General features: G+C 72.2%; 102 protein-coding genes (1 of these 102 running past the window's edge). 46 read left to right on the top strand and 56 right to left on the bottom strand.

The features are described from left to right. The 3 genes from ACQPY0_RS07080 to ACQPY0_RS07070 all read right to left on the bottom strand — a co-directional run. Positions 1-306: the beginning of a sigma-70 family RNA polymerase sigma factor gene (locus ACQPY0_RS07080; protein ID WP_432986122.1), read on the bottom strand. Its footprint begins 618 nt before the window's first position; the window shows 306 of its 924 coding nt (coding positions 1-306); it begins with the start codon at positions 304-306; its stop codon lies off the left edge, out of view. Between the two features lie 370 nt (positions 307-676). Further along, a complete protein-coding gene (locus ACQPY0_RS07075; RefSeq protein ID WP_432986120.1) occupies positions 677-1,669 on the bottom strand; it encodes an NAD-dependent epimerase/dehydratase family protein in 993 nt (330 codons plus the stop codon). Positions 1,670-1,730: 61 nt separating this feature from the next. Next, on the bottom strand, positions 1,731-2,144 hold the full coding sequence (locus ACQPY0_RS07070; protein ID WP_432986118.1) for a hypothetical protein: 414 nt from the start codon (positions 2,142-2,144) through the stop codon (positions 1,731-1,733). A 348-nt stretch (positions 2,145-2,492) separates the two neighbouring features. Here ACQPY0_RS07070 and ACQPY0_RS07065 point away from each other — a divergent pair, with 348 nt between their 5' ends. From ACQPY0_RS07065 to ACQPY0_RS07055, 3 genes are all read left to right on the top strand, one after another. Continuing rightward, positions 2,493-4,343 (top strand): bifunctional metallophosphatase/5'-nucleotidase, encoded by a 1,851-nt coding sequence (locus ACQPY0_RS07065; protein WP_432986117.1) that lies wholly within the window; start codon positions 2,493-2,495, stop codon positions 4,341-4,343. Between the two features lie 129 nt (positions 4,344-4,472). Beyond that, positions 4,473-5,282, top strand: coding sequence for an SAM-dependent methyltransferase (locus tag ACQPY0_RS07060; protein ID WP_432986115.1), 810 nt, complete (start codon positions 4,473-4,475; stop codon positions 5,280-5,282). A gap of 11 nt (positions 5,283-5,293) precedes the next feature. Then, the gene (locus ACQPY0_RS07055) at positions 5,294-7,402 is read left to right on the top strand and encodes a putative bifunctional diguanylate cyclase/phosphodiesterase (RefSeq protein ID WP_432986113.1); all 2,109 of its coding nucleotides are present in this window, start codon (positions 5,294-5,296) and stop codon (positions 7,400-7,402) included. 66 nt (positions 7,403-7,468) lie between these two features. On the opposite strand, the gene ACQPY0_RS07050 is transcribed toward ACQPY0_RS07055, so the two are convergent. The 4 genes from ACQPY0_RS07050 to ACQPY0_RS07035 all read right to left on the bottom strand — a co-directional run bounded on the left by ACQPY0_RS07050 (position 7,469) and on the right by ACQPY0_RS07035 (position 12,713). After that, a complete protein-coding gene (locus ACQPY0_RS07050) occupies positions 7,469-7,855 on the bottom strand; it encodes a hypothetical protein (protein WP_432986111.1) in 387 nt (128 codons plus the stop codon). 124 nt (positions 7,856-7,979) lie between these two features. Continuing rightward, positions 7,980-9,089 carry a hypothetical protein gene (locus ACQPY0_RS07045; RefSeq protein WP_432986109.1) on the bottom strand — a complete coding sequence of 370 codons (1,110 nt, stop codon included), beginning with the start codon at positions 9,087-9,089 and terminating at the stop codon, positions 7,980-7,982. A gap of 27 nt (positions 9,090-9,116) precedes the next feature. Beyond that, a complete protein-coding gene (locus ACQPY0_RS07040) occupies positions 9,117-9,332 on the bottom strand; it encodes a hypothetical protein (protein ID WP_345132159.1) in 216 nt (71 codons plus the stop codon). A 12-nt stretch (positions 9,333-9,344) separates the two neighbouring features. After that, positions 9,345-12,713, bottom strand: coding sequence for a cyclic nucleotide-binding protein (locus ACQPY0_RS07035; protein WP_432986107.1), 3,369 nt, complete (start codon positions 12,711-12,713; stop codon positions 9,345-9,347). A 106-nt stretch (positions 12,714-12,819) separates the two neighbouring features. On the opposite strand from ACQPY0_RS07035, the gene glpK reads away from it, so the two are divergent. After that, positions 12,820-14,295: a glycerol kinase GlpK gene (gene glpK, locus ACQPY0_RS07030; RefSeq protein WP_432986105.1), complete on the top strand. Its 1,476-nt coding sequence runs from the start codon at positions 12,820-12,822 to the stop codon at positions 14,293-14,295. Positions 14,296-14,521: 226 nt separating this feature from the next. On the opposite strand, the gene ACQPY0_RS07025 is transcribed toward glpK, so the two are convergent. The 7 genes from ACQPY0_RS07025 to ACQPY0_RS06995 all read right to left on the bottom strand — a co-directional run bounded on the left by ACQPY0_RS07025 (position 14,522) and on the right by ACQPY0_RS06995 (position 21,351). Beyond that, positions 14,522-15,478, bottom strand: coding sequence for a S1C family serine protease (locus tag ACQPY0_RS07025; RefSeq protein WP_432986103.1), 957 nt, complete (start codon positions 15,476-15,478; stop codon positions 14,522-14,524). Then, positions 15,475-16,932, bottom strand: coding sequence for a sensor histidine kinase (locus tag ACQPY0_RS07020; protein WP_432986101.1), 1,458 nt, complete (start codon positions 16,930-16,932; stop codon positions 15,475-15,477). Before ACQPY0_RS07020 ends, ACQPY0_RS07025 begins: the two co-directional genes overlap by 4 nt. Before the next feature lie 14 nt (positions 16,933-16,946). Next, a complete protein-coding gene (locus tag ACQPY0_RS07015) occupies positions 16,947-17,687 on the bottom strand; it encodes a response regulator transcription factor (protein WP_432986099.1) in 741 nt (246 codons plus the stop codon). Between the two features lie 143 nt (positions 17,688-17,830). Then, a complete protein-coding gene (locus tag ACQPY0_RS07010) occupies positions 17,831-18,469 on the bottom strand; it encodes a PadR family transcriptional regulator (protein ID WP_432986097.1) in 639 nt (212 codons plus the stop codon). Further along, positions 18,466-19,290: a DUF4097 family beta strand repeat-containing protein gene (locus tag ACQPY0_RS07005; RefSeq protein WP_432986095.1), complete on the bottom strand. Its 825-nt coding sequence runs from the start codon at positions 19,288-19,290 to the stop codon at positions 18,466-18,468. The genes ACQPY0_RS07010 and ACQPY0_RS07005 overlap by 4 nt, the downstream gene beginning before the upstream one ends. Before the next feature lie 488 nt (positions 19,291-19,778). Beyond that, positions 19,779-20,585: a lysophospholipid acyltransferase family protein gene (locus ACQPY0_RS07000; protein ID WP_432986093.1), complete on the bottom strand. Its 807-nt coding sequence runs from the start codon at positions 20,583-20,585 to the stop codon at positions 19,779-19,781. A gap of 4 nt (positions 20,586-20,589) precedes the next feature. Beyond that, positions 20,590-21,351 (bottom strand): GNAT family N-acetyltransferase, encoded by a 762-nt coding sequence (locus ACQPY0_RS06995; RefSeq protein ID WP_432986091.1) that lies wholly within the window; start codon positions 21,349-21,351, stop codon positions 20,590-20,592. Positions 21,352-21,467: 116 nt separating this feature from the next. On the opposite strand from ACQPY0_RS06995, the gene ACQPY0_RS06990 reads away from it, so the two are divergent. The 6 genes from ACQPY0_RS06990 to ACQPY0_RS06965 all read left to right on the top strand — a co-directional run bounded on the left by ACQPY0_RS06990 (position 21,468) and on the right by ACQPY0_RS06965 (position 29,572). Then, positions 21,468-21,854 (top strand): DUF3052 domain-containing protein, encoded by a 387-nt coding sequence (locus ACQPY0_RS06990; RefSeq protein WP_432986089.1) that lies wholly within the window; start codon positions 21,468-21,470, stop codon positions 21,852-21,854. A 75-nt stretch (positions 21,855-21,929) separates the two neighbouring features. Beyond that, positions 21,930-22,841, top strand: coding sequence for an ABC transporter ATP-binding protein (locus ACQPY0_RS06985; RefSeq protein ID WP_432986087.1), 912 nt, complete (start codon positions 21,930-21,932; stop codon positions 22,839-22,841). Beyond that, positions 22,838-23,746, top strand: a complete 909-nt coding sequence (locus ACQPY0_RS06980) for an ABC transporter permease (RefSeq protein WP_432986085.1) — start codon at positions 22,838-22,840, stop codon at positions 23,744-23,746. Before ACQPY0_RS06985 ends, ACQPY0_RS06980 begins: the two co-directional genes overlap by 4 nt. Positions 23,747-23,964: 218 nt before the next feature. After that, positions 23,965-27,669 (top strand): multifunctional oxoglutarate decarboxylase/oxoglutarate dehydrogenase thiamine pyrophosphate-binding subunit/dihydrolipoyllysine-residue succinyltransferase subunit, encoded by a 3,705-nt coding sequence (locus ACQPY0_RS06975; protein WP_432986083.1) that lies wholly within the window; start codon positions 23,965-23,967, stop codon positions 27,667-27,669. Positions 27,670-27,743: 74 nt separating this feature from the next. After that, positions 27,744-27,923, top strand: coding sequence for a DUF6104 family protein (locus tag ACQPY0_RS06970; RefSeq protein ID WP_432986081.1), 180 nt, complete (start codon positions 27,744-27,746; stop codon positions 27,921-27,923). A 593-nt stretch (positions 27,924-28,516) separates the two neighbouring features. Next, entirely contained in the window at positions 28,517-29,572 is a 1,056-nt protein-coding gene (locus tag ACQPY0_RS06965) for an alpha/beta hydrolase family protein (RefSeq protein WP_432986080.1), read from the top strand. Between the two features lie 204 nt (positions 29,573-29,776). Here the strand turns inward: ACQPY0_RS06965 and ACQPY0_RS06960 are convergent, their stop codons facing one another. Beyond that, positions 29,777-30,412, bottom strand: a complete 636-nt coding sequence (locus ACQPY0_RS06960; protein WP_432986078.1) for a Pr6Pr family membrane protein — start codon at positions 30,410-30,412, stop codon at positions 29,777-29,779. A gap of 72 nt (positions 30,413-30,484) precedes the next feature. Here ACQPY0_RS06960 and ACQPY0_RS06955 point away from each other — a divergent pair, with 72 nt between their 5' ends. Continuing rightward, entirely contained in the window at positions 30,485-31,426 is a 942-nt protein-coding gene (locus tag ACQPY0_RS06955; protein WP_432986076.1) for an alpha/beta hydrolase family protein, read from the top strand. A gap of 4 nt (positions 31,427-31,430) precedes the next feature. On the opposite strand, the gene ACQPY0_RS06950 is transcribed toward ACQPY0_RS06955, so the two are convergent. The 3 genes from ACQPY0_RS06950 to ACQPY0_RS06940 form a co-directional block, all read right to left on the bottom strand. Continuing rightward, positions 31,431-32,375: a zinc-binding dehydrogenase gene (locus ACQPY0_RS06950; protein ID WP_432986074.1), complete on the bottom strand. Its 945-nt coding sequence runs from the start codon at positions 32,373-32,375 to the stop codon at positions 31,431-31,433. Between the two features lie 30 nt (positions 32,376-32,405). Beyond that, positions 32,406-33,587: an NAD(P)-dependent malic enzyme gene (locus ACQPY0_RS06945; protein ID WP_432986072.1), complete on the bottom strand. Its 1,182-nt coding sequence runs from the start codon at positions 33,585-33,587 to the stop codon at positions 32,406-32,408. Between the two features lie 107 nt (positions 33,588-33,694). Then, positions 33,695-34,009: a S26 family signal peptidase gene (locus ACQPY0_RS06940; RefSeq protein WP_432986070.1), complete on the bottom strand. Its 315-nt coding sequence runs from the start codon at positions 34,007-34,009 to the stop codon at positions 33,695-33,697. A gap of 69 nt (positions 34,010-34,078) precedes the next feature. Here ACQPY0_RS06940 and sodN point away from each other — a divergent pair, with 69 nt between their 5' ends. The 3 genes from sodN to ACQPY0_RS06925 all read left to right on the top strand — a co-directional run bounded on the left by sodN (position 34,079) and on the right by ACQPY0_RS06925 (position 35,510). Then, on the top strand, positions 34,079-34,483 hold the full coding sequence (sodN, locus tag ACQPY0_RS06935; protein ID WP_432986068.1) for a superoxide dismutase, Ni: 405 nt from the start codon (positions 34,079-34,081) through the stop codon (positions 34,481-34,483). An 87-nt stretch (positions 34,484-34,570) separates the two neighbouring features. After that, positions 34,571-35,056, top strand: a complete 486-nt coding sequence (locus ACQPY0_RS06930) for an N-acetyltransferase family protein (RefSeq protein WP_432986066.1) — start codon at positions 34,571-34,573, stop codon at positions 35,054-35,056. A gap of 25 nt (positions 35,057-35,081) precedes the next feature. After that, the gene (locus ACQPY0_RS06925) at positions 35,082-35,510 is read left to right on the top strand and encodes an ATP-binding protein (RefSeq protein ID WP_432986064.1); all 429 of its coding nucleotides are present in this window, start codon (positions 35,082-35,084) and stop codon (positions 35,508-35,510) included. Positions 35,511-35,531: 21 nt separating this feature from the next. Here ACQPY0_RS06925 and ACQPY0_RS06920 read toward each other — a convergent pair whose 3' ends face one another. Together ACQPY0_RS06920 and ACQPY0_RS06915 are read right to left on the bottom strand one after the other, a co-directional pair. Then, complete coding sequence (locus ACQPY0_RS06920; RefSeq protein WP_432986062.1) at positions 35,532-36,227, bottom strand: FadR/GntR family transcriptional regulator; 696 nt, start codon at positions 36,225-36,227, stop codon at positions 35,532-35,534. Between the two features lie 120 nt (positions 36,228-36,347). Continuing rightward, positions 36,348-36,761, bottom strand: coding sequence for a hypothetical protein (locus tag ACQPY0_RS06915; RefSeq protein ID WP_432986060.1), 414 nt, complete (start codon positions 36,759-36,761; stop codon positions 36,348-36,350). A gap of 107 nt (positions 36,762-36,868) precedes the next feature. On the opposite strand from ACQPY0_RS06915, the gene ACQPY0_RS06910 reads away from it, so the two are divergent. Together ACQPY0_RS06910 and ACQPY0_RS06905 are read left to right on the top strand one after the other, a co-directional pair. Further along, on the top strand, positions 36,869-37,807 hold the full coding sequence (locus ACQPY0_RS06910) for a diacylglycerol/lipid kinase family protein (RefSeq protein ID WP_432986058.1): 939 nt from the start codon (positions 36,869-36,871) through the stop codon (positions 37,805-37,807). Between the two features lie 381 nt (positions 37,808-38,188). Further along, positions 38,189-38,446 carry a WhiB family transcriptional regulator gene (locus ACQPY0_RS06905; protein WP_190257048.1) on the top strand — a complete coding sequence of 86 codons (258 nt, stop codon included), beginning with the start codon at positions 38,189-38,191 and terminating at the stop codon, positions 38,444-38,446. 73 nt (positions 38,447-38,519) lie between these two features. Here ACQPY0_RS06905 and ACQPY0_RS06900 read toward each other — a convergent pair whose 3' ends face one another. The 6 genes from ACQPY0_RS06900 to ACQPY0_RS06875 form a co-directional block, all read right to left on the bottom strand. Then, positions 38,520-38,852, bottom strand: coding sequence for a zf-TFIIB domain-containing protein (locus tag ACQPY0_RS06900; protein ID WP_432995052.1), 333 nt, complete (start codon positions 38,850-38,852; stop codon positions 38,520-38,522). Between the two features lie 50 nt (positions 38,853-38,902). Next, positions 38,903-39,625 carry a sirohydrochlorin chelatase gene (locus ACQPY0_RS06895; RefSeq protein WP_432986056.1) on the bottom strand — a complete coding sequence of 241 codons (723 nt, stop codon included), beginning with the start codon at positions 39,623-39,625 and terminating at the stop codon, positions 38,903-38,905. Positions 39,626-39,632: 7 nt separating this feature from the next. Continuing rightward, positions 39,633-40,352, bottom strand: a complete 720-nt coding sequence (locus ACQPY0_RS06890) for a phosphoadenylyl-sulfate reductase (RefSeq protein WP_432986054.1) — start codon at positions 40,350-40,352, stop codon at positions 39,633-39,635. After that, positions 40,349-40,510 (bottom strand): hypothetical protein, encoded by a 162-nt coding sequence (locus ACQPY0_RS06885; protein ID WP_395900435.1) that lies wholly within the window; start codon positions 40,508-40,510, stop codon positions 40,349-40,351. The genes ACQPY0_RS06890 and ACQPY0_RS06885 overlap by 4 nt, the downstream gene beginning before the upstream one ends. Further along, the gene (locus ACQPY0_RS06880) at positions 40,507-42,195 is read right to left on the bottom strand and encodes a nitrite/sulfite reductase (RefSeq protein ID WP_432986051.1); all 1,689 of its coding nucleotides are present in this window, start codon (positions 42,193-42,195) and stop codon (positions 40,507-40,509) included. The genes ACQPY0_RS06885 and ACQPY0_RS06880 overlap by 4 nt, the downstream gene beginning before the upstream one ends. A 391-nt stretch (positions 42,196-42,586) precedes the next feature. Continuing rightward, positions 42,587-44,083 carry a sensor histidine kinase gene (locus tag ACQPY0_RS06875; RefSeq protein ID WP_432986049.1) on the bottom strand — a complete coding sequence of 499 codons (1,497 nt, stop codon included), beginning with the start codon at positions 44,081-44,083 and terminating at the stop codon, positions 42,587-42,589. A gap of 23 nt (positions 44,084-44,106) precedes the next feature. Between ACQPY0_RS06875 and ACQPY0_RS06870 the strand changes: the two genes are divergently transcribed. Continuing rightward, positions 44,107-44,556, top strand: coding sequence for a hypothetical protein (locus ACQPY0_RS06870; RefSeq protein ID WP_432986047.1), 450 nt, complete (start codon positions 44,107-44,109; stop codon positions 44,554-44,556). Here ACQPY0_RS06870 and ACQPY0_RS06865 read toward each other — a convergent pair. Both ACQPY0_RS06865 and ACQPY0_RS06860 read right to left on the bottom strand, forming a co-directional pair. Then, the gene (locus tag ACQPY0_RS06865; protein WP_432995050.1) at positions 44,531-45,559 is read right to left on the bottom strand and encodes an SIS domain-containing protein; all 1,029 of its coding nucleotides are present in this window, start codon (positions 45,557-45,559) and stop codon (positions 44,531-44,533) included. The two genes, ACQPY0_RS06870 and ACQPY0_RS06865, sit on opposite strands and share 26 nt — an antisense overlap. Before the next feature lie 124 nt (positions 45,560-45,683). Next, complete coding sequence (locus ACQPY0_RS06860; protein WP_432986045.1) at positions 45,684-47,237, bottom strand: MDR family MFS transporter; 1,554 nt, start codon at positions 47,235-47,237, stop codon at positions 45,684-45,686. Between the two features lie 90 nt (positions 47,238-47,327). Between ACQPY0_RS06860 and ACQPY0_RS06855 the strand changes: the two genes are divergently transcribed. After that, on the top strand, positions 47,328-48,083 hold the full coding sequence (locus tag ACQPY0_RS06855) for a TetR/AcrR family transcriptional regulator (RefSeq protein ID WP_432986043.1): 756 nt from the start codon (positions 47,328-47,330) through the stop codon (positions 48,081-48,083). Between the two features lie 155 nt (positions 48,084-48,238). Here the strand turns inward: ACQPY0_RS06855 and ACQPY0_RS06850 are convergent, their stop codons facing one another. The 7 genes from ACQPY0_RS06850 to ACQPY0_RS06820 all read right to left on the bottom strand — a co-directional run bounded on the left by ACQPY0_RS06850 (position 48,239) and on the right by ACQPY0_RS06820 (position 52,716). Then, entirely contained in the window at positions 48,239-48,724 is a 486-nt protein-coding gene (locus ACQPY0_RS06850) for a GNAT family N-acetyltransferase (RefSeq protein WP_432995048.1), read from the bottom strand. Between the two features lie 146 nt (positions 48,725-48,870). Continuing rightward, complete coding sequence (locus ACQPY0_RS06845) at positions 48,871-49,086, bottom strand: biotin/lipoyl-binding carrier protein (RefSeq protein ID WP_432986041.1); 216 nt, start codon at positions 49,084-49,086, stop codon at positions 48,871-48,873. A 385-nt stretch (positions 49,087-49,471) separates the two neighbouring features. After that, entirely contained in the window at positions 49,472-49,756 is a 285-nt protein-coding gene (gene rsrA / locus ACQPY0_RS06840) for a mycothiol system anti-sigma-R factor (RefSeq protein WP_432986039.1), read from the bottom strand. Between the two features lie 6 nt (positions 49,757-49,762). Next, complete coding sequence (locus ACQPY0_RS06835) at positions 49,763-50,563, bottom strand: sigma-70 family RNA polymerase sigma factor (protein WP_432986037.1); 801 nt, start codon at positions 50,561-50,563, stop codon at positions 49,763-49,765. A gap of 260 nt (positions 50,564-50,823) precedes the next feature. Further along, entirely contained in the window at positions 50,824-51,369 is a 546-nt protein-coding gene (locus tag ACQPY0_RS06830) for an alpha/beta hydrolase family protein (protein ID WP_432986035.1), read from the bottom strand. A 35-nt stretch (positions 51,370-51,404) separates the two neighbouring features. Further along, the gene (locus tag ACQPY0_RS06825; protein WP_432986033.1) at positions 51,405-51,830 is read right to left on the bottom strand and encodes a WhiB family transcriptional regulator; all 426 of its coding nucleotides are present in this window, start codon (positions 51,828-51,830) and stop codon (positions 51,405-51,407) included. Positions 51,831-51,999: 169 nt separating this feature from the next. Beyond that, complete coding sequence (locus ACQPY0_RS06820; RefSeq protein ID WP_432986031.1) at positions 52,000-52,716, bottom strand: SOS response-associated peptidase; 717 nt, start codon at positions 52,714-52,716, stop codon at positions 52,000-52,002. A gap of 89 nt (positions 52,717-52,805) precedes the next feature. Here ACQPY0_RS06820 and aroA point away from each other — a divergent pair, with 89 nt between their 5' ends. Further along, positions 52,806-54,104 carry a 3-phosphoshikimate 1-carboxyvinyltransferase gene (aroA, locus tag ACQPY0_RS06815; protein WP_432986029.1) on the top strand — a complete coding sequence of 433 codons (1,299 nt, stop codon included), beginning with the start codon at positions 52,806-52,808 and terminating at the stop codon, positions 54,102-54,104. Further along, positions 54,052-55,095: a ribosome small subunit-dependent GTPase A gene (rsgA, locus tag ACQPY0_RS06810; RefSeq protein ID WP_432986027.1), complete on the top strand. Its 1,044-nt coding sequence runs from the start codon at positions 54,052-54,054 to the stop codon at positions 55,093-55,095. The genes aroA and rsgA overlap by 53 nt, the downstream gene beginning before the upstream one ends. On the opposite strand, the gene ACQPY0_RS06805 is transcribed toward rsgA, so the two are convergent. Continuing rightward, on the bottom strand, positions 55,072-55,608 hold the full coding sequence (locus ACQPY0_RS06805; RefSeq protein WP_432986025.1) for a DUF2087 domain-containing protein: 537 nt from the start codon (positions 55,606-55,608) through the stop codon (positions 55,072-55,074). The genes rsgA and ACQPY0_RS06805 overlap by 24 nt on opposite strands. A gap of 52 nt (positions 55,609-55,660) precedes the next feature. On the opposite strand from ACQPY0_RS06805, the gene hisN reads away from it, so the two are divergent. The 6 genes from hisN (at position 55,661) to ACQPY0_RS06775 (ending at position 63,977) form a co-directional block, all read left to right on the top strand. Continuing rightward, a complete protein-coding gene (gene hisN / locus ACQPY0_RS06800; RefSeq protein ID WP_432986023.1) occupies positions 55,661-56,479 on the top strand; it encodes a histidinol-phosphatase in 819 nt (272 codons plus the stop codon). Between the two features lie 82 nt (positions 56,480-56,561). Then, positions 56,562-57,443, top strand: a complete 882-nt coding sequence (locus ACQPY0_RS06795; RefSeq protein ID WP_432995046.1) for a hypothetical protein — start codon at positions 56,562-56,564, stop codon at positions 57,441-57,443. A gap of 492 nt (positions 57,444-57,935) precedes the next feature. Further along, entirely contained in the window at positions 57,936-60,938 is a 3,003-nt protein-coding gene (locus ACQPY0_RS06790; protein ID WP_432986021.1) for a putative bifunctional diguanylate cyclase/phosphodiesterase, read from the top strand. A 73-nt stretch (positions 60,939-61,011) separates the two neighbouring features. Beyond that, positions 61,012-62,271 (top strand): aminotransferase class I/II-fold pyridoxal phosphate-dependent enzyme, encoded by a 1,260-nt coding sequence (locus ACQPY0_RS06785; RefSeq protein ID WP_432986019.1) that lies wholly within the window; start codon positions 61,012-61,014, stop codon positions 62,269-62,271. Next, on the top strand, positions 62,268-63,542 hold the full coding sequence (locus tag ACQPY0_RS06780; RefSeq protein ID WP_432986017.1) for an MFS transporter: 1,275 nt from the start codon (positions 62,268-62,270) through the stop codon (positions 63,540-63,542). Before ACQPY0_RS06785 ends, ACQPY0_RS06780 begins: the two co-directional genes overlap by 4 nt. 51 nt (positions 63,543-63,593) lie before the next feature. Continuing rightward, a complete protein-coding gene (locus tag ACQPY0_RS06775; RefSeq protein ID WP_432986015.1) occupies positions 63,594-63,977 on the top strand; it encodes a nuclear transport factor 2 family protein in 384 nt (127 codons plus the stop codon). A 4-nt stretch (positions 63,978-63,981) separates the two neighbouring features. Here ACQPY0_RS06775 and ACQPY0_RS06770 read toward each other — a convergent pair whose 3' ends face one another. Next, entirely contained in the window at positions 63,982-64,836 is an 855-nt protein-coding gene (locus tag ACQPY0_RS06770) for a hypothetical protein (RefSeq protein ID WP_432986014.1), read from the bottom strand. A 65-nt stretch (positions 64,837-64,901) separates the two neighbouring features. On the opposite strand from ACQPY0_RS06770, the gene ACQPY0_RS06765 reads away from it, so the two are divergent. From ACQPY0_RS06765 to ACQPY0_RS06755, 3 genes are all read left to right on the top strand, one after another. After that, positions 64,902-66,065: a thiolase family protein gene (locus ACQPY0_RS06765; RefSeq protein WP_432986012.1), complete on the top strand. Its 1,164-nt coding sequence runs from the start codon at positions 64,902-64,904 to the stop codon at positions 66,063-66,065. A gap of 73 nt (positions 66,066-66,138) precedes the next feature. Next, positions 66,139-66,597, top strand: coding sequence for a MarR family winged helix-turn-helix transcriptional regulator (locus tag ACQPY0_RS06760; protein WP_432986010.1), 459 nt, complete (start codon positions 66,139-66,141; stop codon positions 66,595-66,597). Then, complete coding sequence (locus tag ACQPY0_RS06755) at positions 66,590-67,195, top strand: PH domain-containing protein (protein WP_432986008.1); 606 nt, start codon at positions 66,590-66,592, stop codon at positions 67,193-67,195. The genes ACQPY0_RS06760 and ACQPY0_RS06755 overlap by 8 nt, the downstream gene beginning before the upstream one ends. A 27-nt stretch (positions 67,196-67,222) precedes the next feature. Here the strand turns inward: ACQPY0_RS06755 and ACQPY0_RS06750 are convergent, their stop codons facing one another. Beyond that, entirely contained in the window at positions 67,223-68,890 is a 1,668-nt protein-coding gene (locus ACQPY0_RS06750) for a hypothetical protein (protein ID WP_432986006.1), read from the bottom strand. On the opposite strand from ACQPY0_RS06750, the gene ACQPY0_RS06745 reads away from it, so the two are divergent. Then, positions 68,878-69,396, top strand: a complete 519-nt coding sequence (locus tag ACQPY0_RS06745; RefSeq protein WP_432986004.1) for a hypothetical protein — start codon at positions 68,878-68,880, stop codon at positions 69,394-69,396. The two genes, ACQPY0_RS06750 and ACQPY0_RS06745, sit on opposite strands and share 13 nt — an antisense overlap. Here ACQPY0_RS06745 and ACQPY0_RS06740 read toward each other — a convergent pair. Then, positions 69,360-70,571 (bottom strand): type VII secretion protein EccE, encoded by a 1,212-nt coding sequence (locus ACQPY0_RS06740; protein ID WP_432986002.1) that lies wholly within the window; start codon positions 70,569-70,571, stop codon positions 69,360-69,362. The genes ACQPY0_RS06745 and ACQPY0_RS06740 overlap by 37 nt on opposite strands. A gap of 235 nt (positions 70,572-70,806) precedes the next feature. On the opposite strand from ACQPY0_RS06740, the gene ACQPY0_RS06735 reads away from it, so the two are divergent. Then, entirely contained in the window at positions 70,807-71,427 is a 621-nt protein-coding gene (locus ACQPY0_RS06735) for a Dps family protein (RefSeq protein WP_432986000.1), read from the top strand. Between the two features lie 22 nt (positions 71,428-71,449). Then, entirely contained in the window at positions 71,450-73,858 is a 2,409-nt protein-coding gene (locus ACQPY0_RS06730) for an Hsp70 family protein (RefSeq protein ID WP_432985998.1), read from the top strand. Positions 73,859-73,865: 7 nt separating this feature from the next. Here the strand turns inward: ACQPY0_RS06730 and ACQPY0_RS06725 are convergent, their stop codons facing one another. The 3 genes from ACQPY0_RS06725 to ACQPY0_RS06715 are packed head-to-tail and all read right to left on the bottom strand — an operon-like array spanning position 73,866 to position 75,639. Next, positions 73,866-74,747, bottom strand: coding sequence for an SseB family protein (locus ACQPY0_RS06725; protein ID WP_432985996.1), 882 nt, complete (start codon positions 74,745-74,747; stop codon positions 73,866-73,868). Then, the gene (locus tag ACQPY0_RS06720; RefSeq protein WP_432985995.1) at positions 74,744-75,238 is read right to left on the bottom strand and encodes an SUKH-3 domain-containing protein; all 495 of its coding nucleotides are present in this window, start codon (positions 75,236-75,238) and stop codon (positions 74,744-74,746) included. The genes ACQPY0_RS06725 and ACQPY0_RS06720 overlap by 4 nt, the downstream gene beginning before the upstream one ends. After that, on the bottom strand, positions 75,235-75,639 hold the full coding sequence (locus ACQPY0_RS06715) for a YwqJ-related putative deaminase (protein WP_432985993.1): 405 nt from the start codon (positions 75,637-75,639) through the stop codon (positions 75,235-75,237). Before ACQPY0_RS06715 ends, ACQPY0_RS06720 begins: the two co-directional genes overlap by 4 nt. Positions 75,640-75,896: 257 nt before the next feature. Between ACQPY0_RS06715 and ACQPY0_RS06710 the strand changes: the two genes are divergently transcribed. Both ACQPY0_RS06710 and ACQPY0_RS06705 read left to right on the top strand, forming a co-directional pair. Then, entirely contained in the window at positions 75,897-77,576 is a 1,680-nt protein-coding gene (locus ACQPY0_RS06710) for a right-handed parallel beta-helix repeat-containing protein (protein WP_432995044.1), read from the top strand. After that, positions 77,573-78,163, top strand: a complete 591-nt coding sequence (locus ACQPY0_RS06705) for a hypothetical protein (protein WP_432985991.1) — start codon at positions 77,573-77,575, stop codon at positions 78,161-78,163. The genes ACQPY0_RS06710 and ACQPY0_RS06705 overlap by 4 nt, the downstream gene beginning before the upstream one ends. A 4-nt stretch (positions 78,164-78,167) precedes the next feature. Here the strand turns inward: ACQPY0_RS06705 and ACQPY0_RS06700 are convergent, their stop codons facing one another. The 8 genes from ACQPY0_RS06700 to ACQPY0_RS06665 are packed head-to-tail and all read right to left on the bottom strand — an operon-like array spanning position 78,168 to position 91,599. Further along, a complete protein-coding gene (locus ACQPY0_RS06700; RefSeq protein WP_432985989.1) occupies positions 78,168-78,632 on the bottom strand; it encodes a TY-Chap domain-containing protein in 465 nt (154 codons plus the stop codon). Beyond that, positions 78,629-79,105: a DUF6301 family protein gene (locus ACQPY0_RS06695; protein ID WP_432985987.1), complete on the bottom strand. Its 477-nt coding sequence runs from the start codon at positions 79,103-79,105 to the stop codon at positions 78,629-78,631. Before ACQPY0_RS06695 ends, ACQPY0_RS06700 begins: the two co-directional genes overlap by 4 nt. A gap of 35 nt (positions 79,106-79,140) precedes the next feature. Beyond that, entirely contained in the window at positions 79,141-79,995 is an 855-nt protein-coding gene (locus tag ACQPY0_RS06690) for an SUKH-3 domain-containing protein (protein WP_432985985.1), read from the bottom strand. After that, positions 79,992-80,576 carry an HD domain-containing protein gene (locus ACQPY0_RS06685; RefSeq protein ID WP_432985983.1) on the bottom strand — a complete coding sequence of 195 codons (585 nt, stop codon included), beginning with the start codon at positions 80,574-80,576 and terminating at the stop codon, positions 79,992-79,994. Before ACQPY0_RS06685 ends, ACQPY0_RS06690 begins: the two co-directional genes overlap by 4 nt. After that, positions 80,560-81,288, bottom strand: coding sequence for a hypothetical protein (locus ACQPY0_RS06680; protein ID WP_432985981.1), 729 nt, complete (start codon positions 81,286-81,288; stop codon positions 80,560-80,562). Before ACQPY0_RS06680 ends, ACQPY0_RS06685 begins: the two co-directional genes overlap by 17 nt. Positions 81,289-81,302: 14 nt before the next feature. Further along, complete coding sequence (locus ACQPY0_RS06675; protein WP_432985979.1) at positions 81,303-90,830, bottom strand: toxin glutamine deamidase domain-containing protein; 9,528 nt, start codon at positions 90,828-90,830, stop codon at positions 81,303-81,305. Positions 90,831-90,868: 38 nt separating this feature from the next. Continuing rightward, positions 90,869-91,198, bottom strand: coding sequence for a hypothetical protein (locus ACQPY0_RS06670; protein WP_432985977.1), 330 nt, complete (start codon positions 91,196-91,198; stop codon positions 90,869-90,871). Continuing rightward, positions 91,195-91,599, bottom strand: a complete 405-nt coding sequence (locus ACQPY0_RS06665; protein ID WP_432985975.1) for a YbaB/EbfC family nucleoid-associated protein — start codon at positions 91,597-91,599, stop codon at positions 91,195-91,197. The genes ACQPY0_RS06670 and ACQPY0_RS06665 overlap by 4 nt, the downstream gene beginning before the upstream one ends. A 92-nt stretch (positions 91,600-91,691) precedes the next feature. Between ACQPY0_RS06665 and mycP the strand changes: the two genes are divergently transcribed. Beyond that, a complete protein-coding gene (gene mycP, locus ACQPY0_RS06660) occupies positions 91,692-93,026 on the top strand; it encodes a type VII secretion-associated serine protease mycosin (protein WP_432985973.1) in 1,335 nt (444 codons plus the stop codon). A 129-nt stretch (positions 93,027-93,155) separates the two neighbouring features. On the opposite strand, the gene ACQPY0_RS06655 is transcribed toward mycP, so the two are convergent. From ACQPY0_RS06655 to eccCa, 4 genes are all read right to left on the bottom strand, one after another. Next, positions 93,156-93,401 carry a hypothetical protein gene (locus tag ACQPY0_RS06655; protein WP_432985972.1) on the bottom strand — a complete coding sequence of 82 codons (246 nt, stop codon included), beginning with the start codon at positions 93,399-93,401 and terminating at the stop codon, positions 93,156-93,158. Between the two features lie 17 nt (positions 93,402-93,418). Further along, positions 93,419-94,873 (bottom strand): hypothetical protein, encoded by a 1,455-nt coding sequence (locus ACQPY0_RS06650; RefSeq protein ID WP_432985970.1) that lies wholly within the window; start codon positions 94,871-94,873, stop codon positions 93,419-93,421. 13 nt (positions 94,874-94,886) lie between these two features. Further along, positions 94,887-95,528, bottom strand: coding sequence for a hypothetical protein (locus ACQPY0_RS06645; RefSeq protein ID WP_432985968.1), 642 nt, complete (start codon positions 95,526-95,528; stop codon positions 94,887-94,889). 81 nt (positions 95,529-95,609) lie between these two features. Then, positions 95,610-99,563, bottom strand: coding sequence for a type VII secretion protein EccCa (gene eccCa, locus ACQPY0_RS06640; protein WP_432985966.1), 3,954 nt, complete (start codon positions 99,561-99,563; stop codon positions 95,610-95,612). Between the two features lie 126 nt (positions 99,564-99,689). Between eccCa and eccD the strand changes: the two genes are divergently transcribed. Next, entirely contained in the window at positions 99,690-101,075 is a 1,386-nt protein-coding gene (gene eccD, locus ACQPY0_RS06635; protein WP_432985964.1) for a type VII secretion integral membrane protein EccD, read from the top strand. A 31-nt stretch (positions 101,076-101,106) separates the two neighbouring features. On the opposite strand, the gene ACQPY0_RS06630 is transcribed toward eccD, so the two are convergent. After that, positions 101,107-101,859, bottom strand: coding sequence for an SUKH-3 domain-containing protein (locus ACQPY0_RS06630; RefSeq protein WP_432985962.1), 753 nt, complete (start codon positions 101,857-101,859; stop codon positions 101,107-101,109). Between the two features lie 90 nt (positions 101,860-101,949). On the opposite strand from ACQPY0_RS06630, the gene eccB reads away from it, so the two are divergent. The 10 genes from eccB to ACQPY0_RS06580 all read left to right on the top strand — a co-directional run bounded on the left by eccB (position 101,950) and on the right by ACQPY0_RS06580 (position 112,788). Next, the gene (gene eccB / locus ACQPY0_RS06625; RefSeq protein WP_432985960.1) at positions 101,950-103,353 is read left to right on the top strand and encodes a type VII secretion protein EccB; all 1,404 of its coding nucleotides are present in this window, start codon (positions 101,950-101,952) and stop codon (positions 103,351-103,353) included. A gap of 147 nt (positions 103,354-103,500) precedes the next feature. Then, a complete protein-coding gene (locus ACQPY0_RS06620) occupies positions 103,501-103,842 on the top strand; it encodes a WXG100 family type VII secretion target (protein WP_432985958.1) in 342 nt (113 codons plus the stop codon). Between the two features lie 22 nt (positions 103,843-103,864). Further along, positions 103,865-104,161: a WXG100 family type VII secretion target gene (locus ACQPY0_RS06615; protein ID WP_432985956.1), complete on the top strand. Its 297-nt coding sequence runs from the start codon at positions 103,865-103,867 to the stop codon at positions 104,159-104,161. Positions 104,162-104,387: 226 nt separating this feature from the next. Continuing rightward, positions 104,388-105,266, top strand: coding sequence for a glycosyltransferase family 2 protein (locus ACQPY0_RS06610; protein ID WP_432985954.1), 879 nt, complete (start codon positions 104,388-104,390; stop codon positions 105,264-105,266). Continuing rightward, positions 105,263-106,201: a glycosyltransferase family 2 protein gene (locus tag ACQPY0_RS06605; RefSeq protein WP_432985952.1), complete on the top strand. Its 939-nt coding sequence runs from the start codon at positions 105,263-105,265 to the stop codon at positions 106,199-106,201. Before ACQPY0_RS06610 ends, ACQPY0_RS06605 begins: the two co-directional genes overlap by 4 nt. Next, a complete protein-coding gene (locus ACQPY0_RS06600) occupies positions 106,198-107,391 on the top strand; it encodes a glycosyltransferase (protein WP_432985950.1) in 1,194 nt (397 codons plus the stop codon). Before ACQPY0_RS06605 ends, ACQPY0_RS06600 begins: the two co-directional genes overlap by 4 nt. After that, positions 107,388-109,682 carry a hypothetical protein gene (locus tag ACQPY0_RS06595; RefSeq protein ID WP_432985948.1) on the top strand — a complete coding sequence of 765 codons (2,295 nt, stop codon included), beginning with the start codon at positions 107,388-107,390 and terminating at the stop codon, positions 109,680-109,682. The genes ACQPY0_RS06600 and ACQPY0_RS06595 overlap by 4 nt, the downstream gene beginning before the upstream one ends. A 2-nt stretch (positions 109,683-109,684) precedes the next feature. After that, positions 109,685-110,485: a DUF1616 domain-containing protein gene (locus ACQPY0_RS06590; RefSeq protein WP_432985946.1), complete on the top strand. Its 801-nt coding sequence runs from the start codon at positions 109,685-109,687 to the stop codon at positions 110,483-110,485. 3 nt (positions 110,486-110,488) lie between these two features. Further along, entirely contained in the window at positions 110,489-111,859 is a 1,371-nt protein-coding gene (locus ACQPY0_RS06585; protein ID WP_432985944.1) for a lipopolysaccharide biosynthesis protein, read from the top strand. Further along, positions 111,856-112,788, top strand: a complete 933-nt coding sequence (locus tag ACQPY0_RS06580) for a glycosyltransferase family 2 protein (protein ID WP_432985942.1) — start codon at positions 111,856-111,858, stop codon at positions 112,786-112,788. Before ACQPY0_RS06585 ends, ACQPY0_RS06580 begins: the two co-directional genes overlap by 4 nt. Here the strand turns inward: ACQPY0_RS06580 and ACQPY0_RS06575 are convergent. After that, positions 112,773-113,795, bottom strand: coding sequence for a glycoside hydrolase family 26 protein (locus ACQPY0_RS06575; RefSeq protein WP_432985940.1), 1,023 nt, complete (start codon positions 113,793-113,795; stop codon positions 112,773-112,775). The genes ACQPY0_RS06580 and ACQPY0_RS06575 overlap by 16 nt on opposite strands. Positions 113,796-113,836 lie beyond the last annotated feature (41 nt).

The raw sequence follows: 113,836 nt of genomic DNA, 5'->3' as shown, positions 1-113,836 counted from the left end.
GATGAGGTCGAGCATCGGCATGCCGGAGCGCACGTAACGCCGCGCGATCGACACCACCAGCCGAAGGTTGGCCCGGATGAACCGGTCCTTCGCCCGCTCGCCCTCGGCCACCAGGCGCTGCAGCTCGGCGGCGGTCACACCGTCGGGGATCTCCTCGGTGTCGAGCAGGTGCTCGGCGTAAAGCCCCGCCTCGACCGCCTTGGACAGCTCGACCTCAGAAGCGGCGTCGAGCAGCGGCGTGCGGGAGATCTCATGCAGGTACACGCCGACCAGGTCACGCTCCTCGGCGCCTGTGTCGGGTCGCATCTCCACTTTCACGTTCTCCACTTCGGGCCCCTCCCCGCTCCATCCTTCGCCTTCCCCGTTTCACCCTGCTAAAACGGGTGCCCCCCGGGTATGCCCCCTACACAACAGTCGAAGCGCCTTCCGAATTCCGCCCCCGGGGGCGATTCGGTGACGACCCCTGAGAGTTGCACCACTTACCTAGACGCTCGGGAGGCTGCCCCGGTTCGCTTCGGTTGCAACAAGTGATACGTGGTGTTCCTGCCCGTCAGACGCCTGAATTCGCTGTGAGTTCCCTGGGAACGCCGGTCCTTGGCGGCACCGGGCGATCGCTTGGGCACGGCTCTTCATCGGCAGCTGTCGGCCGCACGACAGGCTTTTCGGGCGAACGCACCTATCGCGCGTGCCATTGCCCCAGCAACTCGGTCTCCTCATCGATACCCAGTCCGTTCTTCGTATCGATGTGGGATGCATCACGAATGGACTCGAACGTGTCGCGCACGGTGCTCGCGAGCGGACGGACGCGCAGGCCGGCGGCGAGCGAGCCGGTCACGTCGCGGGCCATGAAGCCGGCGTATCGCGGCAGGGGCAGCCAGAACGGCAGCGACCGCGGGCCGCTCCACGGCGCCACCTCGCGATCGAGCAGGAAGTCCTGCGCCACCCAGGTGAGCTCCTGCGCCACGCCGACGCCCTCGCCGAGCGCGGCGTGGAACTGCGCCCTGCTCATCGCCGGGCCGATGCCGTCGAAGGCGCCCGCGAGCCCGGCACGGCCGGCCGCCACGATCCACTCGGCGAGGTCGCGCACATCCACGAGCTGCACCGCCTCGTCCGGCTCGCCCGGGGCGAGCACCTCGCCGCCGCGCGCGGCCCGGCGCACCCAGTACTCGAATCGATACGTCGGGTCCTCGGGCCCGACGATCATGCCGGCCCGCAGCACGAACGTCCGGTCGGCGCCGAAGCCCTCGACCGCGAGCCGCTCGCAGGCGACCTTGCACCGCCCGTACTCCTCCGCGCCGGCGCCGGGGTCGTCGTCGTAGCCGGGCGCCAGCAGCGGGGCGGTGGCGGCGCGCTGGCCGGGGGTGGCGACGTCGGAATACGCCGATCCGCTGGAGACCAGGGTGTAGTGGGCGGCCCGGCCGGCGAGCGCGGCAACGGCGTGCCGGACGTGGTGCGGGTGGCGGGCCACGTCGACGATCGCGTCATACTCACCGTCCAGCGCGGCGAGGCCGTCCGGGTCGTCGCGGTCGACGCGGACGAACCGGACGCCCTCCACGGGTTCGCCGGACTCGCCGCGGGCGGCGCAGACGACGTCGTGACCGGCTTCGAGGGCGTGGCGGGCGACGGCGCGGCCGAGGAACACCGTGCCGCCGAGAACGAGGATGCTCATCCGCCGAGGATTCTCGCCGCGGCCGGGTTTTGACAGGCCCGTTCGCGCTCGGCGGATCCCGCTACGCCCGGAGCGCGGACGGCGGCCGGTACGGGCGGGTCTTGTGGATCACGAGGGCGCCGTGACCGCGGCCGCGGCCGGCCAGAGCGACCAGTGCCGGCCCGGGGGCGCCGCGCCGCGCTGAGTCCACAGTGGACGGCCGCGCGGCCGGGGCCGAGGCGACCGGGTCGAAGGCCCAGATCCGCAGGTAGTCGATCTGGAACTCGGCAGGCGTGTCGGCCTCGTCGCCGGTGGTGACCGCGAAGCCGAACCAGCGCGGCTCGGTGGAGACGGCCGGGTCGAGGGAGCGCCGGGTGCCGTCGACGGAGACGCGGAAGCCCGAAGGGGCCCACGCGATGACGTACGTGTGCCAGTCCCGCAACGCCCCGGCGACCGGGCTCGTCGTGGTGTTCGTGCCGTCGGAGTTGCTCACCACGAGCCGCTCGGCGCCGGGCTGCGCCGTGATCTCCAGCTGCGAGCCGTGGCCGGCGGCCTGGACGTCGACCGGCCACAGCAGTGCCAGGCGCAGGTGACCGCCTGAGCATGGTGACCGCCTTCGAACCCGCGGTGTCCCCTCCCCGGCAACGTACTAAATACCTAGCGATACCACATCGTCACGCAGCGCGCACTGCCTGTTCGGGCGGCCCCGTTGCGTCAACCCTCTCCGTTACCCGCCGGACATCTACCTGACGGCCGCCGATGCTCGCGCCCGATCCAGGACTTCGAAAGGATGTGCATCAACGCATGTATCCCTTCGAAACAAAGCTTCCCAAAAGGAGAGAGCATGGCCCAGCCACGCGCCCGCGGCTGGCGGATCGCGCAGCACCTCGCGGTGCCCGCACTCGCCGTCGCGGTCGTCGCTCTGCTGCCCTTGGCCAAGACCGGGAGCCCGCAGGCATCGGACCAGTGGACCCCGCTGACCCCGGCCAAGGTCTCGTTCGCCCAGAAGACCGGGCCGACGGTCGCCGCGCAGCTGCTCGGGTTCAACGACTTCCACGGCAACATCGACCCGCCGACCGGCAGCGGCGGTCTCATCAACGGCGTGCCCGCCGGTGGTTCGGAGTACCTCAGCACGTACCTCACCAAGCTGCGCAACGACGCCAAGAAGGCCGGCGTCAAGTACAGCGACACGGTCGTCGCCGGTGACAACATCGGCGCCAGCCCGCTGGTGAGCGCCGCGTTCCACGACGAGCCGGCGATCGAGGTGCTCAACGCGATGGGCGTCGACCTCGCCGCCGTGGGCAACCACGAGTTCGACGAGGGCGTGACCGAGCTCTACCGGATGCAGTTCGGCGGTTGCCACCCGACCGACGGCTGCCAGGACGGCGACGGGTTCAACGGGGCGAAGTTCTCCTACCTCGCCGCCAACGTCACCCAGAAGTCCACCGGGCTGCCGATCCTGCTGCCTTTCAGCATCCGCTTCTACGACAACGTGCCGGTCGCCTACGTCGGCATGACGCTCGAGGCCACCCCGGGCATCGTGAACCCGGCCGGCATCAAGAACGTCGACTTCCACGACGAGGTCGAGACGGCGAACAAGTACGCCACCATCCTGGGCTGGCTCGGCATCAAGTCGCTGGTCCTGGTGGTGCACGAGGGCGGCCTGCAGAGCAGCCCGCCCGCGCCGCTGGACCCGTCCGGCTGCGCCAACTTCGCCGGCCCGATCACGGACATCACCAAGGGCCTCAACCCGGCCTACGGGGTCGTCGTCTCCGGCCACACCCACCGCTTCTACAGCTGCGAGCTGCCCAACTCCTCGGGCGCCAACTCGCTGGTCACGAGCGCGGGCACGGCCGGCACGCTGGTCAGCGACATCCGGGTCACCCTGGACAAGAAGACGCGCAAGTTCGTCGACGCGTCAGCGACCAACGTGATCGTCGACAACGGTGTGAAGAACGCCGACGGGACCTACCAGAAGGACGCGGCCGGCATCCCGGTGCGCAACCCGGCCCTGGTCGACCCGAAGGTGAAGAAGATCGCCGACAAGTACCGCGTCGCGGTCGCCCCGCTGGCCAACCGGGTCATCGGCAGCATCACCGCCGACATCACCACGACCCAGGCAGCCTCCGGCGAGACCCCGCTCGGTGACGTGATCGCCGACGCGCAGCTGGCCTACACCAAGGCCTCCGCGGGGGCGCAGATCGCGTTCATGAACCCGGGCGGCATCCGCGCGTCGCTGACCTACGCGAACTCGCCCGGCGGCGAGGCACCCGGCCAGGTCACCTACGGCGAGGCCTTCACGGTCCAGCCGTTCAACAACCTGGTCGTCACGCAGTCGCTCACCGGCGCGCAGATCAAGGACGTCCTCGAGCAGCAGTTCGTGGGCTTCCAGGGCCAGACCGTGCAGCGCATGCTGCAGGTGTCGGCCGGCTTCACCTACACCTACAGCGCGTCGGCGCCGGCCGGGTCCAAGGTCAGCGACATCAAGCTCAACGGCGTCGCGCTCGACCCGGCGGCCACCTACAAGGTGACCACGAACGACTTCCTGGCCAACGGCGGTGACGGATTCCTGAACCTCGCCAAGGGCACGGGCCGCGTCACCGCGCCGGGCTTCGACGTCGACGCCCTGACCGCACACCTGGGCACCGGCCCCATCGCGCCGGGCCCGGCGAACCGCTACACCAAGATCGCCTGATACACCAAGATCGCTTCGTAGAGATCAACTGAAAGTACTGCGTTGGGCGGGCGGCCGGGTTTTCTCGCCGCCCGCCCACACGTATGCTCGCAGACGCCCGTAGCGGCCAAGGTCGAGGAGCGTTGATCTGTGGATCGTCCAAGCTGGGCCCCGGCGGACGTCGACCTCGATCGGCCGAGCGTGGCCCGGGTCTATGACTACTACCTCGGCGGCTCGCACAACTTCGCCGCCGACCGGGCCTTCGCCGAGCAGGTCCTGCGCGTGATGCCGGCCGTCGCCGGGCTCGCCCGCAGCAACCGGGCGTTCCTGCGCCGCGCGGTGCGAGAGCTGGCCCGCCAGGGCGTGCGGCAGTTCCTCGACCTCGGCTCGGGCATCCCGACCGTCGGCAACGTCCACGAGGTGCTCGCCGACGCGGGCGTCAGCGACGGCCGGGTCGTCTACGTCGACCACGACCCGGTCGCGGTCGCGCACAGCCGGGCGATCCTCGCCGAGGTGCCGGGCACCGCCGTGGTCGCCGGCGACCTGCGCGAGCCGGCCAAGGTGCTGAACCAGCCGCAGGTCCAGGGCCTGCTGGACTTCACCCGCCCGGTCGCCTTCCTGCTCGTCGCGGTGCTGCACTTCGTCCCGGACGAGCTGGACCCGGCGGGGATCGTCGCCGGATACGCCGCCGCCGGAGCCCCCGGCAGCCACGTGGTGCTCTCGCACGCCGGTCTCGACCGGCCGCTCACCCCCGCCGAGGAAGACGCCTGGGAGATGTACCGCAAGTCGCCCACCCCGCTCATCCTGCGCACCACGGAGCAGGTCGCGGCGCTCATGGGTGGCCTGACCCTGCTGGAGCCCGGCGTCGTGGCCACCCATGCATGGCGCCCGGACGGCGACGAGGAGTCGCCACCCGACGGCAACGCGGTCGGGTGCGCGGTCGTCGCGCGCAAAGACTGACCCGGACCGTCATGACCGCCATCAGCCCCACGCCGACGTCGTGGGACCGCCCCCATCGCGCCGCCGAACGGATGGCGCGCGCCTGGTCGCTGGCCATCGCCGGGACCAGCTACGTGTCGATGAACGGCCTCGAGGTCCAGGACTTCCTGACCAGCCTCGCCAGCCGCCTCATCCACGCGCTGACCGCCGAGACCTTCGACCCCGCCGACGTGCGCGAGGTCGGCTCGACCCTGGTCGCCGCACACTTCACCGAGCCCACGACGCTGGAGCGCACCCTCGCGGTGCTGGCCGAGCAGTTCGGCAACGCGCCGGTGAAGCGGGTCGCGCAGATCCAGGGCGCGCTCGCCTCGGGCTACGCGCTCGCGCTGCGCGACCGGGTCCTCGACGAGCAGGAGGAGATCCGCACCGCGGCGCTGTGGGCCCGCGCCCGCGCCGAGGAGGGGCGCCGGGTCAGCGAGGCGCGCTTCCAGGCGATCTTCGCCGGGGCGGCGATCGGCATGAGCGTGAGCACCATCGACGGCCAGGTGATCGAGGTCAACCAGGCGCTGTGCGACATGCTCGGATACACCGCCGAGGAGCTGCGCGCGATGTCCTTCGACGACTTCGTGCTGCCCGAGGACCCGCCCACGGCCGGGGCGATGTTCGACGAGGTGCTCTCCGGGGGCCGGGAGCAGTTCCGCATCGAGAAGCCCTACGTGCGCAAGGACGGCCACCGAGTCTGGACCGACCTGGTCGCCTCGATCATCCGCGACGAGGACGGGCGCCCGCGGTGGCTCGTGGCGATGTTCGAGGACATCACCGAGCGGCACCTGCTCCAGGTCCGCCTGCGCCACCAGGCGCTGCACGACCCGCTGACCCAGCTGCCCAACCGCACGCTGTTCTACGAGCGCATCAACGCGCTGCTGGACCCCGCCGGCGACAGCGAGACCCGCGTCGGGGTCTGCTACCTCGACGTCGACGGCTTCAAGGTCATCAACGACACGCTCGGCCACGACGTCGGCGACCAGCTCCTGCAGACCGTGGCCCGGCGTCTGGCCCGCTCGATCAACAACGAGCGCCAGCTGGTCGCGCGCATGGGCGGCGACGAGTTCGTGGTCCTGGTCGAGCAGTGCCACGGCATCGAGGACGTGGTCGCGGTGGCCGAGCAGGCGCTGGACACCGTCCGGGCCCCGGTCCACGTCGGCGGCCACGAGATCAGCATCTCGGCCAGCATCGGCGTGGTCGAGCAGCCGGTGCGCGGCACGAGCGCCGGGGAGCTCATGAAGGCCGCCGACACCACCCTCTACTGGGCCAAGGCCGACGGGCGCAACCGGCTCGCGCTCTTCGACGCCGAGCGGCACGCACGCGAGGTGAAGCGATACGAGCTCTCCGCGAGCATGCCGGCGGCGCTGGAGCGGCGCGAGTTCTTCGTGGAGTACCAACCCCTGGTCCGCCTCGACGACGGCGTCACGATCGGCGTGGAGGCCCTGGTGCGCTGGCGCCACCCGCGCTTCGGCGTCCTCGGCCCGGACGCCTTCATCGGCATGGCCGAGGAGACCGGCCTCATCGTCCCGCTGGGCCGCTGGGTCCTGCAGGAGGCCTGCCGCCAGGCCGCCGAGTGGCGCCGCACGGCCGGCGACCGCGCCCCGATCATGAGCGTCAATCTGGCCGTACGTCAGATGCGCGACCGCACCATCGTCCGCGACGTGCGCGCCATCCTGGAGCAGACCGGCCTGCCACCGGAGGGCCTGCAGCTGGAGCTGACCGAGAGCGCGGTCATGAGCACCGGCGACGACCCGATCGAGGCGCTGGCCGCCCTGGCCGCGCTGGGCCCGCGCATCGCCATCGACGACTTCGGCACGGGCTACTCGAACTTCGCGTATCTGCGCAATCTGCCCGTCCACAGCCTGAAGCTGGCCGGCTCGTTCGTCGCGGGCCTGCGCCCGCCGGAGCGCCCGGACCCGGTCGACCAGGAGATCGTGGCCGCCGTCATCGGCCTGGCTCACACCCTGAAGCTGAGCGTGACGGCCGAGGGCGTGGAGACGGCCGAGCAGGCCACCCGCCTGAAGGAACTGGGCTGCGACACGGCCCAGGGCTGGTACTACGCCGGCTCCGGCCCCGCCAGCGCCATCGAACTGTAGCCGGCAACGACGCCGGCCGGTGTGCGCTCCGGAGCGCACACCGGCCGGCGGGTCTTCATCGGCGGCTCAGTTGGCCGCGTATGGGTTGATCTCCTCGTGCATGTCCGACATGAACTGGTGCCACATGTCGGTCTCGTCCGGGGCGGCGCCGACCAGGTCGTAGTGGCCATCCAGGAAGTCCGTGTCCAGCTGCCACTCCGGCAGGTCCAGGTCCGGCTCGTCGAGCGCCGGGGCGTCGTCGTGGCCGGGCACGCCGGTCTCGCCGTAGAGGCCCGGGTCGTGGGTCTCGCCGGCGAAGTGATCTTCGTGTTGATCTTCGTGCTGACTGTCGTCGTAGGCGTGGCCGTGCTGGTCGTACCCATGGGGGTCACCCGCCAGGCCATGGTCGACTCCGCCGTCGTGGTCGACGTGGAGATCGTGCTCCATGCCCCAGTCGAGGTCAAAGTCGCTCATAACCTGCTCCCGGATTCTTCGGTGTACCGCTGCAGCGCGGTACATCTAGAACGGTAGGGAACGATCCGAGCGCCCTGCTCCCCGAAACGTGCCACTCGCTTCGGGCGACCCTGAAGTCCCGGGATCAGCGCGTGCGGCGGTCCAGCCAGCCGTCGCCGTTGACGTCCTCGTAGCGCGCGTCCATCACGCCGTCGTGGTTGAAGTCGATCTCCGAGGAGTCGATCAGCCCGTCGCGGTTGGTGTCGTGGCCGATGAACTCGGCGCGGCCGTCGCCGTCCTTGTCCACCACGATGTCCACGCCGCCGTCGGCCCGGTTGACGTACGTGTGCTGGTCCCAGCGACCGTCGCCGTCCCAGTCCACGCGCGTGTGGTAGCCGTCGGTCGGGGCCGCCCCGGGGACCTGCGCGTGGCCGGCGTGCTCGGCCAGGCCCGCCAGGCCGGCGCCGACTCCCCCGCCGGACGCGCCCAGTCCGGCCGAGCCGTGGGAACCCGCCTGCTCAGCCAGGCCCGCCAGGCCGGCGCCGACTCCTCCGGCGGACGCGCCCGGCCCGGCCGAGCCGTGGGAACCGGCCTGCTCAGCCAGGCCCGCCAGGCCGGCGCCCAGCCCCCCGCCGGACGCCCCCAGCCCGGCCGTGCCCTGATCCTGCGCCGCGCCGGACGAATCCATCTGATCCGAAATTCCGGACAGGGCGGCGCCGAGGCCGTGGGCGCCGCCGGGCGCGGGCGATGGGGTGCCGCCGGTCACGCCGGCGTAGGTGCTGGAGTGGTACACCGTGCCGGAGGTGTGGACCTCGCTGTGATACTCGGAGTACGACTCCTGATGCGAGCTGGTGTGGACCTCCTCGAACCCGGACGCCCCGGGTGGGCCGTCGCCCGCGCCGGCCGGCTCGAGGGCGGCGTGCCGGCCGCCGTACTGCTGCTCGACCACGTCGTGCAGGCGGTGCCCCATGTCGGCACCCGGGAGCCCGTGGGCGCTGACGCCGTGGCCGTGGCCGTGCAGCACGTCGCCGAGGCCGGAGCCGATCGAGGAGAACACCCCGAACATGCTGGCCTTGCTCGTGCGCTGCTCCACGTGGGTCTGACCACCCGCGTCGCCGAGCTGGGACTGCAGGATGTCCAGCTCGTCCGGGGTCAGCCGGTAGCCGGCCAGGGTGCCCGCCGGGTCGGCGGCCAGGCGGGCCTTGAAGCCGGGATCACTGAGCAGCAGCTCCAGCACCTCGTCGAAGTCGGACATCGCGCTTCCCCCCAAGGTTTTGGCGATCTAGTCGAGCTCGGGCATGGGTATCGGCTGCGGGCGCGGCCGGCAGGTCCCGCACTGCACCGCGTCCTCCACGACCAGGCCCTCGGCCCGCCCGCGGCGCTGCGAACGGTGCACCTCCAGCAGGTAGGGGCCGAACTTCGCATGGTCCTCGCACAGCCCCCGGCCGCAGAACCGGCACGACCCCCGTGCCGCCTTGGCACAGAACCAACAAAGCACGTTCGCTCCTAATCAGCCAATGATGATGATGGTGCAGGACGCGACGCTGACCGGCGACGCGCTGACCGTGCTCGACAGGCCGGCGCCGTCGGTCGCGGTCACCTTCACATTGAGCGTCCCTCCGGGGCTGTCCGCGCCGTTGTTGTGCACCGGCCCGACGCTGCCGTAGTAGTCGCCGTCGCGCGACATCGCTTTCGAGCCGGACTCGAAGCCGCTCCACGACACCGTCACGCCCTTGATGATCCCGCTGTCGTCGGTCACCTTGACGTGGATGGAGGCCGTCTGGGACCCCGAGCTGCACGGCGCGCCGCTGTTCTGCATCTGGACGATCGGGCCCGTCGACTGGCTCACGATGGTGATCACCGGCGGCTGGTTCGGCGGCGGGCCGGTGGTCGTGGTCGGCGGAGCACCCGTCGTGGGCGTGGGCGGGCCGGCCGTCGTCTTCGTCGGGGTCGGCGTCGGGGTCCTGGTCCTCGTCGGCGTGGCCTCCGGGGTCGCCGACGCCGAGGCCGATGGGGACGCCGAGGGCGAGTCGCTCGGCGACGGCAGCTCCGACGGCGTGTCCGTGGCCGACGGCACTACCGTCGGGGTTCCGCCCGGCTTCGGCAGCGCCACCCCGTCGCCGCAGGTCAGGTCGGCCGAGGCGGACGGCGCGACCGTCTCGCCGTCGAGCTTGACCACGCCGCGGCCCACCTCCGGCTCGCCGGACGGGGTCAGGGCGAAGCGGGCCGGGCCCTCGTTGGTGACGTCGCCGACGGTGAGGCGCAGGGGCTTGAAGGCGCTGGTCGTACTCGTCGTGTCGACCAGCAGCCGGCCCTGGTCCAGCGTGAGGGCGGCGGTCGGCTCGATCGGCGTCTCCTGGCCGCTGACCAGTGGCCCGACGGTCAGGTCGACGCCCGCGCAGAGCACCGTCGCGCTGCCGCCGCGGAAGGTCAGGGAGGCGGTCGAGCGCGGGTTCACCCGCACGGAGTCGCCCTGCTGGACGTACAGCTTCGTGTTGCGCGTCAGCGTGCGCTCGATGCCGTTCACGCGGACCGTCGCGCCGCCGCGGGTCACCGTGACCAGGGCGCTGTCGGTCGGCATCTCCGCCCACACCGGGCCGGTGAAGAGGTTCGCGCCGGTCAGGAAGAGCGCGAAGATCAGCAGCAGGACCAGCAGCCACCACAGCTTGCGCTCGAAGCGGCGGTCGACGCTGTCGTCGGCCGGGGGCGGCGGGCCGGGCGGCGCGGCCAGCGGCGGGTAGTTCGACGGCGGGTGGGCGCCGGCGATCGGGCGGCGGCCGCCGGCCGGGGTGGCGTCGACCTGGCGGCCCAGCAGCAGTGGCAGGCCGGCGACCGCGGGCAGCAGCCAGGCGCGGGCCGGGGTGCGGGCGGTGGCGACCTGGCCGGGCGAGCCGTCGCCGTACGGACCGATCATGGAACCGCGGTGCAGCTCCGGCCCCTCGGGCAACTGCAGCGAGCCGGACTCGACGACGAGCGCGTCGTTGCCGGTGCGCAGCACGACCGGCTGGCCGGGGCCGAGATGCATCGGACGGGCGCGGGTGAGCAGGCCGAGACGGTCCTCGGCCCCGAGTCCGGCCAGGGCCGGGGTCTCGCCGACGAGCCGCTCCAGCTCGGCCCACTCGACCGGCGGCGGGCCGGGCAGCGGGCCGATGGCGGCCGCGACCGTCGAGGCCGGGATGGACAGCAGCGTCGTGCCGGCGGTCGTCCAGGCCAGCGCCGCCGGGGCGCCGGTGAGCGCGTTGGCGAGGCCGACGACGCCGCCGCGGCCGACCCGTTCGCGTACGGTACCGGTCGGGTCGCCCGGGCGGCGGGCCTCCAGCGCGCCGTCGACGACGACGAAGACCGCCGGCTGGGCGGCGCCGGCGAAGACCAGCTGCTCGCCGGTGCGCGGGTGGACCCAGCGGGAGTGCTCGGCGAGCCGCACGAGGGCCTCGGGCGGCAGGTTGGACAGGGCCGAGGAGCTCAGCGCGGCGAAGCGGCGGGGCTCGTCGCGGAGGAGCTTTCGCTCCCCGAGGCGGTCGCGCAGGCGGCGGCCGCGGCGGCGCAGCCAGCCGAGGAAGAGGTACACCACGGGCGCGAGCAGCCCCGCGATGATCACGGCGAGCAGCCCCCGGGCGAGCCAGCCCGCGTTCCACAGGCCGGTGACGACGCCGGCGACGCGGTCGGTGTACACCCGGTAGACGAGGTTGATCGCGATGGCGATCCAGATGACGGCGAGCATGCCGTAGAGCGCGACCAGCCGCCCCTCGCGGTCGAGCTCGGAGAAGCGCGGCGGGCGGCGACGCAGCCGGGCCAGCACCCAGGCCAGGCCGCGGGCCCGCAGGTTGGGCACCTCCAGCCAGTCCATGAGCAGGTAGTAGCCGTCCAGCGCCATGAACGGGTTGAGGTTGAACAGGGCGTTGAGGTACCACGCGAAGGCGAGCTTGAACGTCCAGGGCTCCAGCTCGGGGAAGAACACCCCGACGAGCTGGCAGGAGCCGGCGAGCACCAGGCCGGTGGCGGGGCCCGCGATGGTGGTCACGAGCCGGGCGCGGCGGCCCGCCATCCACACGTCGGTGGTGTCGACGAAGACCGATGGGATGCCGAAGTACACCAGGAAGCCTGCGACGGGCACCCGTCTCCCGGCGTGCTTGGCGCCCAGCGCGTGCCCCAGCTCGTGGCAGGCCAGGGCCACCACGTTGAGGCCGAGCAGGACGAGCGCGCCGGCGAAGTACGAGTCGTTGGTGAGGAACACCGACTGGTCGGCGCGGAACCAGTTCCACACGAAGACGCCGAGGCCGGCCAGCGCGACGAGCCCGGCGAGCACCGCCACGACCCGGGTGAAGAGCAGCCGCCCGCCCGCCTTGTACAGCAACGTGACGAACGGGTCGACCTTGGCGAGCACGACCCGGCGGCCCTGGGCGGTGGCCAGCAGTGCCTTGCCCAGCCGGATCGGCCACGGCCGGCGGTGGACTCGCTGGAGCTTGCTGAACGCGTCGACCGGCAGCTCGGCCAGCATCCGGTTGCCGGCGAGGTCGGCGACGATCCGGGTGACCTGCTCCGGGGCGAGCCGGCCGGAGATCCGGGCGAACTCGGCGACGAGGCGCGCGACTGTCCGGCTGCCGTCCATGAACTGCGTGAGCCGGAACTCCTCCGGGGTCAGGCGCAGGTAGCTCGACTCGCCGCTGTCGGGCGAGCGGAGCATGACGTACTCCACCCCGCGGGCCGAGGTCAGCGCCACCGCCTCGACGCCGTCGCGCAGCACCGGCCGCGCCCGGGCCGGATTGAGCCGGTCCGACACAGCGTGCCAGAGCCCGACGTCGGCGGGGCCGAGCGGTACCCCTGGGGCACGCCCGGCGAGGGCCTCCCAGACACTGATGCGCGTCTCGATGACGGCCACTGTCGCTCCTGTTCGGACACGGTTCCGGCCCCGGACTCTAAGCGGCCCGGCACAGGGCGGAAAGGTTCCGTCCCGAACGTGACAGACGTTCGGCGAAGATGGCACTGTGTACATCCTCGCCATCGACCAGGGCACGACCTCCACCCGCGCGATCGTGTTCGACGCCGACGGCGCCATCGTGGCGCTTGACCAGCGCGAACACCGCCAGAGCTTCCCCCGCCCCGGCTGGGTCGAACACGACCCGATCGAGATCTGGCACAACGTCCAGGCCGTGTCGACCCGCGCGCTGGACCGGGCCGGCCTGTCCCGCGCCGATGTCGCCGCCATCGGCATCACCAACCAGCGTGAAACCACGATCCTGTGGGACGCCCGCACCGGCGAGCCGGTGCACCCCGCCATCGTCTGGCAGGACACCCGCACCGACGCCCTCATCCGCACCCTGGCCGGCGACGCCGGCTCCGACCGCTTCCGCGACCGCTGCGGCCTGCCGCTGGCCACCTACTTCGCCGCCCCGAAGGTGGTCTGGCTGCTCGACAACGTCCCCGGGCTGCGCGAGCGCGCCGAGGCGGGCGAGATCCGCTTCGGCACCGTGGACACCTGGCTCATCGAGAAGCTCACCGGCCGGCACGTCACCGACGTGACCAACGCCAGCCGGACCATGCTCATGAACCTGACCACGCTGGACTGGGACGACGAGCTGCTGTCGGCGTTCGGCATCCCGCGGGTCATGCTGCCGGAGATCGGCTCCTCGTCGTACGTCTACGGCGAGGCGAAGACGATGCTGCACGGCGTGCCGGTGGCCAGTGCCCTCGGCGACCAGCAGGCAGCCCTCTTCGGCCAGGCGTGCTTCGCACCCGGCGAGGCGAAGTGCACCTACGGCACCGGCTCGTTCCTGCTGCTCAACACCGGCACCCGCCCGATACCGAGCGAGCGGGGCCTGGTGACCACCGTCGGTTACCGCATCGGCGACGCGGAGCCGGTGTACGCCCTCGAGGGCTCCATCGCCATCACCGGCTCGCTGGTGCAGTGGCTGCGCGACAACCTGGGCCTGATCGCCTCCGCCCCGGAGATCAACGACCTGGCCGCGACCGTCTCCGACAACGGCGGCTGCTACATCGTGCCGGCGTTCGCGGGCCTGTTCGCCCCGCACTGGCGCCCGGACGCACGCGGCGTGATCACCGGGCTCACCGGCTACGTCACCAAGGGTCACCTGGCCCGGGCCGCCCTGGAGGCGACGGCGTGGCAGGTGAAGGACGTGGTCGACGCGATGATGGCCGAGTCGGCCGTACCCCTGGAGACGCTCAAGGTCGACGGCGGCATGACCGCGAGCAACCTGCTCATGGGCTTCCAGGCCGACGTGCTGGACGTGCCCGTGGTGCGTCCGACCGTGGCGGAGACGACGGCGCTGGGCGCGGCGTACGCGGCCGGCCTCGCGGTAGGGTTCTGGCCGGACATCGAGACCCTGCGCGAGAAGTGGCACGTGGACAAGCGCTGGGAGCCGTCGATGTCCGCCGAGCAGCGCGACCGCGGCCACGCACTGTGGCTGCGGGCGGTCGAGCGGTCGTTCGGCTGGGCGGACTGAGTCCGGCGTTCGGCCGGGCGGACCGACTCCTGGCAGGGGCGAGGCGGCGCGCTCCGCCAAGCGCGCCGCCTCGTCTTTCTGGGAGGGGAAACCAGCCTTTATGGATATGTGGCGCTGTCGTCACGCTCCGAATTCGGATCTTGGGCCGATTTTTTCGGGTCTGCTAGCATCGAGTCTGATGAGCGCGCATGACGCGGGGCCGTGCGTCCTGGCTCAAGAGCGTCGCTTAGCTGAGCAATTGCTGGGCGACGGCCTTGGCGGTGTTGCTGGAGATCGCGAAGCCGACGCCGATGTTGCCGGCCGTCTGGCTGGTCGAGGCGATGGCGGTGTTGATGCCGATCAGCTGCCCCGCGGTGTTGACCAGCGCGCCGCCGGAGTTGCCCGGGTTGATCGCGGCGTCGGTCTGGATGGCGCCGGTGATCTTCGCGCCGGTCGAGGTCATGGCGCCGCGGCCGCCCTGGCCCGAGTCGCCGCTCTCGTCGATCGTGCGGTTGAGCGCGCTCACGATGCCGGAGGTCACCGAGGCCTCCAGGCCCAGCGGGCTGCCGACGGCGAGGACCGTGTCGCCCACGTGGACGTTGGAGCTGTCGGCGAAGGCCAGCGGGGTGTACGTGCCGCCGCCGGTGATCTTGACGACCGCGAGGTCGCTGGACGGGTCGGTGCCGACGACCTGGGCCGTGGCCGACTTGCCGTCGGAGAAGGTGAGCTCGACCGTGTTGCCGCGGGCGGTGGCGACCACGTGGTTGTTGGTCAGGACGGCACCGTCCGTGGTGATGATGACGCCGGAGCCGACGGCCGTGCCGGTGTTGATCGAGACCACGCTCGGCAGCACCGCGGCGGCGACGTCGGCCAGGTTGGCGGACTTCGAGCCGCTGGAGTTCTGGGCGGTCACCACCGTGCTGCTCGCGGTGGCCGGGCGCAGCTCCAGGGCGGCGACACCGCCGCCGATCGCCGAGGCGGCCGAGAGCGCGACCGCGGCGACCACCGCGACGACGCCCGTGCCGAGGCGGCGGCGCTTGAACGGGGCCGGCACCGCGGCGGCGGGCGTCACGTAGGGTGATGACGGCGGGTACCACTGCGGGGGGTGCTGCATGTGCGGCACGTGTGGCGGCACGTGGTTGGTCGGCATGTGCTGCTGCGCCTGCGCGACCGGCGGCTGGTCCCATCCCTGCTGTTCGCTCATGATTTGAGCTTGCCGACGGCAGCTTGCGGACCACCGGGAGCGGCCTGGGAACCGGCTGTGAGGGGAAGCCGAACCTGAAAAGTCGCCCCGCCACCTGGCGTGACGAAGACCGAGACGGTGCCGCTGTGCACGGCGACGAGCGCGGCGACGATCGCCAGCCCCAGCCCGCTGCCGCTGTGCGAGCCGCCGGCCTGCATGCGGGTCCGCGCCTTGTCCACGCGGTAGAAGCGCTCGAAGACCCGGGCCGCCTGCTCGTCGGTGAGGCCTGGGCCGTGGTCCACGATCTCGATCAACGCGTCGGTGCCGTCGCGGCGCAGCCGCAGCTCGACGGGTGTCCCGGCCGGCGTGTGGGTGAGCGCGTTGGTCATGAGGTTGCCGACGACCTGCCGCAGCCGGGCCTCGTCGCCGTTGACCTCGATCGGCTCGTCGCGCTCGATCTCCAGCCCGATCTCGCGGTCGGGCGCCACCGCCCGGGCGGCCTCGACCGCGTCGCCGGCGATGACCCGCAGGTCCATGTCGGCCAGGCTGAGCGGGCGCTCCTGGTCCAGGCGGGCCAGCAGCAGCAGGTCCTCGACGAGCAGCCCCATCCGGGACGCCTCGTTCTCGATGCGGCGCAGCAGGGCCGCGGTCTCCTCGGGGGCGCGGGCGGCGCCCTGGCGGTACAGCTCCGCGAAGCCCCGGATCGTGGTCAGCGGCGTGCGCAGCTCGTGCGAGGCGTCGGCGATGAACTGCCGCATCCGGTCCTCGGAGGCCTCCCGCATGCGGAAGGCGCCCTCGATCTGGCCGAGCATGGTATTCAACGCGGCGGCCAGGTGGCCCATCTCCGTCTCGGGCGGGCTCTGCGGCACACGCTTGGTCAGGTCGCCCGCGGCGATCGCGGCCGCGGTGCGCTCGATCTCCCGCAGCGGCTGCAGGCTGGTCCGCACGATCGTCACCCCGACCGCGGCGATCACGACCAGCACGCCGGCCCCGATGAACAGCTCCGCCGCGACGAGCTCGTCGACCGCGTTGTCGATCATCGAGAGGTTCTCGGCGACGCCCACGATCGTGCCGGGCCGCTGGATGATCAGCAACCGCCAGCGCTCTTGGGTGCCGGGGGCGCGCACCGTGTACGGCTCGCCGAGACGGTCGAGCAACTCCTCGCCGCTCTTCGGCAGCGGCGGGGCACCGACGTCGGGCAGGCCGACGGTTTGCAGCCCGACTTCGCCCGTGGCGTCCCTGCCGAGATAGAAGAAGAAGTAGTTGCTCGGCACCACCGACTTGGTCTGCGTGACCAGCTGGCCGAGGTCGACCGTGCCGGCCAGCGTGCGCAGCTGGCCGTCGACCTTGTCGATCATGGAGCTGCGCATGACGAGGGCGCTCGCCACGCCGATGATGAGCAGCGCCATGGTGACGAGCGTGAGGACCGCCGCGACCAGCTTGACGCGCAGCGGGACGTCGGCTACGAACCGCACCGGCGGTGTCCCGGCTAGACGGGCAGACGCAGGACGTAGCCCACGCCGCGCAGCGTGTGGATGAGCCGAGGCTCGGCGATGTCGACCTTGCGGCGCAGGTAGGAGATGTAGGACTCCACGATGCTGTCGTCGCCGCGGAAGTCGTAGTTCCAGACGAAGTCGAGGATCTGGGCCTTGGACAGCACGCGTCCGGCGTTGAGCATCAGGTATCGCAAGAGCTTGAACTCCGTCGGGGACAGCGCGATGGTCTGCCCCGCCCGGCTCACCTCGTGGGTCTCCTCGTCCAGCTCCAGGTCGTGGAAGACCAGCCGGTTGGGCCCGGGGTCGCCGGCGGTGCGGCGCAGCACGGCCCGGATGCGGGCGGTGAGCTCCTCGAGACTGAACGGCTTGGTCACGTAGTCGTCGCCGCCGAGCGTGAGGCCGCGGACCTTGTCCTCGGTGCCGTCGCGGGCGGTGAGGAAGACGACCGGGAGCCGGACCCCGCCCTCGCGCAGCCGCCGGATCACCTCGAAGCCGTCGAGGTCGGGCAGCATCACGTCGAGCACGACGAGATCGGGCTTGCTCTCGCGGGCCGCGGTGACCGCCTCGCTGCCGGTGGTCACCGCGTCAACCGCAAAGCCGGCGAAACGCAGGCTGGCGGAGAGGAGCTCGCGGATGTTCGGGTCGTCCTCGACCACGAGCAGCCTCGCCTCAGCCTGCGTGACGCCTGGCGACGATGCACCCCCGGATTGTGCGACGCCGCCTCGTACCCCCATGCGCATATCTTTCCGCCCTCCGCTGGAGTAGGGCTGGTGGTTGCCTGGGAAGTTCCTGGGCAACGCTCGGCCCCCTTGGGCCGCCTCGCCTTCCGCCCTCCGGCTGCCGGCCTGGGTGACCCCGCGAGTCGCCCTTGGGCGACCTACCGGAGCAAGCGTCTCACCTGGTCTATGGCGCCGTCCAACACGACGAGGGTGGCGCGCATCGTCTCCTGGCTCGCGCGGCCGGCCCGGGCCAGCCGGCGCACCTCGGCCAGCAGCTGGGCGGCCTTCTCCTCCAGCTCGCCGGCCGCGTCGGACGGCGGCGGCGCCGAGGGCCGCGTGCCGGCCGCGCCGGGCCGGGGCGGATAGCTCCACCCGAACGAGGTCGGCCCCGGCGGCGCGCTGCGCACCTGGCGGCTGGCCTCCTTCAGTTCCCGCTTGAGGTCGCGCACCGAGCCGCGCACACCCTGCTCGACCTCGTCGGCCAGCGTCGAGAGGTCGGCGAGCGAGGCGTTGATGTCGGCCTCGAGCGACTCCAGCTCCCGTGCGCGCCGCCGCAGCTCGTCGCGACCGGCGTCGGTGATCTCGTACACCTTCCGCCCGCCCTCGGCCGTGTGCGTGATGAGCCCGTCGGCCTCCATCCGCTGCAGCCGGGGGTAGATCGTGCCCGCGGAGGGGGCGTAGAGGCCGTGGAAGCGGTTCTCCAGCAGGCGGATCAGCTCGTAGCCGTGGCGGGGGCCCTCGTTGAGCAACTTCAGCAGGTACAACCTGAGCCGGCCATGGCTGAACACCGCGCTCACGCCAGATCCTCCCGATCTTCGGAATCGACGGGCCGCCGCAACAACGAGATCGTGCCAGACGTCGCGTTGGCGGCCAGATGCCCGCCCGCCCCGGTGCCGAGCCGCCCGGTCACCGTGTTGCGGCCGTGCTGGTCGAGCTCGGGGAACGCGTTGACCACGTGCCCGGAGATCGCGTGCAGGCTCACCCGCAGGTCGCTGTCCTCACGCACCCGCGCCGTGATCTCCCCCGACACCGTGTCCAGGTGCACCTCGGTCCCGGCGGGCGGATTGTCCAGGTCACACGTGACCGACCCGGAGATCGTCCGCGCGCTGACCTTCCCGGCCGTGGAGTCGGCGACCACGATCTCGCCGGAGACGGTCTCGAACTCCACCTCCCCGCCGAGCGTCAGCCCCTCGATCGAGCCGGAGACGACCTTCCCGGCCACCCGCCCGTCGATGCCGAGCAGCGTGATCCGCCCGCTGGTGACGTCGACCCGGGCGCCGTTGCGCAGCGACGAGGCGATGATCGTCCCGGACGCGAGGTGCAGGCGCACCGCCGTGCCGGTCGGCACCACGATCGAGACGTCGACCTTGAACCGGTGGCCGAACAGCCACCACAGGAACCCGGGCCACCCCTTGGGGAAGTCCTGGGCCGCCTTGAGCACGCCGCCGTCGAGCGTGACGTCGACCGGCCGGTCCCCCATCTCGGCCACCTCGACCCGGGCCGGCCCGTCGTCCGACCCGACGACGTTGAGCCGCCCGGACACCAGCGAAACGCTGAGCTCGGTGACGTCCCCCTCGAGCGCGAGCCGCTGGGGCTCGCTGATCTTCCACGCGGTCATCGCGTACTCCTTGCTGACGGACGGTCCGACCCAACGAGCGTAGCGCAAGACGCGATACATCGCGACTGTCGCTCGCGACACCCTCGGGCCACCGCCAGCCGCCCGGCGCACACGACCACTTCCCCCGACGCCGAGTCGGCGCCGGGGGTGATTCACAAGGATTTTTCGGAAATGTCGGTTATGGCGGCACGAACCAATGGCTCGCGGAGACGACGATGTGCGAGGAAGAGTGCGGGCCTGACAGCGTCGAGGCGTTCACGACCGCGGCCACGGCTGAGACGTGCGGGCTGGCGCGGCGCCGACTCACCGCGGATGATCCCGATGAGCCGGCGCCGTGACCGATCTGATGAGCCGCGGCACGACTGACCCGACGAGCCGGCGGCGCGGCTGAGCGGCCGCCGCGGCGCCCCGGCCTGGCAACTGCCGGCGGGAAACGAGATCACGACGGAACTGAGATCAAACAGCTACGACGGCGGTGGGGAGCGGAGTCAGGCGGCCACGACGGCGGTGGCGGCGCGGGCCAGGACGCGGCGGGAGTGGGCCTGCTGGTCGCAGGGGGCCGGGTGCAGCTTTGGGTGCGCACGCAGGCTGATCGACAGGTCACGGGCCGCCACCACGCGCTTGAGCGAGGCCAGCAGCGTCTCGTCGCCGATGAACGCGGCCACCGTCGACACCACGCCCTGCTGGGCGAAGGTGAGGCGGACGGGCACGACGGGTACGCCCGCATCGACCGCGGCCTGGAACATCGCCGGGCGGAAGGTCCCGCCCATCCGGCCGCACCACGTGGTGCCCTCCGGGAAGACCGCCACTACGCCGCCGGCCGCGATGTTGCGGCTCACCTCGGCGACCGTGGCGGGCAGGCTCTTCGGCCGGGACCGGTCCACGAAGACCGTGCCCAGCGTGGCGGCCAGACGGCCGATGAGCGGCCACGAGCGGACCTCGCGCTTGGCCAGCAGGCGGGCCGGGGCGTGCGCGAGGATCACGATGACGTCGAGCCAGCTCACATGGTTGGCGACCAGCAGGGCGCCCTCCTGCGGGATGCGGCCGCTCGCCGAGTGCCTGATGCCGAGGCCGGCCAGGATCGCACGGGCGAGGCCCCGCTGAGCGCGGACCAGGCCGCGCTGCGGGAGCAGGGCCAGGACCGGGACGCTGAGCGCGGCGAAGAGGAGCACGGCGCCGGTGAAGACGATCCGCTTGATCATGATCCGGCGCGGCACGTGCTTGTCGGAGGTGTCGGTCAGGCACTCGACGCCGCAGGTCGAGCGGGGCAGCCAGAGGCTGTCCATGACAGCCATGGGTTCACCCCTGCCCGAGGAAGTGGCGCATGTACCGCGGGTTGACCCGGTCCAGCGACAGCAGCACGTAGAAGTCGGCGCAGTCGAAGTCGGGGTCGTGAGCCGGCGCGCCGCCGACCCAGGCACCGAGGCGCAGGTAGCCCTTGAGCAGCGGCGGGACGTCGACCTTGGCGGGCGGCTCGACGTCGGCGGTCCACGGGTTGCGGGGGCGCACGCGCCAGGCGGAGGGCACCATGTGCTTGCGCTGGGCCAGGTCCCACACGCCCGCGGCGGTCGTGCCGCCGTCGGCCAGCGGCACCGACGCGCAGCCGCCGAGCCAGCGGTGGCCGTGCAGGTGCATGTACCGCGCGATGCCGGCCCACATCAGGTTGATCACGGCGCCGCTGCGGTGGTCGGGGTGCACGCAGGAGCGGCCGGTCTCGACCAGGCCGCCGCGCAGCTGGGCCAGGCCCGTGAGGTCGAACTCGGTCTCGGCGTACAGGCCGCCGGCCGCGACCGCCCGGTCCGGCGGGAGCATGCGGTAGGTCCCGACGACCTCGCCGGTAAGCTCCTCGCGGATGATCAGGTGGTCGCAGTGCTCGTCGAAGGCGTCGACGTCGAGGCCGGGCTCGGCGCTGTGCAGGGTGGCGCCCAGCTCGCCGGCGAAGACCTCGTGGCGGAGCCGTTGTGCGGCCCGGACCTGGGCGCCGTCGGTGGCCACCAGCAGGGTGTAGCGCTGCAAGTCGCCCAGCTCTTGCGGGCCGGCGGCGACGGCGAGAATCGTCATGCGTTCGGTGTAGGCGTCGACCCCTGCGGATGGCTGACGCTCACAGGTTTCCCTGATGGCGCGCGGATGAACTGTGGTTACCGTGGTCAGCCATGGCGGGATATTCAGGCACACCGTTGCCCAAGAAGCTGGGCGTCCATGCGGGGCATCGCGTTCTGCTCGATGGAGCCCCGGCCGGATTCGAGCTGCGGGAGCTGCCCGCGGACGTCTCCCTGCACCGGCGGGCCGTTCCGGGGCTTTATGACGTTATCGTACTGTTCTGTCCCGATCAATCCCGGTTGCGCCGTCGCTGGCGGGTGCTGCACCGGCTGACCCCGCCCGCCGGGGCGCTCTGGGTGGCCTGGCCGAAGCGCGCCTCGGGCCTCGCGACCGACCTGGACGAGAATGTCGTGCGCGAATACGTACTGGCCAACGGCCGGGTGGACGTTAAGGTGTGCGCGATCGACGAAACCTGGTCAGCCCTCAAGAACGTCATACGGGTAGGCGATCGCCCCTCCGCCTGAACGGGGCGCGGCGCCGGCATCTGTCCGGACATGTCATATTGACGGCTTCACCTGTCTCACGAAGGGAGCGGCGCGTTGTCCGACGGACAGATCGTCGTCTCCGGCCTGACGAAGCAGTATCGCAACGTCAGAGCCGTCGACAATTTGTCGTTCGTGGTCGAGCCCGGGCGCGTGACCGGCTTCCTCGGTCCGAACGGCGCCGGCAAGACCACCACACTGCGCATGGTGCTCAACCTGGTCACCCCGACCTCGGGCACCGCGACGATTGGCGGCCAGCGCTATTCCGACGTGGCCGAGCCGCTGCGCCTGGTCGGCGCGATCCTGGAGGCGTCCGCCGCCCACAAGGGCCGCACCGCGCGCAACCACCTGCGCTGCGTCGCGGCCGCGGGCGGCTTCCCGGACTCACGCGTGGACGAGGTGCTGGAGCTCGTCGGGCTGACCACCGCCGCGAAGCGCAAGTTCCGGGGCTACTCGCTGGGCATGAAGCAGCGCCTCGGCATCGCCCAGGCGCTGCTGGGCAACCCGCAGGCGCTGATCCTCGACGAGCCGGCCAACGGTCTGGACCCCGAGGGCATCCGCTGGATGCGCGGGCTGCTGCAGGGCCTGGCCCAGCAGGGGCGCACGGTGCTGGTCTCCAGCCACCTGCTGTCGGAGATGGAGATCCTCGCCGACGACGTGGTCATCATCGCGGCCGGCAAGCTGGTCACCCAGGGTCCGGTCGAGCAGATCATCGGCCAGGGCTCGACCCAGGCGACGATCCGGGTCCGCACGCCGAACATCGAGGAGCTGGTGTCCGCGGTGCGCGGCGCCGGCGGGGCGATCAACCCGGGCCGGGACGGCGCCCACATGATCAGCGGCCTGGACGCCCCCGCGGTCGGCAAGCTCGCGCTGCAGGCCGGCGTGGAGCTGCACGAGCTGGTCGCCGAGCGGCCCGACCTGGAGCACGTGTTCCTCGAACTGACCCAGGGAAGGGCGGCCATCCGATGATCCGGCTCATCCGCAGCGAGCTGCTCAAGCTGCGCACGACGAACATGTGGTGGATCTTCCTGATCTGCTCGCTGGCCTTCACCGGGCTCGCCCTGCTCATCAACACCGCGCAGGCGCACTCCGAGCTGCAGACGCCGGACTATCTCAACGACCCGCCGCCGGTGGGGATGAGCGACGAGAACAAGGCCGAGTTCCTGGCACAACAGCAGGCGGACCGGGACCGCGTCGCGCAGGCGCGCACGGCGGCGGGCCTGGTGAAGTACGCCGCGAACATCTACACCTCGGGCCAGTTCTTCGGCCTGCTGATGGTCATGCTGCTCGCGATCCTGCTGATCACGAACGAGTTCTACCACCAGACGGCGACCGCGACCTTCCTGGCGACGCCGAAGCGGACCCGGGTCATCGTCGCCAAGCTCATCACCGCCGCGATGATGGCGCTGGTGTTCTGGTTCATCGCCACCGTGATCGACGTGCTGGTCGGCGTGATCTTCTTCGCCAACGAGGGCTTCGGCAACAGCCTCGGCAGCTGGGACGCCCAGCAGGCGATCCTGCTCAACCTGCTGGTCTACGCGCTGTGGGCGATCTTCGGCATCGGCATCGGGGTCCTGCTGCGCAGCCAGATCGGCGCGACGATCACGGCCGCGACGCTGTACACCATCGGCACCTACGCGGCCCTGGCCGCGCTCGCGCTCATCCGCGAATTCCTGATCAAGAAGGACTGGGTGATGGAGGCGGCGGTCTACATCCCGCCGCTCGCCTCCGAGCACGTGGTCGGCGTGCTGGCGGGCCAACTGGGCGGAGTCGATCTGCCGGCCCGCTGGGTCGGCGTCGTGATCCTGGTCGGCTACGCCGCTGTCCTGGGCACGATCGGCACCCTCATCACCCGCAAGCGCGACATCGCCTGACATACCGGAACTCAAGACTTCCGCAAAGTCTCCTGCAAGATCTTGGACAGCCGTGGCCGCCACCTGGCGGCCACAGTTGTATGTGGGGAGGGTCCGGGCAGTCGTCTACATGGTCACTCCGGCGGCGTCGGAGACGATCGGCCGCTTGGCAGCGCGTAGCCTGGACCCGGACATCCGCAACCCCTAGAACTCGCGTTTGGAAGAGGCGATCAAGAGCCGTGTCGACCCAAGCGACCAACTCGCAGGAGAATCCGCTGGCGGGATTTGGCCCGAACGAATGGATCGTCGAGGACATGTACCAGCGGTACCTCGCCGACCCGGCCAGCGTGGACTCCGCGTGGCACGACTTCTTCGCCGACTACAAGCCCACCCCGGACGCCGCCACGGCGTCCGCCGTCGCGGCTGAGCCGGCCCCGGCCCCCGCGCCCGCGAAGCCCGCGGCGCCGAAGCCCGTGGAGAAGGCGGCCGTCAAGCCCGCCGCGAAGCCGGCCGAGAAGGTCGAGAAGAAGGCCGTCCCCGCCACCAAGCCCGCGCCGTCCAAGGAAGCCCCCGCCCCTGCCGGTGGCGCGAAGAACATCCCGCTGCGCGGTGTGGCCGCCCGCATCGTGCAGAACATGGACGCCTCGCTGGAGGTGCCGACCGCCACGAGCGTGCGCGCTGTGCCGGCCAAGCTGCTCTCCGACAACCGGATCGTGATCAACAACCACCTCACCCGTGGCCGCGGCGGGAAGGTAAGCTTCACGCACCTGATCGGCTATGCGCTGGTCCGTGCCCTGGCCGCGCACCCGGAGATGAACAACAGCTTCGCCGAGGTCGACGGCAAGCCCAACCTGGTGCAGCCCGAGCACGTCAACCTGGGCATCGCGATCGACCTGGCCAAGCCGGACGGGTCGCGCTCGCTGGTGGTGCCGAGCATCAAGGGCGCCGAGGCGATGGACTTCCGCCAGTTCTGGTCGGCGTACGAGGACATCGTGCGGCGCGCCCGGCGCGGCGAGCTCACCATGGACGACTACACCGGCACGACGGTGTCGCTGACCAACCCGGGCGGCATCGGCACCGTGCACTCGATGCCGCGGCTGATGACCGGCCAGGGCACGATCATCGGCGTCGGTGCGATGGAATACCCGGCGCCCTACGCCGGCATGTCCGACGAGACCCTCGCCGACCTCGGCATCAGCAAGATCATCACGCTGACCAGCACCTATGACCACCGCATCATCCAGGGCGCCCAGTCCGGCGAGTTCCTGAAGGTCATGCACGAGCTGCTGCTCGGCGAGCACGAGTTCTACGACCAGATCTTCACCGCGCTGCGCATCCCGTACGAGCCGGTGCGGTGGGTCCGCGACGTGGCCCGCACGTCCGAGGGGCAGATCGACAAGGCGGCCCGGGTCGTGGAGCTCATCCACGCCTACCGGGTGCGCGGCCACATGATGGCCGACACCGATCCGCTGGAGTTCCGCATCCGCCGCCACCCGGACCTCGACGTGCTCGAGCACGGCCTGACCCTGTGGGACCTCGACCGGGTCTTCCCGGTCGGCGGGTTCGCCGGCAAGCAGAAGATGAAGCTGCGGGCCGTGCTGGGCGTGCTGCGCGACTCCTACTGCCGGCGGGTCGGCGTGGAGTACATGCACATCATGGACCCGGAGGAGCGGCGCTGGATCGCCGAGCGGGTCGAGAAGCCCTACGAGAAGCCGAGCCCCGAGGAGCAGAAGCACATCCTCAACCGGCTCAACGCGGCCGAGGCGTTCGAGACCTTCCTGCAGACGAAGTACGTCGGGCAGCGCCGCTTCTCGCTGGAGGGCGGCGAGTCGCTGATCCCGCTGCTGGACGAGATCCTGCAGAACTCGGCCGAGGGCGATCTCGACGAGGTCGTCATCGGCATGGCGCACCGCGGCCGGCTCAACGTGCTGGCCAACATCGTCGGCAAGCCCTACGAGAAGATCTTCTCCGAGTTCGAGGGCCACCTCGACCTCAAGTCCGCGCACGGCTCGGGCGACGTGAAGTACCACCTGGGCATGACGGGCAAGTACACCCACCCGGACGGCGAGCACGCGACCACCGTCTCGGTCGTGGCCAACCCGTCGCACCTGGAGGCCGTGAACCCGGTGCTCGAGGGCATCGTGCGGGCCAAGCAGGACAAGATCGACCTCAAGCTCGAGGGCTACACGGTCCTGCCGCTGCTCATCCACGGTGACGCGGCGTTCGCCGGGCAGGGCGTGGTCGCCGAGACGCTCAACCTGTCGCAGCTGCGCGGATACCGCACCGGCGGCACGGTCCACGTGGTCGTCAACAACCAGGTCGGCTTCACCACCGCCCCGGAGTACTCCCGCTCGTCGCTCTACTCCACCGACGTCGCGCGGATGATCCAGGCGCCGATCTTCCACGTCAACGGCGACGACCCCGAGGCCGTCGTGCGCGTGGCGCGGCTGGCGTTCGAATACCGCCAGGCGTTCAACAAGGACGTCGTGATCGACCTGGTCTGCTACCGCCGGCGCGGTCACAACGAGGGCGACGACCCGTCGATGACCAACCCGTTGATGTACGCGATCATCGACCAGAAGCGCTCGGTCCGCAAGATCTACACCGAGGAGCTGATCGGCCGCGGCGACATCCCGATCACCGAGGCGGAGGCGCTGCTCAAGGACTACCACGAGCAGCTGGAGACGGTCTTCAAGGCCACCCGCGACGCCTCCTCCACGCCGGCCGCGCGGCTCACCCGGCTACGCGCGCCCGAGCCCGAGCCGGTGGTCGAGACGAAGATCGACGAATCGGTCCTCCGCGCGATCGGCGAGGCCCACGTCAAGCTCCCCGACGGCTTCACCCCGCACAAGCGCGTCCAGCAGCTGCTCGACCGCCGGGCCAAGATGGCCGCCGAGGGCGACATCGACTGGGGCTTCAGCGAGATCATCGCGTTCGGCTCGCTGGTCAACGACGGCGTCACGGTCCGCCTCTCCGGCCAGGACTCGCGGCGCGGCACGTTCGTCCAGCGCCACGCGTCGATCGTCGACGCCGAGACCGGCACCGACTACATGCCGGTGTCGGCGCTGATCAAGGACAACGCGAAGCTCTTCGTCTACGACTCGCTGCTGTCGGAGTTCGCGGCGATGGGCTTCGAGTACGGCTACTCGGTGGAGAACCCGGACGCGCTGGTCATGTGGGAGGCGCAGTTCGGCGACTTCGTCAACGGCGCCCAGTCCATCGTGGACGAGTTCATCTCCTCCGGCGAGGTGAAGTGGGGGCAGCTGGCCTCGGTCACGCTGCTGCTGCCGCACTCGCACGAGGGTCAAGGACCGGACCACACCTCGGGGCGGCTGGAGCGTTACCTGCAGCTGTGCGCCGAGGACAACATGCGCGTCGCCGTGCCGACGACCCCGGCGAACCACTTCCACCTGCTGCGCCGCCAGGCCCTGTCGCCGAAGAAGAAGCCGCTCGTGGTCTTCACGCCCAAGTCGCTGCTGCGGCACCGGCTGTGTGTGTCGGGCGTCGAGGACTTCACCACCGGCACCTTCCAGACCGTGCTGGGCGACCCGGGCGTGAAGGGCACCGCGCTCGACCCGGCCGGCGTGAAGCGGGTCCTGCTGTGCTCGGGCAAGGTCTTCTACGACCTGCTGCAGGCGCGCACCGACCGGGGCATCACGGACACCGCGATCATCCGCGTCGAGCAGGTCTACCCGATGCCGATCGAGGAGCTGCGGGAGGCGCTGGAGCAGTACCCGAACGCCGAGGACTTCGCCTGGGTCCAGGAGGAGCCGGCGAACCAGGGCGCCTGGTCGTTCATCGCCCTCAACCTGCTCGAGCAGCTGCAGGGCGTGGGCCTGCGCCGCATCTCCCGCCCGGCCGCGGCCGCCCCGGCGGTGGGCTCGACGAAGCTGCACGACGCCGAGCAGCAGGCCCTGATCGAGGCGGCACTGCCCAAGCCGTAATCGATCCGGAACTCCCCGAGGGGCACGGCGACCACGCCGTGCCCCTCACCCGTTCTCCCTGGAGGCTGTCGCTTATGTACTTCACCGATCGCGGCATCGAGGAGCTCGCCCAGCGCCGCGGCGACGAGGAGGTCACCCTCGAGTGGCTGGCCGAGCGCCTGCGCGACTTCGTGGACCTCAACCCGGAGTTCGAGACCCCGATCGAGCGCCTGGCCGTCTACCTGGCCCGCCTCGACGACGAGGACGACGAGTGACCCGCCCGCACTGACGCCGTTGGCCGGTCCAGGATCCGCCCCCGGACCGGCCCGCCTCGCCGCGCGGCTTCGCCCTTGCACGGCGCCACCGAGGCAGCGGCCGATCGGCCGCGTCAGCCCCGCACCGCACGCTTCGTACCGAGTTCCCGCCGCGCCCCAGCCCCCGCACCGCCCGCCTCGCACCGAGTTCCCGCCGCGGCCCGCCGCTGACATCGTCGAACGCCTCCGCATGCCCGCGACCAACGCTGCGGACCCACACCCGCCACGCCGCGACGAAGCGCGACTCGACCCGCTGCCGGGCTCTCCGAGCGTTACAGGCTTTGAGGGAAATGCCCACCGCGGAGCAGCGAATATTCCGATTTGTCCATTTTACCGCGCCCACGGAGGCTCACCGAGGCGCCGGAGCGCCATTTCCGATAAATCGGAAATATCCGGCAGTCAATCCCGGCGACCGGTCAGAGCCGATCTACCCGACGGTAGCCGTGTCGTCCAAATGGGTCATCCGCCTACAACTTGGTGTAGTCCGGCAAGCCAATCGATTGTCCCCAGTCGGGCGATAACGCCCACCACAAGGCGACCTTACATTTCTGAATGTGCCCGCACGTCGCACCCGAACCACCACCGTCACGCTGCTGACCGTCGCCCTGCTCGTCCTGGGCGGCGCCTTCGCCACGTCCGGTTCCGACGACAGCGGCACGCCGTTCACCACCGCCGCCGGCGCGACGGCCGTCGAGACGTCCCCGGCCCCGCACGCGGTCGGCGTGCGCCACTTCGACTTCGCGCGGGGCAAGGACCGGCCGCTGCCGACCATGGTGTGGTATCCGGTGCGCGGCTCGGCCCGCAAGACGCACGGCCGCGCCCAGGTCGACGCGACCCCGCTGCCCGGCCAGTATCCCCTGCTGCTGTGGAGCCACGGCTTCTACAGCAACCCGCAGATGCAGGAGGGGATGACGAAGTTCCTGGCCGAATCCGGATACATCGTGGCGGCGCCGGCGTATCCGTACACGAAGAAGGACGGGCGGAAGTTCGACAAGACCGACGTGCCCAACCAGGCCGTGGACGCCTCGTTCGTGATCACGCGGATGATGGACGCGGACAACCCGCTCGCGGCGAGCATCGACCCGGAGCGCCTCGGCGCGGTCGGGCACTCCGGCGGCGGCACGACGACGAACTGGCTGTTCACGGGCAAGCGTGACCCGCGGCTCAAGGTCGGCGTGATCTTCGCGGGGCGGCCGACCCAGGCGTACAAGGGCACCCCGGTCCCGCTGCTGTTCATCCACGGCGACAAGGACCCGGTGGTCGCCTACAGCCAGGGCCGCGAGTCCTACGGCAAGGACCCGTGGCCCAAGGCCTTCCTGAGCATCGAGGGCGGCGAACACGGCGCCGGCACCAACGACCCGGAGCGCGGCCACGCGCAGGTGCTCGCCACGCTGCTGGACTTCCTCGACTTCGCGCTCAACGGCGATGACGTGGCCCGGATGCGGCTGCCCAGTGACGCCACGCAGCCGGGCTGCACGCACTTCGAGTCGGTCGGCCTGTTCCCGGGTGACTATCCGAACGCGACGAACAGCACCAGTGCCACCACGACGACGGCCGCACCCACGCCGACCCAGAGTAAGGTTCTGGACCTGGCGGGCTCGGCCGGCTGATTGGTGTTCACCCAAGCCTGAAAAGCCTGAGTGTTCTGACTCGGGTCAATTCGCTCATCGGGCATGGCCGCCACCTTACCGAGCCCGCGACTTCCGACAGTGGCCGAACAGTGTCGGATTGTGGCACTCTCCCCCGGGCGGGGGACCGCGAGCGTTCCTGCCGGGGGCCGGGGCCATGCCGCGCTGCGGGCAGCCAAGCGCACGTTATACCCCCGCGGCGTCCTCAACCCGGGTGTCCTCGTCCGAGGTCCCCGCACGAGCCGGCAGCGCCCGCCGCAGCAGCGTGCCGAGCCCGATGAGCAGCAGCCCGAGCAGGAAGAACGCGACGGTGAACCCGAGCGAGGTGATCGTGACCCCGCCGGCGTGCAGCTTGTTGACGTCGATGAACGGGTACGGGTACTCGTGGACGAACGCGCCTCGGATCATGGCGAAGACGAGGTACGCGAGCGGGTAAGCGAGCCACACCGCGGCGAACCACCAGCGCACCCGCTCCCGCTCGACGAGCAGCCAGGTGACCGCGGCGAGGATCGGCACCACGGTGTGCAGCAGCAGGTTGTGCAGTGCGTGCGCCCCGGAGTCCGGCTGGTAGAACGGGCTCGCGGGGTTGGCCAGCAGCGTGTGGTAGACGGTGCCGGTGATGCAACTGTAGAGCGTCGCCGCCCCGCGCACCCAGGCCGGAACCGTCCCCACCGCCGCGATCGCCGAGACCACGGCGATGATCACGGCGCTCTGCACCGTGAAGTACACGAACGAGCCCCAGTCACCGTGGTTCCACAGCTGCAGCGCGACGATCCCGGCCACCGCGCAGACGGCGGTGAGCGCACGGAACACGACAGTCATGCGCGGAAGGTAGCGAGAATTCGCCCTCCGCGGAAGCGGTCGCCCCGCCCGGCCGTCCGTACCGTTGGAGCCATGCGCCCGCGCCCCGCCCCCGCCGCGAGTTCCCCGGTGCACCCTCTGGCCCGTTACGCGCTCGGCCTGCTGCTCGCGGCCGGGCTGGTGGCCGGCTGCACGGCGAAGCCGGAGGCCCCGGCACGATGGGCCACGCGGTCGCCGTCACCCGGGGCGACGGCGGCGAACCGGCTGGCCGCGGTACAGCTGCCGCCGCCCCTCGCCCTGCCGCAGTCCGTGCTGTCGGTGTCGTCGCAGCAGGTCACGTACGTGCGCGACGGACGCGCGCTGCGGACGCTCGTCTGGACGCCGGACCACCCGGGGCACTACCCCGCCGTCGTGTTCAGCCACGGCCTCAACGGCACCCCGGAGGAGTTCGCCCCGCTGCTCAAGAGCTGGGCGGAGGCCGGCTTCGTGGTGATCGCGCCGGCCTACCCGCACACGACGCGCGGCGCCGCGGACTTCGACGTGCTCGATGTGCTCAACCAGCCCGCCGACGCCAGCTTCGTGCTCGGCAAGGTTCTGTCCGGGCCGCTCGGGCAGCGGGTCGACGCCAAGCGCCTGGCCGCGGCCGGGCACTCCGCGGGCGCGATCACCACGGTCGGGCTGTTCACCGCCGGTCGCGATCCCCGCCTGCGGGCGGGCGTGGTGCTCGCCGGCAGCGGGCTCGGCGTCGGCACGGCGTTCTCCGGCACGCCCGCGGCCCTGCTCTTCGTCCACGGCGACGCCGACCCGCTGGTGTCCTACGAAAGCGGCAAGGCGACGTACGACCTGGTGCCGTGGGCGAAGGCGATGCTCACGATCCCGGGCGGCAACCACAACGACCCGTTCCTGAGCCCGGACAACCCCGCTTTCCAGACCGTCGCGGAGAGCACGCTGGAGTTCCTGCGCCTCGAGCTCTACGGCGACCAGGCCGCCCGCGCCGCCTTCACACCATCGACGGATCTCGACTCACACCTGTGAAGGTTCACGCGGTGTGGTCGAGCACCACCTTGCCGAAGACGTCGCCGGAGTGCAGCAGCTCGAACGCCTTGCGGGCTTCCGAGAACGGCACCACCGAGTGGATCACCGGCCGGATGCCGGTGCGGGCCAGCAGCGCCATCAGGTCGGCCAGCTCCTGCGGCGTGCCCATGCTGGTGCCCAGGATCTCCAGCTGCAGCGCGAACATCCGCCGCAGGTTGATCGTCGGCAGGTGGCCGCTCGTCGCGCCCGAGACCACGATCCGCGCGCCCGTCTTGGCGCACTTCATCGAGTGCTCGAAGGTGGCCTCGCCGACCGTCTCGATCACGACGTCGACGCGTTCGGGCAGACGGGCGCCGGGCTCCAGGGCCGTGGCACCCAGGGCCGCGATCCGGTCACGCTTGGCGGCGTCGCGGCTCGTGGCGTACACCCGAGCGCCGAGGGCACCCGCGATCAGCACCGCCGCCGTGGCCACCCCGCCGCCCGCGCCCTGCACCAGGACCGCGCCGCCGGCCTCCAGGCGACCCTTGGTCGTGAGCATGCGGAACGCGGTCAGCCACGCCGTCGGCAGGCAGGCCGCCTCCGCGAAGGTGAGCTCCGCGGGCTTGGGCACAAGATTGTACGCCGGGACGGCGACCTTCTCCGCCACCGTCCCGGGGTAGTACTCCGAGAGGATCGTGAAGTCGCCCTTCTCGGTGTAGACGACCGGATACACCACGACCTCGGTGCCGTCCGGGCCGACGCCGGCGGCGTCGCAGCCGAGAACCATCGGCAGCTGCTCCTTGCGCAGGCCGACGCCGCGCAGCGACCACAGGTCGTGGTGGTTGAGCGCGCTGGCGCGCACGTCCACCACGGCCCAGCCGTCGCGCGGCGCCGGCTGCGGGGCGTCGCCGATCTCGAGCACGGACAGCGGGTCGGCATCGTTGAACGAGGTTGCGAGTGCGGCGCGCATGTCCGTGACCTTCATGTGAGCGGAACCGGGCTATCGGATGACGCCGTCGCGGCGGGCCGCCTCGGCCACCGCGGCCGCGACCGCCGGGGCCACGCGCGGGTCCAGCGCGCTCGGCACGATGCAGTCGGGCGCGATCTCGCCGGTGGCGAGCACGCCCGCGATCGCCTCGGCCGCGGCGATCTTCATGCCGTCGCTGATCCGGGTCGCCCCGGACTCCAGCGCCCCGCGGAAGATGCCGGGGAAGGCCAGCACGTTGTTGATCTGGTTGGGGAAGTCGCTGCGGCCGGTGGCGACGACGCTCGCGTAGCGCGCCGCGATCTCCGGGTGCACCTCGGGGGTGGGGTTGGCCAGGGCGAGGATCGCCCCCTCGGGCGCCATGCCGGTCAGGGCCGCCTCGCCGATCGTGCCGCCGGAGACGCCGATGAGCACGTCAGCCCCGCGCAGCGCCGAGGCGATGTCGCCGGTGACGCCGCCCGCGTTGGTGTCCCGGGCGAGCTCGGCCTTGACGGGGTTGAGGTCGGTGCGCCCGGCGTGCAGGCAGCCGCGCGAGTCGAGCACGATGATCTCGCCGGCATCGGCGCCGCCGGTGATGAGCATGCGGGTCACCGCCACGCCGGCCGCACCCGCACCACTCACGACGATGCGCAGGTCGCCCAGGTCGCGGCCGAGCACCTTCGCGGCGTTGCGCAGCGCGGCCAGCACCACGATCGCGGTGCCGTGCTGGTCGTCGTGGAACACCGGGATCGGCAGCGACTCCTCGAGGCGCCGCTCGATGTCGAAGCAGCGCGGCGCCGAGATGTCCTCCAGGTTGATCCCGCCGAAGGACGGCGCGAGCGCGGTCACGATCCGCACGATCTCGTCGGGGTCCTGGGTGTCCAGGCAGATCGGCACGGCGTCCACGCCGCCGAACTGCTTGAACAGCACCGCCTTGCCCTCCATGACCGGCATCGCCGCGCGGGGGCCGATGTTGCCCAGGCCGAGCACGGCCGAGCCGTCGGTCACCACGGCGACGGCCTTGCCGACCCAGGTGAGGCTGTGGACCAGGGACTCGTCGGCGGCGATCGCTTCGCAGACGCGGGCCACGCCGGGCGTGTACGCCAGGGAGAGGTCCTCGCGGGTGGACAGCGGGACCGTCGACTGCACCGAGAGTTTTCCGCCGTTGTGCAGATCGAACACGGGGTCCGAGACGGAATCGGACACAGATGTAAGCACGGGGGCTCCTTTGCCTCGGCTTGCGATACAGGAAGGACGCGCGGCCGGGTGGAAAGCGCGAAAGTACATTGCGAAGGCGGCCGGGGGTCACCCGTATCCGCCCAACCTTAGCTTGGGACCCGCCGCAGGCGCACCGGTTGTGGCCACCAGCGAAATGTCACACGGCCGACAATGTCAGCGCGCCCATAACGCGCCGAATCGTCGCTTCCGAACGGGTTGTCACCCATCACCCACCACCCGTCAGCGTCGGCCCGCTCGACCCGCTTGACCACCAGCAGGTCCGGCCGGGCCCGGAACCGCGCGACGACCACGTCGCCGGGGCGGGCGGACGCCGTGCGCCGCACCAGGATCCGGTCGCCGGAGCGCAGCGTCGGCACCATCGAGGGGCCGGACACGAGTGCCGTAAACCACGGCAGGCGCATGAAATCCCCGAACGTGGATAGGAGTAGGGTCAGCACTGAGGATCATCGCAAATCACCCTGGAGGGTTCGATGCGACTGTCGCGGCTTTTCACCCCGCGCACTGTGGTGAGCGCCCACTGCGACCTGCCGTGTGGTGTCTACGACCCGGCGCAGGCCCGAATCGAGGCCGAGTCCGTCAAGGCAATCTCTGAGAAGTACCAGGCCAATGAGGACCCCGCGTTCCGCACGCGTGCCCTCATCATCAAGGAGCAGCGCAGCGAGCTGGTGAAGCACCACCTGTGGGTGCTGTGGACCGACTACTTCAAGCCGCCGCACTTCGAGAAGTATCCGCAGCTGCACTCGCTGTTCAACGAGGCGACCAAGCTCGCCGGGGCCACGGGCGCCAAGGGCTCCGCCGACCCGGCCGTGGCCGAGCAGCTCCTCGCGAAGATCGACGAGATCGCGAAGATCTTCTGGGAGACCAAGCAGGCCTGAGCCGCGATCCTTCCGAGCGTTTCCCCCATCCCGCCACGCGGGGTGGGGGAATCCTTTTGCAGCCGGTCTTCGCAGACAGGGAGTTCGATGATCCGCCCCGCCGGGCCCGACGACGCCCCCGCGATCGTCGAGATGGTGTACGAACTCGCCGAGTTCGAGCGCGCCCGCGACGAGTGCCATCTCACCGAGGAGCAGTTGCGCGCCGCCCTCTTCGGCCCCTCCCCCGCCGTGTTCTGCCACGTCGCGGAGCAGGCCGGCGCGCCCGTCGGCATGGCGCTGTGGTTCCTCACGTACTCCACGTGGGAAGGCGTGCACGGGATCTACCTCGAGGACCTCTACGTCCGCCCGGCCGCCCGCGGCACCGGCGCCGGCAAGGCCCTCGTCGCGGCGCTGGCCGCGGTCTGCGTGCAGCGCGGGTACCGCCGCCTCGAATGGGGGGTTCTGGACTGGAACCCGGCCCGCGGGTTCTACGAGGCCCTGGGCGCGGGGCCGAAGTCCGAATGGGTGCCGTACCGGCTCTGCGGCGCGCCGCTGGCCGCCCTCGCCGCGTCGCGGGGTGTACAGGGGTCGTAGAGTCGCCTGCGAGGGGGTTCATCGCGTGACTCAGGTCGTTTCGAAGAGGTCCGGCGCCGACGGCGACGACGTGGTACTGCTGGCCGTGCCCGCGTCGCCCGCATACCTCGGCGTGCTGCGCACGGCCACGGCCGGCCTGGCCGCGCGCCTGCAGTTCACGCTCGACGAGATCGAGGACCTGCGCATCGCGGTGGACGAGGCGTGCGCCATGCTGCTCGCGGTGGCCGCCGACACCCCCCAGCTGGGCGACACCGTCGAGCTCTGCTGCCGGTTCACCGTCACCAGTGATGCCCTCACGGTCTACACGACCGTGCCCCTGGGCTCCCCGGACGAGCGCCTCCCGGGCGGCGAGAGCTTCGCCTGGCAGGTGCTCAGCGCCCTCGCCGACGAGGTCTCGGCGACGGTCGACGCGCACCAGGCGGGCATCCGCCTGACCAAGCGCCGCCCTTCCTGAACGACCCCTCGTGGTGGCCGCCTACAGCGCGGCGGCCAGATACTCGGCCGGTCGCGCGTGGTCGATGTGGGTCCTGGCCAGCTCCATCGCCCGGGCCGCGTCCTGGGCCCGGATGGCGGCGATCATCGCCCGGTGGTCGCGGTCGACGGCGTGCCAGAACGGCGGCGGCGCGGCCCGCTCCACCGCACGCCGGTCGGTGAGGTTGTACAGCGGCCGGACCACCAGGCCGAGCAGGGAGTTGCCGGCCGCGGCGGCCACCGCCAGGTGGAAGGCGGCGTGCGCCTCGATGCGCCGCTCCAGGTCGTCGCGGGCCGGGTCGAACATCGCGGCCTCGAGCTCGGCCAGGTGGTGGGCGGAGCGGCGGGAGGCGGCCAGGCCCGCGGCCGGCACCTCCAGCAGACGGCGGACCTCCAGGAAGTCCTCGTCGGTCACCGCGCCGCTGGCCAGCAGCAGGCCGACGCCGTCGGAGAGGGTCTCGCCCAGGGCGTGCGCGTCGGGCTCGGCGACGAAGCTGCCGCCGTTGACCCCGCGCGTGGTGACGATCAGGTGCTGGCTGCTGAGCAGGCGCAGGGCCTCACGAACGGTCGAGCGGCTCAGGCCCGACTGCTCGCACAGCTGGGGCTCGGTCGGCAGGCGTTCGCCAGGACGGAGATGGCCGGACATGATGTCGTCGCGGAGGCGCTCGGCGAGGACCTGGTAGGCAGGTGCGACCGTCACGACAACCGAGCGTAGAGCACCGAAACCGGTTGCGGACGGACCCACGCGCGCAGAACGGACACCTTGTTTCTCAGCGAGGTGTATACGGCGAGCGAACCGACCCACCTGCGCAGCGAACGGTCAGCGCACGCCCAGCGCGATCCGGGTGGCGGGGGCGAACAGCAGCACGGCGCCGGTCAGCCCCAGGACGAACAGCGGCGCGCCGAGCCACGGCGAGCCGGTCTGCAGCATCGTCAGGCCGATCGGCATCTGCAGCATCTGCACCACGATCCCGGGACCGCGGGCCCAGCGGCGCCGGCGGTGCAGGGCGAGCCCGATGCCGAGGAAGCACGCGGTCATGAGCGCCAGGTAGACCGTCACCGAGACGGCGCCGGGGACCGAGGCCGCGTCGGAGGTCAGGTCGAGATACACCAGCCAGAGCGTCACCAGGAGAAGCCCGGCGCCCTCGACGAGGAGCAGGCGCACGGCCCAGCGCAGGGTCGCCGGGGCCCGCTCGGGCACCGTGGAGGCCGCGGCCGTCCCGTTCACCTGCACGCGCCTGTCACCTGCGCGTCCCTCCTGCTCACGACGTGTGTCACGACATCCGACGGGGTTGTACGGGTCCAACCTTATCGCGCGGGGAACGGGGTACAGTGCCGCCCATGCGAGCCCTTCTGGTGGTCAACCCCAACGCCACGACCACCACCGAACGCGGGCGGGACATCCTGGTGCGGGCTCTGCGCAGCCAGGTCGACCTCGACGTCGCCTACACCCAGCGCCGCGGCCACGCCGCGGACCTGGCTCGCGAGGCGGCTCGGGAGGGCCTCGACCTCGTCGTGACGCTCGGCGGCGACGGCACCGTGAACGAGGCCGTCAACGGCCTGATGACCTTCGACGCGGGCCCCGCGCCGGACCGCGCGCACGACCGGCCGGCGCTCGCGGTCGTGCCGGGGGGCTCGACGAACGTCTTCGCCCGGGCGCTCGGGCTGCCCAGTGACTGGGCCGAGGGCACCGGCGCGATCCTGGAGGCACTGCGGGACCGCCGCGAGCGGCTGATCGGCCTGGGCCGCGCCGACGACCGATACTTCACCTTCTGCGCGGGCCTGGGCCTGGACGCCGAGGTCGTACGCCGCGTCGACCAGGCCCGGCACAAGGGCTCCACGTCCACGCCGTGGCTGTATTTCCGCTCGACGATGGCCCAGTTCGCCGCCACGAATCGGCGGGTGCCGCTGCTCACGCTCGAGTTGCCCGGCGAACCGGCTCTTTCCGGGCTAGCGTGGATGCTGGTGCAGAACACGGCACCGTGGACATACATCGGCGAGCGGCCCGTCAACCCCAACCCGCGCGCCTCGTTCGACACCGGCCTGGACCTACTCGGCCTGCGGGAACTCCCGGTCGGGGGCACGACGCGCACCGTGGCGCAGATCCTTTCCAACCGCCACGAGCCGAAAGGCAAACATGTCGTGCAGTTGCACGACCTGCCGGGGTTCACGCTGACCGCCGCCAGACCGATCGCCTATCAGGTCGACGGGGAGCACCTCGGCGAGGTCGACAAGCTGGATTTCGCATCCGTACCCGGGGCGTTACGCGTAGTGTGTTGAGCCACCCCGCGGCGATCACCACCGAAGGGGGAGAAAGTTGCAGAGAGTCGCGACAGAGACACCGCAGCCGCATCCCCGAAAGCCCTCCGGTCGTTGACCGAACCGTACTACATTGGTCACTGACTGTTGCGAGCCAGGGTCACCAGCTACCACAAAACCGGACAAACATCGCGTGAGCTTGCTCACCGGCTTGGATTTTTTTGACTGGGACCCCTTGACATCGCGGGAGTTCGTGAAAGCATTCACAAGCGAAACGACCACTGAGCGTTGCCCGCACACATGTTACGGATCTTCAGGCTCCGCCTAGCCGAACCGTCACATGAGATGCATAACGGGAATCATCAACAACGATCCGCGAAAAAAACAAGGAGTGTTGCCGCCATGTCGGACTGGCGCCACCATGCCCTCTGCCGCGACGAGGACCCGGAGCTGTTCTTCCCCATCGGGACCTCCGGCCCAGCGTTGCTGCAGGTTGAGCAGGCGAAGGCGGTCTGCCAGCGCTGCTCTGTGACCTCCGAGTGCCTCCAGTGGGCGCTCGACTCCGGTCAGGACGCAGGCGTCTGGGGCGGAATGAGCGAAGACGAGCGTCGCCTGATGAAGCGTCGCGGCGGCCTGCGGGTCCGCGCTCACTCTGCCTGAGCCTTTCACACACACGCACGACAGACGACGAACGCCCCGGCCGCTTCGGCCGGGGCGTTGTTGCGTTCGGGATTCAGTCGAAAAGCTCACCGAAGAAGCTCTCCCGGTGATGCCTCCGGTGCTTCTTGTGATGGCCGTAATGACCGTAACCGCCATGTCCGCCATGCGCCTGCGGGTACGGTTGCTGATGGGGCTGCTGCGGATATCCACCGCCGTATGACGGCTGTTGCGGATATCCACCACCGTGTGACGGCTGCTGGCGGCCCTGCCAGGCCTGCTCGGCGTCGATCAGCCGCTCCAGCTCGCCGCGGTCCAGGAAAATCCCGCGGCATTCGAGGCACTGGTCGACGGTGACACCGCTGCGCTCGAACTGGCGCATCTCACCACGGCACTTGGGACAAGTCATCATCCGTCAACGGTAACCGCTACGTGCCACGTGCCGGTTCAGCAACGGCCTCAGGCGGCCCGTAGGAGCCCGAACTCGCCGAGCCTGGACACCACGAGACGGGCGACGTCCACGTGCGCTCCCAGTGGCGCAGCGACCGGCGCGAGCGCCCCGGCCCGCAGCGCCGAGTCGATCACGAGATCGTGCAGCTTGCCGGGGGCGAGGAAGTACGACGAGACGGCGATCCGCTCGCAGCCCCGCGCCCGCAGGGCGGCCACGGCGGCGGCCCCGGTCACCGGGGAGGCCGAGGCATAGGCGGCCACGCACGGCCGGCCCAGCGACGCCCCCAGGGCCGCCGCGGCGACGTCGACGCCGTGGCGGGCCAGGTCGTCGCGGGTGCCGGCGGCGGCGAGGACCACACCGTCGTACGAGATCGGCGGCAGCAGCCGGCGCAGCGCCGAGAGCAGCAGCGCGGGCGCGCCGGCGCCGAGCACGTCGGTCGTGGTCACGTCGAGCGCCAGGCCGTCGGCCCGGGCCCGCTGCAGCACGGCGGGCAGGTCGTAGCGGCCGTGGAAGGCGTTGGTGAGCAGCAGCGGCACGACGACGGCGCGGCGATGCCCGAGCGCGGCGAAGGCCGCCAGCTGCTCGCCGGGGCGCGGGCCGGCGTGGTCGAGGAACGCGCAGCGCACGTCCGAACCGGGCCGCTGGGCCGCGACCGCCCGCGCCAGCGCACGGGTGGCCGCCGCGGCCCGCGGGTCCGAGGACCCGTGGGCCACCAGGAGTACAGCCGTCATGCGGCGATCACCCGGAGGTGTGCAGACCGCACTCGGTCTTGTCGAACATCGGCCAGCGGCCGCCGCGCGGGTCGCCGCCCGGAGGCGTGCGCCGGGTGCACGGCCAGCAGCCGACGGAGGCGTACCCCTGCCGCATGAGCGCGTTCACCGGCACGTTGTACCGCGAGATGTACGCGTCGACGTCGGCCTGCGTCCACTGCGCCAGCGGCGAGACCTTGAACTTGCTCCGGGCCTGCTCGAAGCTCACGATCGGCGTGTTGGCGCGGCTCGGCGACTCGTCCCGGCGCAGGCCGGCGGCCCACGCGTCGTAGTCGTCCAGGGCCCGCTCCAGCGGCTCGATCTTGCGCATGAAGCAGCACTCGTCCGGGTCGCGGGCGTAGAGCCGCGGCCCGAACTCGGCGTCCTGCTCGGCGACCGTCTGGCGGGGACGGATCGAGCGGACGGTCACCGGTAGCGTGCGCTGCACGATCTCGCGCACCCGCAGCGTCTCGGCGAAGTGCAGGCCGGTGTCGAGGAAGATGACCGGCACACCGGGCACCACGCGCGACACGACGTGCGCGAGCACCGCGTCGGCGAACGAGCTGGTCACGCAGAACCGGTCGCCGAACTGGGCCGCGGCCCACTCGACGATCTTCTCCGCGGGCTGGTTCTCCAGGCGGGCCGAGGCGGCCTTCGCCAGGTCGATCGACTCCTGCGTACTCAGTGTAGTTCCGGCAACCGTTGTCATCGCTTGGCCTCCAACGCTTTCGCCGCCAGTCCCAGGAATTTCAGTGAGAAGACGCGGGCGCAGCTGCGGCACTCCCATGCGCCGTGCGCGTCCTCATGGGGTCTGAGGTCCTCCTCGCCGCAGTACGGGCAGTGCAGCGGCGCCATCCTCTCGCTCATCGCAACTCCTCTTCGGGAGCGCGCATGACCCAGCGGGCGAAGGACTCGCCGGACTCGCGCCCGGCCAGGTAGTTGTTGGCGACCCGCTCGACGTACTCGGGCAGGGCGGCCGCGGTGGTCTTGAGGCCGCGCAGCTTCCGGCCGAAGCCGGCGGTCTGCCCCTCCGCCATGCCCAGGCCGCCGCCGAGGTGGATCTGGAAGCCCTCGACCATCTCGCCGCTCTCGTCGCGCACGAGCATGCCCTTCAGGCCGATGTCGGCGACCTGGGTGCGAGCGCAGGCGTTCGGGCAGCCGTTGAGGTGGATCGAGATGTCGGCGTCGAGGTCGGCGACCTTCTTCTCGAGGTGCTCGATCAGCTCGGCCGCGCGGGCCTTGGTCTCCACGATCGCGAGCTTGCAGAACTCGATGCCGGTGCAGGCCATCGTGCTGCGCCGCCACGAGGAGGGCCGCGCCTCCAGGCCGATCTCCGACAGGCCCGCCACGAGCGACTCGGTGCGGTCCTGCTCGATGTCGAGAACCAGGATTTTCTGGTACGGCGTGAGCCTGATCCGCTGCGAACCGTGCGCCTCGGCGAGGTCGGCGACGCCGGCGAGCTGGGTGCCGGAGCTGCGCCCGGCGATCGGGGCGGCGCCGACGAAGTACTTGCCGTCCCACTGCTTGTGCACGCCGATGTGGTCGACCGGCTTCTCCGGCAGTTCGGGCGCCGGGCCGTCGACGAGGCGGCGGCCGAGGTACTCGTTCTCCAGGATCTGCCGGACCTGGTCCGCGCCCCAGTCGGCGACCAGGAACTTCAGCCGGGCGCGGCTGCGCAGCCGGCGGTAGCCGTAGTCGCGGAACACCCGCACGACGCCCAGCCAGACCTCGGGCACCTCGTGCAGCGGGACCCAGGCGCCGAGGCGCTGGGCGAGCATCGGGTTGGTCGACAGCCCGCCGCCGACCCACAGGTCGAAGCCGGGCCCGTGCTCGGGGTGGATGACGCCGACAAACGAGACGTCGTTGGCCTCGTACGGCGTGTCGGCCAGCCACGAGATCGACGTCTTGAACTTGCGCGGCAGGTTCGACAGCTCCGGGTCGCCGACGAAACGCCGGTTGATCTCGGTGATCGCCTCGGTCGGGTCGAGCACCTCGCTCTCGGCGACCCCGGCGATGGGGCTGCCGAGGATCACCCGCGGGGTGTCGCCGCAGGCCTCGGTGGTCGACAGGCCGACCGCCTCCAGCTCGCGCCAGATCGTCGGGACGTTCTCGATCTCGATCCAGTGCAGCTGGATGTTCTGCCGGTCGGTGACGTCGGCGGTGTCGCGGGCGAAGCGCTGCGAGATCGAGGCGATCACGCGCAGCTGCTCGAGCGAGAGCTGACCGCCGTCGCTGCGGATGCGCAGCATGAAGTAGCGGTCGTCGAGCTCCTCGGGCTCCAGCACGGCGGTACGCCCGCCGTCGATGCCGGGGCGGCGCTGCGTGTACAGGCCGTACCAGCGGAACCGCCCGCGCAGGTCGGCGGGGTCGATCGAGTCGAAGCCCCGGTGCGCGTAGATGTTCTCGATGCGGGCCCGGACGTTGAGCGGGTTGTCGTCCTTCTTGCTGCGCTCGTTCGGGTTGAGCGGCTCGCGGTGCCCCAGGGCCCACTGCCCCTCACCACGGGGGCGCCCACCAGCCGCACCACGTCCGCGGACAGTGTTCACCGACATGTCGGCGTCCTCTCAGGGATCGAGAGCGCGCGACCAAGCGCCGGCCGATTCCGAATACGACGGAAACGGATGACGTCGATGTCATAAAAAATCCGGCGCGAAGTCGCGCACCCGGGAAAAATTCGACGGGCGGCGTTCAGCAAGCCGGACAGATGGCGCTGCGCACGCGACCGTAGTCGACGTGTCGGCGGCTGACGAGCCGCAGAGAAGCAGCGTGCATGGGGTGCAGTCTTCCACGTGCGGCGGTCCTTACGCCACGTCTGCGTGAGGGTTCTCTCAACAGAATTTGACGAAGGTGTAACTGGAATAACACCCAGTCGGTAGGAATTGGGGTTTGGTTATCGGCGCGCTCGACGGCAGCGGGCGGGCTCGTCCCACACTCCGGTCGGTTTCAGCGCCTGGCCAGTGGGACCACCATCACCGCCTCGGTGCCACCCTCCGCCCGGGCCCGCAGCTCGATCGTGCCGCGCAGCTCGCCGGTGGCCAGCGTGCGCACGATCTGCAGGCCCAGCCGCTCGCTCGAGTCCAGGTCGAAGCCCTCGGGCAGCCCGCAGCCGTTGTCGGCGACGGTCACGTGCAGCTGCTTGCGGAACCGGTGCACCGAGACCACGACCTCGGGCTTCGCCGGCGCCGTGGGCTCGAACGCGTGCTCGACGGCGTTCTGCAGCAGCTCGTTGAGGACCATGACCAGCGGGGTGGCGATCTCGGCGGGCAGCACCCCGAAGTCGCCCTCACGGCGCACGGCGACGTTGAACCCGGCCGCCCCCACCTCGACGGCCGCCGCGGCGACCCGGTCCACGATGCCGTCGAACTCCACCGCCTCGTCCGAGGCCTCCGAGGACATGGACAGCGTCTCGTGGACCAGGGCGATGGAGGCCACCCGGCGTACGGACTCCTCCAGGGCATGCCGGGCGGCCGGAACGCCGACGCGGCGCGCCTGCAGGCGCAGCAGCGCGGCGACGGTCTGCAGGTTGTTCTTGACCCGGTGGTGGATCTCGCGGATCGTCGCATCCTTGGTGATCAGCTGCCGGTCCCGCCGGCGTACCTCGGTAATGTCCCGCACCAGCACGAGCGCCCCGATCGGCACCCCCGCCGGCATGAGCGGCAGCGCCCGCATGAGCACGGTCGCGCCCCGGGCCTCCAGCTCCTTGCGGGCCGGGGCCTCCCCGTGCAGGGCCTGGTGGACGCGGTCGGTCGCGTCGGCGCCCTCCAGCGGGTCGTCGACGAGCCGGCCGGTGGTCTCCGCGAGGCTCTCGCCCACCAGGTGGGTGGTCAGGCCCAGCCGGCGGTACGCCGACTGCGCGTTGGGGCTGGCGTAGGTGACCTTGCCGGTGGCGTCCAGCCGGACCAGCCCGTCACCGATGCGCGGTGCGCTGGTCGTCTCGCCCGGGTGGCGCGGCGGCGGCCAGCTGCCGTCGGCGATCATCTGGGTGAGGTCGTCGGCGGTGGTCAGGTAGTTGAGCTCCAGCTGCGCCGGCGTGCGCGCGGTGCTGAGGTTGGTGTCGCGGCCGAGCACGGCGATGACCTTGTCGTGGCCGCGGCGGCGGACCGGGATCGCCTCGTGGCGGGCGGGCATGTCGCCGTACCAGACCGGGTCGCCCTCCCTCCAGATCCGCCCCTGCTGGCGCACGATCGCCAGGTGCGCGACCTCCGGCCCGCCCGCGATCCGGCCGACCTGGTCGTCCTGGTAGGCGGTGCCGGCGGTGGTCGGGCGCACCTGGGCCACGCAGATGAACTCGCCGCGGACCTCGATCGGCACCCACATCAGCAGGTCGGCGAAGCTGAGGTCCGAGACGATCTGCCAGTCGCCGGCCAGGCGGTGCAGGTGCTCGATGTCATCAGGCTCGAGGCTCGTGTGCTCCTCGACGAGGTCGCGCAGGGTGGACACGGTGACCAGACTAAGGTTGCCGGGTGCGGCGTTTGGTACTTCCCCTGCTGATGGTGCTCTCGCTGGGCGGATGCGGCTGGGCGGGCCGCCACGACGAGACCTCGAAGCCCGACGGCTTCCTGCTGCACGGCTACGTCAGCGTCGCCGGTGCCGCCGGCGGCGCGACCGGCTCCGCCTGCCTCGCCCCGGCCTCCGTGCCCGACATCGTGGCCGGCGGGACGGTGCGGGTCGCCGACACCGAAGGGCACGTCATCGCCGCGACGCAGCTCGCCGCCGGGGTGCTCGCCCCCGACGGCGCCGGCTACGACTGCAACTTCGCCTTCGAGCTGGCCAACCTCTCCGGCAGCCGGGCGACGTACCTCGTCATGGTCGGCACCCGCCCGGCCGCCTCCTTCCCGACCAAGGAACTGCGCGAGGGCCGGCCGGCGGTGATCCCGGTCGAGGCCGCTACAGCGTCGTCGTCACCTTCTTGAGCCCGCGCGGCGCGTCGGGGTTCTCGCCGCGCAGCAGTGCGAGCTGCAGCGCCAGGCGCTGCAGCGGCAGGATGTCCAGCAGCGGGGCGTAGCGCTCGTCGACGTCCGGGGTGCGCACCCAGCCCTTGGCCCCCTCGAGCGCGCTCGGGCCGAAGACGACCGTGTCCGCGCGGCGCTCGCCGAGGCGGGCGACCACGTCGCGCATCGACTCCCCCGCCGGGCCGTTGCCGACGACCGCGAGCACCGGCACGTCCGGGTCGGCCATCGCCAGCGGGCCGTGCAGCAGGTCCGCACCGGAGAACGCGAGGCCGGCCAGATAGCAGGTCTCCATGAGCTTCAGGGCCGTCTCGCGCGCGGTCGGGTAGGCGTAGCCGCGGCCCGTGGTGACCAGGCGGGCGGCGAAGCGGTATCGCGCGGCGAGGTCGACCACGGTGTCGTCGGCCAGCAGCGCCTGCGCGTGCCCGGGCAGCTTGGCCAGCTCCGCACGCTCCTCGGCCGGCAGGGTGCCGCCGCCGCGCACGCTCTCCACGAGCATGAGCAGGGCGAGCAGCTCCGCCGTGTAGGTCTTCGTCGCCGCGACCGCCACCTCGTGCCCGGCGACCACGTCGACGTGCAGCTCGGCCGCCTGCGCCAGCGGCGAGGCGGCGTTGTTGGTCACCGCCAGGGTGTGCGCGCCCTGCTCGCGCGCGACCCGCAGCACCTCGTGCAGGTCGGGCGAGCCGCCGCTCTGGCTGACCCCGACGACCAGCGTGTCGCGCAGGTCGGGGCGGGCGCCGTACACCGTCATCGCCGACGGGCTGGCCAGGCCGGCCGGGATGCCGAGGCGGATCTCGGTGAGGTACGCGGCGTAGAGGGCCGCGTGGTCGGACGTGCCGCGCGCGGTGAACACCACGCTGCGCGGCTTCCACTGGACGATCTTCGCGGCCACCTCGCCGATCTCGCCGGCGCGCTCGTCGAGCAGGCGAGCGAACACCTCCGGCTGTTCGGCGATGTCGGCCTTCATCCCGGCGCCGGTCATATACGGTCCCCTCCACTGCTCGATCGGTGCGCGTTACTGCTCATAGTTTCGCAGTTTCGCGCACCGATCGCTAGTTCGGGGGGCAAGTTCGCGCAGCTCGTGCGCGAAACTACCCTTCCCGCGCAACCATCGTGCGCTCGGACGGCTCGGCGGCCGGCCCACCGCGCAGCGCGACCTCACGGACGAAGAACGCGAGCACCGGGATCGCCGCCGCGGCCACGGTCGACCACAGGAACACGCCGGACGTGGCGCCCGCGATCGCGTCGACGACCGCCGTGCGCACCGGCGCCGGCAGCTGAGCGAGCGTCGCGGGGTCGATGCGCGCACCCCCGCCGCCGCTGGCGAGCCGGTCCGCGGCCGCGGAGCCGAGGCGCTCGCCGAGCATCGAGTGCAGGCGGTGGTTGAAGATGGCCCCGAAGATCGCCACGCCGAACGCGCCGCCGATGGAGCGGGCGAAGGTGGCGGTACTGCTGGCGACGCCCAGGTCCTTCAGCTCGACGCTGTTCTGCGCGATCATCATCGTGGTCTGCATCAGGAAGCCCAGGCCGAGCCCGAGCACCGCCATGAACGCGCCGGACTCCCACTTCGAGGTGTGCGGCCCGAGCTGGGCGAGCAGCAGCATCGCGGCGACCAGCACGGCGCCGCCGATGATCGGGAAGACGCGATACCTCCCGGTCTGGGTGATGATCCGCCCGACCAGCAGCGACGTGAGCAGCATGCCGCCCATCATCGGCAGCAGGAGCAGCCCCGAGTTGGTGGCCGAGGCGCCCTGGACGATCTGCTGGTAGAGCGGCAGGAACGTCACCGCGCCGAACAGCGCGAAGCCGACCAGGAAGCCGACCAGCGCCACCAGCGTGAAGTTGCGGTTGGCGAAGATGCCCAGCGGCACGATCGGCTCCGGGTGGCGCCGCTCGACCAGCACGAACGCGACGAGCGCGAGCACCGCCACCACGGCGAGGCCGCGGATCTGCGCCGAGCCCCAGGCGTACTGCGTGCCGCCCCACGTGGTGATCAGCACGAGACCGGTCACGCCGACGGACAGCAGCAGCGCCCCGAGCCAGTCGATGCGGTGCTCGGTGCGCCGCTTCGGCAGGTGCAGCCGCAGCGCGAGCAGGGCCAGGGCCGCGCCACCCAGCGGCAGGTTCACGAAGAACGCCCAGCGCCAGTTCGCGTGGTCGGTGATGAAGCCACCGACAAGCGGCCCGGCGACCATCGCCACCGCCATGACGGCGGCGAACTGCCCCTGGTACTTCCCCCGCTCCCGCGGCGGCACCAGGTCCCCGAGCACCGACATCGCCCCCACCATGAGGCCGCCGGCGCCGAGGCCCTGGAACGCGCGGAAGCCGATCAGCTCGGGCATCGACGTCGCGATGCCGCACAGCGCCGAGCCGATCAGGAACAGCACGATCGAGGTGATGAAGACCCCCTTGCGGCCGTAGAGGTCGCCGAGCTTGCCCCACAGCGGGGTGGAGACGGTGGTGCCGAGCACGTAGGCGGTGACGACCCACGAGAGGTGATCAACCCCGCCCAGGTCACCGACGATGCGCGGCATCGCGGTGCCCACGATCACGTTGTCGAGCATGGCCAGCAGCATGGCCATGAGCAGCCCGGGAAGGACGACCTTCACCGGGTTGCCAGTTTTTGTTTCGGACATTTCAGGCACGCTCCCCGAACTTACCTGTCGACCGGCTAGTTGACTTACTAGCCGCACGGTAAGCTGTTACTAGTCGAGCGTCAAGTAGGATCGGTGGCGATGGACAGTCGGGGTGAGCAGCAGGCCACGGCCCGGGTCGTGCGGGGCCGCAACCGGATCCGCACGGGCGAGGCCGAAGGCGCCGACGTCCGCGCCCACATCCAGCGCGTGGCCCTGGACATGTTCATCGAGGACGGCTACGACAAGACGTCGCTGCGCGAGATCGCCGAACGCCTGGGCGTGACGAAGGCGGCGCTGTATTACCACTTCCCGACCAAAGACGACATCGTCTCGAGCCTGATCGAGCAGCGCATCAAGGCGGTCGACGCCCTGCTGGAGTGGGCCGAGACCCAGCCGCGCGACCCCGGCCAGCGGATACGCTTCATCGAGCGCTACGCGAACCTGCACGACGAGTTCGTCCACGAGAACGTGATCAGGTTCTTCGAGCGCAACCAGACCCTGATCAACACCCTGCCGGCGGGCAAGCGCCTGCGCGAGCAGATGATGCGGGTCTTCGAACTGCTGGCGGACCCGCAGGACACGATGGCCCAGCACCTGCGACGGTCGATGGCGCTGTTCGCGGTCCACGCCAGCTGGGTCCTGCTGCGCGAACACCCGGGCACGGCGCTGCAACGCCGCGAGGCGGCCCTGGAGGTCGCCACGGAGCTGATGTCCTCGGCCGACCGCCTGGGCGCCGGCACTCCGCCCACCGACCCCGAGCCCGCCGACACCGTGAGTGAGGCCCTGTCCGACAAGGACGGCGGACTACGCCCGAACGCCACCGATTCCGACGGTTCCGCCGCGCAGCCGCGCTGACAGTTTCCGCCTAAATCGGGATAATTCCCCCTGCCCTGCCCTGCCCTGCCCTGCCCTGCCCTGCCCCGCCCTGCCCCCGGCTCCGACCCCCGCCGCCCAGCCGCCGGCCGCGTAGCCCAGTTCCCGGGTCCGGGTCCGCCCCTGGCCGGGCCGGCCTATCGCGCCAGAACCGCCAGTCGCAGGCGCAGCCCAAGGAGGTTGACCCGGGGCACCGGCGACCAGTCCAGCGACGGGTCCCGCTCGAAGCCGAACTGGGTGTACAGCGCGTGCGCACCCGGGTTGTCATCCCGCACGCAGATCACGAGGGCGCGGCATCCCAGCTCGGCAGCCCGCTCGACACACGCGCGGACCAGGGCCCGGGCCACCCCGCGCCGCTGGGCGGCCGGGTCGACGGCCAGGGTGCGAAACTCGGCCTCGCCGTCCCGGGACACCTCCGCGTACGCGCCGCCCGGCAGCGTGAACGTCACCGCCCCCAGCACCGCCCCGTCCTGGACCGCGACCAGCACGTCGGCCGCGGCCGTGCGCCCCGCCACGTCGGCGAGCACATCCGCGTACTCGGGCGACGCCTCAAGCTGCCCGTCGACCCGGTAGGCCTCCACAGTCAGCCGCGCGACCTCGCCATACTCGCCGGGCTCGATCATCCGGACGACGAGCGGGCCCCGCACAGCGGCCGCGCTGAGCGTCTCCGGGTTCGACCGCAGGGCGGGGCCGGGTGGAGTCGGTCCGCCCGGTGTCGGGCGGGCGCCAGCGGGTGGGGCCGACGCGCCCGGCGGCGTGGCGGGTGCGCTCACCCGATCACGGCGATGAGGTCGCCCTCCTGGACCACGTCGCCCTCGTTGACGGCGATCTTGCTGATCGTGCCGTCGGACTCGGCCACGACGGGGATCTCCATTTTCATCGACTCAAGGATCACCAGGGTGTCGCCCTCGGCAACCTCGGCGCCGACCTCTGTGGTGATCTTCCAGACGTTGGCGACCATCTCGGCGCGGATCTCGTCGGACATCGCGGGTCTCCTTCGTGGCTGCATCGTTGCGCTCGCAGCATATCGGTGCGCCCCGCCGTCGCGGGGAAACCGGGCCTGAACAGGCTGTTCGCGGCGGGGACCACCGTGGCCGCGAGAGCAGCGAGGCCAGCGCTTCGGCGGCGTCGGCCTCCGGGGCGGGCGGCGGACGCTGACGCTGCGAGCCCGGAGCCGCGCACCTGCGGGCCACCACCGCAGGCCGTGGACCAAGAGATGAGCGTAGTGCGAGGCAGTGGAGAACGAGGGCGCCGCGGGGACGACCAGTCAGTGCGGTACGCGGACCTCGGCGGTGCGTGCCGGCTTACCTACCGTAACAGACGCTCACAAATCCCCGGACTCGAGGTGGCGCAGTGTAGCCGAGCCGTGACTAGTCCGGCCGGAGCTCGCGGGAGTCGGCGTTGACGACCAGCTCGGAGAGCTTGGCGCGTAGCCGGGCCTTGAGCTCGACCGGGGCGAGCTCCGAGCCGCAGCAGCGCGCCACCAGGGCCTTGACCTCCTGCTCGATGCCGAACTCGCGCAGGCACGGCGAGCACTCGTCGAGGTGCTCGCGGATCAGCGCGCGCCGGTCGTCGGCGCACTCCAGGTCGAGGTAGAGGTACACCTCGGCGAGAACGTCACTGCAGTCGGTCTCGTGCGGGTCTCCACAGCTCATCGGATCTCAGACCTCGCTCGGCTCAGCGGACGGGGTGCGGGTGAACCCTCGGTCGGCAGCATAAGCCTCCAGCTGCCGGCGCAGGTTGCGCCGTCCGCGGTGCAGCCGGGACATCACGGTGCCGATCGGCGTGTTCATGATGTCCGCGATCTCTTTGTACGAGAAGCCCTCGACGTCGGCCAGGTAGACGGCCAGGCGGAACTCCTCGGGCAGCGACTGGAGCGCCTCCTTGACGTCGGAGTCGGGCAGGCGGTCCAGGGCCTCGGTCTCGGCCGAGCGCAGGCCGCTGGACGTGTGCGACTCCGCCTCGGCGAGCTGCCAGTCGGTGATCTCCTCGGTCGGCGCCTGGACGGGCTGACGCTGGCGGCGCCGATACGAGTTGATGTACGTGTTCGTCAGGATCCGGTACAGCCACGCCTTGAGGTTCGTGCCCGTCTCGAACTGGTGGAACGCCGCGAAGGCCTTCAGGAACGTCTCCTGCACCAGGTCCTCGGCGTCCGACGGGTTGCGCGTCATCCGCAGGGCCGCGGCATACAGCTGGTCGATGAAGGGCAGCGCGTCATGCTCGAACCGGACCCGCTGCTGTTCCGCGCTCTCGCTGCTCACCACTCGTGCGACCCCCACCCTCGACCGTCCCGCCGAGGATACGCCGAGTTGCTGTGCGAGATCTGAGTTTGTGGCGCCCGTCAAGCGCCCCCGTGTGATCGGCTGCCACGACGGATCGGGCTCCGCGTCGGTCGCCGCCGGCCACGCCGGGGCGAACAGCAGCTCGCGGATGCGCAGATCGTCACGCTCAAGTGTTGCCACGCTTGGAATCCCTCCGCTGGCGGCACCTCGGCAGCGCCGCACCCCCGATGTAACACCGGGACCCGCTCGGCCATTCCAACGTGACCTGCCCCACCCCGGAACCCGCCCGACCCCGGAACCCACCCCGAACCTCACCCGGCCTGCCCCCGGCGGCCGGTCACACTTTGGGACCGGGCCGGCCGCCGGGAACAGGAAGGGCCTGGGAGGTTGTGGAGAGTGCCCGGTTTGCGCCGGTCACGACCGATTCAACGAGGCAGGCCTCAGGCAGGTGACGCGACGAAGTCCACCGCCGCGGCGGCCACGGCCGCCGGGTCCTTGGACAGGGCGTGCGTCTCACCCGGCAGCACGCGGACCTGGACGTCCGGGCCCTCGGAGGGGATGCCGAACGCGTCCTTCGCCCCGTTGAGCACCAGCGTCGGCAGCCCCGTCAGCAACTCGCCGGCCCGGGACCGGTCGGGCTTGCCCGGCGGGTGCAGCGGAAACGCCAGCGCCAGGATGCGGGCGGCCCCGGCGTCACGGGCGGTCCGGCAGGCGACACGCGCGCCGCTGGAGCGCCCGCCGACGACGAGCACGGTGAAGCCCAGCACCTTGCGCAGCCGCGCCACGACGGCGAGCCACGCGGCGTCGAGCTGTGGGGCCGGCGCGGGCGCCCGCCGGCCGGCGACACGATACGGCTGCGTCACCAGCGCCACGGCCACGCCGCGCGCCAGGACCGCCGCCCGCACCGCCTGCAGGTCGGGCGCGTCGACGTCACCGCCGGCCCCGTGTCCGAGCATGAGCAGCGTCCCGCCGTGCCCCTCGGGCACGTCGAGCCGATACTGCGCCGGCCCGAACGGGGTCGCTACTGAGCGGCGGCGCCCACCGGATCCGGATGCTCCTGCGGGCGGGCTCGCGGCAGCGGCAGCAGCATCGCCACCGCCCCGAGCCGTGGGTCGGCGTTGCCCGCCGCCAGTCCGTCGCTGCGCCATGCCACGAGCATCGCACGGCGCTCACGTGGCGTGGTGGCTCCCCACACACCGTGGCAGTCGCCCACGTCCAGGGCCCATGCGAGGCAGGCCCCCTGGACGTCGCACGTGCGGCACAGCGCCACCGCCGCGTCGGCCGGCTCGGTGGGAGCCGGGAAGAACGTCTCCGGATCCACCGCCTGACATGCGCCGCGGATGCGCCAGGCTCCGTCGCCCTGCTGCTCCTTGGCGGCTCTGAGCAGTCGCGGGTCTCGCCGCGCGGCTGCGACTTCGTGAGGGCGTGGCATCCTCGCCCGGGTCATTACACCCACCTCCCCCGTGGGTCAAACCAACGCAGGGTGGGTGAACGTCGGGATGCCCCCATCCGACATAGACCCACCGGCGCTGTGTTGTATCGCACCAACGACGCCAAATACAAGAGTTTTCACGCCGATCCGCAAAACCGGCCGGACATTTATCTGGACTTACAGCCTAAAAAAGGGTCAGATCGATCGGCTCGACGTCGCTCGATCGCAGCGGCGCCGCCGGAACTCTCGCCACAAGATCGGGACCGTCGTTGTGGACATCGCCGACGCGGGCGCCTACGGGGCGTAGCTCCAGCCTCGCGACGTGCGACGACGGGGTCGGCAACAGGAGGCTGTCATCCGCTTCCGCGCCGAGCCAGGCGTCCCATCGCTCGCGCGGCAGCAGCAGCGGCATGCGGTCGTGGATGAGCGCGAGGTCATCGACGGCCGGCGTGGTGATGATGCTGCACGTGAGGAGCCGATCGTCGCCTTTGCCCCATACGCTCCACAGGCCCGCGAATACGCACGGCTCGGCGTCGCCGAACGTCATGAAGTATGGCTGTTTCGTATTTTCCCGCCGGACCCACTCATACCACCCGTCGGCCGGGACCAGGCACCGGCGGCGGGCGAAGGACTGCGCGAAGGCATTGGAGGTGGTGACCGTCTCGACCCGCGCGTTGATCATCCGCGCGCCGGCCTTCGGGTCTTTCGCCCAGGCGGGCAGCAGGCCCCAGCGCGCCGTGGACAGCACCCGCCCGCCGGCCGACTGTGAGACCCGCACCACCGGCACGGGGTCGGTCGGGGCCACGTTGTAGTCGGGCTCGATGCCGCCGGTGTCGTCCGTGGCCTCGAACAGGGCGCTGAGGTCGACGTTGCTGCGCGAGGTCGCGTACCTGCCACACATGAGCCTCACCGTAGCGACCAGGTATGACAAAAAACTCGCCGAGCAGCCCACCCTTCGCTACATATCGAAACTGACCGCACACTGAGCGCGTGGAAACCCACCTGCCGTGGGCCGCGCCGAGCGCCCCGGGACCGCTGGACGCCGCGCTGCGGGTGCCCGGATCGAAGTCCATGACGGCGCGGGCACTGGTCCTCGCGGCCAACTCGGAGGGCTCCAGCACGCTGCGCGCACCGCTGCGGGCCCGCGACACGAAGCTGATGGCGGCCGGGCTGCGCGCGATGGGCTGCCACGTGTCGACCGCCGATGACAACCTGTGGCTGCTGCGCTCCCGCCCGCTGGCGGGGCCCGCCCGGGTCGACGTCGGGCTGGCCGGCACCGTGCTGCGGTTCCTGCCCCCGGTCGCGGTCCTCGCCCGGGGCGCTGTCGCCTTCGACGGGCAGCCGGGCGCCGGGCGCCGCCCGATGGCCCCGCTGATCGGGGCGCTGCGGGCGCTGGGCGCGCGGATCGAGACCGGCAACGGGCTGCCGTTCACCGTGCACGGCGCCGGGCGCATCGCCGGCGGCCCGGTGACGATCGACGCCTCGGCCTCCAGCCAGCTCGTCTCCGGCCTGCTGCTGTCGGCCGCCGGGTTCGACCGGGGCGTGGTGGTCCGCCACGTCGGCTCGCCCGTACCGAAGCCGCACCTCGACCTGACCGTGCACATGCTGCGGGCGGCGGGCGCCGGCGTCGACGACAGCCGGCCGGACGTCTGGTCGGTCGAGCCCGGCCGGCTCAAGGGACGGGCCTGGGACATCGAGCCGGACCTGGCCAGCGCCGCGCCGTTCCTGGCCGCGGCCCTTGTCACCGGCGGGACCGTCACCGTGCGGGGCTGGCCGGCCGCGAGCGGCCAGCCGGCCCGGCGCCTGCTGGACGTGCTGCGTCAGATGGGCGCCGAGGCGGCCCTGACGCCCCGGGGACTGCTCGTCCGCGGCTGCGGGGCAGTACACGGGATCACCGCCGACCTCTCCGGCCTGGCCGACGTGTCGGCGGTGCTGGCGGCCGTGGCCGCGCTCGCCGGCTCCCCGTCCCGCATGCGCACCCAGGAGCCGCCCGAGCGGCTCGCCCGGCTGGCCGGGACGCTGGCCGGGCTCGGTGCCGACGTCACGCCGGAGCCGGACGGGCTGAGCATCCGCCCGGTCCCGCTGCACGGCGGCACGCTGCGCACACACGGCGACCGGCGCCTGGCCCACGCGGGCGCCGTGCTCGGTCTGGCCGTCCCCGGGATCCGTCTGGACGACGTGGCATGCACCGCGAAGACAATGCCGGACTTCCCCCGGCTATGGTCAACCATGGTGCATGGCTTCGAGGGAGGGTCGGCTGAGGCGGAAGCGCGAGTACGACGAGGATGACGTGCGGGTGCGCCCGGGCCGCTCCTCGCGACCGCGCACGCGCCAGCGCCCCAAGCACAGCGACGCCGTCGAGGGCTTCGTGATCGCCGTCGACCGCGGGCGATACACCTGCCACATCGCCGCCGGCGTCACCGTCACCGCGATGCGCGCCCGGGAGCTGGGCCGCCACGGTGTCGTCGTCGGCGACCACGTGCAGATCGTCGGCGACGTCAGCGGCCGGCCGGACACGCTGGCCCGGATCGTGCGCATCGACGAGCGGGACTCGGTGCTGACCCGCACGGCCGACGACGAGGAGGGCGGCACCGAGGGGCGCTTCGAGCGGGTCGTGGTGGCCAACGCCGAGCAGCTGGTGATCGTCAACTCGCTGCAGGACCCGCCGCCGCGGACGGGGTTCATCGACCGGTGCCTCGTGGCGGCGTACGACGCCGAGATCGACCCGCTGCTGTGCCTGACCAAGGGCGACCTCGCGAGCCCGGACGCGGTGCTGGACTACTACGCCGAGCTCGACCTGCCCTACGTGCTCTGCCGCCCCGACGAGCCGCTGGACGGCCTGCTCGCCGAGCTGCGCGGCCGGGTCTCGGTGCTCATCGGCCACTCCGGCGTCGGCAAGTCCACGCTCGTCAACCGGCTGGTGCCGGGGACCGACCGGGCCGTGGGCGCGGTGAGCGCGGTGGGCAAGGGCCGGCACACCTCGACCAGCGCCCTGGCGCTGCGTCTGCCCGCCGATCTCGGCTGGATCATCGACACGCCGGGCGTGCGCTCGTTCGGCCTCGCGCACGTCTCGGCCGACAGCCTGCTGCACGGCTTCCCCGACCTCGTTGAGGCCTCGACCCGCTGTCCGCCCAACTGCGACCACACCGGCGCGGGCGGCGACTGCGGCCTGGACAAGCTCGTCGCCGAGGGCGGGGCCGATCCGCGCCGGCTCGCCTCGTTCCGCCGGCTGCTCGCCTCGAAGGAGGGCGCCGCCTCAGAGGACGACGGGCCCGCCTGAGCGCCAGTAGACGTTGCTGTCCCGGGACAGCAGCTCGCTGTCGACGAGGTACCGGCGCAGAGCGGCGTGGTCGTCGTGCCAGGCGCGCAGGATCGCGTCGACCTCGCGCTCGGGGTAGCGCACGCCCGGCTCGAAGGACGAGGCGATGTGCTCCAGGACCACCATGCGCTTGCCGTGCGCGGCCGGGATCCGCGTCAGCCGCCCGTCGCTGATGAACGTGCGCAGCACCAGGTCGCGCTGGCGGTCCGGGTCCAGCTGCGGCGGCGGCCCGGCCGGCACGGACGTGGCGCGCACCGCGTCCTTGAACGTCGCCGAGGACGCGACCAGCTCGCCGCCGGCCACGCTCAGCAGGCCGCCCTGCTGCAGCCGGCGGATGGCGGGTTCGATGACCCGGGCGGGCAGCCCGGTCGCCGACTCGACAGCGCTGGGCGTCCGCGCGCCAAGAACAACCGCGGCGAACACCTGGAGGCGGTCGGACTCGGCGAGCAGGCCGCACAGAGCTGTGGGAGTCACAAACGGCGACAGTACTGCCAGAAGGTGGCGATCGTCGGCTAAGTTTCCGCGCATGGCGCGCTACGCGGACGATCTGGCCCTCGCTCATCTTCTCGCCGACACCGCGGACGCGATCGCCGTGCCGCGGTTTCGCGCACAGGACCTCCACGTGACCGAGAAGCCGGACCTGACCCCCGTGACCGACGCCGACACCGCCGTGGAGAAGGCGCTGCGGGCCACGCTGGGGCGGGCCCGGCCGCGCGACGGCGTGCTCGGCGAGGAGTACGGCGCGACCGAGGCCGCCGCGGGCCCCGGCAGCCGCCAGTGGGTCATCGACCCGATCGACGGCACCAAGAACTTCGTGCGCGGGGTGCCGATCTGGGCCACGCTCATCGCCCTGATGGAGGGCGACCAGCCGGTCGTCGGCCTGGTGTCGGCCCCGGCGCTCGGGCGGCGCTGGTGGGGCGCGCTCGGCCACGGGGCGTACGCGGGGCGCCACACGGCCGCGGCGACCCCGATCCGGGTCTCGGGCGTGGAGCGGCTCGCCGACGCGTCGTTCTGCTACTCCTCGCTCGGCGGCTGGGAGGAGGCCGGGCGGCTGGGTGCGATCCTGGACATCAGCCGCCGCACGTGGCGACAGCGGGCGTACGGGGACTTCTACGGATACATGCTGCTGGCGGAGGGCGCCGTGGACATCATGGTCGAGCCCGAGCTGTCGCTGTGGGACCTGGCCGCCCTGGTGCCGATCGTGACCGAGGCCGGCGGGACGTTCACCGACCTGCAGGGCAATCCGGGCCCGGGCGGCGGCAGCGCCGTGGCGACGAACGGCCCGCTGCACGAGGACGTACTCACCCGTTTGGGCAGCACTCGCCTGTCCGGTTTGTCCGGCTGAACCCAAAGGTCCGTATGCCCAGCCGGTGCGCGGGGTCTATCCTGCCCGGGTGGCATCTTGGAGTTGGCTGTTCCTCGGCGCGATGATCGCCGCCTACGGCGTGGCCAACCTGCTGCAGTCCGTGGCCGCCGCCCGCACCGACCTGCACCACGGGTTCCAGCCGATGCTGCTGCTGCGCCTGGGCCGCCACAAGTCGTACCTGGTGGGTGTGGCCTGCCAATGCGTCGGCTTCGCCCTGGCCTTCTTCGCCCGCCGCGACCTGCCGCTGTTCCTGGTTCAGTCGGCCATGGCGGCCGGCCTCGGCGTGACCGCGCTGCTGGGCGTGCTGATCCTCAAGTGGAAGCTGCCACGCACCGAGATCGCGCTGCTCCTGGCCCTGACGGTGGGCATCGCCGCGCTCGTCATGGCGGCCAAGCCGGCCCCGTCACGCCAGCTGGGCACCGAGGGCGTGATCGGCCTGATCGCGGTGCTCGCCGCCCTGGCGGTGCTGGGCTTCTTCGCCGGCCGCCTGCACGGCGCGCCCGGCTCGGTGGTGCTGGGCTCACTGTCGGGCGTGGCATTCGGCGCCGCGGCGGTGGCCTCCCGCCCACTGGCCTCGGCGGACTCGATCGCACAGTTCGTCACCGACCCGCTGTCGTACCTGCTGATCGCCCACTCGCTCGTCGGCCAGCTCCTGCTGGGCCTGGCGATGCAGCGCGGCTCGACGACGTCCGCGGTGGCCGCGATGGACGCCGCGGGCGCGGTCCCGGCGGCACTGGTGGGCCTATTCTTCCTGGGCGACGGCGTGTGGCCGCACCGGGAGTGGCTGGTGGCGGTGGGCTTCGTGCTGACACTGGGCAGCGTGATCGGGCTGAGCTTCTACGCCGAGCCACAGCACCACCACCACAGGGTCGCCCCCGAGGCCGAACCCACCACCTCTGGCCTGGCGTTCTCCGCCTCTCGCCAACCCCTCGCCGGCAAGTAGTCCGTCGACTCCAACATCGCCCACTTCAGCCCACATGTCGGAGTTGATGGGCACCACCGGGCTCGCCAAGGTCGCGGTTGGTCGCGGCGCCGCCTGGCTGGCGCGGAGACACAGGCAGGGCGCACCCATATCGGATTTTTCGCCTGTCAGGGCATAAATCCGATTCGAGGAGAAGATGACCTCGGCCCGGGAGCCGCAATCGCGTGGCTCGCCCCTCATGACTCGGGTCCGCGCCACCTGCGGACCGCTGCTCCCGCCAGACACCGGGCCGGGGCCCAGCATTCGCTGGCCCTGGCCCTGCCAGGTCCGTAGCGCCAAGAGCAAAGGAACCGAAGAGCAGTCAGGAGAACACGCAACGTCGTCAAGTTGGCGGACCCGTCCGGCAACTCGGCCGACCCTAGCCGCACCCCGGTTCTCGTTCAGACTCCTCCCGCCTGACCGATCAGGGACTTCGCAAGCCCGGTCGATCGTGAGCAGGAAGGAGGCGAACACGTGCTGAAGAGCAGGCTCAGCGCCTGGTTCGCGATCTGGATGGCACTGCTCACGGCGGCGTTCTACCGGTGGCCGGACATGCACATGCTCTGGTGGGGCGCGATCGGCCTGTCCAGCGTCGCCGGTGTCGTCGTCGGCGTCATCGTGCACAAGCCGAACCGCCGCTGGCCCTGGCTGCTGCTGGCCACCGCTCTGGGCTGCTTCGGCCTGGGCGACTTCTTCTACAACGTGCTCACCGACGTGCTGGGGCTGCAGAACCCGTTCCCGTCGTTCGTCGACGTGCTGTACCTGGCGATGTACCCGCTGCTCGCCGGCGGCCTGCTGGGCTTCATCCGCTCCCGCACCGGGCGCGACAACCGCGAGAGCCTCATCGACGCGGCCACCTTCACCATCGGCCTGGCCCTGCTGTCCTGGATCTTCCTGATCGACCCGTACGTGCGCAGCACCGAGCTGACCCTGCCGCAGAAGCTGGCCTCGATCGCGTACCCGCTCGGCGACGTGCTGACCCTGGCCGTCTTCGCCCGTCTGCTGACCGGCGGCGTGCGCCGCAACGGCTCGATCAACCTGCTGGGCCTGGGCACCGCCGGGCTGCTCGCCGCCGACGTCGTGTACGGCCTCATCCAGCTCAACGGCTCCTGGCACGTCGGCGGCCCCACCGACCTCGGCTGGGTCGTGTGCTATTCGGCGTGGGCCGCGGCCGCGCTGCACCCGTCGATGGTCCAGATGACCGAGCCGACCCGCGCGGCCACCGCCGACCTCGGCGGGCGGCGCATCGCGCTTATGGGCGCCGCCTCGCTCATCGCCCCCGGCGTCCTGCTGGTCGAGGCGGGCCTCGGCACCGTGCGCGACGCCGCCGTCATCGCCGCCTGCTCCGGCGTCATGTTCGCGCTCGTGCTCACCCGCCTCGCCGGCGTCATGGGCAACCACCGCCAGTCGCTGACCCGCGAGCGGGAACTGCGCGAGGCGACCACCACCCTGGTCTCCGCCGCCGACGCCGGCGAGGCGATCTCGGCGGTCCAGGGCACGCTGAAGCGCCTGCTGCCCGCCGACACCCCGCACGTCGTCACGCTCGTGCGCGTCGAGGCCGAGGCGCAGCTGCCCGCCCCGGGCCTGGTCCGGGTCAGCGGCCTCGCGCCCGACCTGCGCGAGCGGCTGCGCGAGTTCAGCTCGACGCTGCGCCACCCGCTCGGCACCAGCGACGTGCTGTACCTGGCCGCGCCGACCGAGGTCCTGCAGGCGCTGCAGCCGACCTTCGAGGTGCTCGCCGCCCAGGCCGCCATGGCGCTGGAGCGCATCACGCTGACCGCCGAGGTGAACCGGCGCAGCAGCGAGGCGTACTTCCGCACCCTGATCCACAACACGTCCGACGTCATCCTCATCGTCGACGACAACGACGTCATCCAGTACGCCAGCCCCTCGGCCGGCACGGTCTTCGGCGACGAGCACATCGCCGGGTACGAGCTGTGGGCGTTCGTGGCCCACGACGAGCGCGCCCGCCTCGCCGAGCGCCTCGGCCGGGTCCGCGCGGGCCTGCACCCCCACGACGTCATGGACGTGCGCGCCGAGCGGGTCGACGGCTCCGGGCTGCTGGTCGAGGTCGACTGCCGCGACCTGCGGGCGGACACCACCGTCGGCGGCCTGGTCATGACCGTGCGGGACGTGACCGAGCGCCGGCGCATGGAGGAGCAGCTCATCCGCCAGGCCTTCCACGACTCGCTCACGGGCCTGGCCAACCGGGTGCTCTTCGGCGACCGCGTCGAGCAGGCGGTGTTCCGCGGCCAGCGCGACGGCAGCCTCGTCGGCGTCCTCTTCATCGACCTCGACGACTTCAAGATCGTCAACGACACGCTCGGCCACGCCGTCGGCGACGAGCTGCTGCAGGCCGTCGGCAAGCGGATCACCGGCGAGCTGCGCCCGACCGACACCGTCGCGCGCCTCGGCGGCGACGAGTTCGCCGCGCTGATCGAGGCCGACACCATGGCCGGCCTCGAGCTCGCCGCCGAGCGGATCATCATCGCGCTCGCCGAGCCGTTCCCGGTCGCCGGCGAGTCGGTCAACGGCATCAGCAGCATCGGCCTGTCCACCACGATCGAGGCGAGCTCGGCCGAGGAGCTGCTGCGCCAGGCCGACCTGGCGCTCTACGTGGCCAAGGGCGCGGGCAAGGGGCAGTGGCGGCGGTACCAGTCCGACCTGCACACGGCCGTGCTGGAGCGCCTGGAGCTGCGCGCCGCGCTCGACCAGGCGGTCAAGGAGCACCAGTTCGTGCTGCAGTACCAGCCGATCGTCGACCTCGCCACCGGCGTGCCGCTGGGCTTCGAGGCGCTCGTGCGCTGGAACCACCCGACCCGGGGCATGATCGCGCCCGGCCACTTCATCGAGGTGGCCGAGGAGAGTGGGCTCATCGTGCCGATGGGGCGCATGGTGCTGCGGCAGGCGCTGGACACCGCCGGGCGCTGGCAGCGCTCGACGGCGCCGGGCGCGCTGCAGTACATCAGCGTCAACGTCTCGGCGCGGCAGTTCCGCACCCCCGGCTTCGTCGAGGAGGTGCGCCAGATGCTGCACGCCTCGGGTGTCGATCCCGCCACGCTGCTGCTGGAGATCACCGAGAGCCTCCTGCTGCGCAACGACGACACCGTCCGCGCCGACCTCGACGCGCTGCGGGCGATGGGCATCCGGCTCGCCATCGACGACTTCGGCACCGGCTACTCGTCGCTGTCGTACCTGCAGCACATGCCGATCGACGTACTGAAGATCGACAAGTCGTTCATCGACGACATGCTCTCCTCGGCGCAGCAGCGGGCGGTCGTCACCGCGATCGTCCAGCTGGCCCAGACCTTCAACCTCTCGGTCGTGGCCGAGGGTGTCGAGCAGCCCGGTCAGCGCGACGCGCTGCGCGAGATCGGCTGCCCCTACGGCCAGGGCTACCTGTTCGCCAAGCCCCTGCCGGAGCCCGACGCGTTCGCGCTCATCCCGAAGACCGCGCCATTCGCCGCGATGGCGTAGACCGCGCCGGCGATTCCGGCGCGAGCACCCCGCAGTACACGGAAGAATCCCTCACCAAGGAAGGCAGTTCGGCATGACCGTCCACCCGCTGCACAGCACCAAGGGCACCTACGTTCGCCGCGACGGGCGCTGGGACGACCTCGAGCGCCTGCGCACGACCAGCCCGATGTACGACGCCGTCATCGAGGAGATCGACGGACGCCGCATCCGGGTGGGCGGTCACTGGCTGACCGACTGGGCCTCGTGCAACTACCTCGGCTTCGACCTCGAGCCGGAGATCATGGACGCGGTCGACCCGTACATCCGCACCTGGGGCACGCACCCGAGCTGGTCGCGGCTGCTGGGCAACTCCAAGCCGTACATCGAGATCGAGGAGCGCCTCACCGAGCTGCTCGGCGCCCCGGACACCCTGCTGCTGCCGACGATCACGCACATCCACATGTCGGTGATCCCGATCCTCGCCGGCGACGGCACCATCTTCCTGGACTCGCAGTCGCACAAGACGATCTACGACGGCTGCATGTACGCCAAGGGCCTCGGCGCCACGGTCCAGCGCTTCCGCGCGAACGACCCCGAGCACCTCGCCGAGCTGCTCGCCCAGGCCCCGGCCGGCAAGGCGAAGCTGGTCGCGATGGACGGCGTCAACAGCATGACCGGCCTCGCGCCCGACCTGGCCCGCTTCGCCGCGGTCTGCCGGCAGTACGACGCGCTGCTCTACGTCGACGAGGCGCACGGCTTCGGCGTCATCGGCGAGCGGCGGCCGGACGAGACCTCGCCGTACGGCTCGCGGGGCAACGCGATCGTGAAGTACGCGGGCGAGACCTACGACAACATCGTGCTCGTCGGCGGCTTCTCGAAGTCCTACTCCTCGCTCATGGCGTTCCTGGCCCTGCCGACGTGGCTCAAGAACCACCTCAAGGTCGCCGCCCCGCCGTACCTCTACTCCGGCCCCTCCCCCACGGCCTCCCTGGCCACGGTCATGGCCGGCCTGGACGTCAACGAGAAGCGCGGCGACGAGATCCGCGCCGAGCTGTACCGCAAGACGCAGCGCGTGCTCAACCACGTGCGCTCGCTCGGGCTGCACACGCCGAACACCGGCACCACGCCGATCATCGAGCTGCCGCTGGCCCCGGGCCAGGACATCGCTCAGGTCGGGCAGTTCCTGTGGGACCGCGAGACCTACGTGACCCTCGCCGCCTACCCGCTGGTCCCCCGCGACCAGGTCGGCTTCCGCGTCCAGGTCACCGCGGCCAACACCGACGAGGAGATCGACCAGCTCAACGCCGTGCTCTCGGAGCTCGCCGGCGCCGACCGGCTCCGGGACGCGGCTTGAGGCACGGCTCGCAGGCCCGGCATCGCGCCCGACGGCAGCTGCCGGGCCTGCTCATCCCGCTGCGCGGCCGGGAGTTCCGGCTGCTGTGGACGGGGATGAGCACCTCGCTGATCGGCGACGGGATCCTGCTCGTCGCCCTGGCCTGGCAGGTGTACGCGCTGTCGGGCGCCCCGGCGGCGATGTCCGTCGTCGGGTTCGCCCTGTCGCTGCCCCAGGTCGCCACGCTGCTGTTCGGCGGCGTGATCAGCGACCGGTTCGACCGCCGGAAGATCATGCTCGGCACCGACCTGGTGCGCGGCCTGGTCCTCGCGGCGCTGGCGGCGCTCACCCTGACCGGTGCGGTGCAGGTGTGGCACATCGTGGGCCTGGTCGCGGTGTACGGGGCGGCGTCGGGCTTCTTCGGCCCGGCGTTCGACTCGCTGGTGCCGACGCTGGTCGACTCCGAGGAGCTGGTCCAGGCCAACGCCCTGGACCAGTTCGTCCGGCCGACGGCGCTGCAGATGGCCGGCCCGTCGCTGGGCGGGGCGCTGATCGCCGTCGGCGGCGCCGGGCTGGCCTTCGCCGTGGACGCGGCGACGTTCGCGGTCTCGGCGACGTGCCTGCTGCTGATGCGGGTCCGGCGTACGGTGGATGAGTCGGAAATGCCGAGCTCTTCGGTCTGGCAGGAGTTCAAGGAGGGCATGAACTACGTGCGCGGCAACGTATGGCTCTGGGGCACGTTCGTCGCCGCGACCTTCGCGTATCTGCTGTTCATCGGCCCCACCGAGGTGCTCCTGCCGTTCGTGGTCAAGCACGAGCTGCACGGCACCGCCGGGGACCTCGGTCTCGTGCTGGCCAGCGGCGGCATCGGCGCCGTCGCGGCGGCCCTGATCGTGGGGCAGCGGGGGACCCCGAAGGACTACATGCGCTTCATCTACGTCACCTGGACGCTGGCGACGCTCGCGGTGGCCGGCTACGGGCTGGCCACGGCGTCGTGGCAGCTCGCCGTCTCGTGCGCGTTCGTCAACGGCCTGGAGGCGGCCGGGACGATCGCCTGGGCGACCGCGAAGCAGCGGCTCGTCCCGCCGGAGCTGATGGGCCGCGTCTCGTCGGTTGACTGGTTCATCTCCATCGCGCTGGTACCGCTGAGCTACGCCCTGGCCGCTCCGGTGGCGAACGCGATCGGCGTGCAGAACACCCTCATCGGCGCGGGTGTCCTGGGCGCCGCGGTGACCCTCGCCTTCCTGTACCTGCCGGGCATGCGCTCGCCGAAGCAGCTGGTGGTGACATGAACGGCACAGGCCCCGTCCAGGCCGGCGCCGCAGCGTTGCGGAGGCGCCGGCATGAGTGATGTTGTCGAGATGGTGGACCGGCTGGGGCGGGCGTTCCTCGCCCGGGACGTGGAGGCGGCGCTGGCCTGCTTCGTGCCCGACGACGACATCACCTACGCCGGCTCCGAGGCCGGCGAGTCCGCGACCGGCCGCGAGGAGGTCCGCACGCTGCTGAGCGGGCTCTTCGCGCGGCCGGCCGCGTACACCTGGCAGGCCACGTCGGCGACGGTGCACTCGCTGCCGGGCGGCGCGTTCGTGATCGCGGAGGCGGACGGCGTGCAGCACGCGGCGGACGGGACGGTGGAGCCGTTCCCGTACCGCATCACGGGCCTGCTCTCGCGCCGCTCCTCCGGCGCCTGGCTCTGGCGCGCGGTGCAGGGCTCCGAACCCACGTGAGGCGTTACTTCGCCAGGTCGGCGCAGGTGGACTCGCCCGGGAGCAGGGGGCGGAAGTCCACCGTCCAGCGCGTCGCGCCCGAGACCCACGGCGTGCGGGCGTTCGCGCCCCGGGCCGCGGCCAGGATCGGGGCCGCCGGCGTGGTCAGGCAGTGCACGCCCGTGCGGTTCGGGATCGGGTCACCGGGCAGGAGCGCGGCCGGCCAGTCGATCGCGGGCGGGTCCTCGGGCCGGCCCCCCTGGGACGGCACCCACTCGCGGGCCACCGCCGCGATCAGCCCGGGCTCGTAGGCGACCGGCTCGCTCACCTTGTCCTTGCCCAGCGTCCCGGGCAGGTCGTCCAGCGAGCGGACCAGGTCGCGCAGGCGCTTGCGGGCCTGCTGCTGGCCGCCGCTCAGGCCGCTGCTGTCGTCGAAGCTCAGGGCCGTGGCGTCGGTGGTCGCCAGGCCGGTCGCGGTGCGCACGGCGATGCTCGTGGTCGGGGCGTCGGCGACGTTCGGGGTGCCCAGGTCCTCGCTGTCGCCGACGCCGGCCTCCAGGGCCCGCTTGACCAGGGACCGCACGTCGGCGGGGCTGATGCGGCGCAGTTGCACGTTCGGCAGGGCCGGGCCCGGATAGATCTCGGGAACCGGGCCGGTGGTGATGACGCGCCCGTCGCCGTACACGCTGATCTGCGGCAGCCCGGTCACGAAGAGCGAGACGGGGACCATGCCGCCGGCGGTGCGCACCCGCAGGACGAGCTCGTCGGGGGCGTAGGACGCGGCCGGGTCGCCGGCGGTGGGTGGGGCGTTGCCGCAGCCGGCCGCCAGCGCGGCGCCCGCCAGCGCGACGGCCGCCATGATCAGGCGAGAGAGCTTCATGACCGGTTGGACGCGCGAGCCGCCCGGCCGGTTCCATCGCCGACTAACAGTGTTAGTTTTATGCCATGCGAACCGTATACTTTGCCGCCGCCCGGCGCACGCCGGTCGGCAAGCTGCGTGGCGCGCTCTCCCACGTCCGGCCCGACGACCTCGCGGCGGCCGTGGTCCGGGAACTGGTCGCCGGCATCGACCCGGCCCGCGTCGACGAGGTGTACTGGGGCGCGGCCAACCAGGCCGGCGAGGACAACCGGAACGTGGCGCGGATGGCGGTGCTGCTGGCGGGCCTGCCCGACAGCGTGCCCGGCGCGACCGTCAACCGGCTGTGCGCCTCCGGGATGGAGGCCGTCACCGTCGCCGCGCGCACCATCGCCTCCGGCGAGGCCGACGTCGTGATCGCCGGCGGGTCCGAGTCGATGAGCCGCGCGCCGTTCGTGTTGCCACGGCCGGACGAGGGCCTGCCCAACTCCATGTCCATCGCCGACACCCGGCTCGGCTGGCGCCTGGTCAACCCGCGCATGGCCGAGCTGCACGGGCTGCTGAGCATGGGCGAGACGGCCGAGGAGGTCGCCGCGCGGCACGGCATCGACCGCCGCCGGCAGGACGACTTCGCGCTGCGTAGCCACCGGCGCGCCGCCGAGGCGACCCGCGACGGCCACTTCGCGGACGAGATCCTGCCGATCGACGGCGTCACCGCCGACGAGGGCATCCGCGCCGACACCAGCCCGGAGAAGCTCGCCAAGCTCAAGCCGGTGTTCCGCGAGGGCGGCACGGTGACGGCGGGCAACGCCTCGCCGCTCAACGACGGCGCCGCGGGGCTGCTGCTGGTCAGCGAGGGCGCGCTGCGGGAGTTCGGGCTGGAGCCGCTGGGACGGTACGTCGCCGGCGCCTCGGCGGGCGTGCACCCCGACGTCATGGGCATCGGCCCGGTCCCCGCGACCCGCAAGGCCCTCGCGCGCGCCGGCTGGAGGCTCGAGGACGTGCGGGAGGCGGAGCTCAACGAGGCGTTCGCCGCGCAGGTGCTCGCCTGCACCGACCAGCTCGGCCTCGACCCGGAGCTGGTCAACCCGGACGGCGGGGCGATCGCGATCGGGCACCCGCTGGGCTGCTCGGGCGCGCGGATTCTCACCACGCTGCTGCACCGCATGCGGCGCACGGGTTCGGCACGCGGCCTGGCGACGATGTGCGTCGGGGCCGGGCAGGGTTCTGCGGTACTGGTGGAGAGCCGTTGACCGCGGCCACGGGTGGGCCGATGGTCCGGCGCCGGTATATAGTGAACCCACTTCACCATGAATGGGGTTCACGATGGACACGACGAGCGAGCAGGAGCGGTACCAGGCCCTCGATCTGATTCTTGAGCTGGTCGTTCTGCTCAACGCCGACATGAGCCGCCGGCTCGCGGCCGACCAGCTCACCCCCGCCCGGACGACCGTTCTGTGGACCCTTCGGGGAAGGGGGCCGGCGACGCAGCGGCAGCTCGCCGAGGCCCTCGACGTCAGCGCCCGCAACATCACCGGGCTGGTCGACGGGCTCGCCGGTGCCGACCTGGTGAGCCGGGAGCCGCACCCCACGGACCGGCGGGCCACGCTCGTGACGCTGACCCGGCGCGGGACGCAGCTCGTCGAGACGCTGGAGGCCGAGCAGCGCGAGTTCGCCTCGCTCCTGTTCGACGACATGCCGGCCCCGCGGCTCCACGGGATCGTCGACGGGCTCGCGGACGTCGTCGGCCGGCTCAAGGCCGAAGGGCTCAAGGCCCATGAATGAGATCGTCCGCAAGGTCGCGGCCGTCGAGGGCAACATGTGGCGCACCCTGTTCCGGTGGATGCTGCGCCGGCCGGCTCACGGGCCGGGCGCCGCCGCGTTCGGCTACAGCAGGCCGCTCAACGCCGTCCTCTGGGCCTTCATCATCGTCTCCGCCGTCGAAACCGTAGCCTTCCACATCATCCTGCCGTGGCCCGTCGTCCGGCTCGTCGTCGACATCCTGAGCGTCTACGGGCTGGTGTGGATGTTCGGCATCGTCGCCGGGTACAAGATCCATCTGCATGTCGTCGACGAACAGGGGGTCCGCCTGCGCCACGGGTTCTTCATCGACGTGCTGATCCCGTGGGAGGACATCGCGGACGTACGGCCCCGTCGCAAGTTCCTCGCGGGCAGCGGGACGGTGCAGGTGGAGTCCGACTCGGTGAACATCGTCGTGTCGGGCCAGACCAACCTGGAGATCGAGCTGCGCCGCCCCGTAGCGGTGCCCCTGAAGAAGGTCGACGGACCGGTCCAGCGGGTCCGGTTCTACGCCGACGACCCGGACGCGCTGGTGCGGGCGTCCACTGCCGAGCGGCACGGCGAGAAGTCCGACACTTCCTGAGCGAACTTCCGATTCAGGCCTCGCCGCTCAGCGCTGGGGCGGGCCGTGGTACTGCTGCTCGACGCTGGTCGGGGACAGCCAGACATATCGATTGGCGCCGCTGCCCATGAGCGCCAGCATCTCCGGCGTCATCTCCTGCAGCAGCCCGGCGCCGCTCTCCGTCAGGTTCAGGGCGGAGCCCGCGACCTCGGCCTCCTGACGGCTGAGCTTCTGCAGCATGACCAAATTGCAGCCCTGCAGCGTGTGGGCGTGCTCGGCGCCCAGCCGGCGCACAACCGTGACCTGGGTCTGCCACGGGCCCAGCTCCGGGCGGGCCCCGAACCCGACCTGGCTGACGTCCGTCACCACGAGCAGCGGCTGGCGGGCGTTGGCCGGGGCGACCGGCGGGCGCGGGTCGTTCCACAGCACCAGGCGGTCGGTCAGGCCGGTCGCCCACTCGCCGAGGCCCTGCCACGGCCGCGGGTCGCCGGTCACCACGATCACCCGCGCCCCCAGCGCAAGCGCCCGGAAGACCAGGATCCGCTGCGCCCAGAGACCGCCGACCAGCGTCACAAGGGTAGCCTCGGGGCGAAACAGCCGGATCGGCACCGGCTGGCGCTGATAGTCCACGCCCAGCATCAGCCCCGTGGCCCCCGCTCCGCCGCGCACCTGCTTCAGTGCCGCCGCGCTCACCTCGTGCCAGTCCACGTGCAGGCGCGGCAGGCTGGGCGCGAGCGGCTTACGCGGTTTCGCGGGCGCCGCCTGGGCCCGCCCGCCGGACGGTGGACCGCCGGGCCCCTCCTGGCGAGCAACCCGGTCCTCGATGCCGCTCTGCGCCGGCCGCCCGGGCACGGCGGTGCCGACCCCGGCGGCCGCGGCCTGCGCCTGCTGCCACGGCAGGCTCGGCGCCGCGGTCCGCGACAGCGAACTTTCGAGGTCAAACTGGGGCGGGGCCGCCGCGGGCCGCACCTCGGTCGTCACGTGCGCCCGCGCCGGCCCCGGCTGCTGAGGCATGACAGCGGGCCGCGCCTGCACGTCCTGAGGGTGAGCCTGCGCAGCCTGGGCTTGAGCGGCCTGGACTTGACCAGCGTGGACCTGCGCGGCCTGGCCTTGAGCGGCCTGGCCTTGAGCGGCCTGGCCTTGAGCGGCCTGGCCTTGAGCGGCTTGGACCTGAGCGGCCTGAGCCTGGGCTGCGGCCGCCGCATGGGCCTGCGCGAACTGGGCCGCGGCGGCCTGCGACTGCTGGTCCGGTAGCGCCTGGGCCGGGTAGCCGGGCGGCATCTGCCCCTGTGCGGCGTAGTGCTGACCGTATTGCTCGTTCTGCGCGGGCGCAGGGGCGGCCTGAGCGTAGCCGCCCTGGTGCGGCGGCTGGTAGGCGGCGGACTGGGCCGGGCCGCCGTGGACGGGAGGCTGAACGGTGCCGCCATGAGCCGGAGGCGGTGCGGTGTGGGCGCCGCCGTAGGTGGCCGGGGCCGCGTGCGAGCCGCCGTAGGTCGTGGGCGCCGGCGGGGTCTGGTCCGGCCCGTAGCCGGGCGGGGGCTCCTGGACGCCGGGCGGCGGGTTAACCTGGGCCCGCCCGACCTGGGCCCGGCCCGCGATCTGCGGAGCCTGGCCCGGGCGGTAGAACCCGACCTGGTCCGGCGGCGGCTCGGCGCTGTGCCGCCCGTGCGGCTGCTCCGGCTCGGGCTGCTGCGACGGCTGAGGTGGCTGGCTCACCGTGCACCACCTCCGGCAACGGCAACGCCCTGAACGGCACGGTCACCAACGGCGGCAAGAGCAGCGCATTGACCAACGGCGTCGCTGAGGACAACACCAGCGCGGTCGCCAACGGCAGCGCGGCGACCAACGGCAGCGATGGCAACCCCACCAGCACGACCACCAACAGCAGCGCGGTCACCAACGACGGTCAGAGGGACAACACCCGCGCGGTCACCAACCACACCGCGACGACCAACGGCAGCGATGGCGGCCCCACCAGCACGGCCACCAACAGCAGCGCGGTGATCAACGACGGCGCTGAAGGCGACACCAGCGCGGTCGGCAACGGCTGCCATGGAAGCAACGGCAGCGCGGTCGACAACGGTGGCTTGGTCACCAGCGGCCTTTGGGGGGACAGCACCGGCGCGGTCGTCAGGGGCGGGGATGGGGGTGGCGGCGGTGCTGGCCGGGGGCGCGGCGGGGTGGGTCACTTGGCACCGCCGCCGGTTGGGGCGCAGGCGTAGACCGCTGGGCCGTGTTCGCCGTCGAGTCGGACCAGCTCCGCGTGGGCCGCTCGGGCCGCGTCCTGCACCGCCTGGGTCGACGGCTCCAGCGCTGCGGGCGGCGCCGCGACCCGGACCAGGCAGCGTAGGGCCAGGCCGGCGCCGTCTCGGGTTACGGTCAGCGACGACGCCGAGGACGAGGACGGCAGGGAGATGAGGTGCTCCAGCAGCGCCGTGGTTTCCGGCAGGCTGGGCCAGGTCTTGAGCCAGAACGCGTTGTGGGACAGCTCGCCGGAGCGCCAGACCGTCCAGTCCTCGCTCGGGCGCCACGACTCGCCGGGCGCGTCGGGGTCGAACTCGCAGGCGCGGGCGAGTGCTGCGGTGAGCTCGTCGCCGGTCAGGACGCGGTGCTCGATGCCGGCGTCGCGCAGGAGGCGGCCGACCTTGCGGATCAGGGAGCCCACGAGCGCGGGGGCGTGCTCGGCGTCGTAGCTGCCCGCCATGCCGGCCTCGGCGCGGGAGCGGGCCTCCAGGCGGACCGCGACCCAGGTGGTGCGCTCGGCCGGCAGCGGGGGCGCGGACTGCAGCTGCTGCAGCTCGCGGTAGGAGCGCGCGGCGAACTGCGCGTTGTCGACCTGCTGCCAGGGCGCCGGCACGCTGACCGTGGTGAGCTGGACGACCGCGCCCGGGTGCTCGGCGTCGTCCAGGACACGGGCCAGCAGATCAAGCGGTACGCCCGGATCCGCGTCGCCCCGCATGGACGTCTCGGTGCCGAGGACGGCTGCGGCATACCACCCCGCGGCGTCGCAGCCCACGCCGATGTGCGGGGCGTCGGCCGTGGCTCCGGGGACCTCGCGGACGACCAGGCCGGGGGCGAGCGTGCGCAGCATCACCAGGCGGCGGTCGGGCTCCGGGGCCGGGTCGGGGCCGGCGCGGCGGCGGCGGTTGTGCTCGCGGGTCATCGAGCGGCGCTCCAGCCACCAGCGGCCGCGGGAGCGCAGCAATGCGGCGAGCAGGACGACGATCCCGGCGAACGCGGTGATGCCGGCGATGAGCGGGCCGTGGGGCAGCATGGCCGCGATGACCAGCACAACGGCCTCGACCAGCACGAGCCGCCCGATGTGCACGCCGCCGATGTAACCGGGGCGGCGGCGCAGCCGCGGCTCGCCGACGGAGGGACCGTGCGTTTGGGTCATCAGGCCGGCACCCCCGTAGCTCGAGCCGCTGTACACGTTGTCGGGATCGCAGCTTACCTATCCCGTATACCCTATGGCGGCCGCCCGCGGACGGCATCTGCCAGGCGGGACAGCCTACCCCGGGACAGCGTGCCGCGGCGCCACAAGGCCGCTGGGCGCGAAAAGCAGGGGCGCCTGGCGATGATCACCGCACCGGGTGAGGGTCGAGCGCACGGCATCGGGCACAGGGCGCGTCATGCCAGCCACGAAGAAGAAGGGCAGTCATGCCTCCAGCCAGCCCTGGCTGCACCAGCAGGGCCATGAGATCCAGCGTTTCGGTCAGCTCCGCCAGTTCCCGGTCGCCCTGTCCCACGACGTGCGCATGTACTCGTGCGAGCGCCTGAACCAGGTGCTCGCCGACACTCAGATCCTCTACGCGCTGTACAAGAAGCACCACTGGCTCATGCGGGGACCGACCTTCTACCAGCTGCACCTGCTGCTCGACAAGCACGCCGAGGAGCAGATCGAGCTCGTCGACCTGCTGGCCGAGCGGGTCCAGACCCTCGGCGGCATCGCGGTCGGCGACCCGCGGCACGTGGCCGAGCTGACCCGGGTGCCGCGCCCGCCGGACGGCGCCGAGGAGGTCCCGGCGATGCTCTCGCGGATGCTGGAGGCGCACGAGATGATCCTGCAGGAGAGCCACGACGCCGCCGCGCGGGTCATGGAGCAGGGCGACGACGGCACCAACGACCTGCTGGTCTCCGACGTCATCCGCCGCAACGAGCTGCAGGCGTGGTTCCTCGCCGAGCACCTGGTCGACACCCCTCTCGTGCAGACCGAGGAGGAGGCGAGGGCGTCCGCCAACGGACGCCGTTGAACGCAGGCGATACCGTGTCGGCGTGACGCGCCATATCGAGTCGCAGCTGGGCGTCGACCTGGGCACTACGCACACGGTCGCCGCACTGACCGCCGCGGACGGTCGTAGCCAGCCGTTGCTGTTCGACGCCAGCTTCCTGCTGCCGTCGTCGGTTTACGCCGAGGTCGACGGGCACCTGCTCGTCGGCAGAGACGCCGAGCGCAGTGCCCGGCTCGACCCGTCCCGCTTCGAACCCAACCCGAAACGCCGGGTCGATGACGGCACGGTGCTGCTGGGCCAGCGCGAGTATGCGGTGTCCGACCTGCTCGCCGCGCTGCTGCGGCGCACCGCCGACGAGGCGTCGCGGGTGCTGGGCATCATGCCGGTGCGGACCGTGCTGACCTATCCGGCCAACTGGGCCACCCACCGCCGCGCGGTGCTCGCCGACGCGGCGGCCCGGGCCGGCATGCCCTCGCCGATCCTGGTACCGGAGCCGATCGCGGCCGCCGCGTACTTCACCACCGTCCTCGGGCGCAACATCGTGCCCGGCGGCGTGCTGGTGGTGTACGACTTCGGCGGTGGCACCTTCGACACGACGATCCTGCGCCGCCGCCCCGACGGGGGCTGGGACGTCCTGGCCAGCGACGGGCTGCCCGACGTCGGCGGCGTCGACCTGGACGCGGCGATCATCGACCACCTCGGCCAGTCGCTGACCCAGACCGACCCGCAGCGGTGGCGGGCGTTGACCGAGCCGGCCGACGACGCCGGCCGGCGCCGTCACCACCTGCTGCGCGAGGACGTGCGCTCGGCCAAGGAGCAGCTCTCGCGCAGCTCGACCGCGAGCGTGCACCTGCCGCTGTTCGAGACCGACATCCACGTCACGCGCACCGAGTTCGAGCAGCTCTCCCGCTCGTACCTGCAGCGTACCGTGGACCTGACCGCCGCCACGCTGCAGCGTGCCGGCGTGCGCACCGACCAGATCGGCGGGCTGTTCCTGGTCGGTGGCTCGAGCCGCATCCCGATGGTGAGCACGCTGCTGCACCAGCGCCTCGGGGTCGCCCCGACGCTGATCGAGCAGCCCGAGCTCGTCGTGGCGCTCGGCAGCGTGCTGGCCGCGATGCCGTCGCGCCCGGCCCCGTTCCCGGCTGCCCCGCCGGTGGGCCCGCCCGCGCCGATGCACCCGCCGGCCGGCCCGCTCCTGCCGGCGATGGGCGCGGTCGCCCCGCCGAACGCGCCCGTGTCCGGCCCAGCGCCGATCCCGGTCTCCGGAGCTGCCCCGCCCGTCTCGGCCCCGCCGCCGTCCCCGGTCTCGCCGGCGGCCTTCCAGTCGGCCGCGGCCCCGCAGTCCCCGCCACCCGGCGGCGCCCCGCCGAACCAGACGGCGGTCTTCGGTGCGGCGCCGATCGGGACGCAGACCCCGCCGCCGTACTCCCCGCCGCCCCGCCCGTCCGGCGGCAGGGTCGGGCTGCTCGTCGCGATCGTCGCGGTCTGCGTGCTCCTGCTCGGCGCCGGCGGCGTGGCGGCCTGGAAGGCGGTCAGCAACGACAAGTCCGACGACCCGCGCAACAGCAGCGGCAACAGCGGCTCGCGCGGCAACAACGCGGGCGGCAACGGCACGACCGGCAATGACGCGGCCGGCACCGGCGGCGACGCCAACAGCGGCAAGAACGCCAAGCCGGGGGCCGACCAGCAGACCGTCGAGGTCGGCAAGACGATCTGGTTCGCCCAGTACAAGGTCACGGTCAGCAAGATGACGTACAACGCCAAGGCCACGTCCGACCAGCTCACGGCCGAGCTGGTGGTCGAGAACCTGGGGACCAAGAACGAGAGTCCGGATCTGCGCCCGGTGTTCAACGTCGGCGGCCAGCAGTACACGGGCTCGATCCGCGAGACGACGAGCGTGGCGGGCGGGCAGAAGAGCAACTACAACCTGGACTTCGCCGTCTACGACCCGCTCAAGGCCAGCATCGCCACCGGCGAGCTCATCTTCGGCGACGCCGAGCGCGAGCAGGCGAAGATCCCGCTCGGCGGCGGCGACGTGGTCGCGTACGAGCCGGTCAACCTGATCAAGGACAAGAAGGTCACGGTCCACGACGTGACGGCCACGTTCACCACCTGCGACCTGCGGGGCGGCTTCTTCGACTACAACGGCCAGGCGAAGAAGGGCTACCGCGTGGTGATGTGCAAGGTCGACATCCAGTACACCGGCAAGAGCAGCGAGTACGTCGGGCAGGAGCACTTCCGGCTCTGGCAGCCCGACGACACCGAGATCGGGCCGCTGACGGCGCCGAACGAGGCGCTGTCGGGCGGGCAGGTCGCCGTGGGCACGGACCTCGCGTTCCAGGTGAAGAAGGACGCGCCGGGGACGTACAAGCTGCGGGTGGTGGATCTGGGCAACCACACGGACCGTCAGGCCGGCGACGTCGCGGAGGTCGACCTGGTCCTCAAGTAACCGATCGCTACGCCTCGCGGGGCTGGTTCTTCTCGCGCATGGCCGCGAGGAACAGGCCATACATCCGGGCGAGGGCCTCCGGCGGCAGCTCCATCCCGTTGCTGCCGCCGGGGTTGAGCCGCAGCGCGCCGGCGTCCTCCGGCCAGGCGACCACGATGTCGGTGAACGGCACGGCGATCCACTCGCGGTCGCCGACCTCGGCCTGCATGTGCGCCACCGACGTAAAGGCGAACACGACCGGCTGCCCGTCGACCCGCTCCGTGCGCCACCACGGGAACTCGGGATCGGTGACGTCGCGGGAGACGGTCGGGACGACGCGGTCGGTGCGGACCGCCGTCCAGTAGTCGCCGGGGTCGGGGGCGTCCGGCGGCGGGTTCGCCGCGGCGATCTCCTCCTCCGTCGGTAGTGGCAGGATCAGGTGGGCCTCGAGCAGGGCGCCCATGTACGCGTCGCGGTCCTCGCGGAGGACGGCCGCGCGCAGCGCGTGGTCGAGCGGCGACCACTGCGGCTCCCACGGCGGCAGGGTCCGGATCGTGTCGGGGGTGAGGAAGCCCTGCAGCGGCAGGCCCGGGTCGACCGCGATGCCCCAGCCCAGGCTCTCGATGGTGTGGACGATCTCGAACAGCGGGGCGCGCCGGACCGCCGGGATCTGCGCAGGCAGGGCGGCGGCCGAGGTCCACGCCAGCACATACGTGACCCCGCCGGCCGGGGACGTCGCCAGGGTCACCGGCTCCCGTCCGGCGGCCGCGGCCGGCGTGATCGGCAGATAGAGGGCCTCCTCGGACAGGGCCCGGCAGTAGGCGAGTTCGTCGCGGGCGGCGACCGCCGCGGCCATCGCCTCCTCGGCCTCGGTCGCCGGGCGCCAGTCCGCGAATCCGGGGAGGGTCATGCCCAGGTGCCCTCGTCGTTCAGGCGGGCCGGGAGGCGGCCGGCGACCAGGGTGGTGATCGCCTCGTCGACGGAGGCCCCGGCATACCAGTCGGCGGTGTGGTCGAGCACGAAGACGCGCCCGCGGTCATCGACCGCCAGCAGGGCCGCGCCGCTCTCCTCCTCGCCGATCGGGGTGAGCCGGGCGCCGATCAGCTCGCCGAGGCCGGCCAGGGTGGAGGCGGAGTGCAGGCCGCGCAGCGGGTCGAAGACGATGCCGGAGCGGGCGACGGCCGCACCGGCGCCGGCGGCGCTGACCGTCAGGCCGCCGAACTCGGCGAAGGCGGCCATCGCGGCCGGGACGACGGTGTGCTGGTGGCCCGACGGGGAAGCGTGGGAGGCCAGCGCCAGGGCCCACATGCGGGCGCGGGACCTCTCGTCGCGGCCGGGCGCCCAGCCGGCCTCGCGCAGGGCCGACTCGACGTCCGCGGGGAACCGTGCCGGGTCGGTCACTGCTCGCTCACCTCGACGCCGAGCCACTCCAGCAGGGCGGTGCAGGTGCGGCACGGGTGCGCGGGGCGGCCGTGCATCGGGTCGCCCTTCTCCCGGATGTGCACCAGGGAGAGCCTCGCCCCCCACAGCTCCGCCCGGGCCGCCGACGGCGTCAGGGGTGCCCCGCCGAAGCGGCGCTCGGCCTCGTGCAGGCGGTCGGAGATCAGGATCGCCTCGGCGCAGTATCCGGCGTAACGCTCCCGCGACTCGCCGGGCAGCTCGTGCAGGAAGCGGCGGATCAGCGCGTGCAGCTCGGGCGGGGTGTCGCCGCGGACCGACGTGTGCTGGTGCACCGTGTCGCCCACCAGCAGCGCGCCCGCGGTCAGCGGCAGCCTGCGGCCGGTCGTCGCCCTGGTCGCCATGCCGACAGCCTAACCGCCGCGGTCATGCGCCCTCCGCTTCGCTCCGGCCGCATGCCTTCCACTGAGCCCATGATGACCGGCCTCCTCCGCCCAGTCCGGCTCGATGAGGCTTCGCGGGGATCGACCCAGACAAGGCGCCGCTTCGCTCCGGAACCGGTCACGCCCCACTGCCCATAGGCGGGCGTCGTATCGAGGGCGGCTGGCTACGATAATGCGAGGGCGACTTTTCTCCAGCAGGGCGATCCACATCGGGAGCCATCATTCGCACACTCCTCGTCTCACCGCAGCAGCGGGGTGCGTATGCCACCATCGGCGACGCGCTCGCCGCGGCCACCGACGACTCGGTGATCGCGGTGGCGCCGGGCACCTACCGGGAGGCCATCTTCGTCACCGGCAAGCGCCTGAGGCTGGTCAGCTCCGACGCGTCGGGCGGCACCGTGACCCTGGACGCCTCCGACATTGCGTATCCGGCTGTCAGCGTCCGTAACGCCACCCTCACGATCGAGGGCTTCACGCTGCGCTCGGCCGACGCCCCGGTGGTCACCGCGCGCGGGACACAGCTCGCGCTGCACGGCTGCGAGCTCGGCGCGCGCTTCGGGCCCGGCGTCGACCTGGCCGGCGGCTCGATCGACATGCGCAAGTGCACGATCACCGGCGCGCAATACGGCGTGATCGTCGAGGACGCCGCCGGCACCGTCGACGACTGCCAGATCAGCGAGATCGCCGAGGACGGTATCATCGTGCGCATCGGCGCCGACCCGGTGATCACCGCCACGATCGTGCGCGGGTGCGGGCGGCGCGGGGTGTATGTGTACCAGTTCGGCAAGCCGACGCTCGAGGGCTGCGAGGTGACCCAGACCGGCGACGCCGGCGTGGTCGTGGCGCACCAGAGCTCGCCGACGATCCGCCGCTGCAAGGTCCACGACACCCAGGGGGTCGGCATCTCCTTCGCGCGCGGCTGCGGCGGCACGGTCGAGGAGTGCCAGATCGAGAACACCGGCGTACCGGCCCTGGACATCGCCGAGGGCGCGACGCCGACGGTCATCACCGCCCGCCCCGACGCGCCGCCGCTGACGATCGGCGACGGCAGCCCGGCGGCCGGCGGCGACGCGGCCGCGGTCGAGGGGCTGCTGGCCGACCTCGACACGATGGTCGGCCTGGCGAGCGTGAAGGACGAGGTCCGGGCGCTCATCGACGAGATCCAGGTCAACGAGTGGCGGCGCAGCGCCGGGCTCTCGGTCGGCGCGATGAGCCACCACCTCGTCTTCGCCGGGGCGCCCGGCACCGGCAAGACCACGGTCGCGCGCATCTACGGGAAGTTGCTGGCGGCACTCGGCGTACTGCCGAAAGGGGCCTTCAAGGAGGTCTCGCGGCGCGATCTGGTCGGGCAGTATCTCGGCCACACCGCCGAGAAGACGTCGGCCGCCTTCGAGGAGGCGCGCGGCGGCGTGCTGTTCATCGACGAGGCGTACACCCTGTCGCGCACCATGGGCTCCGGCGGCGACTTCGGCCAGGAGTCGATCGACACGCTGGTGAAGCTCATGGAGGACCACCGCCACGAGATCGCGGTCATCGCGGCGGGCTACACCGCCGAGATGGACGAGTTCATCTCGGCCAACCCCGGCCTCGCGTCCCGCTTCACCAAGACGGTCGTCTTCGAGAACTACAGTCCCGAGGAGCTCGTCCGCATCGTCCGGCGCATGTGCGCGGCCGACGACTACGTCCTCGGCGACCTGGTCGAGCCGGCGCTGCTGCGCCACTTCGCCTCGGTCGAGCGCGACGCCAACTTCGGCAACGCCCGGGACGCGCGCAAGCTCTTCGAGAGCGTCCGCAAGGCCCAGGCGCAGCGCCTGCGGGTCCTGGGCCACCGCCCGAGCCTCGACGAGCTGCGCATCCTGGAGCTCGCCGACCTGGAGGCCGTGGTGGGGGCGTCATGAGCGAACCCGCCGCCCAGGCCGAGGAGTTCCGGGCCACCTGGTCGCAGACGTGGCACACCCACGTCAAGCCGTTCCTGGTCACCAACATCGTCGTGGCGATCCTGGCCTTCATGATCGGCTATGTGGCCGGCGGCTACGCCGGCGCGATCCTGCTGCCGATCGTCCTGGTCGGCGGCGTGACCTGGCTGCAGCGCATCGCCAGCCGCGGCCACGGCCTGCGCCTGTCCTCGGTGGGCGTGGAGTTCCTGCGCCGCGACGGCAAGGTCGTGCGCATGCGCTGGGCGGACATCCAGGGCGTGGTGCTGATCAACCGCCGCGCGGGGACGGTGATCGCGCCCTACGGCGTGGGCCGGGCCGCCGCCCAGGCCGGCGTGGAGATGTTCGCGGACGCCAACAGCGGCCCGGGCATCACGGGCGTGGGCGAGATCCTGGACCGCGGCACGGCGGCGGCGCAGCGGGGCGGCCCGTGGGTCCCGGCCGGCGACCCGCAGACGGTGAACATGAGCCTGGCCATGATCGACCGCGGCTGGCCCCGGGGCCGGATCGGCGAGTGGTTCCGCCGCTACCGCCCCGACCTGCTCGGGTAAGACGTCAGCCGGCCTGACGCTCGACGCCGGGGAGCTCGATCTCCCAGTCGTCGTTGCCGGGGGTGCTGCCGTCCCACGCGCGGAAGGACAGCTCCGTGGGGGTGGCGACGCCGTTGACCTCGCGAAGGGCGCGGACGACGCCGTCGACGATCTCGGCGTACTCCCGGCTGGTCGGCGGGTAGGCCACCCGGCGGTGCCAGTGGTAGCCCTCGCGCGGGACGGGGGGCTGCCAGCCGAGGGCCGCCAGGCGTTCGCGCTCCGCCTGCGTCTCCTCGTTGGTGCCGGGCGGGTCCTCGACCGTGTGGCCGCTGACCTCGGCGAGGAGCGCGTCCTCGTGCTGGGCGAACTGGGCGAACTGCCAGGGCCGCCCCTTGACCGAGATCACGAAGAGCACACCGCTGCCGAGGGCGCTCAACTCGTAGGTGAGCGCCTCGGCGAACTCGTCCCACGTCGGGGCCGGCGCGGTCATGTTTCCTCCAGGTCGGATCGGCGCCAGGCTCGCAGGCTCGCACCCAGGGGTTCGCGGGTCAGGGTCAGGGCCGCATCGTCGACGAACCACCGCAGCGAGGCCGTGTTACCACCGCTGCCGGCGACCTTGGCCGGGCGGCCGAACTCCGCGATCAGGGCGCGGCCGGCCACCGAGAAGGCGTCCTGCTTGAAGGCCTCGTACTCGGCGGTCATCGGGCGCGGTGGCGGGCTCACGACCGGGACGCTCACGGTGCTGGCCGAGCCGTCGCCGGCGAGGTTGACGGCGCCGTTTCCCGTTTCGACGCCCGCGTCGCCGTAGCGGGTCGTCGTCCGCTCGTGGGGGATGTGGGGCCAGCCGAGCTCCGACAGGACCCGCTCCGGGGGGACCTTGTGCAGCATCGGTGCCACGGACAGGATCTTGCGGGCCAGGGCGCAGGCCTGGGCGCCGCTGAGCATGCGCAGCTCGTCCGGCATGCGATCCACCTTAACCAAACCGGGGCGGGAAAAACCTAGCGGGACCAGGCTGTCGTCGCGCGCTGGGCCGGCGCGGGGGCGGCGCCGCGGATCAGCGACGTCAGGGCCTCGTCGATGTCGCGGCCCAGGTAGCGCTCCACCTCGCCCGCCGTGCCGATGCCCTGCCCGGGGTGCAGCACGATCTCCGAGTTCCACTGGGGCACCGAGCCGATCGGCAGCAGCGGCGCGCCCAGGCGCTGTTCGGCGGCGGCGATCCGGGCCGGGTCGCCGGCGGGCCCACGCGGCAGCAGGTGGAAGGCCATGACGCGCCAGTCGCGGCCGTAGCCGTACACCGGGTAGGTCAGGCCGCCGAACTCGGACAGGATCTCGCGGCGCGCCGGGTCCAGCGCCGGGTCGAGGTCGGCACCGATGTCGCGGCCCGGGGTCCAGCCGGCCGTCAGCAACAGGTCGAAGACGTCCGGGGGCAGGCGGAACTGCATCGGGGCGGCGGGCTCGAACGGGCCGGGCATGAAGGGCAGCAGCGCCTGGTGGGCCTGGCCGCAGCGGTCGGCGTGCGCGCGGGGGCTGTAGTGGCCGCGCTTGCCCATCAGGTCGAACAGCTCCGGTGGCGGGGCGACGCCGTGGTGCTCGAGGTAGTACTCCAGCGCCAGCGGCCAGATCCAGTCGCCGTCGGTGCGGTAGCCGCGCGGGACCGCCGGCTCCTGCGTGAAGAAGTCGGGCCCGAGCGTGAGCGGGTCGCGGATCACCCAGGAGCCGCTGCGCAGGTAGCGCAGGGCCCGGTGGAAGCGCCGCTCGGAGGCCTCCGTGAACTGGCCGGGGACCAGCTCGCCGCCGGTGTACTCCCCCAGGCGCACGATCCGGAACGGCTGATCGGACTCGCCAATGCTCACGCCTGCTCACCTCGTTCGAGGTCCGCGTGCTCGGCCTGCCAGTCGCGGTACCACTGCTCGAAGAATCCCCGGCCCGCGGCGAGCGGCACGAACGTGGCGACCGTCTCGCGGTAGTACGCGGCCCGCTTGGCCGGGCGCGGGTGGGTGCGCAGCCGCTGCACGTTGCTGAGCCGGTCGGCGAGCTTCACCGCCAGGGCCGCGTCCGGGGCTTGGCGCAGGCTCGCGAGGTACGACTCCCGATCCCCGCTCTTCGTGACCCACCCGACCAGCTCCGCGGTGCGGTCGCCGAAGCGGGACCGGACCTCCTCGAGCGTGGTCGGCGTGTCCTCGACGACGTCGTGCAGGAGCGCGGCGCGCAGCACGTCGGCATCGCGTTCACCGGCCGCCTCGACCAGGACCTCGAGGGCCTCCAGGAGGTGCTCGACATACGGCTCGCCGGCCGGTCGGCGCTGGTCGCCGTGGCGGGCCACGGCGAAGGCGACCGCGTCGTCGAGCGCGGCCAGCGTCCCGGCATCGAGCCGGTCGCGATAGCGCTCGCGCAGGGCCGGCCAGCCCACGGAACCGTCAAACGTGCGCGGCACCGCCGGCCCCTCCCTGCTGCTCGAAGACGGTGGCGTCGACCGCGGGCGACGAGCCCGTGAGCCGCACCGCGTTGTTGCGGTGGCTCCAGGCCGCGGCGATCGTGTAGCCGGAGTTGGCGGCGGCGAGGGTGACGTATCCGGGCGACTCCTCCGGCGCCTCGACCGTCCAGCCGTCGGCGCGCAGCCGCTCCGCGATCCGCCCCAGCGTCGCCCGGCCGGTGGCTCCGGTCGGTGGCACGGCGAGATACTCGCACTCCACCTGGTATCGCTCCTCCGCCAGCACGACCGAGGCCCGCCCGACCCGGTGCGGCTCGGGCTCGCGGGTCCGCCGAACCCGGGCCCCCGGCACGGCGGCGGCCGCCGCCGCGAGCTGCGCGTCGAGCCACTGCTGCGACTGCTCCAGCCACCGGCCCATCGTGTCCCAGCCCGGCGGCGTCGGCTGCGCGTCCGGGCGGGGCCGCACGCCGATCGGCTCGCCGCGCTCGAGGTGCCGCTCGCGCCACTCGCGCCAGGAGGGCAGCACGGATCGGGGCGCCTCAGGGTGTACGGCCGAAGCCTCGAAATCCGCAATCAGCCGCAGGTCGCGCAGGGCGGCCTGCGCGGCGCGGACGTCGGCGCGGGCCTGCTCGTCGTCGGCGTATTCGCGCCCGTCCACGACGAACGCGGGCTCCAGATCGTCGTCGGCCTCCCCCAGCCGGAAGACGTAAAGCATGATGCCACCGCCACTCACGTGCCCTCCAGCTGGTCCAGAGCGGCAGCCTCCTCGAACGCGCGGCGGACGGCCTCCGCGTCGGCCTGCGAGAGCGCGACGTAGGGCTTGTAGAGCGAGTTGTGCTCGATGTCCGCGGCGATCGAGGCGCGCAGCGTGGTCAGCTGCAGCTCGAACGCGTACTTGTGCCCGTTGACCTCGATGCCGATGCAGAGCGGGATCACACGGTACGCCGGGCTCTTGGACTTCGGGGAGGCATACATGTTGTCCACCTCCACGATCCGTCCGCCGTCGCCGACGCCGAAAGTGTGGACGACCGCCTGCAGGGTGCGCCACAGGCTGGCGGTGTCGGGCACGGTGATCCGCGCGCCCACCGCGTCGATGATATCGCCGACGCGGTACCAGTCGCGGGGCGCAGCGCCGGGCCGCCCGCGGCTCATCCGGCCGACCTTGTCGATCAGGCCGTCGGCGTCCTTGGCCCGGCTGTTGTAGTCGACCGGGCCGTCGGTGGTCTCCTGGATCTGCTCGGCGATCGCCTGCAGCTGCCGGTCGACCTCGGGCTTGAGCTCGGTGGTGAGCCGGTCGGCGTACGCGCGCACGCCGGCCATCTGCGCCTCGCTCGGATTCGCCCCGGCGTTGAGGGCCGGGTCGGAGTCCTTGAGCTCGGCGACGTACTGCTGCATCCGGGTCTGCTCGGCGCCCTCGGCCCGGTTGACCCACTCCGGCACGTTGTCGTAGAGCGGCCCGCGGCCCGGGTTGTCCTCCAGGAACGCGTGCAGGTCGCCGCCGTAGGACGCCAGCGCGTCGCCGCGGGCCAGCTCCTCGAGGTTGATGAGGACGACCTCGCGCAGTTCGGGGTTGCGCAGCGAGTTGGTGACGTTGAGCGCGTGCGGGTCGTCGAGCAGCTTCTCGAGCACGCCGGCAAGCTCCGGCGAGTGCGGGGCGATGCGCTCCTGGACGAGCTGGTGCGCCGCTAGGTTCGCCGCAGCAGGATCCGCCGCAGCTCCGGCTCGGACGGCATGATCGTGCCCGCCTCCAGCAGGAGCCGCTCCGCCTGCTCCCGGGTGATCTCCCGGGATCCCGGCGGCGGGCTCGCCGCCCAGGATCGCCGCGATGTCGCCCGCTCGATAGTCAAAGCCCGTCTCGTCCCCGGGGTGGCCTCCGCGACCGTCACCGTGTCCGGCGTCTCGTGATACGTGTACGCCACCGGCGGGGTCTCCTCCACCGCCAGCACCACGCCCCGCGCCACCGGGCTCGGCGTCGTGGACTCCACGGCCAGGGTCACCCACCCCTCCCGCCGGTCCCGCGGGCTCTCCGCCTCGATCGCCAGCACCCTCGCCCGGGCCCCGGTCCCATCGCCCAGCGTCATCCCCGGCTCGATGACGCCCCCCAGCGTCATACCCGAGATCATCAGACCCCGGCCGGGCCAGTCGAACATCCTCTCCACCGAGAAGCGGATCACCCGGGCCCCTTCCGTGCTCGCCGAGCGTCGCGGCCAGCGTCTCGTGGTCGGCGAACGCGGCCGGCCCGAGGACCAGCACGCGGCCGCCCTCCTCCGGCGGCGCGATCGCGGCGACGCCCTGCTCGTCCATGTACCGCGCCAGCTGCGGATCGGCCAGCCGGATCTCGACCCCGCGCAGGTCGACGCCGTGCCGGTTGGCGACGGCGTGCACCTCGTCCGTCGTCATCGGCACCGTGACGTCGTAGTGCGGCGGGAGATCGCCGGGCGGCGGGCCGTCGTCGTGCAGCCGGCCGGTCAGGGCCGCCGGGTCGTCGTAGCCCTCGTAGCGCAGGCGCAGCTCGTAGTGCTCGTACCCGGTCCGGTTGAGCTCCAGCACGTGCAGCCGGGCGCCCGCGGGCAGCAGCGCGTGGCCCTGGGCGTGCTCGCCGACCCCGCCGATCCAGACCATGGGTGTACCGCGCGGTGCCTCCACGATCACCGTGACGTTGCCGACGACCGGCGCGTCGTGCTCGGTGGCGCCCAGCCGCGTGAACGTGTCCATCGTGACGGTGCCGTCGACCAGCCCCGGCAGCTCGGTCGTCTCGCGGATGCCGAGCTGACGGATGTCGATGCCGGCGTGCAGGCGCAGGTCGGCACCGGACTCGCGCATGGTGTCCTGGATGCGGAAGGCGTCGGCGCGGTTCGCCGGGGCGGTCGTCTCGCCGGTGCGCAGGAAGTGCTCGACGCCCGAGCCGCCCCCGCCGGCGTAGCGGCGGATCGCCTCGTGCTGCTGCGGCGTCCACTCGGCGGCGTGGCCGGCGCTGTGCTCCGCGACGTACTCGGGCGACGGCTCCTGGAACCGCTCGTCGATGAGGTCGTACCGCGGGCTGTGGCTGGTCGCCAGGTCGAGCTCGGTCATCGCGTCGTGGTGGGCGCGCCCCTCGGCGGTGTCGAGGTAGTCGCCGAGCATCCGCTCGTAGCGCGGCTGCCCGCCCTCGGCCGCGATGGCCGCGTCGACCGCCCGGGCCGCCTCGTACACGGTCATGCCGTGCGCCCACTCGCCGGTCTTGCGGTGAGCCTGCTCGCGCAGCAGGTCGTAGAGGTCGCGGCCGGTCATGTCGCGCCGGTAGCCGAGCTCGTCGCGGACGACGCCGGTCATCCGCTGGATCTCCTCGGCGTTCGGCGGGCTGCCGAAGCGGTCGATCACCGCGTCTCGGCGGGCGACGAGGTCGCCGACCATGAACGCGGCCTGGTCGGCGGGCAGCCCGGCGGTGTCGACCAGCCGGCGGATGTGCTCGTCGGTGAGGTTGCGCAGTGTGCCGACCGCCTGGCGGCCGTCCCGCGGCGGCGGGATCGCCTCGCCGCTGTGGTCGTGCAGCGGCTGTTGCCCGAGCCGCTCGGCGAGCAGCCGGTCGAGCTCGGTGAGCACGTGGTCGGGGCGGGCCGGGCGGCCGTCGCGGGGGGCCGGGGCATCGTCGAAGCGCCCCGGACGAGCCGCCTCCAGCACGCCCTCGATGCGCTCGCGCAGCTGGTCGGCGCCCTGGAAGGCCAGGTCGGCGTCGGTGGTGCGGGTGATGCGGTCGGCGTTGAACGCGTGGGCGTCCGGGCCGTCGGGGCGCGCGGCCCGCAGGAAGTCCCGTACCCCGGTCGCGTCGACGTCGATGACCCGCCCGTCGGCGAGCTCGACGCGCACCACGGCGGTGTCGGAGGTGCCGCCGGCGCGGTCCATGAGCTCGTGCTGGGCCAGCCGGCGTACGTCGACGACGCCGTCGAACTCGCCGGGCCGGCGCAGCTCGGCGACCGCCTGGTCGAACGCGTGCTCGCCGCGGGCGGAGGAGAACTCGGTCGTGCCGTGGCCGACGGTGACCCGGAAGTCGGCGCTGCCGAGGTCGGCGCCGTGCAGGACGAACGCGTCCCGCGCGCGGGAGACGTGCTCGGCGACCGGGGTGTAGTGGCCGCTGTGGTTGTCGACGATGACGATCCGGCCGTTGTCGACGATCAGCGAGCCGGCGGCGTCGATGTCCCCGCCCGCGAAGAGGCTGGAGTGCTTGGCGTTGTCGCGGCCGTACTCGACCGCGTGGATCTCCTGCGTGTGCGGGTCGACGGCGTAGATGTACTCGCCGTCGAGCGGCAGGCCCTCATGGTCGTACAGCAGCCCGTCCACGACCCGGACGGTCGCGCGGGCCTGCTGCTCGGCGTTGAAGTACGGCACCCCGCCGGCCCGGTCGTCGGCGACGATCGCCTCGGGCAGGTGGATCGGGTCGCCGTGCAGCCGCGGGCCCTCGACCACGACCCGCGGCCCGGCGATCGGGTTCTCGGGGCTGGGCTGCTGGAAGTCGATGCGGGTGTGCTCGATGAGCCGGGCGGTGGCCGCGTCGATGCCGTGCTCGGCGTGCACGACGATCCGCGGCGGCTGCCCGTCGACCCAGGTCCGCGGGTCGGCGGCGCCCTCCAGCAGGCCGCGCACGTGTGTCTGCACGGCGTGCGGATCGGCGCCGGGCCAGGCGAGCGCGGGTGGCAGCTCGGCGTGCCAGGCGCGGCCACCCTCGGTGACGTCGACGCCGTGCAGGTACTGCGGGTCGTAGCTGCCCAGCCGCGGCAGCGGCTCCCCCGCGGCCCGGGCCTGCGCCTCCTCGTACTTGTCCAGCGCCTTCCAGTTGGGATCGATCTTCTCGGGGTGGAACTCGTTGTTCTTGCCCTCGAACGAGAAGTCGTTCACCTTGGTCGTGCTGGAGCCCTGGTCGATCACCTTCTGACCCGTCACCGGGTCGCGCACCGGCTGCCTGGTCTCCGGGTCGATGACCGCCCGCTCGACCGAGGTCGTCACCTTGTGGTACTCGACCGTGACCGACCCGTCCCGGATACCCTCGAGCAGGCCCGGGTGCTCCTTGAACAGCTTGAGCATGTGCGGGTCGTTCTCGAGCATCCACTTGAGGTAGGGGCCGGTGCCCTGCTCGGCCTTGCCGTTGAACTCGTGGAAGTACTTGCTGCCCAGATCGGCCGAGCCGCCCTTGGCCTCCCACAGGTCGAGCCGGTTGAAGCCCGCCGGGGCGTCCTCGCCGTCCCAGCGCAGCGCGATGATGTCCAGCTCGCCCGGGGTCGCCGACTTCGGGTCGCCGAGCACGTGCACGGTCTCCGGCGGGACCTCCGTCTGCCCGGGGCGCAGGATCGACGGGTCCTCGACGTTGAACAGCGACTCGCGGGCGACGCCGAGCCCGGCGTGCATGCCGGCCTCGCCGCTGGCCTTGGCCTGGTTGTTGACCTCGTTGTGGTACCGGTCGACCGCGGCCTCGAGCTCCTTGATCCGGGCCTCGGAGATGTTCGGGTTGTCCTTGAGCTGCTCGATCGTCTCCTTGAAGGTCTTGCCGGGCTCGAACTGCTCGGGCTTGTAGGCGCTGCGCCCCTTCAGCCCGAGGTCCTCGTTGAGGTCCTTGACCATCTGGTTACGCGCCTCGGTGGCCTGGTGCGCGCGGTCCTGCGCGTCGTGCCAGGTCTGCGACGAGTCGTGCACGCCCTGGACCGGGTCGGTGTCGAACGACGTGTCGGAGCGCAGCTCGTGCGGGCGGGCCTCGCCCTCGACCGCCTGCACGGCGATGTTCTGCCGCTCGGCGGTGTGCCAGTCCTTGATGAAGTCGCCGTTGTGGTCCTGCAGCAGGCCCGAGGCGGCCCGCTGCGTGTCCGACATGTCGCCGGGGATGTGCAGGCGGTCGTCGGGTCCGCGGTACAGATCCATGTCGATCTGCGTGCCGCGCTGGACCGCCTTCTCGGACAGGTCCTCGTGCTTGAACTCCCGGGCCGGCTCGCCGCTCTGGTGCGGCTTCGCCCCGGTCACGTCCCCGGTGCCGGGCGCGTGGCCGCCGACGTCGTGCAGGCCGGGCACGATCGGCTCGCCGTGCGCGTCGAGCGTGATCGACCAGACGCCGCCGACGTTGTCGTGGTACATCGGGCCGTGGTCGGAGATCAAGCCCCGCTGCATGTCGACCCAGACGATGTCGCGGCCGATTCTCAGCGCGTTGAACGCGTGGCCCTCGCCGCTGTCCGCCCACTTGATGACGACGACCGCCGCCGAGCCGGGCCCGGCGTCGCGCAGCTGCTGCTCGACCCGGCCGAGCCCGGACGCGTCGCGGCCGTCCATCGACCACTCGCCGCGGGTCCACTCGGCGATACGCTGGGCGCCGTTGTGCTCGCCACCGGCGATCGGGTCGCGCATGGAACCCGCGACGGTAGGCTCGCCGTAGTGGTTCGCGAGCACCGCCATGGCCACGTCGGGGCAGTTGTTGTTGCGCCCCGGCTCGTGCACGCCGCCGTCGTTGACCTTCTGGGCCCAGTCGCCGATGCGCGGGTCCGGGTGGCGCTGCGGATTGCCGTGCTTGTCGTGCGGGAAGGCGTCCTCGAGCGCGCGCACGTCCCGCACGGCCGGCGGGTCGATGTGTTCGCCGGGCCGGGTCTCGGCAACGGTACGGCCGTCGCCGACCTTCCCTACCGTGTCCGGCGGCTGCTCCTCATGCCGCCCGGTCCCTGTTTCGTGCTCGCCGGCCCCGGTTCCGTGCTCCCCTGTGGCGTGTTCTCCACCGGTCGGCTCGTGGGGGCCGACGGCCGGCTCGTGGGCGCCGGTCGTGCCGTGCGGGTCGACCGACTCGATGCCGAAGTCCTTGATGAACGGCCCGCACGAGTCGCACGGCGGGGCGAAGTCGCCGTGCTCCTGCCGCGACCCGTCCCCGATCCAGTGCGTGGAGACGACCCCGTCGCGCATCTGCTCGCGCGCGTAGGCCGGAAAGTCCCCGCCGGGCCGCCCCTGCTCGTTCCACTGCCGTTCGAGCTCGTACAGCCTGTCGCTGACCAGCACCACCTCGGCACACTTGCCGTGGTTCTGCCCGACCCGCTTGTCCGGATCGTGCTCGGCGGCCGCCTTGATCTCGTCGAGCACGCGCCGCGCCTCGGGGTGGATCTGCAACTCGGTGGTGGACCCGTCGCCGTGCTTCATCGGCCGCGCGCTGGTATGGCTGGTGACGGTGGGGTCCTCCGGCGTCAGCAGCGCCCCGGCGACCCGGACCCGGTTCTTCTTCCCGAGCCCCTCGTCCTCCATCTGATCGCGTACGGCATCGGCGAGATCCCGCGCCGACTTGTCGACGGCCGCCCGCCCCTCCGGGCTGCCGGGGTCCCCCTCGAAGTGCTGCGGCGGCCCCTCGTAACTGCGAGTCCCCTCGGCCGACTCGGTCGTGGACAGCTTCGACGGCGGGTGCTCGTCACCGCCCCCGCCCCCGGGCCGGTCCCCCGGCGGCGGATTGTCGTCGCCCCCGCCGGCGGGCCCTTCCCCACGCTCGCCCCCCGTGCCCGACTCCCGCCCCGGCAACGTATCGGTCCCGCGCCCGCCACCGCCGCGCTCCCCACCGCCGGTCGTACCCTCGTGCACGGAGACGGGCCGGTTGTGCCCGCCGGGCCCGTCACTGCCCCCGACCCGCACCGGCATGTCGTCGACCCGAGGAAGAGGCACGAACACCGCGGCCGGCTCCTCGGCCCGATGCCGGCCACCTTCCCCACCGCGCTCGTGCTCGCCACCGCCCCCGTCACGAACGGGCGCATGCTCCCCGGCCCGTCCACCGTTCTCCCCAGCCTGAACGTGCTCCCCGGCCCGGCCGCCGCTCTCCCCAACCTGAACGTGCTCCCCGGCCCGGCTCCCGTTCTCTCCAGCCCGGCTTTCGTTCTCCCCGACCCGAACGTGCTCCCCGGCCCGCGACCCCTGCTCGCCAACCTGAACATGGTCCCCGGCCCGAGTCCCATGATCGCCAACCGGAACGTGCTCCCCGGGCCGTCCGCCGTGGTCGGCGACGGGAACGGGCTCCCCGGGCCGCCCACCGTTGTCGCGAACCGGAACATGCTCCCCCGTCCGCGCTCCGCCCTCCCCGACGCGCACATGCTCGCCAGGCCGCGACCCGGTCTCGCCCGGCCGAGCCCCTGCTTCTCCGGCACGCTCAGGCGCCCGGATCGACCCGTTGGTCCGGTTCTGCTCAGCAGTACGCCCCCCATCGGTCGTACGAGCCCCGTCCCCGGAACGCTCCCCGGAGCGCGCGCCCTCGCCGGACCGCCCGGCCTCGCCACCGCGCCCGGATTCGGCATGCCGCCCGGTCCCCTCGGTCGTCCGCCCGCTCGCATCTGTGGTCCGGCCCGTGCCGTCCGTCGTCCGCCCAGTCGCGTCGGTCGTCCGCCCGGTTGCGTCCGTGGTCCGGCCCGTCGCGTCCGTCGTGCGGCCCGTGCCGTCCGTCGTCCGCCCGGCCGCGTCCGTCGTGCGGCCCGTCGCATCCGCCGTCCGTCCGGTCGCGTCCGTGGTCCGGCCCGTCGCGTCCGTGGTGCGTGCCCCGTCGACACCCGCCGGGCGGTCCGCGACCAGCGGCCCGCCGGCGACGGCCTGCGTGCGATCGCCCGCCGCGCCCGACTCCTGCCCAGTTCGTCCCCCGCTTTCGTGCCCTGCCTGCGCGCCCCCCTCTTGCCCGATGTGCGTCCCGGTCTCCACGTGCGAGCCGGTCTCCCCGCCCGCGCGGATGCCGGTCTCGCCCCCGCCGCTCGTTCCCGTTGTGGTCCTGGTGTCCGCCCCGTTGTACGACCCGCCGCTCGACCCCGAGCCGGTGTCCGCCGCCCGCTGCGTGACCGGCTCGCCGCCCCCGGACGTGACCGGTTCCCCGCCGCGCTGGGTCACCGGGTCGCCGCCACCCCGGGTGACGGGATCGCCGCCGCCTTGGGTGACAGGGTCGCCGGTGTGCGTGGTTACCGGTTCGTTGCCGTGTGCGTTCGAGGTCGTGGTCGAGTCGACCGGAGCGGTGACGGAGCCACCGGCCGGAGTGTCGGAAGTCGGCGCCAGTGATTGACCGTCCCCCGCAGTGTAATCCGACCCCCCGACATTCCCCGCGCCCCGATCACCCGCAGTGACCCCACCATCACCGGTCGCCCCGCGATTGCCGGAGTCGCCAGTCGCGCCGCGATCGCCCGTGCCCGTGACACCCGTGTCCCCCGTAGCGCCGGAATCGCCACCGTGGACCCCGACGTCGCCCGCGTTGCCCTCGCTCAGGCTGCCGGGCTCGCCGACGTTGACGGTCTCGCCCGCGCCCCTCTCGCCCGGGCGGCCGGTCTCGCCGTCGAGGTGCGGCGTCTCGCCGCCGCGGGTCCCCGGTGCGTGCGGGCTGCGCAGGGCGCCGAGGCCGCCCATCGTCCCGCCCATCGCGGCACCGTTGAGGAAGGACTCCAGGGAGATGCCCTGCGTGATGTTCTTCCAGCTCCAGTCGCCGGTCATGAAGCCCGTGGTGAGCATCATCGACGCGGGCATGATCAGGGCGTTGGCACCGGCGTGGACGCCGGCGTTGGCGGCGACGCGGGGCAGGCGGCTCTTGATCGGCAGGTGGACGAAGTTGAGGGGGAAGGTCAGCGCGCCGGTGATGGCGCCCGAGACGAGGCTGTTGAGCAGGGAGTGGGTGTCGAGCTCCTTGCGGGTGCCCTCGGCGATCTGGATCTCCTGGGCGAGGAAGTCCGCACCGACGGAGAAGGCGATCTGCTGTACCTCATGAATCACGAACTTCGTGAACAGCTTGCGGATGATGCCCTTGCCGAGCCACTGGACCAGGCGCTGCAGGACGCGTCCGGCGATCGTGCGGGCGGTGGCGACCGCGGCGCCGGCGGCCGCCTCGGAGCCGCCGAAGGTGAACGCGGCGAGCACCTGGCAGATGATGACGGTGATGAGCGTGATGACCAGGGTGATGACGAGGACGAGCTTGGCGTACTCGATCTCCATCGCGGCGTTCTCGGCCGCCGCGGAGTAGTTCAGTGCGATGTCCGCGACCTGGGGCAGGCCGTGCTCGGGGCCGACCGCGAGGGCGCTCCAGTACGTGTTGAAGGCCTCGCCGGCGTCGCCGCCCCACGCCTGCGAGATCTGCATCGCGATCGTGTCGGCGTTGTTCAGCAGCCCGTTGAGCTCGGTCGCGAGGTCCTGCCACGCGTGCCCGAGGTCGCGCAGCTTGTCCTCGTCGCCCTCCGGCCACGCGGAACCGCCCCCGATGATGCAGATGGCGTCCCACAGCCAGTCGAGGGGGTGCAGATCCGGCTTCTGAACAGACAATGTCGACGACTCCCCGCGTCAACCCCGGTGGGGCCGCGCTACTTCTTGAACCACTCGGCGGTGAGATCGTCGATGTCGACGACGCCCTGGACGCCCTCGCGGACCTGCTCCCCGAGCTTGGACACGGCGATGACCATGCTCTCGCCGCCCTCCAGCACGCTGGTGGCCGGCGGGTTGTCGCCCTCCAGGTAGTTCTTGTTGAAGTTCTTGCCGGGGTCGTCGTCACCCCAGGGCTTGGAGACGTTGAGCTCGTCGATGCGCGCGCGCAGGGTCCGCCACTTCGTGAGCATCGTGTCGCCGACGTTGGTCATCTGCGACGCGCCGCTGAGGGCCTCGGTGGGGTTGACCGCGGTGTTGTCGGCTGTCATCGCTTCTCCTTCTCCACGTCGAGCAGACCCAGTTCGGAGTCGAGCTTGTGGGTCATGCCCTCGAGATCGAACGACAGGTGAGCCTGGATGTCAGCTTCGGGCATGTATGGCTTGCACGCCTCCGTGACCTGCTGCATGGCGTCCTGCGTCGCCGCCTGGATCGTCTTCATGATCGACGAGGCGAGCTGGCGCGAGTCGGGCCGGCGGTAGACGCGCGCGTCGATGTCGAGGCGGATGAGCTGCCCGCGCGGCCCGACGACAGCGGTGATGAACCCGTCGTCCGACTTGGCCGTGGCCGTGATCGACTGGAGCTGCTGCTGGAGCGTCTTCATGCCGCCGCGCAGCCGGTCGAGCTCGCCGAGCAGCTCGTCTGCGCGCGCCTGGAGCGCACGGTTGTCCAAGGTGCCCTCCCCGTCGCAAGCCGTCCAACCGTACGATACTCAACAACGGCAATACGTCACCAGTACGAATCGATGCGTAGAGGGGCCACGACGTGCAGCGCAAGCGTTGGTTCGCCGCCATCGCCGCGCTCGCCGCCGCGGTTTCGACGCTTGGGGTGCCCGCCCGCGCGACCGCCGGCCCGCCGCCGGCCGGGGTGTGCAACAACCCCGCCAAACCGGGCGATGTGGTCAAGGACACGCCCTGGCCCCAGCAGGCCTTCGGCGCCCAGCGCATCTGGCCGACCACGACCGGCGCCGGCATCACCGTCGCGGTCGTCGACTCCGGCGTCGACAACGCCCACCCGCAGCTCGCGGGGCAGGTGCTGCCCGGCTTCGACTTCCTGCGCAACGCGGCCGGCGCGGACTTCGACTGCACCTCGCACGGCACGGCCGTGGCCAGCCTCATCGCCGCCAAGCATGTCAACGGCGTCGGCTTCGAGGGCCTGGCCCAGGGCGTGAAGATCCTGCCGATCCGGGTGTCGGACCACGAGGAGGGCACCAACGGCGAGGCCGTGACGCCCGACGTGTTCGCCAAGGCGATCCGTTACGCCGCGGACCAGAACGCCCGGATCATCAACATCTCGCTGAGCCTCGACGCCGACTACCCCGTGGTCGCGCAGGCGGTCGACTACGCGATCAATACCAAGGGCTGCCTGGTCGTCGCCGCGGTCGGCAACCATCACGTCACCGCGCAGCAGAGCCCGCCGTCGATCGGCTCGGCGAAGAATCCGATCCCCTCCGACCCGGCGTCGTACCCGGCCGGCTACCCGGGCGTCCTGGGCGTCGCGGCCGTCAACCAGGACGGCACCCGCGTCGACGAGTCCCAGGTCGGCCCCTACGTCGACATCGCCGCCCCCGGCAACCTCGTGCTCGGCGCGACCCGGGTGAGCGGCCACCAGTACTGGAAGGGCACGAGCTTCGCGGCCCCGATCGTCAGCGGCGCCGCGGCCCTGGTGTGGGCGTCGCAGCCGAACCTCAAGAACTCCGACGTCTCCTGGCGGCTGCAGGTGACGGCGGACCGCATGGCCGGCGCGGGGCGCAGCAACGAGTTCGGGTACGGCATGGTCGACCCCTATCGCGCCGTCTTCGAGCGCCCGTCGAAGGACGAGGCCGTGAGCCCCACGCCGATCCCGCCCGCCGCGACGGATCCGGCCGCGGCCGCCCGGCTGAGCCGCTGGCAGACCGCGGGGCGCATCGCTCTGATCGCGGGTCTGGCGGTGCTGCTGGCCGCGCTGGTCATCTTCGCCCTCCGCGCCGCGGTCCGCCGCGGCCGGGTGCGCGCCTGGCGCCCGGGCGAGGTTCGCGAGGCCCCGCGCCCGCAGCGCGACCCGGACATCGAGCCGGAGGACGTGTTCTTCGCCCTGCCGAACCGCTCCCGCACCGACTGACCGAGCCGCCCCCGCCCCCGCGACACGCACGGACGTCAACGGCTCTGCGTGACGCGGGGTCGGCCGGCTGGTGGGGAGTGGCCGCCGGGGAAGTTCCCGGCGGCCACGGTCTTCGGTCAGTGCCTCAGTTCAGGAGCGGCCCAGCGCCGGGCCCTGCTCGGTCGGGGGCGGAGGCACGTGCGGCGTGTCGATGACGCCCTGGTTGGGGCGCTCGAGTGCCCACAGCTCGTCCTCCCCCGCCTCGGCCTCGGGGCCGTAGTCGGCTCGCTGGTCGCGCCGCTGCCCGGAATGCTGCCGGGCTTGCGGCCCGAACGGCGAATCGCCGGCGCCGCCGCGGCCGCGCAGGGTCGGGGCGCGGCCCTCGCCCTCGGGCACGGGGCCGGTCGGGCGTTTCAGGCCGCCGCGGCCCTCCAGGGCCGGGCGCTGCGCCTGGCGGTTGAACGCCTCCTGCTCCTCGATCGGCAGGCCGGGCGCGCGGCGTCCGGCGAGGCGCTCGCCGGGGGCGCCGGCACCGCGGGCGCCGGGCGGCATGCCGCGCCCGCCCAGGCGCTCGTTCTCCGGGCCCACGTGGCCGGCGGGTCCGCCGCCGCGGCGGCCGCCCAGGCGGGGCGGCTGCGGACTGCGGGGCAGGCCCGAGCGGGGCATCTCCTCGCGCAGGTCGGGGCCGTGGACGCCGCCGGGCAGGCGGCCCTTGGCACCGCGCAGGTTGGGGTTGCCGCGGCCGGGGGTATCGGCGGGCGGGCACCGCCGGCGCCGGGTGGCGGGCGCAGGCCGGAGAGGTTCGGCCGGCCGGGCAGCTGTGGACGCGTGCCGCCGGGGCCCAGCCGCGAGCTGGCCTCGGCCGGGTCAAGACCGGCCAGTCCGCCGCGCGGGTTGGGGCCGCCCGGGAATCCGGGCAGGCCCGGCAGGCCGGGCAGGCCGGGCAGTTGCGGTGTGGGGCCGGTGACCGGCGGGCCGGGCAGGTGCAGCTCCGGCAGGGGCGGCAGCGGCGGCGCGACGGCGCCACCGGCGAGGGTCAGCGCGTGGTCCGGGTCGTAGCCGGGCAGGCCGAGGCGGGCGAGCTGGGCCTGCAGCTGGGCCTGGGTGTTCGGCGGGTCGACCTTCGGGAAGCTCGGCGGGGGCAGGATCGGCGGCGGGGGGAGGCTGCCGCCGGGGCCGCCGGGGTTGATCGTCGGCTGCTTGGCCATGGCCGCGTTGGTCGGGCCCTTGTACCGCGTGCCCCAGGTCAGGTAGTTGAAGTACACCAGCAGATAGGTGTCGGCGAGGTCCTTGATGTGCGGCTTGATCTGCTCGGTGTAGTGCTTGATCAGCCGCTTCTTGCGGTCGTCGTCCTTCTCCTTCTGCCCTCCCCGGCCGCGCGGCGGCTTGAAGTCGCTGCCCTCGACGCTGCCCGGATGGTTGATCGCCAGCACGTACTCGTTCCAGACCGTGAGCGCCCGCTTCTGGTCGAAGGCGATGGTGCTTGCGAGCACGTCGAGGCCGGTCGCGTTGGTCTGCGCGACCTCTTTCCACTCGTCGATCGAGGACAGCGAGGCGCCGATCTCGCGCAGGAAAACCTTGGACGCGTCCGAGTTCCACTTGGAGGCGAGCTCGTCGGTGTAGCGGCGCAGGTTGCTGCTGGTGTTGTCCAGCAGGTTGTAGACCCGGCGCCACATGTCCGCGAGCGCGGTCGCGCGGGCGTCCGAGTCGATCTGGATCCACGGCCACATCATCTCGATGGTCGTGGACTCCGCGTCCCATTCGGTGGGCTGGTACTCCACGATGCCCATCGCGGAGGAGTAGTCGTCGTACTGCGACACGCTCGGCGGAAGCTGGTACGGCACGTATCCGTAATACTGGTCCGTCATCTGGTCCCCCGCCTCACTTGTTCTTCAACGGATCTTCGGGGGCGCCCATCATGTCCGACTGGTTGCCGTACACCGTGTAGGCACCGTCGCCCTCGCCGACCGTGAAGCCCTGGTCCCAGTTGTTGAAGTACGTCGAGCCCGGGTCGCTCGCCGTCGCGGGGTCGGTCTGCATGCGGTGCTCGGCCGCGTTCGCCGAGCCGGTGAAGGGCTGATCGGTGGTCTCCGGCTCGTTGGACTTCACCTGGTCCTGCAGCGTGGGGCGCCCGTCGGAGGGCCAGAACACGTCGTAGACGTCGTCGACGGAGGCCTTGCCCAGGTCGTCGCCGCCCAGGTACTCGTAGTAGATCCCCAGCGACGCCTGCACGATCGCATTGAGGCTGAACGAGACGTCCTTGAGCAGTTCGCCGACCGCGTTGACGGCCTTGAGGTGCGTCCCGCGATACAGCTTGCCCTCACCGAAGCCCGCGAAGGTCGACTGGACCTTGGTCATGGGCACGACGCCGCTCTTGAGGTTGGTGTTGAAGTCCTCGACCTCCTTGCCGACCAGCATGACGTAGTCCTTGAGACTCGCCACGTTGACCTGGATCGGCGAATGGTCGACCGGTCTCCATGTGTCGTGACCCGGCAGGTCCTGCGTGTTGTAGTCGTCCCTCATGAGCCCTCCCCGCCGGCCGAGATCCAACCGAATCGAACGTACTCAATCGTACTAAACAATCGCCACCCGAAACCGGGTTCATCAGGCCGGAGGCGGCCGCCAGGCGAGCTGGACCAGTCGTCCGCCCTCCTTGCGCGTCACGTAGTACCCCCGCCCGGGCGGCTGATGCGACGAGCGCACGTTGCCCAGCAGCGCTCCCTCGTCGCGCTCGCCGGACAGCAGCACGCCGGGCGAGCCGAGCTCCCGCAGCCGCATCAGCACCGGCTCGTAGAGTGCGCGGCTGGCGCCACCCGTGCGCCGGGTCAGAATCAGGTGCAGGCCCACGTCGCGGGCCTGGCTGAGGAACTCCAGCAGCGGCGTGATCGGGTTCGTGCTGCCCCCGGCGACCAGGTCGTAGTCGTCGACGAGGACGTACAGCTCCGGCCCCTTCCACCAGCTGCGGGTGCGCAGCTGCTCGATCGTCACGTCCGGCCCGGGCAGCCGGCTCTTGAGCACCGACACGACCTCGGTCATGATCGTCTGCGCCGTCTGGGCGGACGTACCGCTGCCGATGAGATGCTTGCTGTCGAACGCGCCGAGCAGGCTGCGCCGGTAGTCGACCACGATCATGCGAGCCTCGTTGAGCTCGTAGCGGTCGATGAGCGACTGGCCGAAGGCCCGCAGGAACGAGCTCTTGCCCGACGACGAGTCGCCGAAGAGCAGGAAGTGCGGGTCCGCGTCGAAGTCCACCCAGACCGGGCGCAGGTCCGCCTCGGCGATGCCGATCGGGATGCCGGAGCGCTCACGGTCGGTGACCGGCAGGCTCTCGTACGGCAGCGTCGAGGGCAGCAGCCGCACGGGCGGTGCGCCCGCCGCGGGCCAGGCCTGGCGGATCTCCGCGACCAGCTTCTCGACGCCGTCGGACAGGTCGTCGGCCGTCTCCTGCCCGTCGACGCGCGGCAGGGCGCCGAGGAACTGCAGGCCGCCGGGGACGATGCCGCGGCCCGGGGTGCGGTCGGGCACGTTCATCGCCGCCCGCCGGTCGACCTGCGAGTCGCTGGGATCACCCAGCCGCAGCTCGATGCGGCTGCCGAAGAGGTCGCGGATCGCGGGCCGGACGTCGTTCCAGCGGGTCGCCGAGGCGATCACGTGGACGCCGTACGTCAGGCCGCGGTTGGTCAGCTCGTTGATCGGCCCCTCGAGGTCCTCGAAGTCGGAGCGGATCGTCGACCAGCCGTCGATGACCAGGAACACGTCGCCGAACGGGTCGTCGGTGTACTGCCCCGCGCGGCGGGCGCGGCGGTAGGTCGCCATCGAGTCGACCGCCGCCGCGGCGAAGCGCCGCTCACGCTCGGCGAGCAGGACGTAGAGCTCCGCGACGGTACGCCGGACCGCGCCCGGGTCCAGGCGCGTGGCGACGCCGCCGACGTGCGGCACCTCCCGCAGCGAGCCGAGCGCGCCACCGCCGAAGTCCAGGCAGTAGAACTGCGCCTCGCGCGGGGTGTGCGACAGCGCCAGGCTCAGAATCAGGCTGCGCAGAACCGTGCTCTTGCCACTGCCCGGGCCGCCGACGACGACCGCGTGCCCGGCCGAGCCCGCGAGCTCCCACCAGACCGGGTCGCGGCGCTGATCGAGCGGGCGGTCGACGATGCCGATCACCGCGTGCAGGCTGCCCTGCAGCTCGGGGACCCCGACGGTCAGGCCGCGCTCGGGGTCGGCCGCGCGCGAGGGCAGCAGCGTGTCGAGGGTGGGCGGCTCGGCCAGCGGCGGCAGCCACACCTGGTGGGCCGGCATGCCCTTGCCACGCATCCGGTCGACGAGGATGTCGAGCATGCTCTCGCCGACCGCGTTCTCCTCCTCCTTGACGACCACCGGCTCCTCGGTCACCGGCGGCGCGACGTACGCGCTGACGTAGTCGCGCACGACCGGCCCGCCCCCGGAGGCGGCCAGGGCGACGGCGGTGTCGCGGCGGTACACCCCGGAGACGTACGCGGCCCGGAAGCGCCGCAGCGGCTCGGTGCCGAAGCGCAGGTAGCCGTGGCCGGGCGAGCGGGGCAGCTCGAACGCGGCGACGTCGCCCAGGACGATGCGGCTCTCCACGGCCGAGAAGGTCCGCAGGCCGATGCGGTACGACAGGTGGGTGTCCAGACCCCGCAGGCGCCCCTCCTCCAGGCGCTGCGAGGCCAGCAGAAGGTGTACTCCCAGTGAGCGCCCGACCCGCCCGATCTGCACGAACATGTCGATGAAGTCCGGCTTGGCGGTGAGCAGCTCGCTGAACTCGTCGCAGATGATGAGCAGGCTCGGCAGCGGCTGCAGCGGCGCGCCGGCCGTGCGGGCCTTCTCGTAGTCGCGCTGGCTGGCATACATGCCCGCCTTGCGCAGCAGCTCCTGCCGGCGCAGCAGCTCGCCGTTGATGGCGTCGGTCATGCGGTCGACCAGCGGCAGCTCGTCCTCGAGGTTGGTGATGACCGCGCTGGTGTGCGGCAGCACGTCGAGCTTGGTGAAGGTCGCGCCGCCCTTGAAGTCGATGAGCACGAAGTTGAGCAGCTCCGAGCTGTGCGTGACGGCCAGCGCCAGCACCAGCGTGCGCAGCAGCTCGGACTTGCCGGAGCCGGTGGCGCCGATGAGCAGGCCGTGCGGGCCCATGCCGTCCTGCGCCGACTCCTTGAGGTCGAGCTCGACCATGGTGCCGTCCGGCGACCAGCCGATCGGCACGCGCAGCCGGTCGCGCTGCGGCCGCGGCACCCAGTGCCGGAGCGGGTCGTAGTCCTCCGGCGAGCCGATCTCCAGCAGGTCCGCCAGGTCGATGGTGCCGGTCGTACGCTGCTCGGTGCGCGAGGCGGCCGACAGGCGCAGCGGCGAGAGCTGCAGCGCCAGGCCCTCCATCTCGGCCAGGCTGAGCCTGTCCGCCTTGCCGACCTCGGCCTTGCCCTCGAAGGTGCTGCTGGACAGCGTGCCGTCGGCCTCGATGGTCAGCACCAGCGCCGTCTGGTCGAGCAGCCGCGGCGGCGGGGTCGACAGGTCCAGGACCGTGACGCCCTCGACGCCGCCCTCCGTCATGAGATGGTCGGAGCCGAGCACGTCGCCGCCGTCGAGCACGACGATGAGGTGCGCGCCGCCGCTGCGGTCCGCGCTGCCGACCGGGTTGAACCGCGGCCGGTTGCCCAGCACGTCGTCGAGCATGGCCTCCAGGCCGGGCACGTTGGGCGAGACCAGCCGCAGCTGCCCGAGCGCGTCGTTGCGGTTGGGATGCATCGCGTGCGGCAGCCACTTGGCCCACTCCCACAGGCCCGTGCCGGCGGGGCCGACGCAGGCGGCGACGAGCAGGTCGTCGGGCGAGTGGAAGGTCGCGGCCTGGGCGATGATCGCGCGGGCCAGGGCCCGGGTCTGCTCGGGCTCGCCCTGGATGTAGACCCGGGCGAAGCCGTCGAGCGCCATCACGATGGGCAGGTCCTCGACGGTCGCATACGTCGTGAGGAACCGCCGCAGCGCGACCGCGCACATCGGGTCGAGGTCCTCCAGCGGCTTGCTCGCCGGCGGCACCAGCGGGGTCGCGAGGTCCTGGGGTCCGAGCGCGATGCGCACCATGCCGAAGTCGGCGTCGCCGGGCCGCCGCTCCCACAGCCGCTGGCCGGCCGGGATCGACCACAGGGCGTCCGGGTCGGGGTAGCGGTACAGCTGCGTCGCCCTCTGCTTCTGACCGGCCCGCCGCACCTGCCGGCGGCGCTGGGCGAGATGGCGCATGTAGTTGCGCCGGGCCAGCAGCATCTCCTGGCGGCCGGGGCCCGCGTGCTGGCCGAACTGGGAGGCGAGCATGCCGATCGCGGACAGGCCGAACATCGCGCCGGTCATGTAGGCCAGGGGACCGCCGCGCTGCCCGGCGAACATCAGCGCCATCGAGCCGGACCCGGCCAGCATCGGGATCATCATGAGCATCTGCGCCCAGCCCTTGCCGGTGGGCGGCGGCACTTCGGGCGGCGGCTCCAGCAGCACCTCGCCCGAGGGATACTCGGGCTCGGCCCGCCGCGAGGGCCTGCGGCGCACGACAGTGCTCACTCGAGCTCATCCTCCCCGTCGAACCCGTTCGATGCCCGGACGCTCTCTTCGGCCCGGCACCAGGACACATGCTAACCAGAGGGCTGCTAGGTTGGGCACTCTCGATGAGGCGCAGAGGACGGGGCGATGGCCGAGAACGTGGGTGCCGGGCTGGCTCGGGTGGTGCTCGCCGCACCGAAACGGCGGCTCGACCTGGCGCTGCCGGAGCAGATCCCGCTGGCCATGCTGCTGCCCGGTGTGCTGCCCCGGGCCGGTGAGGCCCTGGCCGACGACGGCCTCGACCACGGCGGCTGGGTCCTGCGCCGCACGGACGGCAGCACGCTGGACATGAGCCGCACGCTGGCCGCCCAGGACATCCACGACGGTGACATCCTGCACCTCGCGCCGCGCTACGAGGAGTGGCCCGAGCTCGAGTACGACGACGTGGTCGACGCCATCGCCGCCGGCGCCCGCCGCTACGGCGCCGCCTGGACCCCCGCCGCGACCCGGATCACCGGCCTCGCCACCGGCCTGCTGCTGCTCCTGGGCACCCTGGCGCTGCTGTTCTTCGCCGGCCCGTCGTGGACCGTCCCGGCGATCGTCGCCCTGGTCGTCGCCGCGGGCCTGCTCACCGGCGGCTTCGTGCTGTCCCGCGCGATGTCCGACGCCACCGCCGGCGCCACGCTGGGCGCCGCCGGCCTGGTCTACGCGTTCGCCGGTGGCCTGCTGCTGCTCGGCGGCGACGAGAAGCTCTCCCGCCTCGGCGCGCCCCACCTGCTCGTGGGCGCGGGCGCGCTGCTGGTCTTCGCGGTCATCGGATACCTCGCGGTGGGCGCCCACGTCCGTCTCTTCGTGGCCGGCATCGTCATCGGCGCCCTGGGCGTTCTCGCCGGCCTGCTCGCGCTCACCTCCCTGGGCGCCGCCGAGTGCGCCGCGGCCCTGGTCGGCCTGCTGGTGCTGCTCGCGCCCGCGCTGCCGCTCGCCTCGGTGCGGCTGGGTAAGGTACCAGTGCCGCAGTTGCCCCGCACGAGCGACGACCTGCTGCAGCAGGAGCCGGTGCCGCCCGCGGTGACGACCTACGCCACCGTCGCCCGCGCCGACGAGATCTTCACCGGCCTGCTGTTCGCCTTCGCCGTGCTCAACGTCGTGTCGTTCTGGCTGATCAGCCGCGAGCCGGGCGTCGTGGCGGGCGTGCTGGTCTTCGTGGTGGCGGCGGCGAACATGCTGCGGGCCCGGCTGTTCGGCACGGTCCGGCACCGGCTGCCGCTGCTGCTGACCGGCCTGGCCGGGCTGGTGCTGCTGATGGCCCGGCTGGCCGACGCCGACCTGCCGGTGCAGGTGGGTGTCGGCGTGGGACTGTTGCTGGTCGCGGTGGCGGCGGTGACGGCCGGGATGCGCTACAGCGTGCGGCCGCCCTCGGTCTACCTGGGCCGCCTGGCCGACATCTTCGACGTCCTGCTGGTCCTGGCCACGATCCCGATCGTCTGCCAGGTCCTGGGCGTCTACGCCTGGGTCCGCGGCCTGGCCGGCTGAGCGGTCCCGCCGCACTCGCTGTCCGGGCGGGTCAGGCGATGACCTCGCCGCTGTCGTCGACCTCGGCGAAGCGTTCACCGCGGACCAGCCGCGTCATCGCCTCGTCCGGGTTCGCGCCGATCAGGAACTCGCCCGCCTCGTGCAGCAGGAACACGCGGCCGTCGGCGGCGGCCACGATGTCGCTCGGGCCGTCCTCGTACCAGGCCAGGGGGAACACCGGCATGCCCAGGTCGCCGGCGAACTCCACGAAGAGGTCGGCCAGCACGCGGCCCCGCGTCGGCCAGAACTGCACGTCGAAGCCGCCCGTCGCCACGCCCGGCTGCTTGAGCTGGCGGAAGGACAGGCCGCCGAACTCGTCGAGGATCCGGCGGGCGACCGGGAAGATCGGCAGGCGACGGTCCAGGCCGGGAGTGGCCGCGTAGAGCTCGTCGAGCCAGCTGGTGACCCGGGCGCCGACGTTGCGGTCCGAACGCCAGCCGGCGGCGGTGAGCACCTGGCGTACGTCATCGGGAAAACGGCGGCGGGCGGCCATCTCCAGCTCGTAGAGCTCGGCCACGCCCTGCGGCGACAGGGACGGCCACGTGGAGAGCTCGCCCGACTCCTTGTCGATCACGGCGAGCGGGGCGCCGATGACCTCCGGGGGGCGATCGGGGTCGGAGGGCGGCACCTTCGCCCACGCGACATAGCCGAGCTCGAACTCGTAGAGCCCGACCTCTCCCCCGCTGACCGGGAGGCTCGCCAGCGCCCAGGGACGGGCGATCTGCAGGGCTTCATCCGGCGTCACCAATGCCGCACCTCCATGGTTGCTGGCCTATCGTATGCAGCCGAGCGTCGCGTGCAGTGCGTAGGGCCACGGGGAGGGGACCAACCGGACATGCCGTCCCGACGGGAACAGATCCAGTCGTATCAGTACCTGATGCAGCGCGTCGTCAACGCGTTCGTCTCGGGTGAGGCCGACCCGTCGATGTCGCCGACCCGCCGCCTGGCCGGGGCCGGGTTCGCAAGCGTCATGGTCGCCGTGCTCGTGCTGGCCGTGGTCGGCGTGATCGGGCTGGTGAAGAAGGGCGGCAACACCAGCTGGAAGGACAACAACGCGGTCGTCATCGAGAAGGAGACCGGGACCCGATACGTGTACCGCGACGGCGTGCTCTACCCGGTCGCCAACTACTCCTCGGCGGTGCTGGCGGTCGGGCAGGCCGCGACGACGGTGACCGTCTCGCGGGAGTCACTGACCGGCGCCACCCGGGGTCCGCTGATCGGCATCGCCGGGGCGCCCGACGCGCTGCCCCCGGCGAGCCGGATGCTGCGCGACGCGTGGTCGATGTGCGCCGTGGCCGGGCACGACTCCAGCGGCGGCACGACCGTGTCGAGTCAGATCATGGTCGGCACCACCCCGCCCGGCGGCAAGGACCTGGGCGAGTCCGGGTTCCTGGTGCGCGAGAGCACGAGCCAGCGGGTGTACCTGATCTGGAACTCCCACCGGTACCGCGTCGACAGCCGCCAGATCCTCGCCGCCATGGGCATCGACGGCCAGTCGCGGATCCTCGTCGACGAGGCGTGGCTCGACACCGTGCCGCAGGGCCTGTCGATCACGCAGCCGACGGTGGACAACCGGGGCAAGGCGTCCACCGCGATGAAGAACTACCTGATCGGCCAGGTGCTCGCGGTCGACGTCGCCGGGGCCACCACCAGCTACCTGGTCCGCGGCAACGACATCCTGCAGATCACCGCGATCGAGCAGGCGATGATCCTGACCGACCCGGGCACCGCGGCGGCCTACCCGGGCGCGACCCCGTCGGCCAAGCGGGTCGAGGCGGCCGAGGTGGCCAACGCCCCCAAGGGCGGCCGGCCGGCCAAGTCGGACCTCGACCCGCCGGCGCAGGTGCCGTCGATGGCGACCGTGGACCCGGCGGCGACGCTGTGCACGACGTTCGCCGACGAGCAGGGCGCCCCGAAGTTCCTGATCAACGTCGACCCGCAGCCGGAGGCGGGCATCGCGACCAACGGCAGCGCCACCGACCAGGTCGCCACGCGCGTGTTCGTGCCCTCGGGCAGCGGGGCGGTCGTGCGGGCCGCGCCGTCGGCCGACACCGACTCCGGCCAGGTGTTCTTCGTCACCGACCAGGGCCGCCGCTTCGCCTTGATGAGCCCCGCGCAGCTGGCGTGGTTCGGCTACGGTTCGGTCAAGCCGATCGAGCTGCCCGCGTTCGTCGTCGCCCGGATCCCCACCGGTCCGGGCCTCGACCCGCGCAACGCGCAGCGCCCGCTGGTGGGCTGAGCACCCCCGACTTGGGGGTCGCCCCCTGCAGGAAGTGGGAGAACTTCGATACGGTGATATGCAGAACGCCGTGCGGGGCTCCCGGCACGGTTGGGTTCGCCGCCCCACGGGGAGGCGCGGGCAGACCGAATGGAGGTGGGTCTGACGATGGCTGGCAATGGCGTAACCACCGATGCCGCGGTCATGGCGAAGACCGCTCAGGAGATCGACGGGGCCGCGGACCGGCTCACCGGCATGTTCAACAAGCTGATGAACGAGCTCACCCCGCTGCAGTCGTCCTGGGTCGGCGCCGGCGGTTCCTCGTTCCAGGCGATCAAGGACCGCTTCGACGGGGACGTGGCCAACCTGAACGTCGCGCTGCGCAGCATCGCGCAGGCGGTGTCGACGGCGGGCCGCGACTACACCCTGAGCGACGACGAGATGCGCCAGGAGATGCAGCAGGCCGGGGCGAGCGCCGGCGAGATCACGCGCGCACTGATGATCAACTGAGCCGAGACGGGGAGGAAACACCATGGCCGGTGACGAGATCGTCGTCGAGTTCGCGGCGCTGAACCAGGCCGCGAGCGACATCACCAGCGCACTGTCGTCGATGCAGTCGGAGCTCGACGGCGTCGACCAGGCGGTGGCGCCGATGGTGGCGAGCTGGCAGAGCGACGCCCAGGAGGCGTTCGCGCAGCGCAAGGCCGAGTGGACCAACGCGGCCAACGACCTGCACCAGCTGCTCAACGGCATCAAGGGCGCGGTGCTCAAGTCCGCGGAGATCATGCAGGCCCGCGAGAAGGCCAACCTCGCCAAGTTCTCCCGCTGAGGACGGCGAGGCCGCCGGCGCGCTCGCGACCGGCGTCAGCCGCGGTGTCATACGGGCATGGCCCGGCCGCGTGGTGATCGGCGCGTCCGCGCCGATCACCACATGTGTATCCCGGCGGGTACACGCGGCCGGGCTACGCCTGTTACCGTGCGGGCCTGACTCGGAGGCAGCCCGCGGAACACGAACAACGCGGAACCGCAGAGACTGGTTTGGGGGGCCTGCCGCGATGGCTGACGTGACCGATTGGCCATTGATCAGCGTCGTAGTTCCGGCGCTCAACGAGGAGCGCAACCTGCCCTACGTGTTCGAGCGCCTGCCGGACCGGCTCCACGAGGTGGTCCTCGTCGACGGCGGCTCGCACGATCGCACGGTCGAGGTCGCCCGGCGGCTGCGCCCCGACCTCGTGGTGGTGCGGCAGACCCGCAAGGGCAAGGGCAACGCGCTGGCGTGCGGCTTCGCCCACTGCACCGGCGAGATCGTGGTGATGATCGACGCCGACGGCTCGACGGACCCGGCCGAGATCCCGCGCTTCGTCGCCGCGCTGCTCGACGGCGCCGACCTGGCCAAGGGGACCCGGTTCCGCGACGGCGGCGGCAGCCACGACATCACCCGGCTGCGACGGCTCGGCAACTCGGGGCTCAACCTCATCGTCAACGTCCTGTTCCGCACGCGCTACTCCGACCTCTGCTACGGCTACAACGCCTTCTGGGCCCGTGCCCTGGCGAGCTTCGACCTGCCGGACCCGGGCCTGCCGGCGCCGGCCGACGGCAGCAAGCTCTGGGGCGACGGCTTCGAGATCGAGACCATGCTCAACGTGCGGGCGGCCGCCGCCGGGCTGGCCATCGCCGAGGTCGGCAGCTTCGAGGGCTCCCGGCTGCACGGCGTGAGCAATCTCAACGCGCCCCGGGACGGCCTGCGGGTGCTGCGCACGATCCTGGTCGAGTTCCGGCGGGCGCGGCGCCGCCCGGTGCCGCTGACCGGCCGCGAGCACCCGAGCGTGCCCCGGGCCCGCCCGGCGCCGACCGGCGTCGTGGCCCGCCACCCCGTCCCCGGCGCCGCCGTTGCGCGCCCGCGCAACCACGACGACGAGGCGCTGGTGACGTGAGCGACCCCATGAGCGTCAGCGTGGTCATCCCCTGCTACTCCGAGCGGCGCTGGGACCAGCTCGTCGCCGCCGTCGCCTCGGCGTGGGCGCAGCAGCCGCGGCCGGAGCGGGTCGTCGTGGTCGTCGACCACAACGATGCCCTGCTGGCCCGGGCCGCCCACGAGCTGCCGGAGGGCACCGTGGTCGTGGCCAACGAGTCGCAGCGGGGCGCCTCGGGCGCGCGCAACACCGGCGTGCGGCACACCACCAGCCCGGTGATCGCGCTGCTCGACGACGACGCCACCGCGCGGCCCGGGTGGCTCGCGGGCCTGCTCGCGCCGTTCGCCGACCCGGCCGTCGTCGGCACCGGCGGTGCGATCGCCCCGGCGTGGGAGCAGGGCCGGCCGCGCTGGTTCCCCGACGAGTTCCTGTGGGTCGTCGGGGCCTCCTATCGCGGCATGCCGACCGGGCCGGCCCGGGTGCGCAACGTGTGGTCGGAGAGCATGGCGGTGCGCCGCGACGCGTTCCTGGCCGTCGGCGGCTTCCGGGTCGGCTTCGGCAAGGTCGGCGAGCGGGCCCGCCCGGAGGACACCGACCTCTGCCTGCGGATGGGGGCCGACGGGGGCGCGTGGGTGTACAACCCCGCCTCCGTCATCGACCACCTGGTCCCGGCCGCCCGCTCGACGTTGCGCTTCTTCGTGGCCCGCTCGGCCAACGAGGGGCGCGGCAAGATCGAGCTGGCCCGGCTCAACCTGGGCCGGGAGAGCCTCGGCTCGGAGCAGGACTACGCCCGGGAACTGCCCCGCGCCGCCGTCCGCTCGCTGCTGCGCGGGGACCTCGGCCAGGCGTTCGCGCTGGTCGCCGGGGCTGGGGCGGCGGCCGCCGGGGCCGGCTACGAGTGGGCGTTCGGCGCGCGCCGCCACCAGGCCCCGCAGCCCGCGGTGGACCCGGCATGATCACGCGGACGCGCGGCATGGCCGTCGCCGACCTCGACCTCCCCGGCTCCGGCAACTACGACATTCCCGAACCGTACGACCAGGCCTGGCTCCTCGTCCGCGTCCACACCGAGCCGGTCGGCGCCCTGGTCGTGAGTCGCGGCGAGGACGCCCTGGGGGCGGCCCGCAGGGCCTTCGGCGCCGAGATCGACCGGCGCCTCGACGGCGGCTTCCTGCGGGGCCGCGAGGAAGTTCTGCGCGACGCCCCGCCGATCACGGTCGTGGTGTGCACCCGGGATCAGCCGGACGCCTTGGAGCAGTGCCTCGACAGCGTCCAGCGGCAGCGGTACCCCGGCTTCGACGTCCTGGTCGTCGACAACGCCCCCAGCAGCGACGCGACCCGGGAAATCGCCCAGAACCGGCAAGTCCGATATGTCCGCGAGCCCCGCCCCGGCCTCTCCAACGCCCGCAACCGCGCGCTGCGCGAGACCGGCGAGGAGATCCTCGCCTGGCTCGACGACGACGAGACGGCCGACGAGCACTGGCTCGCCGAGATCGCCCGCGGCTTCGCCGAGCACCCGGAGGCCGACGTGGTGACCGGCGTGGTCGTCCCGGCCGAGCTGGAGACCGCGGCGCAGTGCTGGTTCGAGGAGTTCGGCGGCCACAGCAAGGGCCGCGGCTTCACCCCCGCCGTCTTCTCCCCGGCGACCAGGAAGATCCAGCACCCGCTGTACCCCCTGCCGCCCTTCGGCGCCGGCGCCAACATGGCCTGGCGCGCGGCATCGGCGCGCGGCATCGGCGGCTTCGACCCGGCCCTGGGCGCCGGCACCCCGGCGATGGGCGGCGAGGACACGGTCGCGTTCGCGAAAGTGCTGCTGGGCGGGGGCACGATCGCGTACCACCCGGCCGCCGTCACCCGCCACACCCACCGCCGCGACCTCGCCGCCCTGCAGCGGCAGCTGTTCGGCTACGGCGTCGGCCTCACCGCCGGCTACACCAGCCTGCTGCTCAAGCGTCCGGCGCTGCTGGCGAGCCTGCTGCGCCTGGCCCCGACCGCGCTGCGCGACCTGCGCGACCCGGGCGGCGCACGCCTGGCGGGCATCGGGCCGGACTTCCCCGCGCACCTGCTCGGGGGCAACCGCCGCGGAATGCTCCGCGGCCCGGCCGCCTACCTGCGCGGGCGCCGGCGGGGCAAGGCGATGCGCGGATGAGCGGCGCCACCGGCCGCGCCTCCGCCCGCCTGGTCGCCGCCGCTCGCCGGGCCGCCGCCGTCCGCCGCTCCGCCGCCGCGGTCCCGGCGCCGCGCGCGCCTCAGGACGACGAGACGGTCGAGGTCGGCCGGGACGAGCTGGCCAAGGTCGTCGCGATCCCGGCGCCGCGCGCGCCCCAGGACGACGAGACCGTCGAGATCAGCCGCGACGGGCTGGCCGGCATCGCGCTGGCCCCCGCGCACCGCGCGCCCGAAGACGACAAGACGGTCGAGATCAGCCGCGACGAGCTGGCCGGCATCGCCCCGGCCCCACGCGCGCCCCAGGACGACGAGACCGTCGAGGTGGGCCGGGACGAGCTGGCCAAGGTCGTCGCGATCCCGGCGCCGCGCGCGCCCGGGGACGACGAGACGGTCGAGGTCGGCCGGGACGAGCTCGCCCAGGAAGCCCCGCCCAGCGGGACCGTCCGGATCTCCGAACCCACCGGCTGGCTCGCCGCGCACGTGCCGCTGCTCGGCCAGGCCCCCTGGATTTTGGCGACCTCCTCGGCCGGGGTCGCCGTCGTCGCGCTGGCCTACTCGGGCGGCCGCACCGGCGCCGGCTGGGCGGTCGCCGCCTACTGGCTCGGCCAGGTGCTGGTCTTCGCGCCGGTCGCGGTGCGCATGCTGGCCCGGCTGGCCGGCACCGCGGAGGCGTACGCGCTCGTCGTCGGCCTCGCCGCGAACCAGTACCTGCAGAAGTGGATGTACAGCCCGGACGAGTTCCGCTTCCCGGACGAGCTGCAGCACTGGGCCGCCACCTCCACCCTGGTCCGCACCGCGCACCTGTACGAGCCGGAGCACGGCCTGCCGGTCGCCGAGCACTTCCCCGGCCTGGCGGAGATGGGCGGCTCGGTCGCGCTGCTGACCGGGCTGCCGGTCACCGTCGCCGGGCTCATCGTCGCCGGCGTCGCGCACCTGGCGTTCGTGAGCCTGATCTTCGCCGTGGTCCGCCGGGTCGGCGGCTCGCCGCGCCTGGCCGGGCTGACCTGCGTGGTCTACGCGACCTCGCTGCACTACCTGTTCTTCGACTCGATGTACGTGTACCAGACCGGCGCCCTGCCGTTCCTCATGCTCGCGGTGTGGGCGGCGCTGTGCTGGCAGTACGAGCGGCGGGTGCTCGCCCACCTGGCGATCGGCGGGTTCGCGATCGCCTCGGTCGTGGTCACGCACCACATCACGGCGATGATGACGGTCGGCACGCTGCTGCTGATCGGCGTCTGCGAGATGGTGCTGAGCCGCCCGCGCCGCTACGGGGCGCTGATCCTCGGCGGGTTCGCCGCGGCGGCCACGCTGGCCTGGTTCACGTTCGTCGCCTCGGACGTCACGACGTACCTCTCCCCCGCCGCGCGCGGCCTGTGGCGCTCCGGCATCCGTCTGCTGCACGGCGAGATCGGCGGCCCGCCGACCGGCGCGGCCCGGCCGCCGCTGTGGGAGACCGGCGTCTCCGTCCTCGCCCTGCTGGCCCTGTTCGCGCTCTTCGTGCAGCAGCTGCGCACCGCGATCACCACCCGCTCCCGGGACGTGTGGCACTGGTCGCTGCTCACCGGCACGTTCGTCTTCTTCGCCACCGCCGGGCTGCGGTTCGTCGGCTCCCAGGGGCCGGAGCTGGCCGGGCGGGCCGCGACCTTCACCTACGTGCCGGTGTCGCTGCTGGCCGCGAGCTCCGTGCTGGCCTGGCGGCGCAACGGCGGCCTGCGGATACGCCGGCACCTGGCCACGACCCGGACGCGGATCGCGTTCACGTGGTCGCTCGCGATCGGCCTGACGATGCTGCTGATGGTCAACTCCCGGGTCGGCGGGTGGCCGTCGTTCTGGGGGCGGCTACCGGGCGGGTTCGTGGCGTCCGGGTTCGAGCGGGCCGTCGACCCCATGGGCGTCAGCGCCGCCCGCTGGAGCCGCGCCTACCTCGGCGGCGGGCACCGCTTCGCGGCCGACACCAACGGGTTCAACCTCGTCTCGACCTACGGCGGGCAGCGCGTCGTGCGCGAGACCGCCCCGCTGTTCTATTCCACGGCGTGGGGCCTCGCCGACCAGGAGCTGGTCAAGGCCCGGTCGGTCGAGTTCGTCTACGTCGACATCCGCCTCGCCGACCAGCTGCCGGTCACCGGCTCGTACTTCCCCCGGGACCCGATGGCCGGCCGGCGCACGGGCCCGATCGACCGGGCCGGCCTGACCAAGTTCGACGGCATCAACGGTGCCGACCGCGTGTACGACAACGGGACCGTCCGCATCTACGACCTCAGGGACAGCTGAGCATGGGCCCCAATCGCGTCGGGACGGCCGCGGTCCTGCTCGCGCTCACCTCGGTGGCCGCGCTCGCCGTCGTCCTGCAGTTCGACGGGCCGGCCGCGGTCGTCGCCGGACTGCTGCTGACGCTGGTCCTGCCCGGATACGCGATGACCCAGGGGCTGTTCCCCGGCCGCGCGCTGAGCCCGGTCGAGCGGGGCACGCTCGCGGTCACGCTGAGCCTGGCCGCGCTCGCGCTGGGCGGCATCGGCATGTTCGCCGGCGGCGCCCGGCTGAGCCGGCTGTCGTGGGCCGAACTCGGCGTCGGGGTCACGGTGGTGTCGGCGCTGGTGTGGTACCTGCGGCAACGGCGCAGCTCCGACGCGAACTGGTCGACGGCGGACACCGTCGAGCAGGGGGCGGTGCCGCGGCGCTCGACCACGCTGAGCACCCGGCGGGCGGTCCTGCGCCTGGCGCCGCTGGCGCTCGCCGTGCTGTTCGTGGCCGGGGCCGCGGTCGTGACCTGGCGCAGCGCGAGCCGGGCCGACGCGGTCGCGTTCACCGAGCTCTCCATGGTGCCGGCCGGGCCGGTGGAGGAGGGCGCGGCCCAGCGCGACGTCGTGATCGGCGTCATCTGCCATGAGCGGCGCACCACGCAGTACACCGTGAAGGTCCGCGATGCCGAGGGCTTCCAGGCCTCGTACAGCCACCGGGTCCGCGACGACGCGACGTGGGCGATCACGATCCCGGTCCCCGCGACCGGCACGATCACCGCCGAGCTCTACCGCGAGGGCGATACCGCACCCTACCGCTCGGTCCATCTGAGCTAGGCCATGACCGTCTACGAGGGCACCAGCGCCGCCCGCCCCGACCGGCGGATCGGCCGGGCCGCCCGCCGCCACATCGACCTGCTGACCAACTCCGGCTCGCTGATGGGCACCACGGTGGTCACCTCGGTGCTCGGCTTCGCCTACTGGTGGGTCGCGGCACGGGCGTTCCCGGCCGACGTCGTGGGCAGCGCGTCGGCGGCCGTCTCCGCGCTCACCCTGGTCGGCACCCTGAGCATGTTCGGCATGGGCACGCTGCTCATCTCCGAGCTGCCCCGGCTGCCCGACCCGGCCCGGCGCTGGAACTTCATCCTCACCTGCCTGATGGTGGCCACCGCCGCGGCCGCCGCCGGCGGGCTGATCTACGTCGCGCTGGCCCGCTTCGCGATCCCCGGGCTGCGCCACTCGATCGGCTCGTGGCCGATGACGCTCATCCTGCTGCTCGGCGTGGTGGTGACCGCGACCACGCTGGTGCTCGACGACGGGCTGCTGGGGCTGATGTCGGGCCCGCTGCAGCTGCTGCGCAACACGTACTTCGCCGTGGCCAAGCTGATCCTGCTGGGCGCGCTCGCGCTGCTGCCGATCGCGGCGCGGCCCGGACACGTCCTGGTCACCTGGGTGGCGGGCGGGGTGCTGTCGGTGCTGCTGCTGACCTTCTCGCTGCGCCGCCGCGGGCTCAGCGCCGCGGCGCGCCCGGCGTGGTCGATGCTGCGCGGCCGGCTGGTCCAGGCCCTGGAGCACAACGCGCTCAACCTGGCGCTGTTCGTGCCCCGCACGGTCCAGCCCCTCGTGGTGGCCGCGGTCATCTCGCCCGCCGCGACCGCCGCGTTCTACACGATGTACATGATCTTCTCGTTCCTCACCATGCTGCCGAACAACCTGGCCACGACGCTGTTCGCGGCCGCGGCCGGCAACATGGCGGCGCTGCGCGCGAAGGTCCGCATGGCGCTGCTGGTCTCCGTCGGGCTGGGCGTGCCCGCGTGCCTGGTGCTGGCGCTGGTAGCGAAGCCGGTGATGGGGCTGTTCGGGCCGGCCTACGCGAGCCTGGCCGGGCAGGCCCTGGCGATCCTCGCGCTGACCTACCCGCTGCTGCTGTTCCGGCCGCTGTACTTCGCGATCGCCCGCGTCCTCGGCCGGGTGCCCCGCGCCAGCGTCTTCGCCGTCGTCGCGGGCGTGACCGAGCTCGCCGCGGCCTGGTACGGCGGATCGCACGACGGCCTGACCGGACTCGCCCTCTGGCTCGCCGGCGTCTGGCTGCTGCAGGGCCTCTGGACCGCGCCCACCGTGCTGGGTGTGGCCCTGCGCCGCCCCGGCGCCTGGCGGCACGCGCCCGGCCGCCACCGCCAGATCCCCGCGCAGCGAAGGGCCGCCGAGTGAACACCCCCTCCGTGTCCGTGGTCATCCCGACGTACCGCCGGCGCCGGCATCTGGCCGGCATCGTCGCCGCGGTCGCCGCGGACCCGTATCCGCGCGAGATCGTGGTCGTGGTCGACGGCTCCGCGGACGGCTCGCTCGAGCTGCTGCGGGAGCTGGCCGTGGGCGAGCCGCGGATCGTCCCGCTCTGGCAGGACAACCGCGGGCAGGGCGCGGCCCGGCAGGCCGGCGTCGAGCGGGCCACCGGCGAGGTGGTGCTGCTGCTCGACGACGACGTGCTCGCCGGACCCGGGCTCGCCGCCGGGCATGCCCGGGCCCACGCCGGCCGGGAGCGCGCGGTCGTGCTCGGGTACATGCCGACCCGCCGGCCCGAGCCGCGCGGGCCCGGCGACTACCCGGCCTGGCTCTACGCCGAGGACTACGAGCGGGCGTGCGCGGCGTACGAGGCCGACCCCGGCTCGGTCATCACGCACCTGTGGGCCGGCAACCTCTCGCTGCGCCGCGCCGACGCGCTCGCGGTGGGCCTCGACGGCGGGCCGGGGCTGGTCCGGCACGAGGACCGGGCGTTCGGGCTGCGCTGCGCCCGGGCCGGGCTGACCGGCGTCTTCGACCGCTCGCTGGCCGCGACCCACCTGCACGGCCAGTCGCCGGCCGGCTTCCGACGGCAGTTCTTCGAGCAGGGCCGCTCCCGCCGGAAGCTGGCGTCGCTGTTCCCCGAGTACGTCACCGCGGTCGATCCGCTGACCCAGGTCCCCGGGCGGCTGCGGACGGCCGTGTCGCTGCTCACGGCGGCTGGCGCCCCGGCGCGGGCGTTGCTGCGCGGCGGGATCCGGGCGGCGGGCGCCGTGCACGCCTGGGGGCCGCAGATCGCCGGGGCGCGGCTGCTGCGCCAGGTGGAGCTGGCCCGGGGCTTCCGTCAGCCGGAGAAGTAGGGGTCGTTCGCCAGCTCGGACTTGAACGCCTCGAGCGAGCCGGGGGTGCTGTCCAGCCGGAAGTTCTCCTTGGTGCCGGGGCTGTGGTCGGTGTCGTACCAGACCACGGCCGCGATCGCCGGATGCGCCTTCGTCCAGTCCGACAGCGCCCCGATCCAGTCCGGCTTGGTGGAGCCGCCGCGGTCGGTCACGCCGGTCTCGGCGATCATGAGCGGCTTGCGCGCACCGAACTGGTCGTAGAACTCGTCGTAGATGGCGTTCGGGGTCAGGCCGCTGTCGCCGTAACCGGAGATGGCCACCCAGTCGACGTAGTCGTCGCCCGGGTAGTAGTTCCCCATCGCGTTCCACGGGTCGTTGGGCTTGGAGTACCAGTTCGGCCCCCACACCCAGCCGACGTTCTTGGCGTTGCGGGCCTGGAAGATGTCGTGGATGTGGCGCCACGCGGCGATGAAGTCCACCGGGCGGCTGTCGTTGTGGGCGCCGCCCCAGACATACCAGCTGCCGTTCATCTCCCACGCCCAGCGCAGGAAGACCGGCTTGCCGTATTGTGCCAGGCGGTCGGCCTGCTTGGCGATGAGCGCGTCCTGGGAACCGCTGAGAATCTGCTTGTACGACGGGCCGCGCCACGACAGCAGCGCATACTGCCCCGGCCCGACCGTCGGCATCGCCGTCGGTAGCGGGTCGTCCCACTCGTAGTAGTAGTGCAGGATGCGGAAGTCCCGCCCGAGCTGCGACCGGCGCTGGGCCAGGGCCGGCTGCTGGGCAACGCCCTGGAAGCTCACGAACGCGCCGAGCATCACCTTGCCCGGCACTACCGCCGGTCCCTGCCTCGCGGCCGCGGCGGCGGTCACCGACGCGTGCACGGCCGGCGACTTCGAGGCGGTGGCACGCGGCGCCTTCGCGCCCCCGGACGCGCCGGGCCGCACCTCGTCGGAGAGCCGGTCGCAGCCCGCGACCAGCAGCGACATCGCGGTCACGCCGACCAGCAGGCCCAGACGTAGCGACAAGGCTCCCCCTCCCCTCGACGCAGGCATCCTACGTGTCAGCG

Source organism: Dactylosporangium sp. CA-233914 (assembly GCF_050942935.1).
In the GTDB taxonomy this organism is placed as follows: Bacteria; Actinomycetota; Actinomycetes; order Mycobacteriales; family Micromonosporaceae; genus Dactylosporangium.
Note: the sequence above shows the minus strand (reverse complement) of the source record. Positions and strands in the feature narration are given on the sequence as shown.

Coding starts and splice junctions, on each gene's coding strand:
- ACQPY0_RS06795 (WP_432995046.1), top strand. CDS start 56,562: ATGATCGCCGCCTACGGCGTGGCCAACCTGCTGCAGTCCGTGGCCGCC.
- ACQPY0_RS06785 (WP_432986019.1), top strand. CDS start 61,012: ATGACCGTCCACCCGCTGCACAGCACCAAGGGCACCTACGTTCGCCGC.
- ACQPY0_RS06995 (WP_432986091.1), bottom strand. CDS start 21,351: ATGACGATTCTCGCCGTCGCCGCCGGCCCGCAAGAGCTGGGCGACTTG.
- ACQPY0_RS06895 (WP_432986056.1), bottom strand. CDS start 39,625: ATGACGGCTGTACTCCTGGTGGCCCACGGGTCCTCGGACCCGCGGGCC.
- ACQPY0_RS06695 (WP_432985987.1), bottom strand. CDS start 79,105: ATGCCGGACGAGCTGCGCATGCTCAGCGGCGCCCAGGCCTGCGCCCTG.
- ACQPY0_RS07015 (WP_432986099.1), bottom strand. CDS start 17,687: ATGGGGGTACGAGGCGGCGTCGCACAATCCGGGGGTGCATCGTCGCCA.
- ACQPY0_RS06615 (WP_432985956.1), top strand. CDS start 103,865: ATGGCCGGTGACGAGATCGTCGTCGAGTTCGCGGCGCTGAACCAGGCC.
- ACQPY0_RS07025 (WP_432986103.1), bottom strand. CDS start 15,478: ATGAGCGAACAGCAGGGATGGGACCAGCCGCCGGTCGCGCAGGCGCAG.
- rsgA (WP_432986027.1), top strand. CDS start 54,052: ATGGCTTCGAGGGAGGGTCGGCTGAGGCGGAAGCGCGAGTACGACGAG.
- ACQPY0_RS06600 (WP_432985950.1), top strand. CDS start 106,198: ATGATCACGCGGACGCGCGGCATGGCCGTCGCCGACCTCGACCTCCCC.
- eccD (WP_432985964.1), top strand. CDS start 99,690: ATGGCCGAGAACGTGGGTGCCGGGCTGGCTCGGGTGGTGCTCGCCGCA.
- ACQPY0_RS06595 (WP_432985948.1), top strand. CDS start 107,388: ATGAGCGGCGCCACCGGCCGCGCCTCCGCCCGCCTGGTCGCCGCCGCT.
- ACQPY0_RS07065 (WP_432986117.1), top strand. CDS start 2,493: ATGGCCCAGCCACGCGCCCGCGGCTGGCGGATCGCGCAGCACCTCGCG.
- hisN (WP_432986023.1), top strand. CDS start 55,661: ATGGCGCGCTACGCGGACGATCTGGCCCTCGCTCATCTTCTCGCCGAC.
- ACQPY0_RS06905 (WP_190257048.1), top strand. CDS start 38,189: ATGTCGGACTGGCGCCACCATGCCCTCTGCCGCGACGAGGACCCGGAG.
- ACQPY0_RS06700 (WP_432985989.1), bottom strand. CDS start 78,632: ATGACCGCGCCGGCCCCGACGTGGGACGAGTTCGCCGAGGCGCTCACC.
- sodN (WP_432986068.1), top strand. CDS start 34,079: ATGCGACTGTCGCGGCTTTTCACCCCGCGCACTGTGGTGAGCGCCCAC.
- ACQPY0_RS06610 (WP_432985954.1), top strand. CDS start 104,388: ATGGCTGACGTGACCGATTGGCCATTGATCAGCGTCGTAGTTCCGGCG.
- ACQPY0_RS06740 (WP_432986002.1), bottom strand. CDS start 70,571: ATGACCCAAACGCACGGTCCCTCCGTCGGCGAGCCGCGGCTGCGCCGC.
- ACQPY0_RS07050 (WP_432986111.1), bottom strand. CDS start 7,855: ATGAGCGACTTTGACCTCGACTGGGGCATGGAGCACGATCTCCACGTC.
- ACQPY0_RS06940 (WP_432986070.1), bottom strand. CDS start 34,009: ATGCGCCTGCCGTGGTTTACGGCACTCGTGTCCGGCCCCTCGATGGTG.
- ACQPY0_RS06845 (WP_432986041.1), bottom strand. CDS start 49,086: ATGTCCGACGAGATCCGCGCCGAGATGGTCGCCAACGTCTGGAAGATC.
- ACQPY0_RS06980 (WP_432986085.1), top strand. CDS start 22,838: ATGATCCGGCTCATCCGCAGCGAGCTGCTCAAGCTGCGCACGACGAAC.
- ACQPY0_RS06770 (WP_432986014.1), bottom strand. CDS start 64,836: ATGAAGCTCTCTCGCCTGATCATGGCGGCCGTCGCGCTGGCGGGCGCC.
- ACQPY0_RS06765 (WP_432986012.1), top strand. CDS start 64,902: ATGCGAACCGTATACTTTGCCGCCGCCCGGCGCACGCCGGTCGGCAAG.
- ACQPY0_RS07075 (WP_432986120.1), bottom strand. CDS start 1,669: ATGAGCATCCTCGTTCTCGGCGGCACGGTGTTCCTCGGCCGCGCCGTC.
- ACQPY0_RS06955 (WP_432986076.1), top strand. CDS start 30,485: ATGCGCCCGCGCCCCGCCCCCGCCGCGAGTTCCCCGGTGCACCCTCTG.
- ACQPY0_RS06890 (WP_432986054.1), bottom strand. CDS start 40,352: ATGACAACGGTTGCCGGAACTACACTGAGTACGCAGGAGTCGATCGAC.
- ACQPY0_RS06735 (WP_432986000.1), top strand. CDS start 70,807: ATGCCAGCCACGAAGAAGAAGGGCAGTCATGCCTCCAGCCAGCCCTGG.
- ACQPY0_RS06725 (WP_432985996.1), bottom strand. CDS start 74,747: ATGACCCTCCCCGGATTCGCGGACTGGCGCCCGGCGACCGAGGCCGAG.
- ACQPY0_RS06820 (WP_432986031.1), bottom strand. CDS start 52,716: ATGTGTGGCAGGTACGCGACCTCGCGCAGCAACGTCGACCTCAGCGCC.
- ACQPY0_RS06900 (WP_432995052.1), bottom strand. CDS start 38,852: ATGACTTGTCCCAAGTGCCGTGGTGAGATGCGCCAGTTCGAGCGCAGC.
- ACQPY0_RS06590 (WP_432985946.1), top strand. CDS start 109,685: ATGGGCCCCAATCGCGTCGGGACGGCCGCGGTCCTGCTCGCGCTCACC.
- ACQPY0_RS06760 (WP_432986010.1), top strand. CDS start 66,139: ATGGACACGACGAGCGAGCAGGAGCGGTACCAGGCCCTCGATCTGATT.
- ACQPY0_RS06645 (WP_432985968.1), bottom strand. CDS start 95,528: ATGAGGGACGACTACAACACGCAGGACCTGCCGGGTCACGACACATGG.
- ACQPY0_RS06930 (WP_432986066.1), top strand. CDS start 34,571: ATGATCCGCCCCGCCGGGCCCGACGACGCCCCCGCGATCGTCGAGATG.
- ACQPY0_RS06850 (WP_432995048.1), bottom strand. CDS start 48,724: ATGATCGAGCCCGGCGAGTATGGCGAGGTCGCGCGGCTGACTGTGGAG.
- ACQPY0_RS06960 (WP_432986078.1), bottom strand. CDS start 30,412: ATGACTGTCGTGTTCCGTGCGCTCACCGCCGTCTGCGCGGTGGCCGGG.
- ACQPY0_RS07000 (WP_432986093.1), bottom strand. CDS start 20,585: ATGGCTGTCATGGACAGCCTCTGGCTGCCCCGCTCGACCTGCGGCGTC.
- ACQPY0_RS06880 (WP_432986051.1), bottom strand. CDS start 42,195: ATGTCGGTGAACACTGTCCGCGGACGTGGTGCGGCTGGTGGGCGCCCC.
- ACQPY0_RS06755 (WP_432986008.1), top strand. CDS start 66,590: ATGAATGAGATCGTCCGCAAGGTCGCGGCCGTCGAGGGCAACATGTGG.
- ACQPY0_RS07045 (WP_432986109.1), bottom strand. CDS start 9,089: ATGTCCGACTTCGACGAGGTGCTGGAGCTGCTGCTCAGTGATCCCGGC.
- ACQPY0_RS06855 (WP_432986043.1), top strand. CDS start 47,328: ATGGACAGTCGGGGTGAGCAGCAGGCCACGGCCCGGGTCGTGCGGGGC.
- eccB (WP_432985960.1), top strand. CDS start 101,950: ATGCCGTCCCGACGGGAACAGATCCAGTCGTATCAGTACCTGATGCAG.
- ACQPY0_RS06620 (WP_432985958.1), top strand. CDS start 103,501: ATGGCTGGCAATGGCGTAACCACCGATGCCGCGGTCATGGCGAAGACC.
- ACQPY0_RS06970 (WP_432986081.1), top strand. CDS start 27,744: ATGTACTTCACCGATCGCGGCATCGAGGAGCTCGCCCAGCGCCGCGGC.
- ACQPY0_RS06670 (WP_432985977.1), bottom strand. CDS start 91,198: ATGACAGCCGACAACACCGCGGTCAACCCCACCGAGGCCCTCAGCGGC.
- ACQPY0_RS06950 (WP_432986074.1), bottom strand. CDS start 32,375: ATGCGCGCCGCACTCGCAACCTCGTTCAACGATGCCGACCCGCTGTCC.
- ACQPY0_RS06910 (WP_432986058.1), top strand. CDS start 36,869: ATGCGAGCCCTTCTGGTGGTCAACCCCAACGCCACGACCACCACCGAA.
- ACQPY0_RS06775 (WP_432986015.1), top strand. CDS start 63,594: ATGAGTGATGTTGTCGAGATGGTGGACCGGCTGGGGCGGGCGTTCCTC.
- ACQPY0_RS06825 (WP_432986033.1), bottom strand. CDS start 51,830: ATGACCCGGGCGAGGATGCCACGCCCTCACGAAGTCGCAGCCGCGCGG.
- ACQPY0_RS06650 (WP_432985970.1), bottom strand. CDS start 94,873: ATGACGGACCAGTATTACGGATACGTGCCGTACCAGCTTCCGCCGAGC.
- ACQPY0_RS06705 (WP_432985991.1), top strand. CDS start 77,573: ATGAGCGAACCCGCCGCCCAGGCCGAGGAGTTCCGGGCCACCTGGTCG.
- ACQPY0_RS07055 (WP_432986113.1), top strand. CDS start 5,294: ATGACCGCCATCAGCCCCACGCCGACGTCGTGGGACCGCCCCCATCGC.
- ACQPY0_RS07005 (WP_432986095.1), bottom strand. CDS start 19,290: ATGACCGCGTGGAAGATCAGCGAGCCCCAGCGGCTCGCGCTCGAGGGG.
- rsrA (WP_432986039.1), bottom strand. CDS start 49,756: ATGAGCTGTGGAGACCCGCACGAGACCGACTGCAGTGACGTTCTCGCC.
- ACQPY0_RS06715 (WP_432985993.1), bottom strand. CDS start 75,639: ATGGCGACCAGGGCGACGACCGGCCGCAGGCTGCCGCTGACCGCGGGC.
- ACQPY0_RS06865 (WP_432995050.1), bottom strand. CDS start 45,559: ATGAAGGCCGACATCGCCGAACAGCCGGAGGTGTTCGCTCGCCTGCTC.
- ACQPY0_RS06585 (WP_432985944.1), top strand. CDS start 110,489: ATGACCGTCTACGAGGGCACCAGCGCCGCCCGCCCCGACCGGCGGATC.
- ACQPY0_RS06680 (WP_432985981.1), bottom strand. CDS start 81,288: ATGCTTTACGTCTTCCGGCTGGGGGAGGCCGACGACGATCTGGAGCCC.
- ACQPY0_RS06885 (WP_395900435.1), bottom strand. CDS start 40,510: ATGAGCGAGAGGATGGCGCCGCTGCACTGCCCGTACTGCGGCGAGGAG.